Origin of the sequence: Microbacterium sp. PAMC21962 (assembly GCF_019443465.1) — a bacterium.
Classification (GTDB): domain Bacteria; phylum Actinomycetota; class Actinomycetes; order Actinomycetales; family Microbacteriaceae; genus Microbacterium; species Microbacterium hominis.
In genome coordinates this window covers 228,706-341,487 of the sequence record NZ_CP080381.1, presented here as the reverse complement: position 1 = coordinate 341,487, position 112,782 = coordinate 228,706, and the positions used below count along the sequence as shown (strand labels likewise).

Genomic DNA, 112,782 nt, shown 5'->3' with positions numbered 1-112,782 from the left:
CTGCCGTTCACCCGTCGGCACCTGAAGGTGCTCACCGGTTCCGGCCTCGGGTGGGCACTGGATGCGATGGATGTCGGCCTGGTCTCCTTCGTCTTGACGGCGCTCATCGCGCAATGGTCGCTGACGGGGGAGCAGGCGTCGTGGATCGCCTCGGCGGGCTTCGTCGGCATGGCGATCGGGGCGAGTCTCGGCGGCCTGCTCGCCGATCGGTTCGGCCGTCGGTCGGTGTTCGCGATCACACTGCTCGTCTACGGCGTCGCGACGGGCGCGAGCGCCCTCGCCGGCGGGCTGGCCGCCCTGATCGCCCTGCGGGTGCTGGTCGGGCTGGGACTCGGCGCGGAGCTCCCCGTGGCGAGCACCTACGTGAGCGAGATCGCCCCGGCGCGGATGCGCGGACGGCTCATCGTGATCCTCGAGGCGTTCTGGGCCGTCGGGTGGACGGCGGCGGCCCTCATCGGCTTCTTCGTGGTCCCGGCATCCGCCGACGGCTGGCGCTGGGCGTTCGCGCTGGGTGCGGTTCCGGCCGTGTACGCGCTCGTGGTGCGCTGGGGCCTGCCTGAGTCGCCGCGCTGGCTCGTGCGCCGCGGGCGCGTCGCGCAGGCGGAGGCGATCACGGCCGGCTTCGAGTCGTCGCCCGTGCTCGGCGGGGGACACCGCCGCCACGCCCCGGCGGGGTCGGCGGACGGCCCCGCACTCGCGACGGGAGGCGTCCGCGCGCTCTGGTCGAGCGAGTTCCGTGTGCGGACCGCGGCGCTGTGGACCGTCTGGTTCTGCGTCAACTTCGCCTACTACGGCGCTTTCATCTGGATGCCGACGATCCTCTTCGCGCAGGGCTATGGCCTCGTGAAGTCGTTCGGGTTCACGCTGATCATCACCCTCGCACAGCTGCCGGGCTACGCGGTGGCGGCCTGGTTGATCGAGGTCTGGGGTCGCCGCCTCACGCTCTCGGTGTTCCTCGCCGGATCCGCCGCGGCCGCCGTCGTCTTCGGAACCGCATCGACCGAGGGCATGATCATTGGGGCGGGGATGGCCCTGTCGTTCTTCAACCTGGGCGCGTGGGGGGCGCTGTACGCGGTCACGCCCGAGAACTATCCGACGTCGCTGCGCGCGACCGGGGCCGGATGGGCGGCCGGCGTCGGACGCATCGCGTCGATCGTCGCACCGCTGAGCGTGCCGCCGCTGCTCGCGGGCGGCGGAGCCCCGCTGCTGTTCGTGGTGTTCGCCGCGTTCTTCGTCCTCGCCGCCGCTGCGGCATGGGGGTCGGCCGACCACCGCGGCGCGGCCCTCGACGACCGCTGACGCCCCGGCATCCGCTTCATCCGTCCCCTGTGGTCGCTCTGCGCACAGGGATGCGACCACGGGGGACGGATGAAGGAGACGTGTCGGGTGACGCGCGGCGTAGGCTGAGCGGGTGACAGACGTGCGTTTCGTGGCGATCGGGGACTCGTTCACGGAGGGTGTCGGCGACGAGCTTCCCGACGGCCGGGTCCGCGGCTGGGCGGATCTCGCGGCGCAGGGGTGGGCCGACTCGCGTGGGGAACCCCTTCAGTACGCGAACCTCGCGATCCGCGGGAAGCTGATCTGGCCGATCGTGCGTCAGCAGCTGGAGGCGGCACTGGCGCTGAAGCCGACGCATCTGTCCTTCAACGGCGGCGGCAACGACATGCTGCGCCCGCGGACGTCCATCGCGCACATCGCCGACGCCTTCAGCCAGGTGCTGCGCCGCTGCGACGAGGAGGGCGTCACGCTCGTCCTCCTCTCGGGCGCGAACCCGTCGGCGCAACTGCCGATGGGACGCCTGATCCAGCGGCGGGGCGATCTGATGTCGGATGCCGTCATCGACCGTGTCGGCGACCGTGATGACGTCGTCCGCGCCCTCAACTGGCCCGACGCCGAACTGTCCGACCCGTCCTACTGGTCCGAGGATCGCCTCCACATGAACAGCCGCGGCCACCATCGGGTCGCCGCCCGCGTGCTCGACGCCCTGGGGGAGGCCGTGCCCGACGGATGGTGGAGCATGCCGGCCATCCCCGATGCCGTGCGGCTCGCTCAGCGCGACTACGTCCGCGAGCACCTGGGCCCCTGGGTGCGCCGGCGGCTGACCGGAACGTCGTCGGGGGATGGACGCGAGCCGAAGTTCGGCGGCGGATGGGTGGAGATCGCCCCGCGCTAGCGTCGCGCTCCCGTGACTGTCAAGGGCATGGGCACGCGATCACGGGTCGGCCACGATGGAGACGTCCCATCCCGCCACCCGGAACGCCACCCAAGGAGCACGCCATGAGCATCGGAGCCGGCATCGCGCTGTTCGTCATCGGAGCCATCCTGGTCTTCGCGGTGAACGTCGACGTCCCGTACGTGGACCTCGACATGATCGGCTACATCCTGATGGGCGCCGGTGTGCTCGTCTTCATCATCGGGCTCGTCCTCCTGCTTCGTCGTCGCTCGACGCAGCAGGTGACACGCACCGTCGAGCCCGGGGTGGGGGAGCGGATCACCCAGACCGAGTCGCGCACCTCCGGCGACGGCACCGTCTGAGCGCGCTCACCCTCGCCCCGTTCAGCCCTTCGCGCGCGGGCGGCGCGGCGGGTCCATGCCCAGAAGAACCCGGGTCTTGCGCCGTTCGACGACGATGAAGGTCCATCCGAGCGCCCACAGCGGCACCTGGGCCAGGAAGGCGATGCGGAACGCGTCCAGCCGGTAGGTGTCGGGGGTGCCCGCGCCCTGCAGGTCGAGGGCCAGACCGATCGCGAAGATCGCGATCAGCGCGGCGAGGAAGCCGCCGACGTTGGTGATACCCGTCGCCGTGCTCAACCGGTGCGCCGGGTTGTGCGTGCGCGCATGGTCGAAGGCGATCATCGAGGCGGGACCGCCCATGGCGAGAGCGACCGCCAGCGCGTACAGCAGCCAGAGCGGCGCAGGTCCGGGCCAGGCGACGACCACCATCCACACGCTGAACTGGGTCGCCACCGCCGGCAGCACCAGGGCGCGCGAGCGCAGATGCGGGATGCGGCGGGAGATGTCGCCCATGATCGGGCCGAGCGCCATGCCCACGACGACGTACGTGGACAGCACGCCCGCCGACTGGGCGGCGCTGAGCCCCTCGCCGGCCGTCAGGAAGGGCGTTCCCCACAGCAGCACGAACGCCGTGCCGGCGAAGGGGGCGGTGAAGTGCGACCAGAATGCGAGGCGGGTGCCGGGGTGCGCCCAGGCGGCGCGGATGCCGACGCCGGTGTCCATGGACGAGCGCACCACCCTGATCGCCCCGGTGCTGGTGTCGACCGAGACATCGGCGCGCAGCGCGGGCGGATGATTGCGGATGACGGCCCACACCAGGATGCCGAACAGCACGCACAGCCCGGCGATGCCGCCGAACACGATCTCCCAGCTCGTGGCGTGGAGCATCACGGCGAGCGGGGCGAGGGCCAGGAGCTGTCCCGCTTGTCCGACGAGTCCGGTGAGCTGACCCATCAGCGGACCGCGCTGCGCCGGGAACCACACGGCGACGAGGCGCAGCACCCCCGGGAAGATCGCCGCATCGCCGGCGCCGAGCAGCATCCGGGCGAAGATCGCGACGCCGACGCTGGGGGAGAAGGCGAGAGTCAGCTGTCCCGCCGCCATGAGCAGCATCCCCGCTGTCATGATCGGGCGGGCGCCGTAACGGTCGAGCAGGAGGCCGATCGGAATCTGCATGCCGCCGTAGACGGCGAGCTGGACGACGGCGAACATCGAGAGCGTCGCGGCATCCGCCCCGAATCGCTGTGCGGTGTCGACGCCCACCGCCGACAGCGAGGAGCGGTTGATCACGGCGAGCATGTAGGCCGCGACGCCCACGCCCCAGATGAGCCAGGCTCTGGCATCCGGCCCGACGGACGCGGGGGAGAGGCGGGGCGAGCTCACCCCTCAACGCTACTCGCGTGCGAGCGCGTATTCGGACCCGGACGGCGTGCGGACGAGGAGGCCGTGATCGACCAGGTGACGTCGGAGCACGGCGACATCGCCGCTCGGCGCGTACGGCTCGAGCCGCTCGTTGACGTCGCGCTCGCTCATGAGGACGCCGGGGGAGAAGGCGCGCTCCGTGACGAGACGGAGCAGCGCGACACGCTCACCCTGCTGCGAGGGATACCGATCGATGCGACCGTCGCGGTCGAGGAAGCGCTCGGGCCCGCGCGGGCGAGGCGGCGCCACCAGAAGAGCCCGCAGCGGGGCATCGTCGAAGCGGATGCCGTCGCCGCCGCGCACCACCAGGCCGAGAGCCGTGAGGCGGTCGAGGGCTCGCTCGCGCGCTCGTGGCGTTCGTGGCGGGGACGCCGTCTCCGCGAGGACCGCACGGACGTCGTCGTCGCGCAACGCCGCGATGATCGCGCGCCAGGTCTCGGGGGAGTCCGTCATCCGTTCAGGGTAGCGAGGCGGGGGTTTTACAGGGCTCCTCACACGGCTTCCTGCGGCGACCCCGTGAATCCACCGTCGACTGTCGTTCGCCACGTGACACGAAGGACGTCGATGACATCGTCGAGCTCGGCGCCGGCGGCGTCGGCTGCGGTCACCAGTTCGCGTATCCGCCGGGCGACCGAGAGAGGAAGGCGTGCGGCCGACTCGGCGACCCGCGTGCCGGCGGCGGTCCGGGTGACCACGAGTCCGTCCTGCTCGAGCATCTTGTACGCCTTCGCGGCGGTGCCGGCCGCAACGCCGAGGTCGCTGGCGGTCTGCCGCACGGTAGGCAGCCGCTCGTTGGCCCCCAGCTGGCCGGAGACGATGAGACCACGGAACTGCCGGTAGATGTCCATCGTGGGGCTGCCGTCGTCTGCCGGCGACAGCGCCCGGTGGGCGCTCACCGACCCGTCCCCGCCGCGTCGGCCAGCTCGTCGATGCGCGCATCGGGGGAGGAGGGGCGCTTCTTCCCCATCTTGGCGGCGACGACGAAGAGGAGGCCGAACGCGATGAGCTCGAGAATGGGAGCCGCCCAGCCGGCGACGGAAGCGAGTTCCGCGTACCGCCATGTCGCGTCGTACGGCTCGCCACCGTTCTGGCCGTCAATCCACAACTGCGCCGGTGAGCCCGCGCGGGCGATGAGCCGCCATGCCCCGCCCATCGCCAGCAGCATCCCGGCCGTCGACAGTGCGACGGCGCCGCTCGCGACATCCGCGCGAAGTCTGCGTTCCGCTGCGACCGTCTCCGGTCGGATGAAGGGCCGCGCGGCGTTGCGACGCAGTGCGATCACTGTCGTGACGAGCAGAGCCGCGACGGCGATCAGGACCGGCGCACCGAACGCCCATCCGTAGTACCCGAGCCGGATCGGATCGATCGCGGCTTCGTTCGGGATGGGAATCTCGAGCCAGATGTGCTGACCGCGGTCATCAGCAGACGACGTCAGCCCGGCGCCGATCGTCGTCGCGATGAGAAACACGGACACGACACCGCACAGGATGAGGCCCACGCGGGGACCGAAGGTCGTCCACGTCCGCCGCGCTCCTGTCATGACCGCAGCTTCGGCGGGCCCGGATCCTCGCCGCGTGATCACGGCAGCGAGAACACCGACGGCGAGAGCGCTGGATACGACGGGGGTGGCGAATCGCCACCATGACACCGCGCCGTCCGCATGGAGCGCAGAGCCGCGCACGATGTCCTCAGCCGCGAAAACAGCGACCACCGCGAGGGCAGAGATCGCCAGAGCGCGACGCTCACGTGCGTATCGCTTGTTCACCGACCGCTCGGCGGCCCCGTGCAACACCATCGGGGCGTGTCGGCCAGACCCCGCAAAAGCGACATACCCGCCGACGGCGATCATCGCCAGAACCAGAGACGTGAGGGGCGTCGAGAACGCCGCCGCCAACCAGTCGATCGGAGCGAAGCCCGCGATCCTCAATCCGTACATGATCTCTCCCGCCACTCTTGTGTCATAGTTCTATCACAAGTTGTACCACGGTTGAGATACAAGCAGGGTTGCGGCTCGGCTTCGAACTCGCGCGATCGCGACAACGGCGTCAAGAGCAGGCGACAGGCCTCGCGTCCGTTGTCCGCGACGTCATGACTAGACCGGGCTCATGTCCGCCACCGGCAGCACGGCGCCGACGACGCACGGCCGGAGGGGGGAGCGACCGCTGCGCGAGAGACGCGACGACACTCTCTTCGAGTTGACATAATGTGCATTATCGGCGTTACACGAGAAGGCCGAGTGGGAACGCGACGGGTGCCACCGAGCGCCCCGTGCGCGACCCCCCGGGCGCGTCAGTACGACGCGGCATCCCCGCCGACGGGTGCGGCGTCCGCAGCTGCGTCGGCGAGCAATGCGCGTGTCGACGAGACGCCGAGGCGGGAGGCTCCCGCGTTCACGAGCGCGATCGCCTGCGCCCGGGTGCGAATGCCGCCCGACGCCTTCACTCCGACGTGGGGCCCGACGATCCGTGCGATCAGGGCGACGTCGGATACCGAGGCCCCGCCGGCGGGATGATAGCCCGTCGACGTCTTGATGTAGTCGACACCCGCCTCGGCACCGATCTCGCTGCAGCGGATGATCTCGTCCTCCGAGAGCGCCGCGGACTCGATGATCACCTTCAGCGTCTTCTCGCTCGGCACGACCGCGCGGACGGCATCGATGTCACGACGAACGGCAGCCCAGTCGTGCGAAGCCACCGCGCCGAGGTCGACGACCATGTCGATGTCGTCCGCACCCCGCGCCAGCGCCAGCTCGGCCTCGAGCGCCTTCACCCTCGGATCGTGGGCACCCGACGGGAAACCGCACACCGTGACCACACGGAGCCCGTACGCATCGGCGGGAATCAGCGTCGGACTGATGCACACCGCACCGACACCCAGGTCGAGCGCCTCGCGGAGATGCGCGTCGACCTGGGCGGCGGTGGCCTCCGGCGTCAACAGCGTGTGGTCGATCATCCCCCGCAGATCGCAGTCTGCGGAGGGAGGGAGAGTCTGGTCGGTCATGCTCATCTCGGCTGGGGGTCGCCGGCGGGGTCGTGATGACACCCGCGCAGATCATTAGTTAGTACACTAATAGTACGCACACGAATCACCTGCGTGCGATCGCTTCCCTCCGAAGGAGACTCCCCCGTGTTCGTCCTCTACCTCGTCCTGTTCCTCGGCGGCATGTACCTCATGGGGTTCGCTTTCAACGTCACCGAGTACGAAGGGCTGGTCTTCATCGGAGGCCTCCTGCTGACCTCCCTCGCCGTCGGCCTTCCGTTCGCCCTCGGGGCGATCGAGCGCCGCGGCGAGCCAGAGAAGGATTCCGGCTCCGCGAGGCTCTGACCCCCTCTCCCCCATCGGCGAAACCGTCGCGTACTCCGCGCGTCACTTTCCGCACCGTCCGCGCAACAGCGCTACCCTGAGAACATCTCCGCTCACAGGAGATTTTCAGAAAGGGCTTCGCCATGACTGCTGAACCGTCCCTCGAGAAGACGGCAACGAACGGCATCCGGACCGCACTGGGTCTGGGTGGTGTGTTGTCGGTCATCCTCGGCATCGTCATCCTCGTCTGGCCCGGCAAGACCGCGATGGTCGTCACCGCGCTCATCGCGGTCTACGCGATCATCGCCGGTCTCGTCTACGCGGGCCTGGGCATCTTCGCCGCCGGCAAGGGCGGCTGGTCGCGGATCGGACACGTGCTGCTCGGTGTCCTGTTCGTCGTCGCCGGCATCGTCGCGTTCACCAACCTCGGTACGACCGCCGTCACCCTCGCCGCGTTCCTCGGCATCCTCGTCGGCATCATGTGGATCATCGAGGGCGTCGTCGCCTTGTCGACCCTCGACCTGGCCCCGTCGCGCGGCTGGACGATCTTCTACGCGATCATCTCGATCATCGCCGGCGTCACCCTGCTGTTCTCGCCGCTCTGGGGCGCCGTGGTGCTGTGGTGGCTGCTGGGCATCTCGGCCGTCGTGATGGGTGTCATCCAGATCGGACGTGCCTTCTCGTTCGGCAAGTGATCCGACGCAGAAGCGCCCCGCCGACCGAGAGGTCGCGGGGCGCTTCTGCGTCGCGGATGCCGTCGGTCAGCCGGCCGGCAGGTGGCGCGCCCACCAGTCGAGCACCGCGTCGAAGCGCTCGACGCGGTGTCGCGGTCGACCCGACCGGGTGAGCTCGTGGTTCTCGCCGGGGAAGATCAGCATCTCCGCCTCGGTGCCCTGCCGCTTCAGGGCGGTGTAGTAGCGCGTCGCCTGCTCCAGCGGGCACCGGAAGTCGAGCTCCGAGTGCATCACCAGCGTGGGCGTGCGCACCGCACCGACGACGGCCATCGGACTCTGCCGCGCCATGTCCTCCGGGTCGGTGCCGACGTACTCGTCGCCGAAGAACGAGCCGATGTCGCTCGTTCCCTGGAAGCTGACCGGATCGAGGAATCCGCGCTCGACGATCGCCGCCGCGAACCGATGATCGTGAGCGATCGTCCACGCGGTCAGATAGCCGCCGTACGAGCCGCCCTGGATACCGACACGGGCACCGTCCAGACGGTCGTCGCCGTCGACCACGCCGTCGAGGAAGTCGAGGACATCGGCCAGGTCGAGCGTGCCCATCGCGCCACGGATGCTTCGTCCGTGCGCGCGGCCGTAGCCCGCACTCCCCCGCGGATTGCAGTACACGACCGCGTAGCCGGCATCGACGAGCACCTGGGTCTCATCGAAGACGTGTATGCCGTAGGACGCATACGGTCCTCCGTGGATCTGCAGGATGACGGGGAAAGGCCCCTCACCCGCCGGGACGGCGACCCAGCCGTGCACGGGATAGCCGTCGCGACCGACGATCTCCCGCTCCTCCGGACGCACCACGATGGAGCGCTCCGTCGCGTCTCCGAACGCGGTGAGGGCACCCTCGCCGACCAGCGAGAGCTCGCCGAGGCTTCGTGGGGTCGCGTGGGCGTAGACGATCCGCTCCCCCGCCGCCGCGTGTCCACCGACCTCGACGTCGCCGTCGACGAGCACCGAGACGTCGCCGTCACGGGTGACACGAAGCAACTCGACACGGCCGCGCGTGCGGTTCTGCACGAGGAAATCGGCACCGATGGGCGTGATGTGCGAACCGACCTCGCCGAGGTCGGTCGCCTCGGGATCGGTGAGTCGACGCGGGACGACCGCCGACACCGGACCGTCGAGGACGTACAGCGCGACGTCGGGGGCGATGAAGTCGATGCCCGACGCACCCGGCCGCGAGGCCAGCATCGCGATCGTGCCGTCCGCCGCGACGGCGACCTCGTCGACGGAATAGCCGGCCTCGCGCGCGATCACCTCGACGCTGCCCGAGCCGTCGACGGCGACCGCGATGAGGGGGGTGCGCAGGTCGCGACGGTCGTGCTCGATCTCGTCGACCACCGTGAGCACGTGGGAACCGTCGGCGGTGAAGACGACGCCATGGTGCGATGCCGCCCCCGAGGTCAGGGCGACGGCATCCGCTGCGACCCGCTTCGCCTTGGCGCCCGCGTTCTCGCCGTCCGCGGTCGGCGCGGGCGTGTAGAACGGCTCCGCACCGGCATCCGGCGCATCGACGACGAAGACGTGCGACGGACGGTCGCCGATGTAGCCGAGACCGTTCGCGTGCCAGCGCACCCCGGTGATGCGCCGCGGCGACTCCGCGTCGGCGGAGCGGCCCTCGACGGTGCCGTAGCGGCCCTGCTCGGGTACGCGGGCGGTGAAGGCGATGCGCGTGCCGTCGGGAGACCAGGCGTACGAGCCGACGCCGCTGCGGGCGTCGGTCGCCTGCACCGGCTCGCCGCCCGTCGCGGGGAGGACGAACACCTGCGGGGTACCGTCGGCGTCGCCGCGGACGAAGGCGATGCGTCCGCCGTCCGGTGACACCTGCGGCTCGGCGTCGGCCGTGCCGCGCGTCAGTCGACGCGGCTCGCCGTCGGGCAGGTCGATCCGCCAGATCTGGCCGACGTTGCGGTCGGCGTCGAGGTCGGGGCGCGAGGTCGCGAAGACCGAGAACGCGCCGTCGGGGGCGATGCTCGGGCGACCGACCGTGGTCAGGGAGGTGATGTCGACGGCGCGCATGCTCACTCCCCGCCGAACGAGCTCACGTCTCCGACGAGCCTCGTGTTGTCGGCGGGAACGGGTTCGACGGCGGCCAGAGCGACCTCCGCGGCGAACTCCGACACGTTGTAGAGCTTGCCCGCCGACTCGCGACGGTCGGCGATGGCCCCCGGGTTGGCGCGCTCGAGCAGCGTCGCGGTGATCGTGCCCTCGATCATGTCGCCGGAGACGACCACGAAGTCGATGCCGCGCTCCGCGAGAGCCGGAATCCGCTCACGCAGCGCATCCTCGCCGGCGCGCTTGGACAGGGCGACCGGCTCGTACTCGGGCATGGTCGGCGTCGTGCGGATGAAGTGGGCCTGGTGGCTGGTCACGAAGACGACGCGGGAACCGTCGTGCAGCAGCGGCAGGGCCGCATCGAGCACGTTCAGCTGCGCATCGCGGTTGAGCACGAGCGCGTAGTCCTCGCCCATGCCGCTCTCCATCCCGCCGGAGGCGTTGAGGACGAGCAGATCGAGCTGCCCGAAGGTCTCCTGCACGGCGGTCATCATCGCCTCGACGGAACCCGGGTCGGTGAGGTCGGCCCCCACGACGAGCACCTCGACGCCCAGTTCGCGCAGCTGCGCGGCGAGCTTCTCCGCGCGCGGCGCCTTGTTGCGGAAGTTGATGACGACGTTCGCGCCGCCTTCGGCGAGGTAACGGACCGTGTCGGCGCCGATGCCGCGCGAGGACCCGGTGACGAGCGCCGTCCTTCCGGCGAGCGAACCGGCGGGAATGGGCTGGGACATGATTGCTCCTGCGAAATGACGGATGCCGGGCGGAGTTCGCCGTGGCCTTCTCGACACTATCAATCGGGGCCCCGCGCCGACCGGCGAGCGGCCACCGCAACGGAGAGACCGGGTGTTAGGGTTCGAACAAGAACTCGAAGGGAGCTCGCATGCTGCCCGATCTGACGCAGTATCTGTGGATCGCCTGGCTCGTGCTGGCCGTGATCTTCGTGATCATCGAGCTGCTGACCCTCGAGTTCACCTTCCTCATGCTGGCCGCGGGCTCGCTCATCGGCGGCCTCGGCGTGAACCTCCTCGGCGGCCCCTGGTGGCTGCAGGTGCTCATCGCCGCCGCCGTGTCGGCCCTGCTCCTGTTCACGATCCGCCCGCTCCTGCTGCGCGCACTGCACCGCTCCAGCCAGCCGCACCCGACGAACGTCGACGCGCTCTACGGGATGGGTGCGCGCGTCAGCGCCGCCTTCGTCGACGGGGGCGGATACGTCCGCCTCGACAACGGAGAGCAGTGGACCGCCGAGCTCGCGCCGTCCGCCGCGCCGCTCGGCCCGGGCGACCGTGCCGTGGTCACCGCCGTGCGCGGGGCGACCGTCGAAGTCGCGCCCGCCGCCCCGCTTCCCGCCCCGGGGTCCCCCGCGGCATCCGACTCCCCCGAAAGGAGCACCGACTGATGGTCGACGTCGGAGCATTCGTCGGACAGATCTTCGTGATCGTCCTCCTGGTCGTCGTCGCGATCTTCGTGATCGTGGTCCTCTTCCGGTCCATCCGCATCATCCCCCAGGCCTACTCCGGTGTCGTCGAGCGCCTCGGCCGCTACCAGCGCACCCTCTCCCCCGGCCTGAACCTGCTCGTCCCGTTCATCGACCGCCTGCGCCCGCTCGTGGACATGCGCGAGCAGGTCGTCTCGTTCCCGCCGCAGCCGGTCATCACCGAGGACAACCTCGTGGTCTCGATCGACACGGTCGTCTACTTCCAGGTCACCGACGCACGCGCGGCCACCTACGAGATCGCCAACTACCTGTCGGCGGTGGAGCAGCTCACCACGACGACACTGCGCAACGTCGTCGGCGGGCTGAACCTCGAGCAGGCCCTCACCAGCCGTGACAACATCAACGGCCAGCTGCGCGTCGTGCTCGACGAGGCGACCGGGAAGTGGGGTCTGCGGGTGTCGCGCGTCGAGCTCAAGGCCATCGACCCGCCCCACTCGATCCAGGACTCGATGGAGAAGCAGATGCGCGCCGAGCGGGAGCGCCGCGCGACGATCCTGACCGCCGAGGGCTCGAAGCAGTCTCAGATCCTCGAGGCGGAGGGACGCCGTCAGGCCGCCATCCTCGGGGCGGAGGGCGACAAGCAGGCGGCGATCCTGCGGGCCGAAGGTGAAGCGGCCGCCATCCAGAACGTCTTCTCCGCGATCCACGCCGGACGCCCCGACGACAAGCTGCTGGCGTACCAGTACCTCCAGACGCTGCCGAAGATCAGCAACAGCGCATCGAGCAAGCTCTGGATCATCCCGAGCGAGTTCACCGAAGCGATGAAGGGCCTGGGCGGCGCGTTCGCCGCACGCACCGACGCGGCCGCGGGTGCAGCCGGGCCGACCCCGCCGCCGAGCGCCGCGCCCGCACCGCACACGCCTCCCGTCGACCCGTCGTGACCCACCCCTGGTTCACGGGGACGTCGTCGCCGCGGGTGCTCGCCCACCGCGGGTTCGTTCCCCCGGATGCCGAGGGCATCGTGGAGAACAGCGTCGCCGCGTTCGCGGCGGCCCATGCCGCCGGAGCGGTCTACGTCGAGTCGGACTGCCACCTCACGGCCGACGGCGTCGTGGTCTTCTTCCACGACGACGACCTGCGACGCGTGACCGGCGACCCCCGCGCGATCGCGGCGGTGCACCACGCGGAGCTCGAACGCATCATGGCCGATCGGGGTGGGCTCGCCACCGCGGCGGACACCCTCTCGGCGTTCCCGACGCTGCGCTTCAACCTCGACGTGAAGGCGGCGGCGGCCGCGCGGCCCGTGGGACGCCTCGTCGTCCCCCACGCGGCTCGCGTGCTGCTGACGAGCTTCTCCGACGCGCGTCGCCGAGACGCGCTGGACGCGGCGCGCCACCTCGGCGGCGAGCCCGCCACATCCGCCGGCCGGGCCACCATCGCGCGTGTCCTGGCGGCGGTGTCCACCGGTTCGGCGGGCCTTGTCGCCCGCGCGCTGCGCGACGTCGACGCGCTCCAGGTTCCGGAGCGCCAGGGTGCGGTGCGCATCGTCACCCCGCGCCTGCTCCGCGCCGCGCACGCGGCGGGCGTCGAGGTCCACGTGTGGACGATCAACGACCGCGACGACATGGACAGGCTGCTCGATCTGGGGGTGGACGGCCTCGTCACCGACCGTGCGGACCTCGCACTGCAGGCGGTCGCCGCGCGGCACTGACCCGGGCTGAGCATCCCCTGTGAAAGGGGGTGGCCGGACGCCCGTTCGGATGATGCACACAGGTGCGCGCGTTATACCTGACACGACGAGAGGACCACACAATGGCAGATCGCAGCCTGCGCGGCATCCGACTCGGCGCCTCCAGCCTACAGAGCGAGGAAGGCGTCGTGTTCCATGAGCGCGCCAACCACACGTATGTCTGCACGCAGTGCGGACGCGAGACCGTGATGACCTTCGCGGCGGACGCCGAGCTTCCCGAGGCCTGGGAGTGCCGCACCTGCGGCGCCGAGGCCGTGCTCCGCGTCGGCGACTCGGTCGTCGAGATCGACCACTCCGGCGACAAGGCTCCCCGCACGCACTGGGACATGCTCCTGGAGCGTCGCACGGTGCCCGAGCTGGAGGAGCTGCTCGAGGAGCGCCTGGCTCTGCTGCGCGCCCGCCGCGGCGCCACGGGCGACGCTCGCCTCAGCGCCTGACGCTCACTCCCCCGTGATGACGCCGGCCCCTTCGGGGGTCGGCGTCTTCGGCGTGCGCGCGCGGCGCCGCGCGACGAGGCCGACCACCGCCAGAGCGAGGACGCTCCCCCACCCGAGCAGGGTCTGCAGAGCCTCGCCGAGCAGGATGCCGGGCGTCAGACCGGTGCGCAGCGGCACGTCGGTGACCATCGCCCCCGGCTCGTCGGCGGGCAGGGCGTCGATCGTGCGCCCGTCCGGACCGATGACCTGACTGGTTCCCACGGTGGAGAGGTTCACGACCGCCCGACCGGACTCCACGGCCCTGATCCGCGCGAACGCGAGCTGCTGCAGGTTCTCGTCGGTGCCCCGGAAGTCGGCGTTGTTTGTCTGGAACATGAAGACCTGAGCACCGGCCAGAGCGCCCTCGCGGATCACGTCGTCGTAGATGACGTCGAAGCAGATGGCGAGACCGACGCCCACACCGTCGACGTCGAACATCGGTGTCGACGTGCCCGGCGTGTACTCCCGCTGGATGAGCCCGATGAGATCCGGGGCCAGCATGTCGTAGAACCAGCGATCGGGCACGTACTCCCCGAAGGGCACGGGATGCCGTTTGTCGTACAGGGCGACGGGGTTGTCGGCCCCGTCCTTCCAGAGCATCGACGAGTTGAAGTACTGATCGCCCCGCTGGGTCACGCCGCTCACGAGCAGCGGCGCGCCGATGCGGCCCGCGAGCGCGTCGAGCGCGGCACGCACCGACGTGTTCGACAGGGCGTCGGCGTCGATGCCGCCCTCCGGCCACAGCAGCACGTCGATGTCCTCGTCCTCGATCGGCGCCGTCGCCGCCAGCTGAGCCCGCAGCACGTCGTAGGCCGCCCGCTGGTCGAAGTAGCCGGCGGGCCCGTTGCCCTGCACCGCGCCCACGCGGATGCTGCCGGCATCCGTCGTGGGGAAGGCCGGCAGCAGGAACATCACGAGCACCGTGAGCGCCGCCGGCAGCGCGGTGCGCAGATCGCGCAGGCGCCCCAGACGCACGGCCTCGACCGCGGCGGCGCAGGCGAAGACGATCAGGAAGGACAGCCCGCTCATCCCGGCCCACGACGTCACGTCGACCAGGGGAGAGTCGGCCTGGGTGACGGCGATCCGCGTCCAGGGGAACCCTCCGTAGGGGAATGTCCCCTGCAGCTCCTCCCGCGACACCCACAGTCCCGCGACGAGCGCCGGAAGCGCCACCAGACGACCCGCCGTTCCCGGCGCCCACCGCGGAAGCCAGCGGTAGGCCAGGGCGATCGGCACCGCCATCACGGCGGTGAGGACGGACTCGAGGCTCGCGAGCGCGATCCAGGGCACCGGACCGAGATAGCGCGCCGTGAAGGAGAAATTCACGAAGAACAGCCCGGCTCCGAACAGCAGCCCGACCAGGAGCGCACCGCGCACGCTGCGTCCGATGAGCCCGACCAGCGCAAGGGGCACGGCCACGAACACCACCGGCCACCACGAGAGGGCGGGGAAGGCGAGCGTCAGCAGCAGCCCCGCCGCGGCCGAGGTCACCGCCGCAGCCCACAGCGGCAGAAGCGGCCTCGGGGGCGGCGAGGACGGTCGCGGGCGTCGGGGCACGGAACGAGCCTAAGCGAGCGGGATCAGAACGAGCCGTAAGCGACGATGCCGCGACGAACGGCGTCGAGCGCCGAGCGCGCCGTGGTCGCGATCGGCGGGTCGGCGACCATCGACAGCTGATCGAGCAGATCGATGGTCTGCTTCGTCCAGCGCACGAAATCGCCCGCGGCGAGGTCGGCCTCCTGCAGCACCCGGTCGAGGCTCGCGCCGCGCGCCCACGCGTGCATCGCCGGGGCGAGGCCGGTGGCGACGGGCGCGGACCCGGGAAGGCGATGGTCCTGCTCGAGGTCGTCCAGTCGCGCCCAGAGCTCTTGGGTGGCCGCCAGCGCGTCGCGGAACGCGCCCCGCGGCAGCCCGCGCTCCCCCGGGCCGCTCTCGTCGCGGCGCGGCTCGTAGACGAGGCTGCAGGCCAGCGCGGCGAGCCCCGCGGCATCCAGATCTGCCCAGATGCCGGTGCGCAGCGACTCGGCCACGAGGAGATCGCGCTCGCCGTAGATGCGCTTCATCGTCGCGCCGGCCGCGGTGAGCGTGGTCACGCCGTCGGCGTCCACCGCGACGTAGTCGAGCGCCGCGAGCACGTCGACGACGCGATCGAAGATGCGCGCGACGGTGCCGGTGCGCGCATCGATCTGCTGGCGCACCTTGTCGGTGTGCCGCCGCAGCTTCCAGAACCGCTCCGCCCACCGGGCGTGCTTCTCGCGATCGGGACAGGTCTGGCACGGATGCCGCTTCAGACGCCGTCGCAACGACTCCAGCTGCTCCTGCCGCTGCTGGCGGAGCTTCGGTGAGCTGGACCGGTCGCCCTTGCGCTCCAGATCCGTGAGCTCACGCCGCATCCGCGCGAACTCGGCGAAATCGCCGCGATCGCACGTCATCGCCGCCGTGTACCCGGCGAGCGAGTCCTCGGCCTCCTTCACCTCGCGCGCCAGGCCGACGACCGCGCGGTCGGCCTGGAACTGGGCGAAGGAGGATTCGAGGATCTCCCGCGCGCGGGCGCGTCCGAACTGGTCGATGAGGTTCACGGCCATGTTGTAGGTCGGGCGGAAGCTGGAATTGAGCGGATAGGTGCGCCGCGAGGCGAGCGCGGCCACCGCCTGCGGATCGAGGCTCTCGGTCCACTGGATCACGGCGTGACCCTCGACGTCGATGCCACGGCGTCCCGCGCGTCCGGTGAGCTGGGTGTACTCCCCCGAGGTGATCGCGACCCGCGCCTCGCCGTTGAACTTCTCGAGCTTCTCGAGCACGACCGTGCGCGCGGGCATGTTGATGCCGAGGGCGAGGGTCTCGGTCGCGAAGACGACCTTGACGAGCTTGTGCTGGAAGAGCTCCTCGACGATCTCCTTGAAGGCGGGCAGCAGACCGGCGTGGTGGGCGGCGATGCCGCGCTCCAGGTTCTCGCGCCACTCCCAGAAGCCGAGCACGGCCAAGTCCTCGTCGGGAAGCGCGGCCGTGCGCTCGTCGACGATGCGCCGGATCTCGTCGCGTTCGTCGCGGTCGGTGAGCCGCACGCCGGCACGCCGGACCTGCTGCACGGCGCCTTCGCACCCCGCGCGGCTGAAGATGAAGAAGATCGCGGGCAGCAGGTTGGCGCGCGCGAGCAGCTCGACGACCTGCGGGCGATCGATGCGCTCGATGCGCTGGGCGTTCGCCGCGCGCATGGGGCGCCGCCCGCCGGAGGACGGTCGCTGTCCCGGCGCACGGTCGCCTGCGGACCGCTGACCGTGGGCGCGGTGTCCCTGCGAACGGTGCTCCTGCGAGCGGTGCTCCTGCGCGCGCCGGTTGCTCTCGAACGACGAGCCGCGCACGGACCTCAGGCGCATCAGCTCCTGGTTCACCTGCGCGGTCGCGATGCCGGCGCGGTCGTCGAACAGGGGCAGCAGGTCGCCGCGTACGAGAACGTGCTGTTCCAAGGGCACCGGTCGTGTCTCGGACACGATGACGGCGGTGTCCCCCCGCACGGTGTCGAGCCAGTCGCCGAACTCCTCGGCATTCGAGACGGTCGCCGACAGCGACACCAGCCGCACCCGCGCGGGCAGGTGGATGATGACCTCTTCCCACACGGCGCCGCGGAAGCGGTCGGCGAGGTAGTGGACCTCATCCATCACGACGTACCGCAAGCCGCGTAGCGCCGGCGAGTCGGCGTAGAGCATGTTGCGCAGCACCTCGGTGGTCATCACGACGACGCGCGCGTTCCCGTTGATGTTGGTGTCGCCGGTGAGAAGTCCGACCTCGTCCTCGCCGTAGACCTGCTGCAGCTCGCGGAACTTCTGGTTGGACAGCGCCTTCATCGGGGTCGTGTAGAAGGCCTTGTCGCCCGGCTCGCGCATGGCGAGGTGCACGGCGAACTCTCCGACGATCGTCTTTCCCGCCCCGGTGGGTGCGGCGACGAGCACGCTGCGCCCCTCTTCCAGAGCGTGGCATCCGGCGATCTGGAACGGGTCGAGCTCGAACCTCTGCTCGTCGGCGAAGGCGGCGGTGAGAGGGTGGGCCTGACGCGCCTGCGCCTGTGCGTAGCGGGTGGCGGGATCCGTCACAGCTCGAGACCGAGGGCCTTCTCGCGCTTGGCGCGTCGACGGTCGAACAGCACGGACAGACCGGCGGCCGCGAAGAAGAGGACGGTGAGGATGCCGGCCAGCATCAGCATGCTCACGATGTCGGCGGCCGGTGTCGCGAGCGCCGCGAAGACCGAGGCGACGAGGATGGCCACGCGCCAGCCCTTCAGGATCGCCATGCCGCTCATGACGCCCGCGAGGTTCAGCGCGACGAGGAACACCGGCAGGACGAACGAGACGCCGACGACGAGCAGGAGCTTGAAGACGAAGTCGTAGTAGTACTTCGAGTCATAGATGTTCGAGGCGCCTTCGGGCGTGAACGACGCCATCAGCTCGACGATGTGGGGCATGATCAGCCACCCGACGAACACTCCGGCGGCGAACAACGGGATCGCCGCGGAGACGAAGCCGATCGTGTAGCGGACCTCCTTGCGCGTGAGGCCGGGGACCAGGAAAGCCCACACCTGCCACAGCCACACGGGGGCCGAGATGATGACGCCGACGGCCAGCGAGATCCGCAGCCGCATGTCGAACGGGCCCGTGATGCTCTGGTACATGAGCGTGACGACGTCGGCGTCGCCGCGCTGCTCTGCGACGACGCGGATCGGCTCGGTCATCGCCCAGATGATCGCATCGGTGAAGATCCACGCGACGACCATCCCCACGACGAGCGCGATGATCCCGATGATGAACCGACGGCGCAGTTCCTTGAGGTGCTCGCCCAGCGACATCCGCCGGTCACGGCGCGGACCCTCTTCTTCGGCGATGCGCGCGGAGTCGACCGTGGCCACGAGTGTCAGGGCTTGGTGTCGGTACCGGGTTCCGCCGTCGGGGCGGGGCTGGTGCCGTTGGGTGCGGTCGGCGCGGCGGGCGCGTCCTCTTCCTTCATCGCCTTCATCTCGCCCTTGAAGACACGAGCGGACTGTCCGACGCTCTTGGCCAGAGCCGGGAGCTTCGCCGCCCCGAACAGGAGCAGGATGATGATGACGAGGGCCAGCAGGTGCCAGCCGGTCAAGCCTCCGAGCATGAGGGTCTCCTCGGGTGTGGGGTTGCTGGCCAGTCTACCTGCCGCCCCGACGGATGGGTTCAGCGGTACTGGGCGAGCCCCGCTTCGGCCCACGCGGCGGTCGCGCGGCGTGCGGCATCCGGGGAGACGACCTCGAGGTCGCCGCCGAGCCGCGTCGCGACCCGCTTGAGGCTCCGCGCGTCGCCCACCCGGACGCGGGCCGACCGGATCTCCGCGTCGATCGTGGCCGGGTCGTCCAGCACGACGTAGTCGGCCAGCAGCGGCGCCGCCGACGCGCGATAGCGGACCTCGACCTCGACGTCTCCCGCGGCGCCCTCGAACAGCGCGGGCACCGAGTCCTCGCCGTGGGTGCTCGCGATGTCGGTCAGACGCACGTCGGAGACGCGGTCGAGATGGAAGGTGCGCATCGCCTGGCGCAGATGGCACCATCCCTGCAGGTACCACTGGCCACCCGCGATGTGCACCTTGACCGGGTCGACCGTGCGGGTCGTGGGCGCGGCATCGGGAGCCTGGTAGGAGAAGGCCACGGCGACGTGCTCGCGGAGAGCCTGCGCGACGGTCAGGCGCACGTCGTCGACCGTGTCGGGGGCGACGATGACATCGGCCGGCACGCCCGACGCGCCCCGTGCGAGCTTGGCGAGCAGGCCCTGGACGACGCCGCTGTCGCCGACGCCGGGCAGGGTCGCCGCGACACGCAGCCCGGCCAGCAGCGCGGCCGCCTCCGGTGCGGTCAGCCGTGGGGTGCGCTCCAGACCCACCGTGTTCGTGATCACGATGAGGTCCTGTTCGTCCAGGAGGTCCCAGTCGATGTCGAACAGGTCGTTGGCCATCTGCCAGAAGCCGCCGTCGCCGGGCAGGCCGATCACGGTGAGCTTCTCGACCATCCCGCGCATCTGCTCGACGGTCACGTCGAATTCGTCGGCGGCCTCGGTGAGCGACACCTCGCCCTTCCCGATCAGGTAGGGCACGAGCTGCAGGATGAGCGCCGCCCGATCGGTCGCCAGCAGCGGCTTGCGACGACGGCTCATGATCCCGCCCCCTCGTCGGTCGCGGCGTCCGGGCCGGCGTGCAGCCGGAGCGTGCGCTCGAGTCGGGCGATGACCTGATCGCGCAGCGCGGCCGGCTCGACCACGCGCACCTCCGGGCCGTAGGAGGCGAGCTCGTCGGCGAGGATGTGGACGTCCACGTACGGCACCCGGATCCCCTGTTCGGCATCCGTCGCGCGGCGGGTCAGACGCAGGGCGGCCTCGGTGCCAGGCGCGATCTCGAGCAGCGCCTGCTGACGGGCCGCGAGGGCCTCGAGACCGGCCAGCGCGCGCTCACCGGCGCCCTCGCGCAGCGCGAGATCGAAGCCGGCGCGGGTGATCGCGACATCCGACACGATGCGCGACAGCAGGAAGGTGCGCACGTCGTCCTGCGCGAGGTCGAACCCGTACACGTGCCAGCGCGCCTCGTACTCGACGAGGGCGTACGGCTGCACGCGGCGCACCCGTGCAGTCTCGTCGCCGGCCTTGAGGTAGGCGAACTCGACGACGCGCCCCTGCTCGATCGCCCGCTGCAGCGGCCCGAACGAGGCCTCCCGCAGGTTGACGCGCGGCGAGTATCCGATGATCGGCGCGTCGACCTCGATGCCGAGCGCACGGATCTTGCGCAGACCGCTGCGCGCATCGGCCGACATGGAGCTCTCGCTCCACACGCCGCCGGCGAGGTTCAGGACGGCGAGCTCGGCGGGGGTGAACTCGATGTCGGCGGGCAGCTCGTACTCGGCCGTCGGGATGCGGTAGCGCGCCTCGCGGAGGTCGTCCGGGTCGGCGTAGTCGCCGATCGTCTCGACCGGGATGCCGAGCGAGCGCAGGTTCTCCTTGTCGCGCTCGAACATCTTCTCGAGCGCATCCTTGGACGCGCCGGCGCTGCTCTGCTCGCGGTAGCCCGCGACGGAGGCGAGGATGGTGTCTTTCGTGAGCCCCTGCTCGGTCGCCATGAGGGCGACGACGAGGTTGACCAGACGCTCCTCGGGCGCGCTGCGGACGGTCTCGGTGGGCACCCGACAATCTTAGGCGTCGCCTGTGCGCCGGCGGCGCTGCCGCGCGGTCGCGGTCGTCAGCTCGTCGCGGGCGTGTCGACGCCGAGGATGTCGATGACGAACACGAGCGTCGATCCTGCGGGGATCGAGCCGCTCGCCGTGTCGCCGTATCCGAGCGCCGGCGGGATCACGACGAGGATCTGCGACCCGACCGTCTGGCCGTCGAGCGCCTGAGCGAAGCCGGGCACCACCGCGTCGAGGGTGACGGCCGCCGAGGCGCCGTTCTCCCACGTCGAGTCGAAGACCTTGCGATCGGCCCACGTGACGCCGGTGTAGTTGATGCGGATGCTGTCGGTTCCGCCGACAGCCGGGCCGTCGCCCTTCTTCAGCACCTCGACCGCGAGATCGGTGGGCGGGGCCGTGTCGGGGATGATGACGCCGGGTGTGCCGTCGGGCGCGAGTACGACCGACGGCATGCCGCGGCGGTCGTTGTACTGCGGGACACCGTCGGCGGCGGCGAGGTACACCTTCTGGAGGTCGATCGCGACGACGATCGCATCGCTGCCGCTGAGGCCCCAGCCCTGAGCCGCGGCGTCGGAGAGGTCACTGGCCGGCACGGCCCCGACGATCCGCGAGCCCTCCGTCGCGCACATCATCATGTCCGCGAAGCCGGCGTACTGCTCGCGCCACTTCGACAGCGGGGTGACCTGCGTGCCGGAGGTCAGGATCTTCTGCCCGGTCGAGCCGCTCATGATCGTGATGGCGAACTGCACGTCCTGCATGTCGGAGGTCACGCGCTGGCCCGAACCCACGGTCTCGTCGACGGCGACGGTGTGATCGACGTAGACGGGAGCGCTCAGGGTCACCTCGGGGGTGCCTTCGGCGCCGGAGACGCTCACGGTGTCGAGCACGCCGGACGGGTCGGTCCCACGGTCGCACGCGGCGGCCGATGGGGATGCGGACGCGCACCCGACCAGGGTCAGGACGGAGAGGCCGACGACGGCGAGGGCAGCAGGGATCCGGCGCACCGGATCAGTCTACGTCGTCCGCGGCCCGCTCCCCCGCGCCGTCGGGGCCGGTGTCCGCGTCGGCGCCGGCGGTGGCCTGTCGCGCCCCGTCGGCGGCGCGCTGCGCCTCGCGCACCCGCTTGCGGAGGTTCTTGTCGGTGATCTCGCGGTCGCCGACCGCACCGGGGGTCCACGCCTCGACATCCGCGTCGGCATAGCTCGGCTTCTTGAGCGCACGCTTGCGCACGTCGGGCGGCATCGCTCCGGGAGCCAGACGGCGCGCCGTGATGAGGAAGCCGGTGTGCGCCACCATCCGATGGTCGGGGCGCACGGCGAGACCTTCCACGTGCCAGCCGCGCACCATCGTCTCGGTGGCCTCGGGGTCGGTGAACAGACCCGTGCCGCGGATGTACTCGGCGACGCGGCTGAGCTGGGTGGCGGTGGCCACGTAGCACAGCACGACACCGCCGGGCGTGAGGGCGTCGGCGACAGCGTCGATGCACTCCCAGGGCGCCAGCATGTCGAGGACGACACGGTCGACGGATGCCGCGTCCACCGCGCCGGGCAGTTCCGCGACGAGGTCGCCGACCACGACCTCCCAGGCCTCGGGCGCATGGCCGAAGAAGGTCTCGACGTTGGCGCGGGCCACCTCGGCGAACTCCTCGCGACGCTCGAAGGAGACCAGGCGGCCGGCCGATCCGATCGTGCGCAGGAGCCACATCGACAGCGCGCCCGAGCCGACGCCCGCCTCCACGACGGTGGCGCCCGGGAAGATGTCGGCGGAGGCGAGGATCTGCGCCGCATCCTTCGGATAGACGATCGCCGCGCCGCGCGGCATGGACATGACGAAGTCGCGCAGCAGCGGGCGCAGCGCCAGGTACTCGTGGCCGCCCGAGTTGGTCACGACCGATCCGTCGGGCTGGCCGATCAGCTGCGCGTGCTTGAGGACGCCGTGATGCGTGTGCAGCTCGCCGCCCTCGCGGAGCGTCACGGTGTGCAGACGCCCCTTCGGGCCGGTCAGCTGCACCCGGTCGCCCAGCCGGAACGGCCCGCTCGGTCGGAGGTCGACGAGGGGGGTGGGCGTTGTCATGTGCGATCTCCTGTGCGGTGTGCCGCGTACACGGCGGCGATGTCATCGGGCGTGCGCTCGGCGAGCGTCGACCAGAGGGTGTGGGCGCCGGCACCCACCAGCGAGACCATCAGCGGGACCCCGATGGTGGTGACCCCGGCGGCGACCGCGGCGCGCACCCCCGTCGGCGAGTCCTCGATCGCCACGACCTCCGACGGATCGACGCCGAGCGCCCGGCAGGCCTGCAGGTAGGCGTCGGGGTAGGGCTTGGGGCGGGTGACGTCGTCGCCGGCGACGATCAGCTCGAAGGTGTCGCCGAAGGGCGCCACCACCTGCTCCGCCATCGACCGCAGTGACATCGTCACGAGGGCGCACCGCACCCCGGCCGAACGCAGAGCGCTCAGCAGGTCGGCCGCGCCCGGCCGCAGGGGGTTGCCGCGCTCGGCCAGCATCCGGGTGACCTCGGCGGTGAGGTGGTCGACGATGTCGCGGACCGACATCCGCACGCCGGCCTCCTGCAGGATCGCTCCCGACGTCTCGAGGCCCTGCCCCACCAGCGTCAGCGCCTGCTCGTGGGTCCAGGTGCCGCCGAAGCTCTCGACGAGCGCGGTCTCCGCCTCCATCCAGTACGGCTCGGTGTCGACGAGGGTGCCGTCCATGTCCCACAGGACGGCGACGGGAAGGGCGGGGCTCACCGGACCATGCTACCGACGCGCCCCGCGGCGTCCCGCCGGCACCGCGCGTCGCGCGCGGGCGCCGCCCCGTCGCCGGTCGCGACGCGTATCGTTGAGGGATCGATTCACCGTGCGAGAGGGGCGGAGTGGACGAACTCGGAAACCGCGTACTGGTCGTGGCCTTCGACGGATGGAACGACGCGGGCGAGGCCGCTTCCGCCGCCGCGGCGCACATCCGCGAGTCGGGCGCCTACCGCGAGGTCTTCTCGGTCGACCCGGAGCTCTACTTCGACTACCAGTACACGCGACCGCAGCTCAAGGTGGAAGCCGACGGCTCGCGGACCCTCAGCTGGCCCGACGCGACCGTGTGGCGGCCACTGCATCCCGCCGAGGGCACACGGCTGTGGGTGCTCTCCGGCGTCGAGCCCGCCCGCGCCTGGCAGTCGTTCGCGGCCGAGCTGATCGACGCCGCCCTCAGCGAGGACATCACGGGCATCGTGGCGCTCGGCTCGATGATGTCGGATGTGCCCCACACCCGCCCGATCTCGGTGTTCGCGGGAAGCGACAACGAGAAGCTGCGCGCCGCGCTGGGACTGGAGAAGCCGACGTACGAGGGGCCGGCCGGCATCCTCACCGTGCTCTCCGCGGCTGCCGAGGCGGCCGGCATCCCGACCGCGGCCCTGTGGGCGAGCGTCCCGCACTACGTCGCCGGCCACACGCCGTCACCGAAGGCCACGCTCGCGCTGCTCGATCGCGTCATGGCGCTGACCGGAGCGGTGGTCGCCCGCGGCGAGCTGCCCGCCGAGGCCCTCGCCTGGGAGGCGTCGATCGATGCCGCGGCGGCGGACGACGAGGAGATGACCGAGTACATCCACCAGCTGGAGCAGACCCGCGACACGTGGGACTCCCCCGAAGCGTCCGGAGACGCCATCGCGCAGGAGTTCGAGCGCTATCTGCGCCGCGGCGGAAGCGGCGAGGGCCCCGGCAAACCCGGTCGCGACGACCCCCGCCGCTCCTGATCAGTACGCCTGCAGCACGCCGAAGCTCAGCAGCACGATGAGCACGAGTCCGAGCGCCAGGCGGTAGAGCACGAACGGCAGGAAGCTGCCGCGCTTGAGGTAGCGCATCAGGAACGCGATCACCGCGAGGCCCACGCCGAACGCGACGACCGTGGCGACGCCCGTCTCGAACATGTTGTACACCTGGTCGCCCGGGTCTTTGATGGCCTGCACCAGCTCGTAGAGGCCGCTGCCGAACACGGCCGGCACCGCGAGCAGGAACGCGACCTCCGCCGCGGCCGGACGGGTGTAGCCCAGGGCCAGGCCCATCGTCGTCGTCGCACCGGAGCGCGAGACACCCGGGACGAGGGCGAGCATCTGCGCCAGGCCCAGAGCGAGGCCGTGCCCGTAGGTCAGGTCCTTCTCGGTGCGGGTGCGGCGCCCCAACGCGTCGGCGGCGCCGAGCAGGAGACCGAAGACGATCAGCACGATCGCGACCAGCCAGAGGTTGCGGAACGTGTTGCGGATGGACTCCTGGAACAGGTATCCGGCGATGCCGATCGGGATCGTGCCGATGATGACGATCCACCCCATGCGGGCGTCGGGGTCGTCGCGCGGCACGCGGCCGGTCAGCGACTTCGCCCACTGGGAGATGATCCGCACGATCTTGCCCCAGAAGTAGACGAGCACCGCGAGCTCGGTGCCGATCTGGGTGATGGCGGTGAAGGTCGCGCCGGGGTCTTCGGCGGACGGGAGGAACTCGCCCATGATGCGCAGGTGGGCACTGGAGGAGACGGGGAGGAACTCGGTGAGTCCCTGGACCAGGCCCAGGATGATCGCCTCGAACAGGTGCATGGGGGCCCTTTCAGTACGTGCGGATCAGATCGGTGAGCACGCGCTGCCCGAAGACCAACGCGTCGATGGGGACGCGTTCGTCCACACCGTGGAACATACCGGTGAAATCGAGATCCGTGGGAAGCCGCAGCGGCGCAAACCCGTATCCGGCGATGCCGAGCTCGGCGAGGGCCTTGTTGTCGGTGCCGCCGCCCATCAGGTAGGGCAGCACCGGAACCCCCGGATCGTGCCGCTCGAGCGCCCCGACCATCGCCTCCACGAGCTCTCCGCGGAAGGGCACCTCGAGCCCGATGTCGCGATGCGAGATCTCGACCTCGATGTCGTCGCCCACGATGCGCTGGATCTCCGCGAGCACCCGCTCCTCCTGGCCCGGGAGCGTGCGCACGTCGATCGTGGCGACCGCGGCATCCGGGATGACGTTGTGCTTGTATCCCGCGACGAGACCCGTGGGGTTCGTCGTCGTGCGGAAGGTGGAACGCAGGAAACCGGATGCCGCGCCGGTCGCGTCCGCCACGGCATCCGGATCGGCGGGGTCGACGCCGCACAGGGCCGCGAGACCGTCGACGGTCTGGCGCGTGGTGGCGGTGAGCTCGAGCGGCCAGACCGACCGGCCGAGGGCGGCGACGGCCTCGGACAGCCTCGTCACGGCGTTGTCCGGGTGGAAGCGGCTGCCGTGGCCGGCGGTGCCGCGAGCGCGCAGCCGGAGCCACACGAGGGCCTTCTCCCCCACCTGCAGCAGATAGGCGCGCTGCTCGCCCACCGGGATCGAGTAGCCGCCGACCTCGCTGATGGCCTCCGTGGCGCCGTCGAACCAGTGCGGCCGATCCCGCACGACCAGCTGCGAGCCCTCCACCCCGCCGTTCTCCTCGTCGGCGAAGAACGTGAGGATCAGGTCGCGCTCCGGCTGCTCCCCCGCTCTCAGGAGCTCGGCGACAGAGGTGAGGATCATCGCGTCCATGTCCTTCATGTCGACGGCACCGCGCCCCCACAGCATCCCGTCCCTGATCACGCCGCCGAACGGGTCGACGCTCCAGTCGTCGGCGACGGCGGGGACCACGTCGAGGTGGCCGTGCAGGACGAGGGCGGGCTTGTCGCGATTGCGTCCCGGCACCCGCACGCTGAGGTTGGTGCGGCGCGGGATGGGCTCGTAGTACTCCGGGCGGAGTCCGAGACCTTCGAGGTAGGCCCCGACGTACTCCGCGGCCTCGCGTTCGCCGTGCGAGCGCCCCTCGCCGAAGTTGGTGGTGTCGAAGCGGATCAGATCGCGCGCGACGGCGACGACCTCGGGCAGCTCGGTCTCAGGCAGCTCGGATGCGGACATGCTCACCACGGTACTGCGATCGGGAGGGGGCCTCCGCGCGGTGACACACGAGGACACGGGACCTCGCCCCGGCATCCATCGGTGCAAAAGAAAAAGGCCCCTGACGGGACCTTCTTCTCTCTGTGCGCGAGGGGGGACTTGAACCCCCACGCCCTATACGGGCACTAGCACCTCAAGCTAGCGCGTCTACCTATTCCGCCACCCGCGCAGGTGGTTTTCGGTTTCGCAACCGAAGATCGACAGTACCAGATCCGACGCCAGACGTGGAATCGAGGTCGCGCTCAGCCCGCCGACACGCCGAACAGCAGACCGAGCAGGTAGGTCACGGCGGCCGCTCCGAACCCGATCGCGAGCTGGCGGAGCCCGCGACGCAGCGGCGGCGCGCCCGACAGCAGCCCGACCATCGCGCCCGTCGCGGTGAGCGCCGTGCCGACCAGCAGCAGCGCGACGGCGACCGCGGGCAGGCCGCTCAACCCGAAGATCCACGGCAGCACGGGGATGATCGCACCGGACGCGAAGAAGAGGAAGCTCGACCCGGCCGCGCCGAGCGCACTGCCCACGACCTCGTGGTCGGCACCGGCGGCCCGCGGCAGACGGTAGGGCTCGCCGCGGTCCGCGGCGTGCGCCGTCTCGACGACGCGGCGTGCGAGATCGTGCGCCTCCTGCTCGTCCATGCCGCGGGTGCGGTAGACGAGAGCGAGCTCGTTGGCGTCGAGGTCCAGATCGGGGAGCACGTGATCGGCGTATCCGCTGGGCTCGGTCGCGTCGAGCAGCTCGCGTTGCGAGCGCACCGAGACGTACTCGCCGGCGCCCATCGACAGCGCGCCCGCGAGAAGTCCCGCGATCCCGCTGAACAGCACGAACTGCGCGCCGACGCCGGTCGCCCCGATGCCCATCACGAGGGCGAGGTTCGAGACGAGTCCGTCGTTGGCGCCGAAGACGGCGGCGCGGAAGGTGCCGGACAGCCGGCGTCGCCCGCGAGCCGCGAGCCCACGGACCACCTCGCGGTGGATCTTCTCGTCGGCGACCATCCGCGCGGTCGCGAACGGCTCGCTGTCGTAGGGCGATCGTCCCTCCGCGTTCTGGGCGAGGGCGAGCACGAAGATCGACCCGAATCGGCGGGCCATCCACCCGAGCACGCGCGAGCCGAACCCGGGTGCGGGAAGGCGGACGGGCTCCCCGCCGAGCAGTTCGAGCCAGTGCGCCTCGTGTCGTCCTTCCGCCTCGGCGAGCGCGAGCAGGATCTCACGCTCCTCCCCCTCGCGCCGTGCGGCCAAGGCGCGATAGACCTGCGCCTCGGCACGCTCGTCGGCGAGATAGCGCGCCCAGCGGCGCCGGTCTCTCTGCGTGGGTTTCGGGGTCGGGCTCACGGGGCTTCACGGTACCGTCGACGGCGGCGGCGCCGACCGCTCACGCCGGTATTGTCAGGATTTCGGATCTCCGAAGCACCGGCGAGCGCAGCCCTCAGCCCCCGCTCACCGCGGCGCATGACCAGACGGTGCGCGGCGACGAACGCGGGGCGCAGCACGGGAGCGGCGAGGCGCATCCATCGCCGCGTGAGCTCGACCCGCCAGATCCAGGTGAGCGCGGCGCCGTCTGCGGGCGATCCCGGCCGCGCCGCGATGGCGAGCCGCCCGATGCCGACCAGATCGCCCGTGCTGGTCGCGGCGAGCAGGTGCGGGGGTCGCACCTCCGTGACCGTCAGGGCGACCCGCAGACGGTAGCCCCAGGGACTGCGCACCTCCAGATGCCGCACGTCTCCGACGGCGGGAGCGCGCGCCCCGGGCACGATCCGCACGGAAGGCCACCACGGCACCTCGCCCGAGACGAGACTCTGCTCGCACAGCGCCCAGCACCGCTCGACGGATGCCGGGACCACCCATCGCGAGGTGAAGTCGTAGCCGCGGCGCATGGGCGCGAGTGTACGCGCGCCGGTGTCGGCGTGGTGCGATGTCAGGACCGGACGCGGGCGCGGAGGACCTCGATGCGGGCCTGCAGCTGCGCGACGGTGGCGCGGGCCACCTCCGGTCCCCCGCACACCCGTCGCAGCTCGGCGTGCACGGCGCCGTGCGGCTCGCCGCTCTGGCGGGCGTAGAGGCCGACGAGACTGTTCAGCAGCTGGCGCTGTTCGCGCAGCGTGCGGTGGAGGGCGGGCGGAAGGGACGCCTCGCCCGCATCCGTGCTGTCGGTGGCGACCGCGCCCTCCTTCGCCTCACGGGCGCGACGGTGACGACTCTGGCGGGACTGCCGCTGCATCAGCAGCTCGTGGACGTGCTCGGGTTCGAGCAGGCCCGGAAGGCCCAGGAACTCCTCCTCCTCGAGGGTGCCCGGTACCGCGAGCTGCCCGAACTCCTTGCCGTCGTAGAGCACCCGGTCGAAGTGCGCCACCGAGCCGAGGGCCTGATAGCTGCCCTCCTCGATCAGCGCGTCCGAGGCCTTGTCCTCTCGTTCGGCCTCCTCGAGCAGGGTGTCCTCGAGACCGTCGTCGTCCGATTCCTCGCGGTCGAGGGCGTGGTCGCGCTCACGCTCCATCTCGTTCGCCAGGGCGAGCAGCGGCGGCACGTTCGGCAAGAACACGGATGCCGCTTCACCCCGCCGGCGGGCGCGGACGAAACGACCGATCGCCTGGGCGAAGAAGAGCGGTGTCGAGGCGCTCGTCGCATAGACGCCGACGGCGAGCCGCGGAACGTCGACGCCTTCCGACACCATGCGGACGGCCACCATCCACCGCGACGTCGAGGTCGCGAAGGTCTCGATCCGGCCCGACGCCGCCTTGTCGTCGGACAGCACGACGGTCGTCGGCTCTCCCGTGATGTCGCGGAGGATCGCCGCATAGGCGCGCGCCGCCGTCTGGTCGGTCGCGATGACCAGACCTCCGGCATCCGGCACGTCCTGTCGCACCTCGGTGAGTCGCCGGTCGGCGGAGCGCAGGACGGCGGAGATCCACTCGCCCTCGGGGTTGAGCGCCGTCCGCCAGGCCTGCGCGTTGATGTCCTTCGTGTTGTCCTGACCGAGGTGGGCCTCGTACTCGTCGCCCGCCTTCGTCCGCCACTTCATCTGCCCCGCGTAGACGTGGAAGAGCACCGGACGCACCACGCCGTCGGCGAGCGCCCGCCCGTAGCCGTAGTTGTAGTCCGTGCGGGAGAGGCGGATGCCCTTCTCGTTCGGGTGATACTCCACGAACGGGATGGGAGCCGTGTCGCTGCGGAACGGGGTGCCCGACAGCAGGAGCCGGCGCGTGGCGCGCCCGTACGCCTCGCGAAGCGCGTCGCCCCAGCTCAGCGCGTCGCCGCCGTGGTGCACCTCGTCGAGGATCACGAGGGTGCGGGCATCCATCGTCAGCCGCTGGTGCACCGACGCCTTGACGGCGACCTGCGCGTAGGTCACCGCCACGCCGTGGTAGTGGCGCGCCGGGGCGCTCTGGCGGTTGGTGAAGCGGGGATCGAGACGGATGCCGACGCGGGCCGCAGCATCCGCCCACTGCGTCTTCAAGTGCTCGGTGGGCGCCACGACGACCAGGCGGTTCACGATCCCGCGGCGCAGCAGCTCGCTCGCCAGGCGCAGGGCGAAGGTCGTCTTTCCGGCGCCGGGCGTCGCGGCGGCGAGGAAGTCGCGCGGGCCGCCGCCCACACCGTCGGGGCCGTCCTGGGCGAAATAGGCCTCGAGGGCCTCGGCCTGCCAGGCGCGCAGGTTCTGGGCCGTCCCCCACGGGGCACGCTGGGGGAAGGCGGGCGAGAGGTGCTCTGCGGCAAAGCTGCCGAAGTGCTCCTGTCCTCGCTCGTCCGTCCCGTCCACGACTGACCACCCTAAACGACGCCTCCCCCACGCCCGCCCTCGGCAGTGACCTCCGACCCCGGTAGCCTCGGAGAAGACCACGAGTCAGGAGAGTCATGCGCAGGAACGAGCCCACCCCCGACGACCACCGCTCACCGTACGTCCCCAACGAGAGCGCGCACCCGTGGCGCCGGATGGTGTCGATCGGCGACTCGTTCACCGAGGGCATCGGCGACCCCATCCCGGGCACGGTCGACGGCCACCGCGGCTGGGCGGACCGGGTCGCGGAGGTCCTCGCCGCGCAGGTCGACGATTTCGCGTACGCGAACCTCGCGGTGCGGGGAAAGCTGATCGCCCAGATCATCGCCGACCAGGTCGAGCCGGCGCTCGCCCTCAGCCCCGACCTGATCACGTTCTCCGCGGGCGGCAACGACGTGATCCGCCCGGGCGGCGATCCGGATGCCGTGGCGCAGCAGTTCGAGGACGCCGTGGCGCGCCTGAGCTCGCAGGGCGCGACGCTCGTCGTCTTCACGGGGGTCGACACGGAGTTCACACCGGTGTTCCGCGGCATCCGCGGACGAGTGGCGATCTACAACGAGAACATCCGCGCGATCGCCGACCGCTACGACTGCATCGTCGCCGACCAGTGGGCGCTCAAAGAGGTGCAGGACATGCGCTTCTTCGACGACGACCGCCTGCACTACAACGCGCTCGGCCACCACGAGATCGCCCGGATGGTGCTGCGCGCCCTCAACGTGCCCAACGACCTGCAGCCCATGCAGCCCGACCCGCTGCCGCGTCTGACCTGGCGCGCCGCCCGGACGAACGACCTCGTCTGGGCGCGCACGCACTTCGTGCCGTGGGTGCTGCGGCGCCTGCGCCACCAGTCGTCGGGCGACAACATCACCGCCAAGCGCCCCGAGCCCCTGCCGGTGACCGTCGAAGCCCCCGGGCGCGACCGCACCGCGGCACCGGGCGAGCAGGTCTGATCCGAGCGGCTGCTCGCCGCCGCTCTACCGCAGCGCCCACAGGGCGACGGCGGCGGCAGATGCGACATTGAGCGAGTCGACGCCGCCGGCCATCGGGATCGTGACGACGGTGTCGGCCGCGGCGAGCGCACGCCGCGACAGGCCGTCTCCTTCGGCGCCCATGAGCAGCGCGACCTGCGGCGGGCGGGCGGCGACGAACGCGTCGAGCCCGACCGCGTCGTCGGCGAGCGCGAGAGCTGCGAGGTGCAGTCCGGCGTCGTGCAGGAGGGCGCGCCCGGCGGTCCACCCGCCGTCCGCCTCGTCCGGAAGCCGCGTCCACGGCACCTGGAACACCGTGCCCATGCTCACCCGCACACTGCGCCGATAGAGCGGATCCGCGCAGCGCGGCGTCACCAGCACGGCATCCGCGCCGAGCCCGGCCGCCGCGCGGAACGCGGCGCCGACGTTGGTGTGATCGACGATGTCCTCCAGCACCAGCACGAGGCGCGCGCCGGCGACCACCTCGGCCACGCTCGGCAGCGCGGGCCGGTGCATCGCCGCGAGCGCACCGCGGTGCACCGTGTACCCGGTCAGTCGCTCCGCCACGTCGTCGTCGACCAGGTACACGGGGGCGTCGCCGGCGAGCGGCAGCGCGTCATCGAGCCACTTCTGCTGCACGAGGACGGACCGCGGACGATGTCCCGCGGCGACGGCGCGCGCGATCACCTTCGCCGACTCGGCGATGTAGAGCCCTCCGGCCGGCTCCAGCACACGACGCAGCGCGACGTCCGTGAGATCGCGGTAGTCGGCGAGACGGTCATCGGCGGGGTCGTCGATACGAACGACAGGCATCCGCCCATGCTGTCACGCCCGACCGCGCCCGCGCGCACTCCCCCACCCCGCTGTAACCTCCGCGAAAAGCGGGGCGCGTAGGCTCGGGGTAGGTCTGAGGGAGGGAGGACGCCATGTCGACGGTTCTCGATCGCACGTCCGGGGCTGCTCCCGAGCTCGACCCCGAGACCACCGCGGCGGTCCGCCGCGCCGTGGACGCGCTGGCCGGCCGTCGCATCGCCGTGCTCACCGGCGCCGGGGTCTCCACCGATTCGGGCATCCCCGACTACCGCGGCAAGGGGGCTCCCACGCGCACCCCCATGACCGCTCAGCAGTTCCTCTCGAGCGACGCGTCGCGACGCCGGTACTGGGTGGGCAGTCACCTCGGGTGGCGCGCATTCGCCGCCGCACAGCCCAATGCCGGCCACCGCGCCCTCGCCGATTTGGAGGAGCGGGGCGTCGCGAACGGCGTCATCACGCAGAACGTCGACGGCCTGCACGTGCGCGCCGGCAGCCGCCGGGTCGTCGAGTTGCACGGGACGATGCGACGCGTGCTGTGCACCCACTGCGGTCAGGTGTTCGACCGCCGCGACCTCGCGGCGCGGGTCGAGGCGGACAACCCATGGATCACGGTTCCCGACGCGGTCGAGCTGGGGCCCGACGGCGACGTGCTGCCGTCCACGAGCGATGGCTTCGTCGTCCCCGACTGCAGCGTCTGCGGAGGCATGCTCAAGCCCGACGTCGTCTTCTTCGGCGAGTACATCCCGCTCGTGAAGTTCTCGGAGGCCGAGCAGCTGGTCCAGACCAGCGAGGCACTCGTCGTCGCCGGGTCGTCACTCGTCGTCAACTCCGGCATCCGCCTGCTGGAGCGCGCCCGGCGCCGGCGGCTCCCCGTCGTGATCGTCAATCGCGGACAGACGCGCGGCGACGTGCACGCGAGCGTCAAGATCGACGCCGGCACCTCCGAGGTGCTCCGGGCGCTCGCGCACGCCCTGCCCGACGTGCGCTGAGGCTTCCCCGCTCGCATAGGCTCGATGGGTGACGACTCTCATCCTCGTGCGCCACGGCGAGACCGACTGGAACGCGGCGCGCCGCATCCAGGGATCGACCGACATCCCGCTCAACGACACGGGACGCGCCCAGGCGCGCGAGGTCGCCGAGCGGCTCCGAGAGGAGCTCGAGGGCGTCGGACCCGTCGTGGTCGCATCCAGCGATCTGTCCCGCGCGGCCGAGACCGCGCAGATCATCGCCTCGACGCTCGGCGTCGCCGCACCGCGCGCCTACCGGCAGCTCCGCGAGCGCTCGTACGGCGTCGCCGAGGGTGCGGGCGTCGACGAGTTCCGTGAGCGTTGGGGCGAGTGGGCACAGGCGGAGGTTCCCGACGCCGAAAGTTGGGCCCAGGTGCGCCAGCGCGCGCTCGCCGGTCTGCAGCGGGCCGTCCGCGACGCCCGCCGGGCGACCGCGCCGCTCGGACCGACGCTCGTCATGGTCTCGCACGGCGCCCTCATCCGCGAGGTGATCCGTCACGCGTCGGCGGGCGCCTTCCCGCACGAGGGCGAGCGTCTGGCCAACGCCTCGACGCACACGTTCCTGCTCGAGCGCGACCGCCTCAGCGTCCGCTCCTACGCGGCCGTCCCGGTCGGCTGAGCGGATGCCGCGGGCTCAGGCGCCGCGGGCGACGACCGTGCGCGCATGGCGGAGCACGGGCTCATCGATCATGCGTCCGCGGTAGCGGAACACCCCGCCTTCGCCCTCGGCGGCCGCCAGCACGCCGCGCGCCCAGGCGAGCGCGTCGTCGTCGGGCCGGTAGGCCGCCCGGATCGTCTCGACCTGCGCGGGATGGATGCACGCCGTCGCGGCGAACCCGCTGGCCGCGGCATCCCTCGCCTCGCGTGACAGCCCCTTCTCGTCGGCGATGTCGAGATGCACCGCGTCGATCGCGGCGATGCCGGCCGCGCCGGCGGCGAGCAGCACCCGTGCCCGAGCGACGCGGGCGACGTCGCGGTACTTGCCCTTCGGGGTGCGACTGGACGTGCCGCCGAGTGACGCGACGAGATCCTCCGCGCCCCACATCACCGCGACGACCCGGTCCTGCGCCGCGATCTGCTCGACGGCGGCGACACCACGGGCCGTCTCGCACAGGGCGATGACCTCGAACCGCGGATCCAGACGTGCGATCGCGGGGGCGGACTCCGCCTTTGCGACCATCACGCGCCGGTAGTCGGTCTGCGACAGCGTCGCGAGGTCGGAGGCGATCTCGCGCGAGTCCAGCGGGTTGACGCGGACGATGACGCGGTCGGGGTCGAGATGCGAGTCGATGAGCGCCACCCGCGCGGCGACCTTGTCCGCCGGAGCCACGGCGTCCTCGAGGTCGAGGATCACCGCGTCGGCGCGCTCGAGGGCCTTCGCGTGGCGCTCCGGGCGGTCGGCCGGGCAGAACAGCAGCGCAGGTCCGAGGTCGAAAGCGGCGGTCATGCGTTCACGCTACCGGGCCGGCCGCGACCGGCGGCAGCGCGGTCAGTCCCAGCGCGCGGGCGATCACGAGCAGCTGCACCTCCGTCGTCCCCTCCCCGATCTCGAGGATCTTCGCGTCGCGGTAGTGACGCGCCACCGGGTACTCGTTCATGAACCCGTTGCCGCCGAAGATCTGCGTCGCGTCGCGCGCATTGTCCATCGCCGCGTCGCCGGCGGTCAGCTTCGCGAGCGCCGCCGCCGACGCGAACGGGCGCCCCGCGTCGCGCAGCCGTGCGGCGTGCAGCCAGGCCAGCCGCGACAGGTGCACGCGCTGCTGCATCCTCGCCAGCGTGAACTGGATCGACTGGCGCGTCCCCAGCCGTTCGCCGAACACGATGCGACTGCCGGCGTAGTCGAGGGCCGCCTCCAGGCATCCTTCCGCGGCTCCGGTGGCGAGAGCGGCGATCGCGATCCGGCCCTCGTCGAGGATGCTGAGGAAGTTCGCGAACCCGCGTCCCCGCTCGCCGAGGAGGTTCTCGGCGGGCACCCGCGCGCCGTCGAAGCTGAGCGGGTGGGTGTCGGAGGCATGCCACCCGACCTTGTCGTAGGCGGGACCCACGGTGAAGCCGGGCGTGCCGGAGGGGACGATGATCGTCGAGATCTCCTTGCGCCCGTCCTCGACGCCTGTGACGGCGGTGACCGTGACGAAGCGGGTGATCGCGGTGCCCGAGTTCGTGATGAACTGCTTCGCCCCGTCGATGACCCATTCGTCACCGTCGCGCCGCGCGGTCGTACGGGTGGCCCCGGCATCCGATCCCGCCTCGGGCTCGGTCAGGCCGAACCCCGCCAGCGCGCGACCGGCGAGCAGGTCGGGAAGCAGTTCGGCGCGCTGGGCGTCGGTGCCGAAGCGGTGGATCGGCATCGCCCCGAGGCTCACGCCGGCCTCGAGCGTGATGGCGATCGACTGGTCAACCCGCCCCAGCGCCTCGATCGCGAGCCCCAGCGCGAGGTAGGTGCCGCCCTGACCGCCGACCTCTTCCGGAAATGGCAGACCGAACAGTCCCATCTCCCCCATCTCGGCGACGATCCCGAGGGGGAGGGTCTTGGTGCGGTCGGCCTCGTAGGCCTGCGGGGCGACCCGTTCATCCGCGAAGGCGCGCGCCATCCGCGCGAGCTCGCGCTCCTCGTCGGTCAGTCCGTGGTCGTACGGATCCAGAATCGCCATGGCATCCCCTTCGATGTCGCGGTCGCATAACGCCTCCCGCAATCTCGTGGCGCGCGGGCGAGCGGGTGGGTTAGTGTGCACTAACCCACAGGTCCAGGTTAGCGAGGATTAACTGGAATGACAACGCGTTCTGCGGCATCGCGCACCTCGCGCGAGCGAGCCAAGGCCCAGCGCGCCGACTCCCTGCTGCAGGCCGCCGCCCGCCTGTTCGCCGAGCACGGTTTCGACGGTGTGAGCCTGGAAGACCTCGGCACCGCCGTCGGCATCACCGGGCCCGCCGTCTACCGCCACTTCGACAGCAAGCGCGCCCTGCTCGGCGCCATCCTCCTGCGCGCCAGCGACGATCTGCTCACGGGCGGGCGCCGCGTCATCGACGCCGGACACGGACCCGACCGGTCGCTGCGCGACCTCGTCGACTTCCATGTCCAGTTCGCCGTCCGCGGCGCCGACGTCATCCGCGTGCACGACCGCGATCTCGCCCGCCTGAGCGAGGAGGACCGCCACGAGGTGCGCCGGCTCCAGCGAGAGTACGTCGAGCTGTGGGTCGGCGTACTGCACGCCGTCCACCCCGACCTCACCGAGCCGGAGCTCCGCGTCCGCGCGCACGCGGGGTTCGGTCTCATCAACTCGACGCCCTACGCCGTGCGCACCCGGCGCGACGCGGCGGTGGATGCCGGCGACGACGGGATGCTGCGCGACGTGCTGGCCGACATGGCCTACGCCGCACTCGCCGCCCGGTGACCTCTCCCCCGCGTCAGCCCAGCAGCATGGCGCGGGCGGGCTCGCGGAGGACGTCGCCGACGATCGTCAGGAACCGCGACGCCTGCTCGCCGTCGACCAACCGGTGATCGAACGACAGGCTCAGGGTCATGAGGTCGCGCAGCACGATCGCCCCCTCGTGCTCCCACGGTCGCCGCCGCACCGAACCGAGCCCCAGGATGCCCGCCTCACCGGGATTGAGGATCGGTGTGCCCGCATCGATGCCGAAGACGCCGAAGTTCGTGATCGAGAACGTCCCGCCGCTCAGCGCGGCCGGTGTCGTCCGGCCGGCGCGCGCGGTCTCGGCGAGGCGGCCGATCTCGTCCGCGAGGTCGACGAGCGAGAGCCGGTCCGCGTCGGGCACGTGCGGCACGACGAGGCCGCGCTCGGTCGCCGCGGCGATCCCCAGGTGGACGTAGCCGTACTGGACGATCTCCCCGGCGGCCTCGTCCCACGACGAGTTGAGCGTCGGCTCGGCGCGCAGCGCGAGGCACACGGCCTTCGCCGCCACCGCCATGATCCCGATGCGGTGACCCTCCAGACGACGATCGGACCGGAGGCTCTGCACGAACCGGGTGGTCTCCGTGACGTCGACCTCCAGGAAGGTCGTCACGTGCGGAGCGGTGAAGGCGCTGCGCACCATCGCGGCCGCCGTGTGCTTACGCACCCCGCGGATGGGGATCCGCGTCTCCCGCGGGGCGTCGCCGCTCGCCGCGGCGGTGTCGGCCGGAGCCTCGTGCGCACCGGGCGCGCGATCGTCCAGCGTTGCGGCGAATCTGTCGACGTCCTCGCGGCGGATGATGTCGGTGACGCCGGAGGCCTCGACGAGGGCGAGGTCGATGCCGAGCTCTCGCGCATACGCGCGCACCGGGGGCGTCGAGCGCGGTCGTTCCGGCCGCAGCTCCTGCGCCGCGGGGGCGACGACATCGTGCGGGGCATCCGTGAGGACGCGCTCGGCCGCCGTCGCGGCGGTCGAGCGGGCGCTCGAGGGCGCACCGCCGCCGATGCGCCGGCGGCGTTGCGGGCGCGCGGTACCCCGGGGCGCTGCGCCGTAGCCCACGAGGTTCGGCACGGCGGCCTCGGCCGGCGCCTCGGACGGGTCCTGCGCGCCGGCGGCCGCGGACGTCCCGCCGGGTGCGGCGGGTGCGGCGGGTGCGGCGCTGGCGGCAGCATCCTCCGAGGATTCCGCCCCCGCCACCTGGAAGGCGATCAGCGGCGCTCCGACCTCGACGACGTCTCCCGCTTCGGCATGGAGGGTGCTGACCGTGCCCGCGAACGGCGACGGCAGCTCGACGATGGCCTTCGCGGTCTCGACCTCGGCGATCGGCTGGTTGAGCGCCACCTCGTCGCCCTGAGCGACGAGCCACTGCACGATCTCCGCCTCGGGAAGCCCTTCCCCGAGGTCGGGCAGCCGGAACTCCGCGATCACAGCTCCACCCCCGTCAGGCTGTGGGGGCGGTCGAGGACGCGGTCGACGGCATCGAGGATGCGGTCGAGGTCGGGGATGTGATGCTTCTCCAGCTTCGCGGGCGGATACGGGATGTCGTGACCCGTCACCCGCTGCGGCGGAGCCTCCAGGTAGTGGAAGCACTGCTCCGTGACGCTCGCCACGATCTCGGCGCCCACCCCGGCCTCCCCGCCGGCCTCGTGGGTCACGACGAGCCGTCCCGTCTTGCGCACCGACGCTCCCACCGTGCGGTAGTCGACCGGCGACAGCGACCGCAGATCGATCACCTCGATCGAGATGCCCTCGTCCTCGGCCGCGACGGCGGCATCCATCGCCGTGGCGACCTGCGCCCCGTAGGTCACGATCGTGACGTCGGTGCCGTCGCGGACGACGCGGGCCAGCCCCATCGGCGCCGCGTCGGCGACGTCGGCGTCCAGGTCGACCTCGCCCTTGGAGTGGTAGAGGCGCTTGGGCTCGAAGAAGACGACCGGATCGTCGCACGCGATGGCCTGCTGCAGGACGGTGTACGCGTCCTGCGGATTCGAGACGGCCACGACGCGGAGGCCCGCCGTGTGGACGAAGTACGCCTCGGGCGACTCGGAGTGGTGCTCCGCCGCACCGACACCGCCCGCCCAGGGGATGCGGATCGTCAGGGGCATCTTCACGCGGCCGCGCGTGCGATAGTGCAGCTTCGCGACCTGGCACACGATCTGGTCGAACGCGGGGTAGACGAAGCCGTCGAATTGGATCTCCACGACCGGGCGGAAACCGCGCATGGCCAGGCCGACGGCGGTGCCGACGATCCCGGACTCGGCGAGCGGGGTGTCGATCACGCGCTTCGGCCCGAACTCGCCGAGGAGGCCGTCGGTGATGCGGAACACGCCGCCGAGGCGACCGATGTCCTCCCCCATCACGATCAGACGGTCATCGTCCGTCATGGCGCGGTGCAGCCCCGCGGTCAGCGCCTTGCCCATCGTCAGCTGCGTCATCGGGACACCTCCGCATCGCCGTCGGCGAACGAGTCGAGGTAGGCCGCGAAGCGCTGGCGCTGACGTGACAGCCCGCTGTGCGGTTCCGCGTAGACGTCGTCGAGGACGGCCAGCGGCGGGCGGGTGACCGCCGTCAGCACGGCCTCCCGCATGGCTCCCGTCAGCGCGTCCGCCTCCTGCGAGATCGCGGCGAGCGCCGCGTCGTCGAGGTCGCCGGTGCTGCGCAGCAGCGCTTCCAACCGGGTCAGCGGGTCACGGGCGCGCCACCGCTCCACCTCGTCGCGTTCGCGATAGCGGGTCGGGTCGTCCGAGGTCGTGTGGGGGCCCATCCGGTAGGTCACGGCCTCCAGGAACACCGGGCCCTCCCCCCGGCGGGCGTGGTCGAGGGCCCACCGCATGGCGGCCGTGCACGCGATCACGTCGTTGCCGTCGACCCGCATGCTCGGGATGCCGAAGCCGGGTGCGCGACCGGCGATCGGGAACCGCGACTGCACCGTCACCGGCTCGGAGATCGCCCACTGGTTGTTCGAGCAGACGAAGACGACCGGCGCGCCGAAGGACGATGCGAAGACCATCGCCTCGTTCACGTCGCCCTGGCTGGTCGCACCGTCGCCGAAATAGGCCACGGCGACCTGGTCGCCGCCGTCGCGCTGCACGCCCATGGCGTACCCGACGGCGTGCAGGGTCTGCGCGCCGATGATGATCTGCGGCGTCGCGAGGTTCAGCTCGAAGGGGTCGTAGGTCGAATGCACCTCACCGCGCCACGCGAGCACGAGATCGGCCGGAGGGCCGCCGCGCACGATCGTCACGCCCACCTCGCGGTAGCTCGGGAACAGGAAGTCGTCCTCCCGGCAGGCGCGTGCCGTGCCGACCTGGATCGCCTCCTGGCCCTGGGCCGGAGCCCAGAGTCCCAGATGACCCTGGCGCTGGAGGGCGACGCCTTCGGCATCCATCCGACGGACGATCGCCATGTCGCGGTACAGGGCGCGCAGCGCGGCGGCGTCCAGATCTTGCACCCACGGGTCGAGGCGGGGGTCGGCGACGCGTCGCCCCTCGGGGGTGAGAAGTCGCGCCGTGTCGTCCAGCGCCGTCATCGCTTCGTCTGTGGTCAGGGTGTACATCGTCGTCATCCCTCTCTGGCCGTGCCGCTCTCTCGTGGAGAGCGACCGCCGCCCGGGCCGGCCTCGTCGCCGGTTGCCTGGAAGGCTACGTCCGTCTGGCACCTAGCTCAAGCATTCACCCGTGGCCTGAGCATGTTGCGCAGACCGACCCGAAGGCCCCTGGTAGAGTTGGGCACTATGGGACCTCTGGACCGCGTCGACCTCGACCTCCTGAATGCGCTCGCCGATGACCATCGCGCCACCGTGGTGGCCCTCGCCGAACGCCTGGGTCTGTCCCGCAACACCGTCCAGGCGCGCTTGGCCCGCCTGGAGCGCGGCGGCGTCTTCCAGTCCTTCGAACGCGCGATCCCCCCGGTCGCCCTGGGCCTGCCCATCGAGGCCATGGTGAGCGTCACCGTGCGGCAGGCGGAACTGCCGCGGATCACCCATGCGATCGCGAGCATCCCGGAGGTCGTGCAGGCCTACGGCATGAGCGGTCAGGTCGATCTGCTCGTGCGGGTCGCGGCGCGCGACACCCAGCACCTGTTCGACGTCGACGCGCGCATCCTCGAGATCGACGGGGTGGAGCGCACCGAGACCTCCCTCGTCATGGGCGAGGTCATCGGCTATCGGATCCGGCCGCTCCTGGAATCGGCTCGCGACGACGCGACGCGCTGAGCGCGCTCGCGTCCACCGGCGACGCGTCCACCGGCACGACGTCGGGACGGAGGGCGTCCGCCGGCAGCGGCACCACGGGCACGGGCAGCACGGCGTCGGCGGCGACGCCGACGGCATCGGCCTCGCGCGCATCCATCCGCACCAGGACGACTCCCGCCAGCAGCAGCGCACCGCCGAAGATCTGCACCGCGGAGGGAGCCTCCCCGAGCAGGAGCCAGGCGAAGCCGAGCGCGAAGAGCACTTCGCTGAGACCGATGAACGAGGCCAGCCGCGAGCCCACACGCGGCACCGCCATGACGCCCAGCGCGTAGCCGAGCGTCGTCCCCACCGCCCCGACCCACAGCAGGGCCAGGATGCCGGGCACCTCGACGCCGCGGAAGGTCACCGACACCGGCGGCGCGGCGAACGGCATGGCCCCCGTGGCGCCCAGCAGCGCCATCACCACGGCGCCGACGAGCAGCCCTCCGGCGGCGAGGGCCAGCGGCGGCAGGCCGTCGCCGGTGCGCTCGCTCATGACGAAGTACACGCACACGCACACCGCCGCTCCGAGCGCGAGGAGCGTGCCGAGCAGGTCGAAACGCGCGCCGGCGATGTCGACCACGAGCACGAGACCGACGATCGCGACGACCGAACCGATCATGACGAGCCGCGAGGGGGCCCGGCGCGTGCGCAGCCACACGAAGCCGACGAGCAGAACGGGTGCGAGGTATTGGATCAGCAGCGCGACGGCCACCGGCATCCGCTGCATCGCCGAGAAGAACAGCAGCTGGCAGCCCAGCACCGGGATCAGGCCGAACGCCAGGAGGGAGAGCCCGTGGCGGCGGACGAAGCCGCGCTCGCGGCGCATCGCGCGCACGAGCGCGGGCGACAGGATGAGGCCGGCGAGCCCCATGCGCACGACGAGCGCCGCCGACAGCGACCAGCCCGCCTCGAGGAGCGGCTTGACCAGAGGGCCGCTCGACGAGAACGCCAGCGCGGAGAAGACGGCCATGACGATGCCTGCGGTGCGGGCGGGTGGAGCGGTGCGTGACACCGGCGTTCCTTCGGATCGAGCAGGAGGACTGTCAGGACTCAACAGCAATTACACTGGTGACACTAGCGCCCACCGAGGTCAGGAGTCAACGTGGTTTTCATCCATGACACCGAGATGTCGCTGCGCGCCGCGGCGGCCCTCGTCAACACCCTCCCCGAAACCGACGGTGCAGGCCTCGACCGCCTGCGGACGCAGGAGGATCTCGACGCCTACCTGTCGGAGTTCTCCTACACGGGCAGCTTCCGACGCGACGACGCCGAGCTCGACGCCGTGCGCGCGAACCGGCGGCGTCTGCGTGAGCTCTGGGCCACCGACCGCGACGGCGCGGTGCCCCTCGTCAACGCGATGCTCCGCGACGGGCGGGCGCTTCCGCAGCTCGTGATCCACGACGAATTCGACTGGCACATCCACGCCACCGAGCCCGACGCCCCCCTGGCGATGCGCATGCTGGTCGAGTCGGCGATGGCGTTCGTCGACGTCATCCGCTCGGACGAGTGGAAGCGGGTGCGGGTGTGCGCGGCGGACGACTGCGACTCGGTCTACGTCGACTTCTCGAAGAACGGCTCCAAGCTCTACTGCGACACCGGCAACTGCGGGAACCGCATGAACGTCAACGCGTACCGTCGCCGGAAGGCCCGAGAAAGCGCATGATCGCCGCCGCCGCCTCGCGCGGCGTCTCGTAGTGGATGAGGTGGCCGACGGCGGGGATCTCCACGAGCCGGGCGTCCGGGAAGAGCGTCTGCAGGTGGCGTTCCGCCTCGATGGGCGTGATGTCGTCCTTCTCCGCCGCGATCAGGAGCGTGGGTTGCGCGATGGCAGGTGCGAAACGACGCACGTCGTTGGACACCGACGCGACGAAGCCGTCGTGCAGCACGTCGCGGTCGTGGAAGAGCGAGAAGTACGTGTCGTGCTGGTCGTGGATGAAGCGGCGCAGCGCGGGCTCACGCGTCTTCGCCATCGACACGCTCATGACCCGCACGATGACGCGGTTGCGCAGCAGTGCGTCGCCGAGACGCTTCGGCAGGCGGGCCCCGGCCCAGTAGTAGAACACCGCCAGGCGGGTGAGGATGCCGCGGGGGCCCTCCAGCGCGGGCGCGCCGATCGGGTTGACCAGGATCACGCGCGGCGTCGGGAGCCCTGCCGCCACGGCGGCGGCAACGACGATGGAACCGAACGAGTGCCCGAGGATCACGGCCCCGGGCGCCACCGCGGCGACGAACGCGCGCAGCCATCGGGCATACGTGTCGAGGGTGTGCACCGCACCGGGGACCGGCACGCTCTCCCCGAACCCCGGAAGGTCGGGAGAGATCACCCGGACGCTCGGAAGGAAGGCGACGACGGGCTCCAGGCCGTGGTGGTCGCCGCGATAGCCGTGGACGGCCACCATCGTGACCGGGGCGTCGGCGGGCCCGTACTCCCAGTACGCGGTCACGGCGCCGTCGATCTCGATCTCGCGCCGCGACACGGGCACGGCGGCGAGGGCCTCGGCGTAGGGAGAGTCGACGGTCACCCTTGAAGTCTAGGAGGGGCGCCCCGCGACCGACGCCGCGACCGTCCTCCTCCGCGTGCCTGCACGCCGGTGTCGGAACCGGCGCATACCGTCGGAGGCATGGAACAGTGGCAGGCCGTCCCGCTCTGGGAGGACGACGTCTCCACCGTCGAGACCACCCCCGTGCGACCGCCGAGATGGGTGGATGCCCTCGGCGTGTTCGATCTGGAGACGACCGGCATCGACGTCACGACCGACCGCATCGTCACGGCCCACGTCGGCCTGCTCGACGCCGACGGCGCGGCGGTCCGGGCGCAGTCGTGGCTGGCCGATCCGGGAGTGCCGATCCCCGACGGGGCGACGGCGGTGCACGGCATCACGACCGCGCACGCCCGGGAGCACGGTGCTCCGGCGGCGCAGGTCGTCGCCGCGGTCGTCGCCGCGCTGCGGGAACTGCTGGACGCGGGCATCCCGGTCGTGGCCTACAACGCGCCGTTCGACTTCTCGCTGCTGAAGTACGAGGCGCTGCGCCACGGCATCCCGCCCATCCTCGACCCCTCGGCCGTGATCGATCCGCTCGTGCTCGACAAAGCGCACGATCGCTTCCGCAAGGGCAAGCGCACGCTCGAGGCCGTCGCGGCGCACTACGCGGTTCCCCTGGTCGGCGCCCACGACGCGTCCGCAGACGCGATCGCCGCCGGGCGGGTCGCTCAGGCGCTCGCGCGGCGCTATGCGATCGACGCCGCGCTCGACGAGCTTCACACCCGACAGATCGGGTGGGCACGCGCTCAGGCCGACAGCCTCACGGAGTACTTCATCCGCATCGGACGGCTCGACCCCGAGGACCGCGTCGACGGCAGCTGGCCGATCCGCTGACGGCGGAGGCGAGGTCGCCCCGAAACGACGACAGCCCCGCCGAAGCGGGGCTGTCTCGCGGGACCGGGCTTACTTGCTCGAGCCGCCGAAGTTCTTGAAGCGCTGGTTGAACTTCTCGACGCGACCGGCCGAGTCCATGATGCGCTGCTTGCCCGTGTAGAACGGGTGCGAGGCGGAGGAGATCTCGACGTCGATGACGGGATAGGTCTCGCCGTCGAGCTCGATCGTCTTGTCGCTCGACACCGTCGAACGGGTGAGGAAGGTCTCGCCGGAGCCGAGGTCGCGGAAAACGACCGCCTTGTACTCGGGGTGGATGTCAGTCTTCATGGGTTTCCTTACGTGGTGCCCTGGATTTTGCCAGGGCGAGGGAAGTCTGCGGTGCGAATGCACCAAGGATCGATCATACCAGCAGCCCGCACCCGGCGGGAACGGGGATGTTTCAGGCGCCGCCGGTGGCCCGCGCGGCGAAGCGTCCGGCCTCCGACGTGAGGGCGATCGGCATGCCGAAGGTCGCCGACAGGTTCTCCTCGGTGAGCGTCTCCGCCAGCGGGCCGGCGGCGACCGCGGTCCCCTCGCGCAGCAGCAGCACGTGCGTGAACCCGACAGGGATCTCCTCGACGTGGTGGGTGACCATGACCATCGCGGGCGTCGTGGGCGCCAGGGCGTAGCCGCTGAGCAGCCCGAGCAGCTCCTCCCGGGCCCCGAGATCGAGGCTCGCCGTCGGCTCGTCGAGCAGCAGCAGCTCCGGATCGGTCATGACCGCGCGGGCGATCTGCACGCGCTTCTGCTCTCCGTCGGAGAGCGTGCCGAACGTGCGCTCGGCGAGATGCTCGAGCTTCCACTCCGCCAGCACGCGACGCGCGCGGCGCTCGTCGATGGTCTCGTAGGTCTCGTTCCAGCGGCCCAGCACCGAGAACGCCGCGGTCAGCACGACATCCAGCACGGTCTCCTCGGGCGGCACGCGACGCGCCATCGCCGACGAGGCGAAGCCGATGCGCGGGCGCAGGTCGAACACATCGGTGCGGCCCAGGCGCTCGTCGAGGATGGTCACCTCGCCCGAGGTGGGGTGGATCAGCGTCGCCGCGAGCTGCAGGATGGTCGTCTTGCCGGCTCCGTTGGGCCCGAGCACCACCCAGCGCTGGTCGTCCGAGACCGCCCAGTCGATGTGATCGATGATGTTGCGGGCGTTGCGGCGGACGACGACATCGAGGAACTCGAGCACCTGGGGCATGCTCCCAGCCTATCGGGAGTGCCCTCGCGCGCCGGGCGGCACGCGCCGGGTCTTCGCCTCAGCCGACGCGCCCCGACACCTCCCGATACAGGGCCTCGGTCGCCTCGGCGATCGCCTGCCAGCTGAAGGCGCTCGCGGCACGCTCGCGCCCGGCCGCCCCGTACGCGCGGGCACGCTCGGGGTCCGAGACGACCTCGGTGAGCACGTCCGCGAGGTCGGCCACGAAGCGCTCGGGATCCACCGGTGTGCCCGTCCCGTCCTGCACCTGCTCGATCGGCACGAGACGGCCCGTGACACCGTCCACCACGACCTCCGGGATGCCGCCGGTCGCGGTGCCGACCACGGCGGCTCCGCACGCCATCGCCTCCAGATTGACGATGCCCAGCGGCTCGTACACGCTCGGGCAGACGAAGGTCGTGGCCGACGTGAGGATCGCGCAGAGCTGATCGCGCTGCAGGAACTCGTCGATCCACACGACGCCGTCGCGCTGGGCCTGCAGCTCGCGGACGAGGCCCTCGACCTCGGCCATGATCTGGGGGGTGTCGGGCGCTCCCGCGCAGAGGACGATCTGCACGTCGGCGGGCAGGCGCGTGGCGGCGCGCAGGAAGTACGGCAGGCCCTTCTGGCGCGTGATGCGACCGACGAAGACGACCGAAGGCCGGTTCGGGTCGATGCCGTAGCGCTCGAGGAGGGCGTCGTCCTGCTGCGGATGCCAGGCCTCCACGTCGATGCCGTTGTAGATGACGCGCACCTTGGCGGGGTCCAGCGCCGGGTAGCTGCGCAGGATGTCGCGACGCATGCCGTCGCTGACGGCGACCACGGCGGCGGCGTTCTCGTAGGCGGTCTTCTCGACGTAGCTCGACACCGCGTAGCCCCCGCCCAGCTGCTCCGCCTTCCAGGGACGCAGCGGCTCGAGGGAGTGCGCCGTGATGACGTGCGGGATGCCGTGCAGCAGCGAGGCGATGTGTCCCGCGAAGTTGGCGTACCAGGTGTGGGAGTGGACGACGTCCGCCCCGGCGACGTCGCCGACGATCTCCAGGTCGGTTCCGAGCGTCTGCACCGCGGGGTTGGCCGCGGCCAGCTCGGCGGGCACGCCGTAGGCCGTCGTGTCCGCTTCGTCGCGGTCGGCGCCGAACGCCCGCACCTGCACCTCGACCCCTACGCGCAGGGCCTTGACCAGCTCGGTGACGTGGACCCCGGCTCCCCCGTAGATCTCCGGCGGGTACTCCTTGGTGACGATGTCGACGCGCATGTCACGAACGCTAGTACAAGGGCGAACGGGGGCCTAGTGTGGTGGCATGCCTGCAGCGCCGAAGGTCTTCGGAATCATCCTCGCCGGGGGCGAGGGAAAGCGCCTCATGCCTCTCACGGAGGACAGAGCCAAACCCGCGGTGCCCTTCGGCGGCCAGTACCGCCTGATCGACTTCGCCATCTCGAATCTCATCAACTCGGGTCTGCGCCAGATCGTCGTGCTCACGCAGTACAAGTCGCACAGCCTCGACCGCCACGTCTCCCAGACCTGGCGCATGTCGGCGCTGCTCAACTCGTACGTGGCTTCGGTGCCGGCCCAGCAGCGCCTCGGCAAACGCTGGTTCTCCGGCTCGGCCGACGCCATCCTGCAGTCGCTGAACCTCATCCACGACGAGAAGCCCGACATCGTCGTGGTCATCGGCGCCGACCACGTGTACCGGATGGATTTCGAGCAGATGCTCGCGGCCCACATCGAGTCCGGCGCCAAGGCGACGGTCGCCGGCATCCGTCAGCCGATCGGGCTCGCCAACCAGTTCGGCGTCATCGACCTCGACCCGACGGACAACATCACGATCCGTGACTTCCTGGAGAAGCCCCAGAACCCCACGGGGCTCTCCGACGCCCCCCACGAGGTGCTCGCGTCGATGGGCAACTACATCTTCGACGCCGACGCGCTCATCGCGGCCGTCGAGGCGGACGGCGAGCTGCCCGGGTCGAACCACGACATGGGCGGCGACATCATCCCCTACTTCGTGGGGCGCGGTGAGGCCGCCGTGTACGACTTCAAGCGCAACGACGTCCCCGGCTCGACCGATCGCGATCGCGACTACTGGCGCGACGTGGGCACGATCGACTCGTTCTTCGACGCCCACATGGATCTCATCTCGACGCTGCCGATCTTCAACCTCTACAACGTCGACTGGCCGATCCACTCGCAGTCCGTGAACTCCCCGCCCGCCAAGTTCGTCCGCGACGGCGTCGGCCGCATGGGCAATGCGATCGACTCGATCGTCTCGCTCGGCTCCGTGCTCTCGGGGACGCACCTGGAACGCTCCGTCGTGGGTCCGTGGACGCTGTCGGGAGGGGGATCGACCATCACCGACTCGGTGCTGTTCGATCACGTCCAGGTCGGCGCCGGGGCGCGCGTGCATCGCGCGATCCTCGACAAGAACGTCGTGCTCGAGCCGGGCGCGACGGTCGGTGTCGACCGTGCGTTCGACCTCTCGCGCGGCTTCACGGTGACCGACAGCGGCATCACGGTGGTGGGCAAGAACGCGTACGTCGCCCGCTGACGGACCGCTAGGTTGGACGGGTGCCTGACGCCCGTTTCCTCGTCGTGTTCGACGCCGATTCCACCCTGCTGCGCAACGAGGTCATCGAGCTCATCGCCGACGAGGCGGGCCGCGGCGCCGAGGTGGCTGCCGCGACCGAGGCGGCGATGCGCGGCGAGGTCGACTTCGCGACGAGCCTGCGCTCGCGTGTGCAGGCGTTGCGCGGCGTGCCGCTGAGCGCCTTCGATCGGGTGCGGGCCCGGGTCGAGCCGACGGCGGGGGCCGCCGAGCTGGTCACGGCGATCCACCGGCGCGGCGGGCGGGCCGCGGTCGTGTCCGGCGGATTCCACGAGATCCTCGACACCGTCGCCCCGGCGTTGGGGATCGACGTCTGGCGCGCCAATCGCCTCGCGGTCGACGGCGGGGCCCTTTCCGGGCTGGTCGACGGCGAGATCGTGGATGCCGCCGGCAAGGCGTCCGCGCTGCGCGAGTGGGCCGCGGCATCCGGTGTCGCCCTCCACCGCACGATCGCCGTCGGCGACGGCGCGAACGACCTGCAGATGATGGCGGCGGCCGGGCTCGGCGTCGCGTTCAACGCGAAGCCCGCCGTGCGGCGCCAGGCCGACCTCGTCGTCGGGCCCGTCGATCTGCGCGAGCTCATCCCCCTGCTGCCTTGACGCACCGCGGCGTCGGCCACGCCCGCTCGGATGTCGGGGACCGGGCGTAGCGTGACCGCATGGACGTCATCATGATTCCCGGTCTCTGGCTCGACGCGTCGTCGTGGGACGACGTGCTGCCGCCGCTGCGCGCCGCGGGGCTGACCCCACGACCTCTGACCATGCCGGGACTCGGAGCCCCCGCCGCCGAGAGCGCCGACATCGGCATCGCCGACTGGGTGGCCGCGACCGTCGAGGCGATCGACGCGGCCGAGGGGCCCGTCGTCGTGGTCGGCCACAGCGGCGGCGGCAACGTCGCGTGGGGCGCGGCCGACGCACGTCCCGACCGGGTGGCGCGCGTCGTGCTGGTCGACACCGCGGTGCCCTACGACGGGGGCATGATCTCCGAGTTCGACCTCGTCGACGGCGTCGTGCCGTTCCCCGGCTGGGACTTCTTCGACGCCGACGACGTCGCCGATCTCGATGAGCAGACGCGGGCGCGGACCGCTCCCCTCACCCACGACGTGCCGGCGCGGGTTCCCACCGACGCCATCGCGCTGCACGACGAGCGTCGCTACCGCGTTCCCGTCACCGTGCTGTCCGGTTCACTCGGCGACGAGGAGTTCCGCGGTTTCCTGGCGCAGTGGGGCCGGTACGCCGACGAGTTCTCGGCCATCGACGACACCGAGATCGTGCGCCTGGGCAGTGGTCACTGGCCCCAGTTCTCCCAGCCGCAGCACCTCGGCGAGGCGATCGTCGCCGCCATCTCGCGCTGAGGCTCCACCGACCCTCGAGCGGACGGCGCCCCCGCGAGTCGAAACGCGCTCCCGGTCAGTGGCCCATGCCCAGGCCGCCGTCGACGGGGATCACCGCACCGGAGATGTAGCCGGCATCCTCCGAGGCGAGCCACGTCACCACACCGGCGACCTCCTCCGGCGTCGCGAACCGGCCCGCGGGGATGTTCCGCTTGTATTCGGCCTGCGTGTCCTCGGGCAGTTCGGCGGTCATGTCGGTCTCGATGAAGCCCGGGGCGACCACGTTGGCCGTGATGCCGCGGCCGCCGAGCTCGCGCGTCAGCGAGCGCGCGAAGCCGACCAGCGCCGCCTTCGACGACGAGTAGTTGATCTGTCCGGGCGAGCCGTAGAGCCCCACGACGCTGGAGATGAGGATGACGCGTCCCCACTTGGCCCGCAGCATCCCCTTGGAGGCGCGCTTGACGACGCGGAAGGTGCCGCCCAGGTTGGTCGCGACGACCGAGTCGAAGTCGTCCTCGGTCATGCGCAGCAGGAGGGTGTCCTTGGTGATGCCCGCGTTCGCGACGACGATCTCCACCGGGCCCAGCTCCCGCTCGACCTCCGCGAAGGCGGCGTCGAGGGAGGCGGCGTCGGTGACGTCGGCGCGCACCGTCAGCGTGCCCTCGGGGCCTTCCCCGGAGCGCGCCGTGACCGCCGTGCGGTAGCCCTCGGCGACGAAGCGGGCGGCGATCGCGCGGCCGATGCCGCGGTTTCCACCGGTGACGAGGACGACGCGGTCGTGCGACATGGGGGCTCCGTTCGCTGGGGATGTGACCGCCTCAGCCTAGTCGGCGCACGCCCGCTCCTCCCCCGCGGCGACGGCTCCCGATAGGCTGACATCGCGAGACAGGAGAGATCATGACCGATGCGACGAACCCTCAGTCCCCGGATGCCGCGGCCACCCCGCCGGTGACGCCGCCCACGCCCGCTCCCGCCTCCGCGCAGCCGGCGGCCCCGTACACGCCTCCGCCCGCGGCGGCTCCGGCGCCGAGCTATCAGCCGCCCGCCTACCAGCCCCCGACCTACCCGGCCGCACCGCCCGCCTACGGCGCGACCACCGGCGCTCCGATGCAACCGGCTCCCGGCGCCCCGCCCGTCTACGGCGCCGCCGCGCCCTACTACGGCGCCCCCGCACCGAAGACCAACGTGCTCGCGATCATCTCGATGATCGCCGCGATCCTCGGCTTCGTCTGGATCCTGCCCTTCATCGGCTCCCTCGGCGGCGCCATCATGGGGCACATCTCCCTCAACCAGATCAAGAAGACGGGCGAGGGCGGTCGCGGCATGGCCCTGGCCGGCGTGATCGTGGGGTGGATCGGGGTGGCGATCGCCGTCATCGGCATCGCCTTCTTCCTCTTCTTCGTGATCCTCGGGGCGACCGCGGGCACGCGCTACAGCTCGTACTGACGAGGGCCGCGCGCCGCCGATCGGCGTAGGCTGAGGGGACCGTGAAAAGCTCTCGTCCCCAGTCCGCCACCTCGTTGCCGCGCGCTCCGCGCGACGACGCGAGCGCGCGGATGACGAAGTACTTCACGATGATGGTGATCCGTGTCGCGTGCTTCGTGCTGATGGTCGCCGTCACCCCCTACGGGTGGTACACCTGGCTCTTCGGCGCGGGCGCGATGTTCCTGCCCTACTTCGCCGTCGTGATCGCGAACGTGGCCGCCGGTCCCGCCGAGCGGGCGATCCCGCCCGAGCGCGCGATCGAGTCGCCTGCCCCGCCGCCCGCCTCGGCGCAGCCGACATCTCCGGCCGCGCCGACCGTCATCCGCATCACCGAGTCGCCCGCACCTCCGACGACATCGACGGATCCGACGTGAGCGCCGCGATCTGCTCGCGCGCGGGCTGCCGCTCCGACGCCCGCTGGCAGGTGGTGTGGCGCAATCCCCGCATCCACACCGCCGACCGGCGCAAGACGTGGGCCGCGTGCGACGAGCACGTCACCTACCTGCGCGACTACCTCGCCGCCCGCGACTTCCCCGTTGACGTGATCGCCTGGGAGACGGAGACCACCGCATGAGCCCGCGCACCGCCCGACAGTCCACCGCGCTGCGCTGGGCAGGCTACGTCGCGATCGCGATGGTGTTCGCGATCGTGTGCGCCTTCCTGTCGAACTGGCAGTTCACGCGCAACGCCGACCGCGGCCGCCAGCTCGCGCTCGTCGCCGCGAACTACGACGCCGCCCCGGTGCCGTTGCGCGAACTCATCGGCCCCGACGGCGCGTTCGATCCGGACGACCAGTGGCATCCGGTGTCGCTCACCGGCGAATACCTCACCGACCAGACGCTGCTGGCCCGCAACCGGGCGCACGGCGGTACGAGCGCGTTCGAGGTGCTCGTACCCTTCCGCACCGTCGACGGCGACGTCTTCCTCGTCGATCGCGGCTGGCTGGCCCCGGGATCCGCGCAGCCGGAGCCCGACGCCATCCCCGCACCGCCGTCCGGTCAGGTGGAGGTGGTCGTGCGCCTCAAGCCGGGCGAAGCGCTGCCGAACTCGGGACGGTCGGCCCCGGACGGCCAGGTGCCGACGATCAACCTGCCGCTGGTGGCCGAGACGACGGGGCAGGCGGGACTGATCACGAGCGCGTACGGCCTCCTCGTGTCCGAAGAGCCGTCCGTCGCCGACGTGCCCAACGCGCTCGAATCGCCCTCCGACGATCCCGGACCCTACCTGTCGTACGCGATCCAGTGGATCCTCTTCGCCGTGATGGGCTTCGTGTTCATCTGGTACATGATCCGCACCGAGATCCGCCACCGTCGTGAGGACGCCGAGGATGCCGCGGCCGACGAGGCGAACGGCGCCGGTGGGAGCGGTGCGGCCGGTGGGAGCGGTGGCCCCGACGGGCCGGACGCGCCTCGCGCCCCCGCGCCCGCGGATTCCGCTGCGGCACGCCGTCGGCGGCGCCGGGAGCAGCGTCCGCGCGACCGCGACATGCAGGAAGAGGACGCCCTCCTCGACGAGCTCACCTCCCGCTGACGCGTCCCGCGCGCGGCGGGAGTCAGGCGAGGGTGATCAGGTCGACGTAGTCGCGGCCCCAGATGTCTTCGACACCGTCGGGGAGGATGAGGACGCGCTCGGGGTTGAGCGCCTGCACCGCACCCTCGTCGTGCGAGACCAGCACCACGGCGCCCTCGTAATGCGCCAGCGCACCGAGGATCTCCTCGCGTGAGGCAGGATCGAGGTTGTTCGTCGGCTCGTCGAGCAGCAGCATGTTCGCGGAGGAGACCACGAGCGTCGCCAGCGACAGCCGCGTCTTCTCTCCACCGGACAGGACTCCGGCGGGCTTGAGCACGTCGTCTCCCGTGAACAGGAACGATCCCAGCACCTTGCGGGCCTCGGTCGCGTTGATGTCGGGCGCGGCGGACATCATGTTGTCCAGCACGGAGCGGTCGACGTCGAGGTTCTCGTGCTCCTGCGCGTAGTACCCGATCTTCAAGCCGTGGCCCGGTTCGATGACACCCGTGTCCGCCTTGTCCACGCCGGCGAGGATGCGCAGCAGGGTGGTCTTGCCGGCACCGTTCAGCCCCAGCACCACCACCTTGGATCCGCGGTCGATCGCGAGGTCGACATCGGTGAAGATCTCCAGCGAGCCGTACGACTTCGACAGGTTCTTCGCCATGAGCGGCGTCTTGCCGCAGGGCGCCGGCTTCGGGAAGCGCAGCTTCGCGACGCGGTCCTCCTGGCGGGCCTCCTCGAGGCCGGACAGCATCTTCTCCGCACGGGCGACCATCTGGTGCGCCGCGGCGGCCTTCGACGCCTTCGCACCGAAGCGCGCGGCCTGCAGCTGCAGCGCCGTGGCCTTCTTCTCGATGTTGGCGCGCTCCTTCTTGCGGCGCTCCTCGTCGGCCACCCGCTGGCGCAGGTAGTTCTTCCAGTTCATGTTGTAGACGTCGATGACCTGGCGCATGGCGTCGAGGTAGAAGACGCGGTTGACCGTCTCCCCCACGAGCTCGACGTCGTGGCTGATGACGATCAGGCCGCCCTTGTAGTTCTTGAGGAACTCGCGCAGCCATACGACACTGTCGGCGTCGAGGTGGTTGGTGGGCTCGTCGAGGATCATCGTCTGCGCGTCGGAGAACAGGATGCGGGCGAGCTCGATGCGGCGGCGCTGACCGCCGGACAGCGTCTTGAGCGGCTGGTCGAGGATGCGGTCGGGAAGCGACAGGTTGTGGGCGATGGATGCCGCCTCGGACTCGGCCGCGTAGCCGCCCAGAGCCTCGAAGCGCTCCATGAGGTTGCCGTAGCGACGCATCGCCTTGGCGGCTACCTTCTCATCGGCATCCCCCATCTGCAGGGACGACTCCTGCATCTGCAGGGCGAGCGTCCCGAGACCGCGGGCGTCCAGGATGCGGGTTCGCGCGAGCATCTCGGGGTCGCCGGAGCGCGGGTCCTGAGGCAGATAGCCGAGCTCGCCGGAGCGTTCGACGCTGCCGTCGGCCGGGAGGAGGTCGCCCGCGAGCACCTTCGTCAGCGTCGTCTTGCCGGCGCCGTTGCGACCGACCAGACCGATCTTGTCGCCGTCCGACACGCGGAACGACACCTCCGACATGAGCGTTCGAGCGCCCACGCGGATCTCGAGATCGTGCACGGCCAGCACAGCAGACGTCCATTCTTCAGTGAGGGAGAGCGACCCGGAGGCGGGCCAGCCTCCCAGTCTACCGTCGCGACGGGTACGGTCCGCCCGGCGGTGTCTCCATCCCGTCTCCGACGAGCCGGTACGGTGCCAGACTCGATCGCATGCGTGTGCGCCCGTTCGCCGATGACGACCTGTCGCTGCCCTTCCTCGGCATGATCCCTTTCCGCGCCGATCGCTGGCGCGACGCACACACGCGCTCGGCAGTGCTGGAGATCGACGGACGGCCCGTAGGCGCCGGCATCATGTGGACGTCGCGCGTGCACGGCGACCGGTATTGGGTGACGATCGTCGTCGATCCGGCGTCGAGACGCCGCGGCTACGGAACGGCGACCTACGCGTGGACCCACGCCGAGTGGTCACCGGTCGCGTCGACGGCGACATCGTCGCCCTCTCGCTCGTGTATCGCGACTCCACTCCCCCGATCCTCACCGCGGAGACGACGTCCCGGGCCGCGTCGGACGGCGAGAGGCTGGTCGAAGCGAGCGTCCGACGCTCGCTGGACGTCCTCGCGGGTCGCGGCATCGATCTCGTCACGTTCGACGGACACGTCACCGACCCGCACTTCCTCCCCGTGTGGGCCCGGCTCGCTCCGGCCGGACGATGGTTCCGGTTGGTGGAGATTCCTCCCGCCGGCGGTGGTGGCTGACTCGGCTCGCCTGCTGTTGTCCCTCAGCGACAACGAAACCGCGCCTCTTCCATCGATGTCGGCCAGGTGCCGGTGATGGTGACGCCCTAGGCTGAGCCGTGACCCGTCCGCCTCTCGAAGGAGACCGCATGTCCCTCGCCGCCGCCGGCCGCCGCCCCGTCCTCGCCGACCTCATCGCACGCCCGACCGATCGCGCGCGCGCCGTCGCCCTCGACGCCGCCCTCGTGCTCGCCGGCGCGGCCTTCGTCGCGATCCTGGCGCAGGTCGAGGTTCCGCTCTGGCCCGTGCCGATCACCGGTCAGACCCTCGCCGTGGTCGTCGTCGGCGCCGCACTGGGCGCACGCCGCGGCGCCGCCGCCCTCGCGACCTACCTGGTGGCGGGACTGGCCGGCCTCCCCGTCTTCGCCGGCTTCACGGGGACGATCGCCGCCGTCGCCAAGCCGAGCTTCGGCTTCATCATCGGCTTCGTGTTCGCCGCCTACGTCGCGGGCTGGTTCGCCGAGCGCGCGTGGGACCGCAAGCCCGTGCTCGCTTTCGTCGGCTTCGTCGCCGCCAGCATCGTCCCCTTCCTGTTCGGCGTGCCGTACATGGCGTTCATCCTGAACACGGTGCTCGGGATGGACCTCGGCGTGCAGGAGATCCTTGCGGCCGGCGTCACGCCGTTCATCGTCGGCGGCATCGTCAAAGCCGCGCTCGCGGCCCTGCTGATCCCCGCCGCCTGGGCCGGCGTGCGAGCGATCGAGCGCAACGCGCGACGCTGACACCCGCGCGAACGAGGAAGGCCCCGACCATGCCGGTCGGGGCCTTCCTCTCTTTCCGGCGACGAGCTCAGCCCTTGGCCGCGGCGACGGCCGCGGCGAGCTTCTCGGTCAGCGTCGGCAGCGCCCAGGGCAGGGTCAGCGCGGTCGGCGACACGGCCGCCACGTTCTCCGCGCCCACCATCGCCGCGACGGCGCCCTTCTGCACCGCCGGAATGAGCGACGCCCGCGACGAGCCGAGGAACTCGTCGAGAGTGGCCTGGTCCTCGGCCTGGGTGAACAGCACCTGGGAGTCGATCTTGTCGAGGTTCTCCTGGCTCACGGTCGTGTAGAACGTGCCCTTGCCCGTGTCGAGAGCCGACACGCTGGGCGGCGAGACGAAGCCGAGGTCCTCGAGGATCTCCACCCGCGGATCGGAGGGCAGATAGAGGTAGAACGTGTCGACGTCGTCGTCCACGTAGGCGATGGTCGTGCCCGCGAACTCGGGGTGGGCCGCCGCGGCATCCGCGACCTGGGCATCGAGGCTCGCCAGCAGCGCGCTCGCCTCGGTGCTCATCCCGAGGGCCTTGCCCGTGATCGTGACGACATCGCGCCACGGGGTGGTCCACGGCGCGTCCGGATAGGCGACGACGGGGATGCCGGCGGCCGTCACGGCGTCGTACTCCTTCTGCGTGAGCCCGGAGTACGGGGCGAGCAGGACGTCGGGGTTCGTCTTCAGGAGCGCCTCGACCGGGATCTCGTTCGCGCTCGCGTCGAGGATCTCGGGCTTGGTGCCGCCGAGCTTGTCGACGGCCTCGGCGATCCACGGCGGCATCTTGTCGTCGCCGCCGGAGTAGGTGTCCGCCGGGATCGCGACCGGCTGGATGCCGAGGGCGAGCACCGCGTCGGTGGCACCCCATCCCCACGTCGCGATGCGTTCCGGCTTCTTCTCGATCGTCGTGGATCCCAGCGCGGAGTCGATGGTGACGGGGAATCCGTCGCTCGCGGCGGCGGAGTCTGTCGGAGCGCTCGCCGTTCCGGCGGCGCAGCCCGACAGCAGGAGCGCTGTCGCGGTGACGATCGTGGCAAGGCCGAGGGCCGTGCGGAGTCTTCTCATGGGGGTTCCTCTCTCAGGGACGTTCTGACGGTGCGGCATCCGCGGCGACGGGTGCGCCGGAGGCCGCGGGGACGGGGATGATGAGCGGGGTGGCGGTGAGCGGGTCGGGCATCACGAGCGCGCGCAGGCCGAACGCGGTCTGCACGACCTCCGCGGTCAGCACGTCCGCGGGGGTGCCGTGCGCGACCACCGCGCCGTCGTGCATCACGACGAGCTCGTCGGCGTAGCGTGCGGCGAGGTTGAGATCGTGCAGGACGGCCACGACGGTCGTGCCGCGGCTGCGGTTGAGCTCCCGGAGCAGGTCGAGCACGTCGAGCTGGTGGCTGAGGTCGAGGAACGTGGTCGGCTCGTCCAGGAGGAGGATGCGGGGGTCCTGCGCGAGCGCCATCGCGATCCACACACGCTGGCGCTGACCGCCGGAGAGGTCTCCGACGGGTCGCGCCGCGAGGTCGGTCACCCCCGTCCACGCCATCGCCTCGTCGACGCGGGCGGAGTCCTCGGCGCTCCACCGCGCGAGCAGTCCGCGATGCGGGTGGCGTCCGCGACCGACGAGCTCCGACACCGTCACACCGTCCGGAGCGGTCGGATGCTGCGGAAGGAGTCCGACCGTCTGCGCGAACCGGCGACGAGGCACGGAGCGCACGTCGACGTCGTCCACCTCGACCCGACCGGCGAGCGGCGTGTGGAGACGGGCCAGGGTTCCGAGGAGGGTCGACTTGCCCGACGCGTTCGCCCCGATGATCATCGTGATCCGACCGGGAGCGATCTCGAGGTCGAGGCCGTCGATCACGCGCCGACCGGGGTATCCGGCGGCGAGGCCGCGAGCGGCGAGGCGGGGAGAGGCGGATGCCGGGATCACAGCTGCCGTCCTTTCGAGGTGGCGAGGAGCCAGAGGAGGAAGAGGGCGCCGACCGCACCGGTCACGATGCCGACGGGGAGCGACATGCCGGGGATCGCGAACTGCGCGACGAGGTCGGCCGCCAGCAGCAGCACGGCGCCGACCACACCGCTGGTGACCACGCCGACCGCGCCCTGACGCAACAGGGCGCGCGCGATCGCCGGGGCGCACAGCGCGATGAAGGAGATCGGGCCGACGAAGGCGGAGGTCGCGGCCGTCAGCAGCACCGCTGCAGCCACCACGACGATGCGGACGGCCCCGCTGGCGACGCCGAGGCCGTTCGCGGTCTCGTGTCCGAGCTGCGTGATCGGAAGCCACCGGCCCGCGACCACGAGCGCGGGGACGAGCAGGATCAGGATCCCGCCCACCGTCGCCACCTGCCACCAGGGTGTGGAGGCCAGGCTGCCGGTCAGCCACAGCAGGGCGAGCCGCGCTTCCTCGACCTTCGCGCGCACCATCATCAGGTTGATGAGGGCGGCCGAGAGGAACGAGATGCCGATACCGGCCAGGATCAGGCGGAATCCTCCGTCGCGCAGGGTGCGTCCCGCGACGAGGAGGAGCGCGGCGACCGCGATCCCGCCCGCGAACGCGAACGCGACCAGCACGGGACCGGTGGTGCCGAAGACGAGGATCGCGGTGACCGCGGCCACGCCGCTGCCGCCGGAGATGCCGAGCAGGTCAGGGCTGGCGAGCGGATTGCCGAGGTAGGTCTGCAGGAGGGCCCCCGCGACCCCGAGCGCCGCGCCGGCGACGACCGCCATGGCGGCGCGCGGCGCGCGCACCTGGAACACGACGTACTGCTCGATGCGCGTTCCGGAGCCGGTCAGCGTCTGCCACAGCCGGTCGGGGGCCAGCGGGTAGTCGCCCACCGACAGGGCGACGGCGATGACGACGACCGCGACGAGCGCGAGGACACCGACGACCCGCATCCGCCGTCGGGCGACGGTGCGGCGCACGGCGAGCGACGCGCTCACAGGGCGCTCCGGCGGGGCTGGAGGACGAGTGCGATGAGCAGCGGAGCGCCGATGACGGCCACCACGATGCCGGCTTGCACCTCGCCCGGCAGCGCGACGACGCGTCCGACGATGTCGGCCAGGAGCAGGATGGCCGCGCCGTACGGGATCGCGAGGGCGAGCAGGCGGCCGTAGCTGCCGCCGACGAGCGGGCGCAGCGCATGCGGGACGAGCAGCCCGAGGAACACGATCGGACCGGCGATGGCGGTCGCTCCCCCGCACAGCAGCACGGTCGCCAGGATGCCGAGGGCACGGCTGCGGGTGACGTCGTGTCCGAGGCCCGCCGCCGCTTCCGGGCCGAGAGCGATGAGGTCGAGGCCGCGCGCCGCAGCGAGGGCGAGGACGGCCCCGACCAGGATCGCCGGGAGGACCAGGAGCACGGCGTCGAGCCCGCGGGCGGTCAGACCACCCACCGACCAGTAGCGGTAGACGTCGAGCGCGTAGACGTTCGTGTTGAGGATGAGGAAGGTCACGGCGGTGAGTCCGGCCGTGACGGCGGCGCCGGTCAGCGCGAGCCTCGCCGGGCTCGACGCATCCGGCCCGCGGCCGCCGATCGCGGTGACCACCAGGGCGGCCAGAGCGGCCCCGACGAACGCGAACCAGACGAACCCGTCCGGACGCGACAGCCCGAACAGCGTGATCGCACCGAGGACCGCGACCGAGGCCCCGGCGTTGATGCCGAGCAGACCGGGGTCGGCGAAGGGGTTGCGGGTGAGCCCCTGCATCACGGTGCCCGCGAGCGCCAGCGCGGCGCCGGCGCAGACGCCGATGATCGTGCGCGGGATCCGCTGCGTGAGGACCACGACCTGATCGGCGTCGGCGGTGCCTCCCCCGACGAGGGCCTGCCACACCGCGGCAGGCGCGATCGGACGGGCGCCCACCGTCAACGAGAGGATCACGAGCACGGCCAGCAGGGCGGCGCCGATCACCGCGACGACGAGGGTGCGTCGCGGTCGTCGCGGCGCGGTCATTCGACGCGCTCGGCCTGGCCGAGGCGCCAGTAGCCCATGAAGGCGACCCGCTTGCGGTCGACACCGCAGCCGGAGACGAGCAGCCGGCGCAGCGTCTTGACCGTGCCCGCCTCGCCCGCGATCCAGGAGTAGAACTCGCCGTCGCCGTCTTCCGGGCTGTCCCACAGCAGATCGCGATCCACATCGATGTCGTCGAGCACCTGCGGCCGCGGCGAGGCGGCGCGCGCCAGCACGTCGCCGTGCGCGGCGGTCCAGGTCGTGATCGCATCGATGAGCGCGAGACCGTGGGCGCGGTCGCCGCGGGCGATCCAGCTCAGCCGCGTCGCGGAGGTCGCCGGCAGCGCGGGGCGCAGGGCGTCCTCCGCCGTGGGCACCTCGATGAACGCGTCGACCTCGCAGCGCGGGTCGAGCGACTCCAGGATGCCGCAGATGGCCGGCGCCGCGGTCTCGTCGCCGGCGAGAAGGAGACGGCGCGCCGATCCGGGGTGCCAGTCGATGCCGACCCGTGACTGGGGACTGCGCTCGTCCGGACCGACGATGATCAGCTCGTCGCCGATGCGAGCACCGTCCGCCCAGGCCCCGGCCGGGCCGGCATCGTGGTGGATGACGAAGTCGACGTCCAGCTCGCGCGCCGCGGCATCCACCCGGCGCACGGTGTAGGTACGGAACGGATTGCGCTGATCGGCGGGCAGCGCGCGCCACCGGTCGTACCAGTCCCCCGCCTCCTCGTCCTGGCCCAGGTCGGCGAAACCACCCGGGATGCCGGGGAGCGGCAGCACGATCTTGATGCGCTGGTCGAGTCCGGCGGTGCCGAACCATTCGAGCTGCGGACTCGTGAACGTCACGCGCACGTAGTGCGGGGCGAGTCTGCGGACGGCCTGCACGCGGACGGAATACGGGCGGTACGCAGGGCGGACGGCGGTCGGGGCGGCAGACACCCTCTAAGGGTAGCCTTACCTTCCGGCGTTGTCACACCGGCCCGGGTCAGCGCGTCGTCAGGGCACCGATCCGCTCGACGGCGGCGGTGAGCACCTCGGGCGCGCAGCCGAAGTTGATGCGCACCCACCCGTCCCCCTGGCGCCCGAACTGCGGGCCGTGATGGAGCGCGACTCGCGCCTCCGCCAAGATGCGCGCCGCGGGATCCTCGCCCCACCCGTAGGCGCCGAGATCGACCCACGCGAGGTATCCCGCCTCCGGCACCCGGTAGCGCGCGGCCGGCAGCTGCTGGGCCAGCAGGTCGGCGAGAAGGCGGCGGTTGAGGTCCAGCCGCGTGCGCAGGCCGTCCAGCCAGCCGTCGGATGCCGCGTCGAACGCGGCGATGCTCGCGATCGCGCCGAACAGGCCCGTGCGCCACTCGACCTCGGCGGGCAGGCCGGCGACCACGGCCGCGGTCCGCGCGTCCGCCGTGATCATCAGCGCGCACTTGAGGCCCGCGAGGTTGAACGCCTTGGACGAGCTCGTGACCGTGTAGCCGACCGCCGCCGCCGTCTCCGACGCGGCGAGGAACGGCGTGTAGGGCACCTCGTCGTAGGTCAGCGGCGCGTGGATCTCGTCGCTGATCACCACGGCATCGTGACGGGCGACGACCTCCGCGAGCGCTGCGAGGTCGGCGGCGCGGTGAACGGTCCCCGTCGGATTGTGCGGGTTGCACAGCAGCACGGCGCGGGCACCGGCGGCGAGGGCCGCCTCGATCCCGTCGAGGTTGAGCTCCCACCCGGCCCCCGTGTCGGTCAGCGGCACCGCCTCGACGCGGCATCCCGCCTCTTCGACGCACATCGCGAACGGCGGGTAGACCGGCGGCGTGATCACCACCGCATCGCCCGGAGACGTGACGGCGCGGATGATCTCGACCACGCCCATCATGACGTCGCCGGTGGAGCGCACGCGGGCGGGGTCCACGTCCCAGCCGAACCGCCGCCGCGCGAACGCCGCGAACGCATCCCGCAGACCGAGGTCGGGCGGCGTGTACCCGGTGTCGCCGAGTTCCACGGCCGTCGCTAGGGCCCGCGTGATCGGGGCGGCGAGCGGGAAGTCCGTCTCCGCGACGAAGAGCGGCAGCACATCGGCGCCGAAGGTGCGCCATTTCGTGCTGGACCGGCGTCGCAACGTCTCCAACGGCAGGGCCTCGAGGGGAAGGGTGCTCACCCGTCGAGCCTATCGAGGCGCGGCGCCGCGGCCGGTGCCCGACGTCACGACATGACGCTCAGATCGCGAAGCCGAGGGCCCGCATCATGTCGCGGCCGTCGTCCGTGATCCGCTCGGGGCCCCACGGCGGCATCCACACCCAGTTGATGCGGAACCGTTCGACGACCTCGTCCAGGGCCTGCGCGGTCTGCTCCTCGAGCACGTCGGTGAGCGGACAGCCGGCCGAGGTCAGCGTCATGTGGATGACGAGCGCGTCGTTCTCCTCGTCCCAGCTGAGGTCGTAGATGAGTCCGAGGTCGACGACGTTGATCCCGAGCTCGGGATCCATCACGTCCTTGAGGGCCTCGGTGACCTCGTCGTACTTCTCGGGGTTGAGCGTCGCGGTCATGCCTTCGATCCTAGGCCTCGACGACGTCGGAGGGCTCGAGGTAGCGGTCGTAGCCCTCGTCCTCGAGACGCTCGGCGAGCTCGGGGCCGCCCTCCTCCGCGACGCGGCCCTTGACGAGCACGTGCACGTAGTCCGGCGTGATGTAGCGGAGGATGCGGGTGTAGTGCGTGATCAGCAGAACGCCCAGGTCGGTCGCCTCCTTGGCGCGGTTCACGCCCTCCGAGACGATCTTGAGCGCGTCGACGTCGAGGCCCGAGTCGGTCTCGTCGAGCACCGCGATGGCGGGCTTGAGCAGCTCGAGCTGGAGGATCTCGTGACGCTTCTTCTCGCCGCCCGAGAAGCCCTCGTTGACGTTGCGCGCCGCGAACTTCGGGTCCATGCGGAGGTTCTTCATGGCCGCCTTGACGTCCTTGGTCCACGTGCGGATCGCCGGGGCCTCGCCGTCGATCGCGGTCTTGGCGGTGCGCAGGAAGTTCGTGACGGTGACGCCCGGGATCTCGACCGGGTACTGCATCGCCAGGAAGAGGCCGGCACGCGCGCGCTCGTCGACCGACATCGCGAGGACGTCTTCGCCGTCGAGGGTGATCGTGCCCTGCGTGACGGTGTACTTCGGGTGCCCGGCGATCGTGTACGCCAGCGTCGACTTGCCCGAGCCGTTGGGGCCCATGATCGCGTGGGTCTCGCCGGTGCGGACGGTGAGGTCGACGCCGTTGAGGATCGGGGTCTGGCCCGCGTCGGTCTCGACCGTCACGTGGAGGTCGCGGATCTCGAGAACAGCCATGTCAATTACCTTCTTCAGTTCACTTCTTTGAGGACGGTGGGATCGATGAGGACGTCGTCCCCGTCGATCGTGACCGCATAGACGGGCACCGGCTCGTAGGCCGGGAGGTTCAGGGGCCGGCCGGTGCGCAGGGAAAACGCCGAGCCGTGGGCCCAGCACTCGAGCGTGTCGCCCTCGACGAAGCCGTCCGACAGCGAGATGTCGCCGTGCGTGCAGGTGTCGCCGATGGCGTGCACCTCGCCGTTGGAGTCGAGGACGACCGCCATCGGCACACCGTCGATCTCGACGCGCACGGCCGTGTCCTGCTCGAGGTCGCTCAGGTTCAGCACTTTCTGCGCGGTCACTCGGCCGCTCCCTCGGCGTCCGACGCGAGGGCGAGCTCGTCCTCGATGGCGGCGATCAGCTCGTCCTGCAGGTCGGCGACGTCGATCTTCTGGACGATCTCGGCGAGGAAGCCGAGCACGACCAGACGCCGCGCCTCCTCCTCGGCGATGCCGCGGGCCTGCAGGTAGAACAGCTGCTCGTCGTCGAACCGCCCGGTGGCGCTCGCGTGACCGGCGCCGCGGATGTCGCCCGTCTCGATCTCGAGGTTCGGGATCGAGTCGGCGCGCGCCCCGTCGGTGAGCACGAGGTTGCGGTTCGCCTCGTAGGAGTCGGTGCCCACGGCATCCGGCCCGATGAGCACGTCGCCGATCCAGACGCTGCGCGCGGACTCGCCCTGCAGCGCACCCTTGTACAGCACGTCGCCGACGGTCTGCGCGCCCTTGTGGTGCAGGTAGACCTGGCTCTCGAGGTGCTGGCCCGCGTCGGAGAACGCGAGGCCGTACAGCTTGCCCTCGGCGCCCGTACCCGCGAGCTCGACCGAGGGGTTCACGCGGACCACGCGTCCGCCGAGGCTCACCACGACGTGCGTGAGCGTGGCGTCGCGGTCGACGCGCGCCTGGTGCGACGCGAGATGGATCGCATCGTCGTCCCAGCGCTGCACGGACACGACGGTCAGCGCGGCGCCGTCGCGGACGATGATCTCGACGTTCTGGGCCTGCTGGGCGCTGCCCTCGTGACGCAGCACGACGGTGGCGCGCGACTGGGCCTGCGCTTCGATGACGACGTGCGCGTGGGCGACGCCGCCGCGGCCGGTGAGTCGCACGAGCACCGGCTCGTCGAGCTCGACGCCCGCGGGGATGCGGATGAGGGGCGCGTCGGCCTCCTGCGTCCAGGCGATCGCGCTCACGCGATCCTCGGGACGGAACACCTCGCCGCGCGGAGCCTCACCGATCGCGAGACGCGACTGGTGGACGGCGTCGGGCGCGCTCACCTCGACGCCGATGACGTCGTGCGGGGCGGGCTCGTCGCGCAGCAGGTCGCCCAGGAGGGCCACCGGCGTGTGCTTCCAGTTCACCTCGCGTCCCGTCGGCATGCCGAAGTCGGCGGGGTCGAACGAGGTCGGTCGCTCCGACCGGGTCTGCACCGGCACCACCTTGGAGACCAGCGAGGCCGCAGGGTCGATGTGACCCTCCGCCCGGGTGCTCGCATCGGCGGGGGTCTGCGTCACTGTCGTCATCAGCCGACGGATCCTTCCATGCCCATCTCGATGAGCTTGTTCAGCTCGAGGGCGTACTCCATGGGCAGCTCACGCGCGATCGGCTCGATGAACCCGCGCACGATCATCGCCATCGCCTCGTCCTCGGGCATGCCGCGGCTCATCAGGTAGAACAGCTGCTCCTCGCTCACCTTCGACACGGTCGCCTCGTGACCGAGCTGGACGTCGTCCACGCGGATGTCGATGGCGGGGTACGTGTCGGAGCGGGAGATCGTGTCGACCAGGAGCGCGTCGCAGCGCACGGTGTTGGCGGAGTGGTGCGCCTCCGGCGACACCCGCACCTCGCCGCGGTAGCCGGCGCGGCCGCCGCCGCGCGCGATCGACTTCGAGACGATCGAGGACTGCGTGTACGGCGCCATGTGGATCATCTTGGCGCCGGCGTCCTGGTGCTGACCGGGGCCCGCGAAGGCGACCGACAGGGTCTCGCCCTTGGCGTGCTCGCCCATGAGGTAGATCGACGGATACTTCATCGTCACCTTGGAGCCGATGTTGCCGTCGATCCACTCCATCGTCGCGCCCTCGTGGGCGATGGCCCGCTTGGTGACGAGGTTGTAGACGTTGTTCGACCAGTTCTGGATCGTGGTGTAGCGCACCCGCGCGTTCTTCTTCACGATGATCTCGACGACCGCCGAGTGCAGCGAGTCGCTCTTGTAGATCGGCGCGGTGCAGCCTTCGATGTAGTGGACGTAGCTGTCCTCGTCGGCGATGATGAGCGTCCGCTCGAACTGGCCCATGTTCTCGGTGTTGATGCGGAAGTACGCCTGCAGCGGGATCTCCACGTGCACGCCCTTCGGCACGTACACGAACGATCCCCCCGACCACACGGCCGTGTTGAGGGCGGCGAACTTGTTGTCGCCGGCGGGGATCACGGTGCCGAAGTACTCCTGGAAGAACTCCGGGTGCTCGCGCAGGGCCGTGTCGGTGTCCATGAAGATGACGCCCTGGGCCTCGAGGTCCTCACGGATCTGGTGGTACACGACCTCGGACTCGTACTGCGCGGCGACGCCGGCGACCAGTCGCTGGCGCTCCGCCTCGGGGATGCCGAGCTTCTCGTACGTCTCACGGATCTCCGCGGGGAGGTCTTCCCAGGACTGCGCCTGCTTCTCGGTGGAGCGCACGAAGTACTTGATGTTGTCGAAGTCGATGTCCGACAGGTCGGCACCCCAGGTGGGCATCGGTTTGCGGCCGAAGAGCTGATACCCCTTCAGACGGGTCTTCAGCATCCACTCCGGCTCGTCCTTGAGGGCCGAGATCCCCCGGACCACGTCCTCGTTGATGCCGCGCTGCGCGACGGCGCCCGCGGCGTCGGTGTCGTGCCAGCCGAACTCGTAGACGCCGAGCCCCTCGAGTTCGGGGCGGTCGATGAGCACATCCGACATGGGTTTGCCTCCTTCGTGCCCGGCGGTGTCATCCGCTCCGGCATTCCTGCGCCTGCGCCTGTCTCACGATCGGAGTGTCGTGGGCGAAGGTCGGATGCCGCTTTCAGGGCCGTTTTCGTGTCGTTTTCTCCGACGTGGTCTGCGTCGGGGCCCGCACCTCGCGCGCCTAGACTGTAGGGGGCGTGACGCGCTTCGCGCGCCGCTGTTCCCACCCCTTCAGTCTACAGGCAACACCCCGACACGGGCGTGGCCGGCGCCCGTTCGGGCACGCATCCGGGAGGCGACCCCACCATGTCCGCACCGCAGACCTCCGCTCCTGACGCCCCGACGACCGCGAGCGGTTCGGGCTCCGGCCGCTCGCTGGCCTCGCGCCTTCCCGCGCGTGTCGGACGCAGCACCCGTGTCCTGGCCTGGCTCGTCCTCGTCAGCAACGTCGTCATCGTCGGCACCGGTGGCCTCGTGCGGCTCACCGGCTCGGGGATGGGATGCGAGACGTGGCCGTACTGCACCCCCGAGTCGCTGGTGCCGACCCAGGAGCTCGGCATCCACGGCCTCATCGAGTTCGGCAACCGCACCCTCACCGGCGTGCTGGTGATCGTGGCCCTCCTCGCCTTCCTCTCCGTCGTGCGCCTGTGGCGCACCCGTCCCGAGCTGCCACGTCTCACGCTCGCCATCGGCATCGGCATCATCCTGCAGGCCGTCATCGGCGGCATCACCGTGTGGCTGCACCTGCACCCGAGCATCGTGGGCCTGCACTACCTGCTGTCGGCGGCCCTGGTGGCGATCGCGGCCGCGTACGTGGTCCGCGTGTACGCGACACCCGGGCCGCGGGAGCGCGCAGTCGCCCGGGGCTACGCGATCCTCACCCACGTCACCAGCGCGGTCGTGCTGATCACGGTCGTGATCGGCATCCTCTTGACCGGCTCGGGACCGCACGCGGGCGACGACGCGGCCGCCCGCAACGGTCTGGACCCGATCTTCTGGCAGCACGTGCACAGCTGGCCCGCCTACACCCTGTTCGCCCTGACGATCGTGCTCTTCGCCTGGTCCTTCCGGATGCCGGGCGCCCTGCGCCTGCCGCTGTGGACGGGGCTGCTGCTGGGCGTGGAGCTCGTGCAGATCGCGATCGGGCTCTGGCAGGCCCGCACGGGTCTGCCGATCGTGCTGGTCAACATCCACATGGTGCTCGCCGTCTGCCTCGTGGCGGCGATGACGGCCGTGGTGCTGCACCTGAAGGCTCCCCGTGCCATGCTGGCTGACGGCGTGCGGTCCACAGCGACCTCATAGCCCGCGCATCACTCCTCCCCTGGTGGTTCGCAGATAGTCGATCTGTCGCCGCGCGTGCGGTGACGTGACAGAAGGAGCTTTCCCATGCCCAACACCGCCCGTGTGAACCGCAGCATCCCGTTCTGGGTGCTCGTGGGCGGTTCGGTCGTCGCCATCGGCGGCGGCGTGTACCTGCTCGTCGACAAGCTCACGATCATGGCGAACACCCTCACCGACGGCACCGCCACCGGCGTCGAGGTCTACGCCGGTCAGATCTGGGCCGTGCTCGGCGCGATCCTCATCGGCGCCGGACTCATCGGACTCGCGCTGGCCCTCACGCTCGGCACGCTGGGCGCTCTCGTGCGTCGCACCGAGATCGAGCCCGTCGTCGCCGCCGAGGAGATCGAGGTCGTCGAGGTCGTCGAGTCCGTCCCCGCGACGGAGACGGTCGCCTCCGCGCCCGTCGAGACCGTCGACGCCGGTACCGACCGCCCCGCGGTCTGATCCGCCCGCACCGCGTCATCGAGAAGGCGCCGGTACCCCACGGGGGCCGGCGCCTTCTCGCGTGTGCACGCACACGTGCCGGCGCCGCCCGCGCCGTCGGGGATCAGAACGGCAGCAGCGGATCGATCGCGATCGCGACGAACAGCAGCGTGAGGTACGTGATCGACGCGTGGAAGACGCGCATCGGACGGATCTGCTCGCCCCGGACGGCGCGGTTGTACAGCACGTGGGACTCGACGATGAACCAGCCGCCGAACACGAGCGCGGACGCCGTGTAGACGAGTCCCATCCCCGCGACGGGGATGAGCAGCAGCGAGGAGGCCACCGTCGCCCAGGCATAGAGGATGACCTGCAGGCCCACCTGGAGGCCGTCGCGGGTCGCGCCCAGCATCGGCACGTCCGCCTCCTGGTAGTCGCCCTTGTACTTCATCGAGAGCGGCCAGTAGTGCGGAGGCGTCCACAGGAACACCAGCAGGAAGAGGATGAAGGGCGTCCAGGTCAGCGAGCCCGTGACGGCCGACCATCCGATGAGCACCGGGAAGCAGCCCGCGATCCCGCCCCAGACGATGTTCTGCTCGGTGCGCCGCTTGAGCAGGATCGTGTAGATCACCACGTAGAAGAAGATGGCGACGGCGCTGAGCGCGGCCGCGAGCGCGTTCGTCGTGACCAGCAGCCACACCGTGGAGGCGACGGCCAGCGTCCAGGCGAAGATCAGCGCTCCGCGCGGAGACACCTCACCGGTGACGAGCGGCCGGTTCTCGGTGCGTCGCATGTGGGCGTCGATGTCGCGATCCAGGTACATGTTGAAGGTCGCCGCCGACCCCGCGCTCATCGCGCCGCCGACGACGGTGGCGAGGACGAGCCAGAGGTCCGGCATCCCGCCCTGGGCGAGGATCATGACCGGCACGGTCGTCACGAGCAGCAGCTCGAGCACGCGAGGCTTCGTGAGCGTGACGTAGGCGCGGATCTTCCGACCGACGGCCTGCCGCGCGATGGGGTCGCTCACGGCGGACACGCTCGACTGCACCATGCCCCGGATCCCCTTTCTCGGTAGAACCCAGTCTAGGTCACGCTCTCCCCGCCCTTGCATCCACTCCACTGGACATGATTCACTATGTTGAACAATGAGGTCAGGTCGGGATTGTCACGGATGACATACGGGGCTTCGGGCCCATGCCTCTTCGCTAAGCTGAAATCACAGGCGTCGCCGAGCGCCGGCAGGGTGCGACCGACGTCGCCGAGGCCGGTTCGAGTGTCGGACGCACTCCCCCTCTTTTCGAAAGGGCACCACGTGTCGGAACTGGCTTGGGATGAGATCGATCGGCGCGCGGTGGACACCGCTCGCGTGCTGGCCGCGGATGCGGTCGAGAAGGTGGGCAACGGCCACCCCGGCACGGCGATGAGCCTTGCGCCGGCCGCGTACCTGCTCTATCAGCGCGTCCTGCGCCACGATCCCTCCGACACCCACTGGCTGGGCAGGGACCGCTTCATCCTCTCCGCCGGTCACTCCTCGCTCACGCAGTACGTGCAGCTCTACCTCGGCGGCTTCGGCCTCGAGCTCTCCGACCTCGAGGCGCTGCGCACGTGGGGATCGCTGACCCCGGGCCACCCCGAGTACGGACACACGAAGGGCGTGGAGATCACGACCGGCCCGCTCGGCCAGGGCCTGTCCTCCGCCGTCGGCTTCGCCTACGCGGCCCGCTACGAGCGCGGCCTGTTCGACCCCGAGGCCGCAGCGGGCACGAGCCCCTTCGACCACTTCGTGTACGTGATCGCCGGCGACGGCGACCTGCAGGAGGGCGTGACCAGCGAGGCCTCGAGCCTCGCCGGCCACCAGAACCTCGGCAACCTGATCGCGATCTACGACTCCAACCAGATCTCGATCGAGGACGACACCAACGTCGCCTTCACCGAGGACGTCGCGGCGCGCTACGAGGCCTACGGCTGGCACGTGCAGACCGTCGACTGGAAGAAGACCGGTGAGTACGTCGAGGACGTCGCCGAGCTGTACGCCGCCATCGAGGCGGCCAAGGGCGAGACCGACAAGCCGTCGCTCGTCATCCTGAAGACCATCATCGGCTGGCCGTCGCCCGGCAAGCAGAACACGGGCAAGATCCACGGCTCCGCCCTCGGCGCCGACGAGCTCGCCGCGACGAAGAAGGTGCTGGGCTTCGACCCCGAGAAGTCCTTCGTCGTCGCCGACGACGTCATCGCGCACACCCGCGCCCTGCGCGACCGCGCCGCCGAGGCGCGCGCCGCCTGGCAGGCCGACTTCGACGCCTGGGCCGCCGCCAACCCCGAGCGCAAGGCGCTGCTGGACCGCCTCGAGGCGGGCGAGCTGCCCGCCGACCTCTCGGTGCCGAGCTTCGAGTCGGGCAAGGAGGTGTCCACCCGCGCGGCGTCGGGTCAGGTCATCAACGCCCTCGCGGCGCAGCTGCCCGAGCTGTGGGGCGGTTCCGCCGACCTCGCGGAGTCGAACCTCACGACCATCAAGGACGCGAAGTCGTTCATCCCCGCCGAGTGGTCCACGCACGAGTGGTCGGGTGACCCCTACGGCCGCGTGCTGCACTTCGGCATCCGCGAGCACGCGATGGGCGCGATCGTCAACGGCATCAAGCTGCACGGACCCACGCGTCCCTTCGGCGGCACGTTCCTGATCTTCAGCGACTACATGCGCCCCCCGGTGCGCCTGGCCGCGCTGATGGACATCCCGTCGATCTTCGTCTGGACCCACGACTCCGTCGCCCTCGGCGAGGACGGCCCGACGCACCAGCCGATCGAGCAGCTGTCGACGCTGCGCCTCATCCCGAACTTCACGGTGGTGCGCCCCGCCGACGCCAATGAGACGTCCGCGGCCTGGCACGAGATCCTGCGCCGCACCAGCGGCGGTCCGGTGGGCATCGCCCTGACGCGACAGAACATCCCGGTGTTCCCGCGCGGCGAGGCGGGCTTCGCCACGACCGACGGCGTCGCCAAGGGCGCCTACGTGCTGATCGACGCCGAGGGCGGCGAGCCCGACGTGATCCTCATCGCGACCGGTTCCGAGGTGCAGCTGGCCGTCGCGGCGCGCGAGACGCTCGCCGCCGACGGCATCCGCGCCCGCGTCGTCTCGGCTCCGTCGCTGGAGTGGTTCGCCGAGCAGGATGCCGCCTACCGCGAGTCCGTGCTGCCGAGCGCCGTGAAGGCGCGCGTCTCCGTCGAGGCCGGTTCCACGCCGCTGTGGCGCAGCATCGTCGGCGACACCGGCCGCACGGTCGGCATCGACCACTTCGGCGCCTCCGCCGACTACAAGACCCTGTTCGAGAAGTTCGGCATCACCGCCGACGCGGTCGTGGAAGCGGCCCGCGCAACCGTCAAGGAGAACGCATGAGCACCCCGACCCCGACCCAGCAGCTCGTCGACGCCGGCGTCAGCATCTGGCTCGACGACCTCTCCCGCGCGCGCATCGACTCGGGCAACCTCGCCCAGCTGATCGACACGCGCAACGTCTCCGGCGTGACGACGAACCCCTCGATCTTCCAGGCGGCCATCGGCAACCAGGACGACGACTCGTACGACGCCCCGCTGGCCGCGCTCGCCTCCTCGGGCGCCGACGTGGACACCGCGATCTTCGAGCTGACCACGACCGACGTCCGCGACGCGGCCGACATCTTCCGCGGTGTCTACGACGCCACGGGCGGCGTCGACGGGCGCGTGTCGATCGAGGTCTCCCCCGATCTCGCGCACGACACCGACGGCACGATCGCCGAGGCCAAGAAGCTCTGGGCCAAGGTCGATCGGCCCAACGCGCTCATCAAGATCCCCGCGACGAAGGCGGGCCTGCCCGCCATCACCGCGGTGATCGCCGAGGGCATCTCCGTCAACGTGACGCTGATCTTCTCGCTCGAACGGTACGAAGAGGTCATCGACGCCTACCTGGCCGGCCTGGAGCAGGCCGCGGCGAACGGTCACGACCTGTCCGGCATCCACTCGGTCGCCTCCTTCTTCGTGTCCCGCGTGGATACCGAGGTCGACAAGCGTCTGTCGGCGTTCGAGAGCGAAGACGCCGAGGCGCTCAAGAGCCGCGCCGGCCTGGCCAACGCCCGCCTCGCCTACGAGCTGTTCGAGAAGAAGTTCTCGGCTTCGCGAGCGCAGGAGCTGGTCTCCGCCGGCGCCACCGTCCAGCGCCCGCTGTGGGCCTCGACGGGCGTCAAGGACCCGGCGCTGCCCGACACGCTCTACGTCACGGAGCTCGTGGCCCCGGGCACCGTCAACACGATGCCGGAGAAGACCCTCGAGGCGACCTTCGACCACGGCGTCGTCACGGGCGACACCGTCACGGGCGCCTACGAGGACGCGCATCTCGTCTTCGCGCAGCTGGCCGACCTCGGCGTCGACATCACCGATGTCACCCAGACGCTCGAGGACGAGGGCGTCGCGAAGTTCATCGCCTCGTGGCAGGACCTGAAGAAGACGGTCGCCGAGGCGCTGGCCGAGGCCCCGGAGACCAGCCGGTGAGTTTCGAGATCCACGTCTCGGGACACGTCAAGGACGTCGTCGCGCAGACGCTGCCGGGTCTGGTCGACAGCCTGGTCGCGAGCGGGATCACCGCGGGGGACCCCGATCTCTGGGGTCCGGATGCCGCAGCCGAAGCCGCCGTGCGTCTCGGCTGGGTCGAGGCCGTGAGCGTCTCGCGACCGCTGCTGCCCGAGATCGCCGCCCTGCGGGAGGACTTCGTCGCCCGCGGGCTCACGCGCATCGTCCTCGCCGGGATGGGCGGATCCTCGCTGGCCCCCGAGGTCATCACGCGGACGGCCGGTGTGCCCCTCGTGATCCTCGATTCGACCGATCCCGCCCAGGTGCTCGCCGCGATCGACGGCGATGCCGAGAGCGGCGGCCTGGAGCGGACCGTGCTGGTCGTGGCCTCCAAGTCGGGTTCCACGATCGAGACGGACTCGGCGCGACGCGCGTTCGAGGCCGCCTGGTCCGATCTCGGGATCGACCCCGCCGAGCGGATCGTCGTCGTCACGGACCCGGGTTCCCCGCTCGAGCAGTCCGCGCGCACATCGGGCTACCGCGTGTTCACGGCCGACCCGAACGTGGGCGGGCGGTACTCCGCCCTCACCGCGTTCGGCCTCGTACCGTCGGCACTGGCCGGCGCCGACATCGCCGAACTGCTCGACGAGGCCGAGGCCACCCTGCTCGAGGTCGCCATCGACGACCCGCGCAACCCGGCGCTCACCCTCGCCGCGGCGATCGCCGGCGGCGATCCGCGCCGCGACAAGATGGGGCTCGTCAGCGACGGCACGCACATCGTGGGTCTGCCCGACTGGATCGAGCAGCTCGTCGCCGAGTCCACCGGCAAGAACGGAACCGGCATCCTGCCGGTCGTCCTGCTGCCGGTGTCGCCCGAGGTCGACCGCACGCCCGCCGATCTGCAGATCGTGCGCCTCGTCGACGACGCGGTGCACTTCCGCCTCATCGAGCAGCACCCCGACGAGGTGCTCGTCAGCGGTTCGCTCGGCGCGCAGTTCGTCGTCTGGGAGTACGCGACCGCGATCGCGGGCCGCATGCTGGGCATCGATCCGTTCGATCAGCCCGATGTCGAGTCGGCGAAGGCGGCCGCGCGCGGTCTGCTCGAGACGCGGCCCGAGATCGGCGCACCCGCGTTCACCGTCGACGGCGTCGAGGTGCGCGTGTCCGACCCCGCCCTCGCCGCCTCCGGCACGCTCGCCGGCGTCCTCGACGCGCTGTGGGCGCGGCTCGGCGCCGACGGCTATGTCGCGATCCAGGCGTACGCGGACCGCACCGCGGTTCCGCAGCTCGCCGGAATCCGCGAGCTCATCGCCGCCGACAGCGGGCGTCCGACGACCTTCGGCTGGGGTCCCCGGTTCCTGCACTCCACGGGTCAGTATCACAAGGGCGGGCCGGCGAACGGCGTGTTCCTGCAGATCATCGGCGCCGGAGAGGTGGATCTGGAAATACCGGGCCGCCCCTTCACGTTCGGTCAGTTGATCGCCGCTCAGGCGGCCGGCGACGCCGACGTGCTCGTCGCGCACGGACGACCGGTGGTCACCCTCACCCTGACCGACCCGCAGGTCGAGGTGCTTTCGCTGTTCGAGGCCGCGCAGTAGCCGCGGCCCAGGAGGAGTCTTTTCCCGATGACTGCCGAGATCTCGCGCGAGCACAACCCGCTCCGCGACCCCGATGACCGACGCCTCAATCGCATCGCCGGACCGAGCGCGCTCGTGATCTTCGGCGTGACGGGCGACTTGTCGCGCAAGAAGCTCATGCCCGCCGTCTACGACCTCGCCAATCGCGGGCTCCTGCCGCCGGGGTTCGCCCTCGTCGGCTTCGCGCGCCGCGACTGGGAGGACCAGGACTTCGCGAACGTCGTCCACGACGCCGTCCGCCAGCACGCGCGCACGCCGTTCCGTGAGGAGACGTGGAAGCAGCTGCTGCAGGGCATCCGCTTCGTCTCCGGCGAGTTCGGCGACGACGACGCGTTCCGCCGGCTGCGCGAGACGGTCGAGAAGCTCGACGTCGAACGCGGCACCATGGGCAACCACGCGTTCTACCTCTCGATCCCGCCGCGCGACTTCCCCATCGTCGCGAAGCAACTGAAGGACTCCGGACTGGTCGACGACCGGTCCAACAACCCCGACGCGTGGCGTCGCGTCGTCATCGAGAAGCCGTTCGGCAGCGACCTGCAGACGGCGCGTGAGCTGAACGCCGCACTCGAGGTCGCCTTCCCGGCCGACTCGATCTTCCGCATCGACCACTACCTCGGCAAGGAGACGGTGCAGAACATCCTCGCGCTGCGCTTCGCCAACGAGCTGTACGAGCCGATCTGGAACGCCAACTACGTCGACCACGTGCAGATCACGATGGCCGAGGACATCGGCGTCGGCGGCCGCGCGGGCTACTACGACGGCATCGGCGCGGCACGCGACGTCATCCAGAACCACCTCCTGCAGCTGCTGGCGCTGACCGCCATGGAGGAGCCGATCTCCATGGACGCGAAGGACCTGCGCGCCGAGAAGGAGAAGGTGCTGGCCGCCGTCCGGCTGCCGGAGGACCTGTCGACCGCCACCGCCCGCGGGCAGTACGGCGGCGGCTGGCAGGGCGGCGAGAAGGTCACCGCCTTCCTCGAGGAGGACGGCATGAACCCCGCCTCGACCACCGAGACGTACGCCGCCATCAAGCTCGAGATCGGCACGCGGCGCTGGGCGGGAGTGCCGTTCTACCTGCGCACGGGCAAGCGCCTCGGGCGCCGCGTCACGGAGATCGCCGTCGTCTTCAAGCGCGCTCCGCAGCTGCTCTTCCAGCGCAACCAGACGCTCGAGCTCGGCCAGAACGCGCTCGTCATCCGGGTGCAGCCCGACGAGGGCGTGACGATCCGGTTCGGATCGAAGGTGCCGGGCGCGGGCAACGAGGTACGCGACGTCACGATGGACTTCGGCTACGGCCACGCGTTCACCGAGTCGAGCCCGGAGGCGTACGAGCGCCTCATCCTCGACGTCCTGCTCGGCGACCCGCCGCTGTTCCCGCGCCACGAGGAGGTCGAGCTCTCCTGGAAGATCCTCGACCCGGTCGAGGAGTACTGGACCCAGCAGGGCGGACCTCTCGAGCAGTACTCCCCCGGTTCGTGGGGCCCCCCGTCCGCCGATGAACTCCTGGCCCGTGATGGCCGCGTCTGGAGGCGCCCGTGATCGTCGACCTGCCCGACACCACCGTGTCGAAGATCGCCCGCTCGCTCGTGAGCGTGCGGGAGGAGGGTGGCGCGGTCGCGCTCGGCCGCGTGCTGACGCTCGTGATCGTGACGACCCACGGCCTGCACGAGGAGGCCATCGAGGCCGCGAACGACGCCTCCCGTGAGCACCCGATGCGCGTCATCGTGCTCATCGCCGACCCCGAGGGCGACGCCAAGCTCGACGCGCAGATCCGCGTCGGCGGGGATGCCGGGGCCAGCGAGGTGGTCGTGCTGCGCGCCCGCGGCGACGTCGCGACCAACCAGGAGGGACTCGTCACGGGTCTGCTACTGCCCGACGCCCCGGTCGTCGCCTGGTGGCCCGACTTCCCGCCCGCCGAGCCTGCGGCGTCCGACATCGGCCGGATGGCGCAGCGGCGCATCACGGATGCGTCGACCAAGCCCTACGCGAAGGATCGTCTCTCGCGTCTCGGGCCCTCGTACGCACCCGGAGACACGGACCTCGCCTGGACCCGGCTCACGCACTGGCGCGAGCAGCTCGCCGCCGTGCTCGACCAGCCGCCCTACGAGCCGGTGACGGCCGTGGAGGTCGTCGGCGCCGGCAGCTCGCCGTCGACGGGGCTGCTCGCCGCGTGGCTGCGGCTGAAGCTCGACGTCCCCGTGCAGTGGCGCTATTCGGCCCCCGAGGAGTGGGAGCACGGCATCCAGAAGGTGCGTCTCGTGCGCGCGACGGGAGACATCGTCCTCGAGCGGACGAACGACATCGACGCGACGCTGACGCAACCCGGACAGCCCTCGCACGACATCGTCCTGCCGCGCCGCACGCTCCGCGAATGCCTCGCCGAGGAGCTGCGTCGGCTCGATCCCGACCTCCTGTATGGTCGAGTGATCACGGAGGGCTGGGAGCTGCTGGGGCCCCCGACCACGACCGAGTCCTAGGAGTTCCGATGGCGCAGATGTGGACCGAGAAACGGGTCGTGATCAGTCCGGACGCTCCGACGCTCGCCGCCGCCGTCGCCGACCGCCTGCTGGCGCGCCTGGCGCGCCGCTCGGCGGCCGGCAAGACCACCCACATCGCCCTCGCCGGCGGTCAGATCGGCACCGCTGTGCTGCGCGCGGCCGGCGCGAGCCCCCGACGGGCGGACGTGGACTGGTCGCACGTGCACGTCTGGTGGGGCGATGAGGTCTTCGCGGCGGCCGACGATCCCGAGCGCCACGAGCGCGCGGCGCGCGAGGCGCTCCTCGCGCGCATCGACGTCCCCGCGGCGAACGTCCACGCGATCGCGGCGAGCGGCGACGCTCCCGACGCGGATGCCGCGGCATCCGCGTACGCCGACGAGCTCGCGCGCTTCGGCACCGACGAGCACGCGTGGCCAGAGTTCTATGTGTGCTTCCTCGGGGTCGGCTCCGACGGTCACATCGCCTCGCTGTTCCCCGACCGCGGCGAGATCCAGGTGACCGACCGCACCGCGGTGGCCGTACGCGACGCGCCGAAGCCGCCGGCGGTGCGTGTGACGATGACGCGACCGGTGATCAACTCGGCACGCTGCGTGTGGCTGGTCGTCTCGGGCACCGACAAGGCGGCGGCCCTGGGCCTCGCCCTCGCCGGCGCCAGCTACGAGACGGTGCCCGCCGCCGGGGCGAAGGGGCGCAAGAAGACGGTGTTCTTCGTCGACGACGCCGCCGCCGCGAACGTGCCCGCCGAACTGATCGACCAGGACTTCTGAGCGGACGCCGTCCTCGCGGACACGTCGGCGGAGGCGGCCGCCGCGATCAGGCCTGGCCGCGGCGCTCGCGCAGCTGCTGGAGGGCGTCGTCGAGGAGGGCGTCGGCCTCTTCCTCGGTGCGCCGCTCCTTCACGTACGCGAGATGCGTCTTGTAGGGCTCGGTCTTCGCGAGCGCCGGAGGGTTCTCCTTGTCGCGCCCCGCGGGAAGCCCGGAGTGCGGGGAGTCGATGACCTCGGGGATCTCCTCCTCGGCGATGCCCGCGGCGAAGTAGCGCACGGTCTCGTTGCCGAGCGCGTCCCAATACGACACGGCGATACGGTCGGCGTGGTGACCGTGGTCCTGCTCACCCATCGGACCGGCACCCACACGAGTGCCGCGAATAGCGTTTCCGCCCGTTGCCATCAGAGCCCCTGGAACTTGGTGATGAGTCCGAGCGCGACGATCGCGACGAACCAGACGAGTGCGAGCACGACCGTGAAGCGGTTCAGGTTGCGCTCAGCGAGACCGGACGACCCGAGAGCAGAGCTCATGCCGCCGCCGAACATGTCCGACAGACCGCCGCCGCGTCCCTTGTGCAGCAGGATCAGGAGGGTCAGCAGGAGGCTGGTGATGCCCAGCAGCACCTGCAGCACGAACTCGAGGATGTCCACAGTCGATGAAGCCTTTCGCGGCGCCCGCGTCGTCGGGCGCACAAGGGTCGAGTATACCTGCGTTTCGGCTCGCACCCCGCGGTGCCCGCCCAACGACCGGGGGGTCGCCCCCACCGGTCGTTGAGCGAGCGAAGCGAGTCGAAACGCAGAGCGAAGCGCGTCGAAACGCAGAGCGAAGCGCGTCGGACGGCGTCAGACGCCGACGTGCTTCTGGTAGCGGATGATGGCCGCGAACTCGTCCGCGACGAGGCTCGCACCACCCACCAGCGCGCCGTCGACGTCGGGCTCGCGCATGAAGCTGGCGATGTTGCCCGACTTCACCGACCCGCCGTACAGCACGCGCGTGCGAGCGGCGGCATCCGCGCCGAGCACCTCGGCGAGCACGCCGCGCAGCGCGACGCACACCTCCTGAGCCTGCTCGGGAGACGCCACCTGTCCGGTGCCGATGGCCCACACGGGCTCGTACGCCACGACGATGTCGGCATCGGCCGGCACGCCCTCCAGCGCGGCCCGCAGCTGAGCGACGGACACGGCCGTCGGCCCCGACTCCTCGCGCTGCTCGAGCGTCTCGCCCACGCAGATCACGGGGACCAGACCGTGCTTGAGCGCAGCCTGCACCTTGGCGGCGACGATGGCGTCGCTCTCGTGGTGGTACTCGCGACGCTCGGAGTGCCCGATGATGACGTAGCGGCAGGCCAGCTTGCTCAGGAACGCGCCGGACACCTCTCCGGTGTAGGCGCCGGAGTCGTGCGTCGACAGGTCCTGCGCGCCGAGCGCGAACGGGATCTTGTCGGCGTCCAGCAGCGTCTGCACGGTGCGGATGTCGGTGAAGGGCGGGAAGACCGCGACCTCCACCGAGCCGTCCTCGTGTCCGGCGTCCTTCAACGTCCAGTGCAGCTTCTGCACGAACGCGACCGCCTGCAGGTGGTCGAGGTTCATCTTCCAGTTGCCGGCGATGAGCGGTGTGCGCGCCATCAGCTCTCCCATCCGAGGATCTCCAGCCCGGGGAGCTTCTTGCCCTCCAGGAACTCCAGGCTCGCGCCGCCGCCGGTCGAGATGTGACCGAACTGGTCGTCCGCGAAACCGAGCTGACGCACGGCCGCGGCCGAGTCGCCACCGCCGACGACGGACAGGCCGTCGACCTCGGTGAGCGCCTGGGCGACCGTCTTGGTACCGGCAGCGAACGCCGGCATCTCGAACACGCCCATCGGGCCGTTCCAGAACACGGTCTTCGCGCTGCGGATCGCGTCGGCGAAGATCTCCGCCGTGCGCGGACCGATGTCCAGGCCCATGCCGTCGGCGCCGAAGGGGGTGTCCTCCAGCGCGTCGGCGGCAGCGACCACGTGGTCGGCGTCGGCCGCGAAGCCCGACGCCATGACCGCGTCGACCGGGAGGATCAGCTCGACGCCGCGCGCGGCGGCATCCGCGATGTAGCCCTTCACGGTCTCGATCTGGTCGGTCTCGAGCAGGCTCTTGCCGACCTTGTGCCCCTGGGCCGCGAGGAAGGTGAAGAGCATGCCGCCGCCGACGAGGATCTTGTCCGCGCGCGGGAGGAGGTGCGCGATGACACCCAGCTTGTCGCTCACCTTGGAGCCGCCGAGCACGACGGCGTAGGGACGCTCGGGGTTCTCGGTCAGGCGGTCGAGGACGTCGACCTCCTTCTCGATGAGGTACCCGGCCGCGGAGGGCAGCAGCTCGGCGAGGTCGTAGACCGACGCCTGCTTGCGGTGGACGACTCCGAAGCCGTCGGAGACGAGGGCGTCGCCCAGAGCGGCGAGCTCCTCCGCGAACGCACGACGCTCGGCGTCGTCCTTCGCCGTCTCCCCCGGGTTGAACCGCAGGTTCTCGATGACGGTGACATCGCCGTCCTCGAGGGCCGCGACGGCCTCCTGTGCGGAGGTGCCCACCGTGTCGCGCGCGAACACGACCGGCTTTCCGAGCAGCTCCGACAGGCGCTGGGCGACCGGCTCGAGGCTGTACTTGGCGTCGGGCGCGCCGTCGGGGCGTCCGAGGTGGGAGCACGCGATGACCCGCGCCCCCTGGTTGATGAGCTCGTTGAGGGTCGGAAGAGCCGCCCGGATACGGCCATCGTCCGTGATGACGCCGTCCTTCAGAGGGACGTTGAAGTCAACACGGACGATGACGCGCTTACCGGCCAGCGACCCGAGGGATGCAAGGGTGCGCAAAGCCATGGCGAAGCCTCAGAGCTTGTCGGCGACGAGCTCGGTGAGGTCGACGAGGCGGTTCGAGTAGCCCCACTCGTTGTCGTACCACGACGAGACCTTGACGAGGTTGCCCGAGACGTTCGTCTGGCCCGCGTCGAACACCGACGAGTGCGGGTCGAGCTGGATGTCGCTGGAGACGATGGCGTCCTCGTTGTACTTGAGGTAGCCGACGAGCTCGCCCTCCGCGGCAGCCTTCTTGTAGGCCGCGTTGATGACCTCGGCGGTCAGGCCCTCGGTGGGCGTGATGATCGTGAGGTCGACGATCGAGCCGGTGGGAACCGGCACGCGGTACGACGAGCCGCTCAGCTTGCCGTTGAGCTCGGGCAGCACGAGGCCGATGGCCTTGGCGGCACCCGTCGAGGCCGGGACGATGTTGATCGCGGCGGCGCGCGCACGGTGCAGGTCGCTGTGCGGGCCGTCCTGCAGGTTCTGGTCGGCCGTGTAGGCGTGCGCGGTCATCATGAAGCCGCGCTCGATGCCGAAGTTGTCGTTGAAGACCTTGGCCAGCGGCGCGAGGCAGTTCGTGGTGCACGACGCGTTGGAGATGATGTTCATCGTCGCCGAGTCGTACTCGCCGTCGTTGACGCCCATGACGAAGGTGCCGTCGACATCCGTGCCGGGGGCCGAGATGATGACCTTCTTGGCGCCGCCGTCGAGGTGCTTCTTGGCATCGGCGGCCTTGGTGAAGCGGCCGGTCGACTCGATGACGATGTCGACACCGAGCTCGCCCCAGGGGAGGTTCGCCGGGTCACGCTCTTCGAAGACCTTGATGGCCTTGCCGTTGACGGTGATGGAGTCGGCGTCGTACGAGACCTCCGCGTCGAGGCGGCCGCCGACGGAGTCGTACTTCAGCAGGTGGGCGAGGGTCTTGTTGTCGGTGAGGTCGTTCACCGCCACGATGTCGAGGTCAGCCCCCTGCTCGAGCGCGGCACGGAGGAAGTTGCGGCCGATACGGCCGAAGCCGTTGATTCCGATCTTGACAGACACGTTGTCTCCCGGTTCATGTCGCGACGGCGACGGCGTTTCGACGCGCCAGTCGCGAACTTGGTGTGTGAAGGAAAAAGGATGCCGGGTCACCTGCCCGTCGCCGGGAGGGACCCGGCATCCTCACCTGGTCATGAGACTACTACTTGAGCAGTCCGGCCGTCTTCTCGCGCGCCGTCGAAAAGCGCTCTGCGACGTTGCCCCAGTTCGCGATGTTCCACACGGCCTTGACGTAGTCCGCCTTGACGTTGAGGTAGTCGAGGTAGAAGGCGTGCTCCCACATGTCGAGCTGGAAGATCGGGACGGTGCCCTGCGCCGTGTTGGACTGCTGGTCGAAGAGCTGCTGGATGATCAGCTGCTCGCCGATCGGGTCCCAGCTCAGCACCGCCCAGCCGGAGCCCTGGATGCCGGTCGCGGCGGCCGTGAAGTGCGCCTGGAACTTCTCGAAGCCGCCGAAGAACTCCTCGATCGCGGCCTTCAGCTCGCCCTCCGGCTGTCCGCCGCCGCCGTCGTTCGCGGGCGCCAGGTTGGTCCAGAAGATCGAGTGGTTGACGTGGCCTCCGAGGTTGAACGCGAGGTCCTTCTCGAGCTTGTTCACGTTGGCCAGGTTGCCGCTCTCGCGGGCCTCCGCCAGCTGCTCGAGCGCCGTGTTGGCTCCCGTGACGTACGCCTGGTGGTGCTTGTCGTGGTGGAGCTGCATGATCTTGCCGCTGATGTGCGGTTCGAGGGCTGCGAAGTCGTAGGGGAGGTCGGGCAGCGTGTAGATCGCCATGTTCTCTTCTTCCTGTCGTCGGCGCCGCAACTGCGCTGCGGCGATGGGACATTGCCATCCTATTGAGGTGCAACACTGCCGGCAGGGGGTTGTTCCCACCGCGACCGACGTGTACCGCCGCGCACGCGCCCCGTGACGCGGGGGTCAGTCCTCGAGGCCCTCGGGCACGGCGGAGTCCGTACCGGGGATGCCGGTGCTCACGGCCTTCTTGTCGGCCATCGCGAGCAGACGCCGGATCCGGCCGGCGACGGCATCCTTCGTCAGCGGGGGGTCGGCGTGGTGGCCGAGCTCGTCGAGGCTCGCGTCGCGGTGGGACAGCCGCAGCTCCCCCGCCTCGCGCAGATGCTCGGGGACGTCGTCTCCCAGGATCTCCAGTGCGCGCTCGACGCGGGCGCAGGCCGCGACGGCCGCCTGCGCGGAACGACGCAGGTTGGCATCGTCGAAGTTGACCAGACGGTTGACGCCGGCGCGCACCTCGCGGCGCTGACGCATCTCCTCCCAGGCCTGGGCGGTGCGCACGGCACCCATCTCGGCCAGGGCGATACGGATCGCCTCGCCGTCGCGGACGACGACCCGGGGAACGCCGCGGACCTCGCGGGCCTTCGCCGCGATGCCGATGCGATGGCCGGCGCCGACGAGCGCCATGGCCGCCTCGCCGGAGGGGCAGGCGATCTCGAGCGCCGCCGAGCGTCCGGGGTCGGAGAGGGTGCCGCTGGCCAGGAACGCGCCGCGCCAGACCGCCGCGAGGTCGTGGCGCGCCCCCGTGGTGAGCTTGTTGGGCAGGCCGCGCACCGGGCGACGGCGCGCGTCGAGCAGTCCCGTCTGTCGGGCGAGGGTCTCGCCGCCCTCGATGACGCGCACGGCGAAGTGCCCGCCGGCGCGGCCGCCCGAGGCCTGCACGCGGTGCAGCTCGGGGCGCACGCCGTACAGCTCCATGATGTCGCGAGCGACGCGACGGGCGAGCGGATCCGTCTCGAGCTCGGCCTCCACGGCCACGCGTCCCGCGATCGAGTGCAGGCCGCCGGAGAAGCGCAGGATCGCGGTGAGTTCGGCCACCCGCGCCGTGGGACGAGGGTCGCGGACCGCGGCCAGCTCGGACTTCACGTCAACGGTCGGCGACACGGCGATCCTTCGTTCGGGGGGCGGGGACAAACATCCAGCCTACTCGCGACCGAGGTCGCGATGCTTCACCCGTACGGCCACACCCGGCACCTGCGACAGGCGGTCGGCCAGCTCGATCGCCGTCACGACCGAGCGGTGCTTGCCGCCCGTGCACCCGACGGCGATAACGGAGTGGCGCTTGTTCTCGCGCTGGTAGCCCGCGAGGACGGGGCGCAGGGCCGTCGCGTACGCGTCGATGAACTCGCGCGCGCCCTCCTGCGCGAGCACGTAGTCGCGCACGGGCTCCTCCTCGCCGGTGTGCCCCTTCAGCTCCGGGATCCAGAACGGGTTCGGCAGAAAACGCATGTCGGCGACGAGGTCGACGTCGGTGGGGAGGCCGTACTTGAAACCGAAGCTCATGACGGTGATCGTGTGCCGCGCCGCGCCCTCCTCGCTGAAGAGGTCGACGACGCGGTTCGCCAGCTGGTGGATGTTCATCGCGCTCGTGTCGATGATGACGTCGGCGCTCTCGCGGATGACCGCCAGCCGCTCGCGCTCGCGCTGGATGCCGTCGAGGATCGTGCCGTCGCCCTGCAGCGGATGCGGGCGCCGGACCGACTCGAATCGGCGCACGAGCACGTCGTCGCCCGCGTCGAGGAACAGCACGCGCAGCTGACGACCCGCGCGCAGGGCGCTGGTGACCGCCGGCAACGCCTGGAAGAGGTCGCGGCCGCGCACATCGACGACCGCCGCGAGCTTCGGCAGCGCCCCGCCGGCCATCTCGGTGAGTTCGAGCAGCGGCCCCAGCATCTGGGGCGGGAGGTTGTCGACGACGTACCAGTCGAGGTCTTCGAGGGCGTTGGCCGCGGTCGTGCGACCGGCACCGGACATGCCCGTGACGATCAGCACCTCGCCGGCGGGCTGGTCATCTGCCACGTGCACTCCCCAGGACTGATCGCATGCCGATCCGGATACGAACAGCCTATCGATTCGCGAGGCGCTGCTCGATCGCCGCCGCGAGCTTCGGCCCGATGCCGGGTAGGGCGGTCATCTCGTCGGCCGTCGCGGCGCTCAGCGCGGTGACGGAGCCGAAGTGACGCAGCAGGGCCTTGATGCGCGCGTCACCGAGTCCCGGCACCTCACCGAGCACGGTCGAGATGTCGCGCTTGCGACGCTTGCGCTGGTGCGTGATCGCGAAGCGATGGGCCTCGTCTCGCAGGCGCTGCAGGAGGTAGAGCGCCTCGGAGGTGCGCGGCAGGATCACGGGGTAGTCCTCCCCCGGCAGCCAGATCTCCTCGAGCCGCTTCGCGATGCCGCACAGGGCGATCTCGGTGTGCCCGGCATCCTCGAGCGCCCGCGCCGCCGCCGCGACCTGCGGCGCGCCGCCGTCGACCACGAGTAGCTGCGGGCGGTAGGCGAAGCGCGGACGCTTGCGCTCCGTGACGACGGGGGCGTCCGGATCGGCATCCGGGTCGCCCTCCACGGCGACCGTGGCGGCATCCGGCAGCGCCTCGTCGCGGTCGATGTGGGCGAGCCGACGAGTCAGCACCTGGTAGAGCGAGTCGGTGTCGTCCGTGGTCTCGGGAACGCCGAACGATCGGTACTGGTCCTTCCTCGGCAGACCATCCTCGAAGACGACCATGGAGGCGACCACGTTCGTGCCGGACAGGTGCGACACGTCGTAGCACTCGATGCGCAGCGGCGCCTCGTCCATCCCGAGCGCGATCTGCAGATCGGTGAGGGCCTTCGTGCGCGCCGTGTAGTCGGACGTGCGGCGGGTCTTGTGCAGCAGGAGCGCCTGCTGCGCGTTGAGCGTCGCCGTCCGCATGAGATCGGCCTTGCGACCGCGCTGCGCGACCTGGAGGGTGACCCGCTTGCCCCGACGCTCCTGCAGCCACTGCTCGAGGTCGGCGGCGTCGTCGGGCAGCGTCGGCACCAGCACCTGCCGCGGGATGTCCGCCGCCGTCGCGGAGCCGTAGGTGCGCTGCACCACCTGGTCGACGAGGTCGGCGCCCGAGATGTCGAGCTCCTTGTCGATCGTCGTGGCGCGCACACCCCGCACCCGGCCGCCGCGCACGACGAAGTGCTGCACGGCGGCCGACAACTCGTCTTCGGCGATGCCGAACAGGTCGGCGTCCGTGTCCTCCGCGAGCACGAGCGAGCTGCGGCTGAGGACGGCGTCGATCGCCTGGAGACGATCGCGGTAGAGCGCCGCGGACTCGTAGTCCATCTCCGCCGAGGCCTCGCGCATGCGGGCGGTCAGCTCGCGCGCGAACCGCTGGTCTCCGCCGGACAGGAACGCGACGAAGTCGTCGACGATCGCCCGGTGCTCCTCGATCGTCACCTTCATCGAGCAGGGGCCCCCGCACCGACCGATCTGCCCGGGGAAGCACGGCCGCCCGGTGGCCATCGCCTTCTTGTACGAGGCGTCGGAGCAGGTGCGGATCGGGAACACCTTGATCATCAGATCGATGGTGTCGTGCACCGCCCACACCTTCGGATAGGGCCCGAAGTAGCGCGCTCCGGGGATGCGCCGATTGCGGGTCACGATGACGCGGGGCGCCTCGTCGGCCAGCGTGATCGCCATGTACGGGTAGGACTTGTCGTCCTTGTAGCGCACGTTGAACGGAGGCGAGAACTCCTGGATCCACATGTACTCGAGCTGCAACGACTCGACGTCGCTGGCGACGACGGTCCACTCCACGGATGCCGCGGTCAGCACCATCCGGCGCGTGCGCTCGTGGAGGGTGTGCAGCGGGGCGAAGTAGTTCGACAGCCGCGCCCGGAGGTTCTTCGCCTTGCCGACGTACAGCACGCGGCCGTCGGCGTCGCGGAACCGGTACACGCCGGGCTGGGTCGGGATCTCTCCCGGCCGCGGCTTGTACGGCAGGTCGGACGCCACCTCAGCCCGCCTTCCGCACCGGCCCCCGAGCCTTCGCCGCGGCGCCGGCCCGCTCGCGCTCGGATGCCAGGATCTCCGCGAGGAAGGCGCCGGTGTGGCTCTCCTCGACGCCGGCAACCTGCTCGGGCGTGCCCGTGGCGACGATGCGACCGCCGCCCGATCCGCCCTCGGGCCCCAGGTCGATGATCCAGTCCGCCGACTTGATCACGTCGAGGTTGTGCTCGATGACGACGACCGTGTTGCCCTTGTCGACGAGCCCGCCGAGCACCTGCAGCAGGCGCGACACGTCCTCGAAGTGCAGTCCGGTCGTGGGCTCGTCGAGCACGTAGATGCTGCGGCCGTTCGAGCGCCGCTGGAGCTCGGTGGCGAGCTTGACCCGCTGCGCCTCACCGCCGGAGAGGGTGGTGGCCGACTGCCCCAGCCGTACGTATCCGAGGCCGACGTCGACGAGGGTCTTCAGGAAGCGGTGGATGGCCTGGATGGGTTCGAAGAACTCCGCGGCCTCGGAGATGGGCATCTCCAGCACCTCGGCGATGTTCTTGCCCTTGTAGTGCACCGCGAGCGTGTCGCGGTTGTACCGCTTGCCGTGGCAGACCTCGCAGTCGACGTAGACGTCGGGCAGGAAGTTCATCTCGATCTTGATCGTGCCGTCGCCGGAGCACGCCTCGCAGCGTCCGCCCTTGACGTTGAAGCTGAACCGGCCCGGCTGGTAGCCCCGGGCCTTCGCCTCGGGGGTCTCGCTGAACAGCGTCCGGATGCGGTCGAAGACGCCCGTGTAGGTCGCCGGGTTCGAGCGCGGGGTGCGGCCGATCGGCGCCTGGTCGACGTGCACGACCTTGTCGAGGTTGTCGAGCCCGGTCACGCGGGTGTGCTTGCCCGCCACGCGACGCGCGCCGTTGAGCTTGGTGGCGAGCACCTCGTAGAGGATGCCGTTGACCAGCGTCGACTTGCCGGAGCCGCTGACGCCGGTGACCGCCGTGAGGACGCCGAGCGGGAACTCCGCGGTCACGTTCTGGAGGTTGTTCTCGCGCGCGCCGACGACGGTCAGCATCCGCTTCTTGTCGATCTTGCGGCGCTTCTTGGGGGTCGCGATCGCCCGACGGCCGCTCAGGTAGGCGCCGGTGAGGGATCGTTCCTCCTCGAGCAGGGAGGCCAGGGGGCCGGAGTGCACGACCTCGCCGCCGTCCACACCGGCGCGCGGTCCGATGTCGACGACCCAGTCCGAGGCGTGGACCGTCTCCTCGTCGTGCTCGACGACGATCAGCGTGTTGCCCAGGTCTTTCAGGCGGACCAGGGTCTCGATCAGGCGCCGGTTGTCGCGCTGGTGCAGACCGATCGACGGCTCGTCGAGGACGTACAGGACGCCGGTCAGCCCCGACCCGATCTGGGTGGCGAGACGGATGCGCTGCGCCTCGCCGCCCGACAGCGACCCGGCCGATCGGCCCAGGCTCAGGTAGTTCAGTCCGACCTGGACCAGGAAGTCCAACCGGGCGCGGATCTCCCGCAGCACGGCCGCGGCGATCTTGGACTCACGATCGGTCAGCTCGAGCTGCGCGAAGTAGTCCTGCGCCTCCGCGAGGCTCATCCGCGAGGCGTCGGCGATCGAGCGGTCGTGCACGAGCACGGCGAGCACCTCGGGCTTGAGCCGGTCGCCGTGGCAGACGGGGCAGGGCACCTCGCGCAGGTACTCCGCCCATCGCTGACGCTGCGTGTCGGTCTCGGCCTGGGTGTACTGCCGCTCGATGTACGGCACCACGCCCTCGAAGCCCGAGGAATACCGCATCTCGCGGCCGTAGCGGTTGCGCCACTTCACGGTGACCTTGTAGTTCTCGCCGCGCAGGATCGCGTCCTGCACGTCGGTGGAGAGGTCGCGCCAGGGGGTGTCGAGGGAGAAGTCGAGGTCGTCGGCGAGACCCACGAGCAGTCGCTCGTAGTACTGGTAGAGGCCCTTGCCCTGCGTGGTCCACGGGATGATGACGCCCTCGTTGATCGAGAGGTCCTCGTCACCGAGCATGAGCTCGACGTCGACCGACATCCGGGTGCCGAGCCCGGAGCACGCCGGGCAGGCGCCGAAGGGCGCGTTGAAGGAGAACGTGCGCGGTTCGATCTCCGTGAGCTGCAGGGGGTGGCCGTTCGGACAGGCGAGCTTCTCGCTGAAGCTCACCCAGGCGTCATCGCCCTCCTCGTCGACGAAGTTGACCTGGACGATGCCGCCGGCCAGCCCGAGGGCCGTCTCGACCGAGTCGGTGATGCGGCCCAGGATGTCGGGGCTCGCGACGAGGCGGTCGACGACGACCGCGATGTCGTGCTTGTAGCTCTTCTTGAGGGTGGGCGGCTCGGCGAGCTGGATGAGGTCGCCGTCGACGACGGCGCGCGCGTAGCCCTTGGCCGACAACTCCTTGAAGAGGTCGACGAACTCGCCCTTCTTCTGCGAGACGACGGGCGCCACGATCTGGTAGCGCGTGCGCTCCGGCAGCTCCATCAGCTGATCGGCGATCTGCTGCACCGTCTGCCGCTGGATCTGCGCGCCGCACTCGGGACAGTGCGGGATGCCGATGCGCGCCCAGAGCAGGCGCATGTAGTCGTGGATCTCCGTGATCGTGCCCACGGTCGAGCGGGGGTTGCGGTTGGTCGACTTCTGGTCGATGGAGACGGCGGGGCTCAAGCCCTCGATGAAGTCGACGTCGGGACGGTCGACCTGGCCGAGGAACTGACGCGCGTACGCGCTGAGCGACTCGACGTAGCGGCGCTGACCCTCCGCGAAGATCGTGTCGAACGCGAGGCTCGATTTGCCCGAACCGGACAGCCCGGTGAAGACGACGAGGGCGTCCCGAGGGATGTCCAGATCGACGTTCTTGAGGTTGTGGACGCGGGCTCCGCGGACGCTGAGTTTCGACGAGGCGACAGGGACGATGGGCACCGCACAAGTCTAGGTGGGGCCTCCGACACCGGATCCGACGTGCGCTGTCGGCGTAGCCGGTTCAGTCGATCCGACGCCCCGCGAACGGCGCGAGACCGTCGCGGAGCGCCGCGAGCTCGGTGGCGTCGACCCCCACCCGTGCCATGATCTGCCCGGGAACGTCGAGGGCCTCGGTGCGCAGGGCACGCCCCTCGGCCGTGAGCGCGATCTCGAGGACGCGCTCGTCATCCGCCCGGCGCGTGCGCGAGACCCTGCCCTGCGCCTCCAGACGCTTGACGAGCGGCGAGAGCGTCGCGGGCTCCATCGCGAGCTCGTCGGCCAGCGCGCTCAGCGAGCGCGGTGAGCTCTCCCACAGCGCGAGCATCACGAGGTACTGGGGATGCGTCAGGCCGAGGGGCTCGAGCACGGGCCGATAGATCGAGACGACGTTGCGGGCCGCCGTCACGAGCGCGAAGCAGAGCTGGTTCTCCAGCTTCAGGAGGTCGTCGCGAGAATCCACGCCGCCAGTCTAGTCGAATCGTTAGTACACTAATCTTCATGACACGAAACGATCCGGATCGCCCTCCGCTGCGCGAGCGGGTCCGCGAGGCCGGCGGCTGGTACACGTACCTCAACACGCGCCTGATCCGTTTCGCGGGACCGGCCTCGGTGGGCCCCTACGACGTCGAGCCGGAGCCCCCCCGCGCCGAGCGCGCGTGCCCGCTATGCGGAGCGCCGATGTCGCAGCACACGTTCGACCGCAGCGGCCCGAAGCCCCTCATGCACTGCCCCTGACGCACTGCCCCTGAGGCACTCCCCCGACGCCGGACGACCGCCGGACGGTCAGCCCTCGGATGCCGCGGCCGCCGCGGCGGCACGCCGCCGCTGCAGGGCCCACTCGACCTCGTCGGGGTCGCTGTGCGGGACGATCACGCCGTCGCGCATGATCTGGTGACGCTCGTCGCCCTTGCCGACGATCGCGATCAGGTCCCCCTCCTCCGCCAGCTCGACCGCCTTGTGGATCGCCTCGGCGCGTCCCGCGACGTCGAAGACCTGTGCGCGCGAGCCCCGGGTGCCCGCGACCACCGCGCGGCGGATCGTCGCGGGATCCTCGTCGGCCGGGTTGTCGTCGGTGACGATCACGATGTCCGAGGCCATCGCCGCGAACCGGCCCATGAGAGGCCGCTTGTGCATGTCGCGGTTGCCGTTGGAGCCGATCACCGTGATGATCCGCGCCGGAGTGAGCGGGCGCATGGCGCGCAGGAGGGCGTTGATCGCCTCGGGCTTGTGACCGGCGTCGATGACGACCTGGAAGGGCGCGTCGACCGGCACGAACTGCACGCGGCCCTCGACGCCGGTGAACGTCGCGATGCCCGCGACCGACGCCGACAGCGGATGCCCGACGATGTCGAGCGCCGCTACGGCGGCGACGATGTTGCTGACGCTGAACTCGCCGACCATCGGCGTCGTGAAGCGGGCCGACTGCCCCTCGGGCCCCACGACCGTGAAGGAGGATCCGTGCAGGCCGAGCTCGACGTCGACCGCCCGCCAGTCCGCCTCTCGGCCGGTGACCGAATACGACTGCGTGTGCAGCTCGGGGTCGGCGTGCAGGCGACGGCCGGCGCGGTCGTCGACGTTCACCAGGCCGACACCCGACATCGCGCTCGTCAGCAGCTCGCGCTTGGCCAGGAGGTAGGCCTCCTGCGTGCCGTGGAAGTCGCGGTGGTCGTGACCGAGGTTGAGGAACACGCCGACGTCGAAGTGGAGCCCGGCGACCCGATTCATCGTGATCGCGTGGCTGGACACCTCCGACGACACCACCTCGACCCCGCGCTCGCGCATGAGAGCCAAGAGGGCCTGCATCTGCGGAGCTTCCGGGGTCGTCAGCGTGGACGGCACCGCGACGCCGTCGATGCGGGTCCCCATCGAACCGATCACGCCGCTGCGGACCGAGCCGCGCGCGGCGTCCACGAGATAGGTCGTCGAGGTCTTCCCCTGCGTGCCGGTGATGCCGATGGTCTTCAGCGCCTGCGCGGGGTACCCGTAGAACCAGGCGGCGAGCCCACCGAGGAACCGGCGCGGGTGCTCGTCGACGACGATGCGGGCGAGCTGGTCCAGGCCGGGTGTCTCCGCGATGATCGCGGCTCCCTCGGCATCCGTGAGCACCGCGGCGGCGCCGGCGGCGACCGCGTCCGCCACGAAGCGTGCGCCGTGGGTGCGCGCTCCCGGCTGGGCGAGGAAGAGGTCGCCCTCGCGGGTCGACGCGGTCGTCAGCGAGATCCCCGTCACGGTCGCCGACTCCGTCACACGTGCGCTCGGAAGCCGGGCCGCAACCTCATCCAGGGTGCGCGGCCTCACGTGGTCGGGTCGGTTGACGACGGCCGCGACGGCCCCCGCCGTACTGCTCGTTCCCGCGTCCGAGGGTTCCGGCGCGCAGGACTGCTCGATACTCACTCGGTGACGATAGCAAACCGATAGCCACCTCCCATGAACGCGCGCCGTGCGTTCCTGGGCGTGCCGCTCAGGCGTGTCCGGCGCGCTCCATCGCGCGCAGCTCCTTCTTGAGGTCCTGCACCTCGTCGCGCAACCGGGCGGCGAGCTCGAACTTCAGCTCGCCCGCGGCCGCCAGCATCTGGTTGGACAGATCCTCGATGGTGGCCTCCAACTGCATCGCGCCCTCCGCCGCGATGCCCTCGCGCCGCAGACGCGGCGTCGGAGAGCCGGCGCGACCGCCACCGCCCTTGCGAGCGAGCATCTCCCTCGTGTCGGAGGCCTCGCGGGCCAGCACATCGGTGATGTCGGCGATCTTCTTGCGCAACGGCTGCGGGTCGATGCCGTGCGCCGTGTTGTAGGCGATCTGCTTCTCTCGCCGACGCTCGGTCTCGTCGATCGCCAACCGCATCGAGTCGGTCATGTTGTCCGCGTACATGTGCACCTCGCCCGACACGTTGCGGGCCGCACGTCCGATCGTCTGGATGAGCGACGTTCCGCTGCGAAGGAAGCCCTCCTTGTCGGCGTCGAGGATCGCGACGAGCGAGACCTCGGGCAGATCCAGGCCCTCGCGCAGCAGGTTGATGCCGACCAGCACGTCGTACACGCCCTGCCGCAGCTCCGTGAGCAGCTCGACGCGTCGCAACGTGTCGACGTCGGAGTGTAGATACCGCACGCGGACCCCGTGCTCACCCAGGAAGTCGGTCAGCTCCTCCGCCATCTTCTTGGTCAACGTCGTGACCAGGACGCGCTCGTCGCGTTCGACGCGCCGGCGGATCTCCTCCAGGAGGTCGTCGATCTGTCCCTTGGAGGGCTTCACGATGATCTGCGGATCGACCAGACCGGTGGGGCGGATGATCTGCTCGACCACGCCGTCCGCGATGCCCATCTCGTACCGCCCGGGAGTCGCCGAGAGGTAGACCGTCTGTCCGACACGGTTCTTGAACTCGTCGAAGCGCAACGGCCGGTTGTCCAGGGCGCTCGGCAGACGGAAGCCGTGATCGACGAGCGTGCGCTTGCGCGAGGCATCCCCCTCGTACATCGCACCGATCTGCGGCACCGTCACGTGCGACTCGTCGATGACGAGCAGGAAGTCGTCGGGGAAGAAGTCGAGGAGGGTGTGGGGCGGCTCGCCCGGCTCGCGACCGTCCATGTGGCGCGAGTAGTTCTCGATGCCCGAGCAGAAGCCGAGCTGCTGCAGCATCTCGAGGTCGAAGGTCGTCCGCATCCGCAGCCGCTGCGCCTCCAGCAGCTTCCCCTGCCCCTCCAGCTCGGCCAGTCGCTCGGCCAGCTCCGATTCGATGGTGCCGATCGCCCGGTGGACGGTCTCGGTGCCGGCGACGTAGTGCGACGCGGGGAAGATCGGCACGCTGTCGAGCTTCTGCACGACGTCACCCGTCAGCGGGTGCAGCATGTACAGCGCCTCGATCTCGTCCCCGAAGAGCTCGATGCGGACGGCGTACTCCTCGTACACGGGGATGATCTCGATCGTGTCGCCGCGCACGCGGAAGTTGCCGCGGGAGAAGTCGACGTCGTTGCGGTTGTACTGCATCGCGATGAACTTGCGGATGAGGGCGTCGCGGTCGTACCGCTCCCCCACCTGCAGGGCCACCATGGCGCGCAGATACTCCTCGGGCGCCCCGAGGCCGTAGATGCACGAGACCGTGCTGACGACGATGACGTCGCGTCGGCTCAGCAGGGCGTTCGTCGTCGAGTGGCGCAGCCGCTCCACCTCGGCGTTGACCGACGAGTCCTTCTCGATGAACGTGTCCGTCTGCGGGACGTAGGCCTCGGGCTGGTAGTAGTCGTAGTAGCTGACGAAATACTCCACCGCGTTGTGCGGCATGAGCTCACGGAACTCGTTGGCCAGCTGCGCGGCGAGCGTCTTGTTGTGGGCGAGCACGAGCGTCGGCCGCTGCACCTGTTCGACGAGCCAGGCGGTCGTCGCCGACTTGCCGGTTCCCGTCGCGCCGAGCAGCACGACGTCGGTCTCTCCCGCGTTGATGCGCGCGGCCAGGTCGGCGATGGCCTGAGGCTGATCGCCGCTGGGCGCGTACTCGCTGACGACCTCGAACGGCCGGACGGATCGCGTGGTCTGCATTCCTCCAGCGTACGGTCGGCCTCCGACATCGGGCCCGCCGTTCGCCGTCGGCGTCGGCATCGGTGCCGCCGCGTACCCTGGATCCATGCTGGAGTTCCTCGTCGGATCGGGCCTCGCCGCGGCGGCGGGCCTGAACGCGTGGATGCCGCTGTTCGCCCTGGGCCTGATCGACCGGTTCCTCCCGTCGATCCTCCAGCTGCCGCCCGCGTGGGCGTGGCTGTCGAGCGATGTCGCGCTCTGGATCACCGGCATCCTGCTGGTCGTCGAGATCGTCGCCGACAAGGTGCCGGCGGTCGACTCCGTCAACGACGTGCTGCAGACCGTCGTGCGCCCGGCATCCGGCGGGATCGTCTTCGGAGCCGGCGCGAGCGCCGAGACCGTCCGCGTGGACGACCCCGCACTGTTCGCCGGAACGGCCTGGGTGCCCGTCGTGGTGGGTGTCGTGATCGCCCTCGCGATCCACGCGCTCAAAGCCTCGATACGGCCGATCGCGAACGCCGCGACCTTCGGCCTCGCCGCGCCGGCGCTCTCGGCCGGAGAGGACGTGTCCGCGGTGGGGCTCATCCTCGCGGCGATCTTCGCGCCGCTGCTCGCCGGGGCGCTGATCGTGGGCATCGTCGCGACCGCGATCGTCGTGCTCCGCCGGCGACGACGCCGCCACACTCCGCACGCCGCCGCGGCGCCCGCGTCATCCGGGTGAGGCCGCGGGGTCAGCGCTCCGCGCGGACCCCGTCGGTCAGCCGATCCCACAGCGCGTCGGTCTGCGCGTGCGTCTGTTCGAGTGTCCCCGACGTGTCGATGACGACGTCCGCGACCGCGAGACGTGTCTCGTCGTCGACCTGCGCCGCGATGCGCGCCCGCGCCTCGTCGGGACGGAGCTCGCGCAGGGTCACCAGGCGCTCCGCCCGCAGGGATGCCGGGGCGTGCGCCACCACGACGAGGTCCCAGGGATCGTCCGCGCGGGCCTCGACGAGAAGCGGCACGTCGTACACGACCACGGCGGCCGGGTCGGCGGCGAGGGCCGCGGCGAAGCGACGGCCGGACTCGGCCTTGACGGCCGGGTGGACGATCGCGTTCAGCCGCTCGCGCGCCGCGGGGTCGGAGAACACGATCGCGCCGAGCGCGGGCCGATCCAGCGTGCCGTCACCCGCGATCACGCCCGCACCGAACGCCTCCGCGATGTCGGCGAGGACCGCCGATCCGGGCTGCTGCACCTCGCGCACGATGGCGTCGGCGTCCACGACGACGGCGCCGCGGCCGGCGAGCCGACGGGCGATCGTCGATTTGCCCGACGCGATGCCGCCGGTGAGCGCGATGAGAGGCATGACTACGAGGATGCCATGCCGGCCGACGGGGACGGCGATGCGGCGCCCGCGACGATCACCGACGCCTCGGCGATCTGCGCCGCGCGCCGGGCGGCCTCACGCGCGGCGGTCATGAGCACCTCGGGATCGTGCCCCAGCACCTGGGTCAGCGCGACCCCGACGCCGACCGACGCGAGGCGCCCGTGGTCGAGCGCGGTGAGCTCGTCGATCAGCCCGCGGAAGAGCGCGCCGCCGATGCGGCGCGCGTCGGCGGTCGACTCGGCCAGTGCGCAGATGACGAGCTGCCCGTCGCCGTCCTCGCCGACCAGGGCCGCGGCCGGCGCGTAGGAGCGCGCCGCGTGGCGGCAGGCGGCGGAGATCGTGTCGACGACGTCGCCGCCGAACGCGTCGCCGATCTCGTCGACCCCGTCGGCGCGCATCACGATCACCGCGATGCCCTCGCGGCGCCACGACGCCCGCTCGACGATGTCGGCGAGAGCCCCCGCGAAGGTGCGTGGCAGCATCACGCCGTCGGCGGCGACACCGTTCGACGTCAGCCACTCGTAGCGCTGCAGCGTGGTGCGATGCGACCGCAGCACCGACGTCACGATCGCCGCCACCATCGTGAGGATGACCGTCACGATGTTCGCGCTGATGGAGCCGAGCCAGCGCGAGAAGATCTCGCTGTACGGCCCCGCCGCGAGGAAGACCACCAGCCGCACGGCGTAGAACACGCCCGCGAGGCCCAGGACGACCGAGAGGGCCCACGCGCTGCGCAGACCCCGCATGGGCGTTCGCAGGGACTCCGCCGCACCGCATCCGAACAGCACGACGAGCGCGGCGGCCATCGCCCACCAGCCGCCCCAGCTGCCACGGCTGGGGTACTCGATCAGCACGGCGACGAACGTCACCGCCGCCAGCACCCCGACCGCCACCGACACCGCGGTCAGCGGACGGTCGTTGAACCGCCGGCTGCCGAGCAGCATGAACCCCGGGACGCAGACGAACAGCGTGTTGCCGACGGCGACCGACACCGCGGCGCCCACCCCCGCCGACCACGCCATGTAGGCGACCGTCGTCGCGAGCCCGCAGAAGAAGGCGACCGCCCACAGGCGCCCGGGACCCGTGTCACGGCGCAGGAGGGTGTCGAGGATGAAGGTCAGGCCCGCGACCGACGCGACGATCGCGGTCATCACGGTCACGCTGAACAGGTCGAGGCTCATCGCGGCTCCCCCACGGCGGAATCGTCCTGACCGGCCAGTCCGAGAGCCGCGACCTCGCGCTCGTAGACGTCCCGGGTGGCCGGCAGCACCACGGTGAACACGGTGCCCTCGCCGGCCGTCGACTCGACCGTGATGGTGCCGCCGTGGGCCGTGACGAGATTGCGCGTGATCGACAGGCCGAGGCCGTTGCCCGGCACGCTCGGGGTCGCGCGGAAGAACCGCTCGAAGACGCGGGAGGTCGCCTCGGGAGTCATGCCGATGCCGGTGTCGGCGACACGGATCACGGTGTGCACGCCGTCGGTGGACGTCGACGCGGTCACCGTGCCGCCGTCGCGATTGAACTTGATCGCGTTGGCGAGGAGGTTGTCGACCACCTGGCGGATGCGGGCCGCATCCGCGTAGGCCTCCGCCCAGCCGGCCTGATCGACGCGGATCGTGACGAACCGGTCGGCCGCGACGGGCTCCAGCCCGGCCGCCGCCGCGCGGACGACGTCCGCCATGTCGAGGGCGCGCGGACGCAGCCGCGTGTCGATCGACGAGCCCGAGCGCGACGAGGCCGAGAGGATGTCGGTGACGATGCCGAGCAGGCGCTCGCTGTTGCGGTACGCGGTCTCCACCTGCCGCCGCGCCTCCTCCGACAGCCCCCCGCCGTCGAGCGCGAGCTCCAGATAGCCGAGGATCGAGGTCAGCGGAGTGCGCAGCTCGTGCGAGATCGACGCCACGAGATCGTCGCGCACCCGCTGGGCGTCGCGCTCGGCGGTGACGTCGCGAGCGATCAGCACGGCCCCCGCCGACGCACCGTTGTGGTCGGTCAGATGGCGTCCGGAGAACGCGATCGCGCGGCGGCTGCCGTCGGCGAGGGCGAACCAGAGCACGACGTCGTCGAACGACTCCCGGCGCTGCAGTCGCACCAGCGGATGCTGCTCCGCCACGAGCGGCGCGAGCTTCTCGTCGAGGACCTCGGCGTCGTCGGCGCCGGCGGGCAGGAAGCCGGGGATGTGACCGAAGCGGATGAGCGCATCGTTCTCCAGCACCACCTCCCCGCTCTCTGCGAGGCGGATCACACCGAAGTCGACGGTGTCGAGCACTTCGCTGACGAGCTGCTCCTGGCGAAGCGCCTCCCGGTGGGCCGCGGACACGCGGACGGCCTGGCGGTCGAGCAGGCTCCGCTGCGCGCTGTATCGGCGCGCAGACGCGTAGCTGGCCGCGCTGACGGCGATGACGACGATCGGCAGGAGCACGACCGCGTACGTGCCGCTGGACGAGGAGCCGGTCGCGAGCACCACCCAGTACACGGCGGGGATGCCGAGGGCCGCGACCGCGAAGCCGAGCCTGCCGAGGGTCGACAGCCACATCGCCGGGAAGACCCAGAGCAGCCCGAACGCCGCCGCGGGGTCGGAGATGCGCAGCAGCGTGATCGCGACGATGTCGACGACGGGGATGACGGCGACCGCGGCGGGCGGGAGGCGGGACCAGGGCACCGCGAGCGCGGCGACGCCTCCGAGCACCACGAGCAGCACGGCGACGCCGAACAGACCGCCGTCGGCCAGGGATCCGGTCGCGATGCCGACGACGAACAGCACGCCGACGACGGCGCAGAGCACCAGCTGGTTGTTCGCTGCGACGCGGTCGCGCAGTTCGCCGCCGATACGGCCGTCGGCGGAGCGAGGGGGGTTCGCCATGGGACGACGTTACCGCCGAGCGAGGCGGTCAGGTGGGAGGGGACGGCGCAGGGCCGCCGCCCGGACGATTCCGGTGCGACGGCCCTGTGCGGATGCGGTGCGGTTCAGCGACCCGACAGCTTCTCGCGGAGAGCCGCGAGAGCCTCGTCGTCGGCGAGCGTGCCGCCGCCGTTCGAGGAGTCGGACGAGAACGACGACGAGCCGGACTCGATGGGAGCGGCGGCCTCGGCCTCGAGCGTCTTGGCGACGGCGAGCTTGTGCGCCTCCCAGCGAGCCTGGGCAGCGGCGTACTCCTGCTCCCACTTCTCGCGCTGGGCGTCGAAGCCCTCGAGCCAGGCACCCGACTCGGGGTCGAAGCCCTCGGGGTACTTGTACTCGCCGTTCTCGTCGTACTCGGTGGCCATGCCGTACAGCGCCGGGTCGAACTCGGTGCCGTTGGGGTCGACCGACTCGTTGGCCTGCTTGAGCGACAGCGAGATGCGGCGACGCTCCAGGTCGATGTCGATGATCTTGACGAAGACCTCTTCACCGACGGAGACGACCTGCTCGGCGAGCTCGACGTGCTTGCCCGACAGCTCGGAGATGTGCACGAGGCCCTCGATGCCGTCGGCGACGCGGACGAACGCACCGAACGGGACCAGCTTGGTGACCTTGCCCGGAGCGACCTGACCGATCGCGTGGGTACGGGCGAAGACCTGCCACGGGTCCTCCTGCGTCGCCTTCAGCGACAGCGAGACGCGCTCGCGGTCGAGGTCGACCTCGAGGATCTCGACGGTGACCTCCTGGCCCACCTCGACGACCTCGGAGGCGTGCTCGATGTGCTTCCAGGACAGCTCGGAGACGTGGACGAGACCGTCGACGCCGCCGAGGTCGACGAACGCACCGAAGTTGACGATCGACGAGACGACACCCTTGCGGACCTGACCCTTGTGCAGGTTGTTGAGGAACGTGGTGCGCGACTCGGACTGCGTCTGCTCGAGCAGGGCACGGCGCGAGAGCACGACGTTGTTGCGGTTCTTGTCGAGCTCGAGGATCTTGGCCTCGATCTCCTGGCCGAGGTACGGCGTGAGGTCGCGGACGCGGCGCAGCTCGATGAGCGACGCGGGCAGGAAGCCGCGCAGGCCGATGTCGACGATCAGACCACCCTTGACGACCTCGATCACGGAGCCGGTGACGACACCGTCGTTCTCCTTGATCTTCTCGACGTCGCCCCACGCACGCTCGTACTGCGCGCGCTTCTTGGACAGGATGAGGCGGCCTTCCTTGTCCTCCTTCTGGAGAACGAGGGCTTCGACCTCGTCGCCGACCTTGACGACCTCGTTGGGGTCGACGTCGTGCTTGATCGACAGCTCGCGCGAGGGGATGACGCCCTCGGTCTTGTACCCGACGTCGAGGAGGACCTCGTCGCGGTCGATCTTCACCACGGTGCCTTCGATGAGGTCGCCGTCGTTGAAGAACTTCAGGGTCTTCTCGACCGCGGCCAGGAAGTCCTCAGCAGATCCGATGTCGTTGATGGCGACCTGCTTGGTGGCCGGGGCGGTCGTTGCGGTAGTCATGTAGTGGGTTGTCCTTGTTGGGTTGGATGTCGGGCTCCGACGCGGAAGATCGCATCGCGGCATCCGTACGAAGACGAACGGATGCCGCCGCCGGAGCGGTCGGTCAGGGATTGCGTGTCAGGAACATGCGGCAGGGCCACACGAATGACACTCCAGGGTATCAGAGTCACCGGGTTCCCGCCGGGTCGCGGGCCTCAGCCGCGCAGCGGGTCAGCGGGGTGGTCGGGATCGAGGGCGGGCGCCCCGGGACGCGACAGTGTCAGCACGGCCCACGCGACGCGCGGGCTGGCGGCGAGCCGGTCTTCGATGGCGTTGAGCTGCTCCGCCACGACGTGCTCGGGGATGTCGCCGACCAGATCGACCGCGGCGACGACGAAGACGCGCCCGGGGCCGACGTACTCGATGTGGAGGTAGGTGATCTGAGCGATCTCCGGCTGGGCGAGCAGGCGCTGGAGAGCGGCCGCCCGCACCCGTGGATCGACCGCGACACCGACCAGGAACCGACGGTTCTGGCGGATCAGCACGACCGCGACGACCGCCAGCAGGACGCCGACGAGGATCGAGCCGATCGCGTCGGGGACCGCCGACCCCGTGAGCTGATGCAGCAGGATGCCGCCGAAGGCGATCACCAGACCGATCAGCGCCGCGGCATCCTCGAAGAACACCGCCCGCAGCGTGGGATCGGACGTTCCCATCACGTAGTCGAGGACGTCCTGCGAGCTCTCCTTCGCATGCCGCCGCGACTGACGCAGCGCCTGCAGGAACGAGATCCCCTCGAGGACGAAGGCGACGGCCAGCACGGCGTACGACACACCGAACAGACCGGCCGGCTCCGGGGAGAACAGCTCCTGCACGCCGTGCATGATCGACACGCCCGCACCGACCGCGAACAGTCCGAACGCGGCGAACAGCGACCAGACGTACGCCTCGCGTCCGTAACCCGTGGGATGCCGCGCGTCGCGCGGGCGCACCGACCGCCGCGCCGCGACGTACAGGAAGATCTCGTTGCCGGTGTCGGCCCACGAGTGCGCCGCCTCCGCGAGCATGCTCGCCGCGCCGGTCAGCATCGCCGCGATGGTCTTGGCGATCGCGATGACGAGGTTGGCGCCGAGGGCGATCAGCACCGTGAGCAGCGACGCGCTCTGTCCCTCCGGCGCGCCGGCATCCGTCGATGCGGGACGGGCGCCGGGCGGACGGGCGGGGGTCATGCTCACACGCTACGCCGGTCGACCACCCCGTCGAGGTACGTCCAGCGTCCGTCGACGAGGCGGAACCGGCTCGTCTCGGCGAGGACGCCGCGATCCCCGCTGCTCCGATCGGCCCACCGGGCGCGGAACGAGACGACACCCCGGGTGTCGCCCGCACGCCCCTGCTCCGTGGAGAGGATCTCCAGCCCGCGCCAGTCGGTCTGCGCGTCGAGCTCGAGCCGATCGGGCCTCGTCGCCGGATGCCAGGAGGCCAGCAGGTGCGCGCCGTCGCCGAGCGCGAACGCGCTGTAGCGCGAACGCATCAGCGCCTCGGCGGTCGGCGCCGCCTCGCCATCGAGAACGGGCCCGCAGCACGCGGCGAAGGCGTCGCCGCTGCCGCACACGCACCGCGATCCCGGCGCCGGGCGGCGCCCGTGCGACGGAGAGACGGCGCCGAACGACATGCCTCGACTCTACGGCGCGGCTGTGGATAACCGGGATGGGCAGCCGGTGCCGTGACTAGCGTGGTGGCATGGTGACGCGGCGACAGGCGGGGGCGGCGATCGCCCTCGCCGTCGTCTGGGGCCTGACGATGAGCGGCTGCACGCCTCAGCCCGAGCCCGCGCCGAGCGCCTCCGCGACGGGCTTCGCGTCGGACGAGGAGGCCTTCGCCGCCGCCGAGGCGACCTATCGCGCCTACGTCGATGCGACCAACGCGAGAAGGCTCGACCCGGACTCGCGACCCGACCCGACGGACTTCCTCACCGGCCAGGCGCTCACCTCCAGCATCAACGCTCAGCGCCGATTTGAGGAGGAAGGCATCCGGCTAGTCGGCATAACCGCAGTTGAATCAGTGAGCCGGGTCAGTCGAACAGCAACCGCGACGACGATTCAGGTGTGCCTTAACAACTCTGGGACCAAGGTGCTCGACACCGGAGGGACTGACGTCACGCCGCCAGACAGACCGACGTCGGGCGGGCTTGAGGTCGTCATAGTCAACGCCAACCAACAGGTCTCCCTAAGCAGCACGAACGATTCAGGATGTTGATAGCGCTTCTGCTCGCCCTCTCCTCCGCATCCTGGAGTGCAGCTGATTGCTCCTTGGATGAGAAAGCTGCGGGCTTGTGCTCGATCTCGAACACGGGGTCTTCCGTCGAGGTCGGCGCAACTCGTCCGGGCGGGTCGGAGGGCTCTCACGGCTCGCCCAACGGTTCGCGCGACGGCGGGAACTCCGGCGGCACGGCCTCTCCCCCGCCGGCGTGCACCGACAACCTGTGCCGCGGCAACTATTCCGTCGCGGTACTGCGGCCCACTCTCGCCGACGTGGCGTCGTTCGCCCCGGCATCCACGCCCCTCGTCGACGAGCCCGACGGCGTCGGGATCGTCGGCATGCCCGTCAACTTCGTGGTCTCCGCCGGCGCCCACGAACAGACCGGGGTGCTGTTCGACCTGCCCGTCACCGTGCGTTTCACACCGACCTCGTATGTCTTCGTCTACGGCGACGGCACCGTGCGCGAGACCGTCACGGGCGGCCGCACGTGGGCGCAGCTGGGCCGCGCGCAGTTCAGCGCCACCGACACGAGCCACGCCTACTCGACCCGCGGCACCTATACGGCCACCGCGACCGTGCGGTACGCGGCCCAGGTGGACTTCGGCGGGGGCTGGACGGATGTCCCGGGCCTTCTCGAGATCCCGGCCGGCGCCACGACACTGCAGATCGTGGAGGTGCGGACCGCCCTGGTCGAGCGGACCTGCGGAGAGAACCCCACCGGCCCGGGATGCTGACCGCGACGCCGACGCGACCGCGTGACAGGATGAGCGCGTGGCCGATCGCCTGATGCTCCTCGACACCGCGTCCCTCTACTTCCGTGCGTTCTACGGCGTGCCCGACACGGTGAAGGCGCCGGACGGCCGCCCCGTCAACGCCGCGCGCGGGCTCCTCGACATGATCGCGAAGCTCGTGACGACCTACGAGCCCACGCATCTCATCGCCTGCTGGGACGACGACTGGCGCCCCCAGTGGCGAGTCGACCTCATCCCGACCTACAAGACGCACCGCGTCGCCGAGGTCGTCGAGAGCGGCACGGACGTCGAGGAGGTGCCCGACCCCCTCACGATCCAGCTCCCCGCGATCCGCGACGAGCTCGACGCTCTGGGCATCCCGATCGTCGGTCACGCCCATCACGAAGCGGACGACGTCATCGCGAGCTACGCGACCCAGTCGACGAGGCCCGTCGACGTCGTGACCGGAGACCGCGACCTCTTCCAGCTCGTCGACGACGACGAGGACGTCCGGGTCATCTACACCGGACGCGGCATGAGCAAGCTCGAAGTGCTCGACGGCGCCGCCGTGGCAGCGAAGTACGGGGTGCTCGCCGAGCAGTACGCCGACTTCGCGGTGCTGCGCGGCGACGCCTCGGACGGGTTGCCCGGGGTCGCCGGCATCGGGGAGAAGACCGCCGCCACCCTCCTCGCCACCCACGGCGACCTTGCCGGCATCCTGGCGGCGGCCGCATCCGGCGAGGGCGTCACCGCCGGCATCCGCGCCAAGCTGCTCGCCGCGGCCGACTACGTCGCCGTCGCCCCGCGCGTCGTGGAGGTGGTCCGCACGCTCGACCTGCCCGACGTCGACGCGCGGCTCCGCACCCCCGATGCGGCGGAGGCGGCGCGTGTGGATGCCGCGTGGAACCTGGGCACGCCCCTCGCGCGCGCGGTGAGCGCGGTCGCCGCGCGCGCCTGACGTCGGCCGGGCGTGGCAGCCGCCGCCACCACACGACGACCCGACCGCACCACCGCACGACCCCTTGCCGCACGACCGTACGCCGGTGACGTTCGTCGGACTTTCCGCGACGGTCCCACCCCTGGGCACCCACAGCCCGCGGTGACGACCGGGAAATCCGACGGTCGTCACGGACGCCTCCGCAGGGCATGGCAGCCGCCGCCACCACACGACGACGCGACCGCACCCCCGCACGTCGGTGACGTTCGTCGGACTTTCTGCGAAGGTCCGACCCCTGGGCACTGACAGCCCGCGACGACAATCGGCGAATCCGACGGTCGTCACGGACGCCGCGGGCACGGTAGCCCCCGGCGGGCACGGCAGCCGCTGGCGGGCACCGCCGGCGGCGCCGCCCTCAGCGGTCGAGCCAGTCGCGCAGGCGCGGGAGGGGCCAGGTCGTGACGATCCGCTCGGGCGGCACGCCGGCACGCTCGGCGCGCGCCGCGCCCTCGTCCAACAGTCCGAGCTGGCCGGGAGCGTGCGCGTCGGAGTCGATGGAGAACAGGCACCCCTCGCTCAGCGCGAGCGCGATGAGGCCGTCCGGCGGATCCTCGCGCTCGGGCCGGGAGTTGATCTCCACCGCCACGTCGTGCGCGGCGCACGCGGCGAACACCGCGCGCGCGTCGAACGCCGACGGCGGACGGGTGCCGCGGTCACCGCGCACCAGACGCCCGGTGACGTGACCGAGCACGTGGACGTCACCGCTGGAGACGGCGTTCACCATCCGTCGGGTCATCGCCGGAGCCTCCATCCGCAGGGCGGAGTGCACCGATGCGACGACGACGTCGAGCCTGCGCAACAGGATGCGCTCCTGGTCGAGCCGCCCGTCGTCGAGGATGTCGACCTCGATGCCGCTGAGCAGCGTGAAGTCGTCGTCGCTGTACGCCGGCAGCTGCGCCAGCTGCGCACGAAGGCGCTCGGCGGTCAGTCCGTTCGCGACCCGCAGCCGTGGCGAGTGGTCGGTCAGCGCGAGGTATTCGTGACCGAGGGCCCGCGCCGCGTCGACCATGTCGCCGATCGGCGTCGTGCCGTCCGACCAGTCAGAGTGGCAGTGCAGGTCGCCGCGGAGCGTCGCGCGCAGCGCTGACCGCGCCGGGGCGAATCGTTCCCGCAGTTCGGCGAGATAGTCGGGCACCTGCCCGGCCAGCGCCTGCTGGATGACGCGGAACGACGAGTCGCCGATCCCCTTCCGGCGGCGCAGGGCGGCGGTGTCGGCCAGCTCCTCCGCGCGGAGATCGGAGATCGCCGCCGCCGCCGCACGGAAGGCAGCGGAGCGGTAGCGCGAGGCCCGCTCGCGCTCGAGCAGGCTCGCGATCTCCCTCAGGGCATCGATGGGCTCCATGTGCAAGACATCATGACAGCGGAACGGGCCCGCGCGCTGCGCGGGCCCGTTCCGAGGGAGACATCGATCGATCAGGCTCTCGTGACCGCCGAGCGGCGGACGACGACGGGCACGGAGGCCAGCCTCGTGAGCGCGGCGCCGAAGAGGATCGACAGGATGCCGACTCCCATCGCGAACGCGGCGACGCCGAAGGACACGACGGACGTGAACAGCGACGCCCGCAGGAACGACGCGTTCATCATCGTGGCGCGCACCGGGTCGTCCTTGTCGAGCTCGGCGTAGGTCTTGCCGCCGGAGGCCGTCAGCGCGTGGTGCTGGATGATGTCGGCCTGCACGTACGCGGTGAACGGGCCCTGGACGGTCTGGCCCTGGAAGGCGATCGCGTCATCGGGGACGGTGATGTTCTCGGCGCGCAGCTGGCTCGAGACCGTGACCCACACGACGAGACCGACGACGATCAGCGCGATTCCGCCGAGGATGCCGAGGATTCCGGCGATCTTGACGAATCCGACCTTCTTCTGCGGAGGTTCGAGGGTGTCGGCGGTGGCGGTGTTCTCTGACATGGTTGGGGGTCCTCTCTTTGGTGCCGGGCCGTTGCCTCACGGTATCGCTCACATCGGCGCGGCAACCAGAGGACGAGCCAGAGAAAACCCTGTGGTCAGTCCACAGTGCGCGTGGTCGCCTCGACCCACCGTGCCAGGACCCCGGCCGCGGCACCCTCGTCGATCGCGGCGGCGGCCCGCGCGCACGCCGCAGCGAGGCGCTCGACGATCGGGTACTGCACCTGCGTGGCGTCGCGGAACAGCTCGTACGAGACGATGCCCGCGGCCGCGTTCAGCAGGACGATGTCGCGCACGGGACCCTTCTGCCCGTCGAGCACACGGCGGACGACCTCGGCGTTGTGGTGCGCGTCGCCGCCCAGGAGGTCGGAGATGTCGGCGAGCGGGATGCCGAGGTCGCGCGGGTCGAGGTCGTGCTCGTGGATGTCGCCGCGGCTGATCTCCCACACCCGGCTGTGCCCGGTCGTCGTCAGCTCGTCCAGCCCGTCGTCGCCACGGAAGACGAGAGCCGTCGCGCCGCGCGTCTGGAACACGCCGGTGATGAGCGGCACGCGGTCCAGCGCCGCCACGCCGACGGCGTTCGCCTCGGCGCGGGCGGGGTTGCAGAGGGGCCCGAGGAAGTTGAACACCGTGGGGACGCCGAGCTCGGCGCGCGTCGGGCCCGCGTGGCGGAACCCCGGGTGGAAGGCCGACGCGAACGCGAACGTGATGCCGGCCTCGGCCAGCACGTCCGCCACCCGCTCCGGCGGCAGCGTCAGGTCGATCCCGAGCGCGGCCAGCACATCGGAGGATCCGGATGCCGAGCTGGCGGCGCGATTGCCGTGCTTGACGACGGGGATGCCGGTGGCTGCGGCGACGATGGCCGACATCGTCGACACGTTCACCGTGCCGAATCGGTCGCCGCCCGTTCCCACGATGTCGAGGACGTCCGCCGGCACCGGAAGCGGCAGTGCCGCCTCGAGGATGGCGTCGCGGAACCCGACGATCTCGTCGACCGTCTCGCCCTTCGCCCGCAGAGCAAGGAGGAATCCGCCCAGCTGGGAGGGGGTCGCGGAGCCCTGCATCACCTGTCGCATGGCCCACGTCGATTCCGACACACTGAGGTCGCGCCGGTCGAGAACGGCCGTGAGGATCTCGGGCCAGGAATAGAGCTCCACCATGAGCCCCGATCCTATCGGCACTCTGTCAGGGAACTCCCGGCGCGCGCGAAGCGCCCTCCGATCCCTCCGAAAGTCGAACGCACCTTCAGTGATGCGAAAACCCGGCCCGGAATCAGCCATAATGGGGAGCGTGACGACCACTCCAGCGACCTATTCCCAAGCCTTGCGTTCCGTCAAGCGGCCGGATCCGGTCGCCGTCGGCACCATCGTGTGGCTCGGCAGCGAGGTCATGTTCTTCGCGGGTCTGTTCGCGATCTACTTCACGCTGCGCAACGCCTCCCCCGACCTGTGGGCCGAGAGCACCGGAGACCTCAACGTGCCGTTCGCGGCCGTGAACACGGGGATCCTGGTGCTGTCGTCGTTCACCGCCCAGGCCGGCGTGTTCGCCGCCGAGCGCTTCCAGCCCTACCGCCGAGGCTCGTTCTGGCAGTTCCGTCAGTGGGGCATGGTCGAGTGGTTCTTCCTCACCTTCCTCATGGGAGCCGTGTTCGTCTCCGGCCAGGTCTGGGAGTACGCGACGCTCGTCGCCGAGGGTCTGCCGATCAGCGCGAACTCGTACGCGTCGGCCTTCTACATCACCACCGGTTTCCACGCGCTGCACGTGACGGGCGGTCTGCTGGCCTTCCTCCTCGTCATCGGGCGCGCCTACGCCGTCAAGAACTTCGGACGCAAGGAGATGACGTCCGCGATCGTCGTCTCCTACTACTGGCACTTCGTCGACGTGGTGTGGATCGTCCTGTTCTTCGTCATCTACGTCGTCAAGTGAGAGCGGAGCTGAGTTCCTCCATGGCATCCAAGACCACCCGCCCGAAGACCGGTCGTCGCAGCAAGTGGGCTGCCGCCGCGCTCATCGGCATCGGCCTGCTCGTCACCGGCGGCGTCTATGCCGGCGCCTCCGCGGCGATGGCCTCGACCGAGCCGGCGTCGGCATCCACGACGCTGACGGTCGACGACGGCAAGAAGCTGTTCCAGGCCAACTGCGCCACGTGCCACGGCCTGAACATGGAGGGGACGGCCGACGGCCCGTCGCTCTACGGCGTCGGTGAGCTCGCCGTCGAGTTCCAGATGTCGACCGGTCGCATGCCCCTGCAGATGCAGGGCCCCCAGGCGCCGCAGAAGCCGGCCCAGTTCACCGAGGACCAGATCCGCGCGATCGCCGCGTGGGTCCAGTCGGTCGCTCCCGGCCCGACCTATCCCGACGAGCGGATCCTCGACGGTCAGGGCGACGTCGCCAACGGCGCCGAGCTGTTCCGCATCAACTGCGCGATGTGCCACAACGTCGCCGCGGCCGGCGGTGCGCTCACCGAGGGCAAGTACGCCCCGGCCCTCACCAAGACCAGCCCGCTGCACATCTACGCCGCGATGGTCACCGGCCCGCAGAACATGCCGGTCTTCAACAACATGACCATCACCGACGACGAGAAGCGCGACATCATCTCCTCGCTGATGTACCTGCAGGAGAACGAGTCGGCCGGTGGCTTCAACCTCGGCTCGCTCGGCCCGGTCTCGGAGGGTCTGTTCATCTGGATCTTCGGCATCGGCGCCCTCATCGGCATCACCGTGTGGATCACGGCGAAGTCGAACTGATCGGGCATACGTGGACAACGGCACTGACGTAGGGAACGGACGAGACATGGCACACGAGGAAGACGCACTCGAGCACGAGAGGGCTTCATGGAAGCCCTCCCCCGGGCTCGCCGTCGCCGTCCCCGACCCCGTGCAGAACCCGGGCCTCCCGCCTCACCGGGAGCGCATCACCGACAAGGATCCGGCCGCGATGCAGCGCGCCGTCCGCACGGTCTACACCCTGTTCTACCTCTCGCTCGCGGGGAGCATCTGGGCGGTCGCCGCCTACATGCTGTTCCCGATCGAGAGCGGCCGGATCATCGACATCCGCCACAACAACCTCTTCATCGGCCTGGGCATCGCGCTCGCGCTGCTGGCCATCGGCATCGGCGCGATCCACTGGTCCAAGGCCGTGATGAGCGACAAGGAGTACATCGAGCCTCGCCACGCGACGCGCGGCCGCGACGTCACCCGCGAAGGCGCCGTCCAGGCGTTCCGCGAGGCGAACGAGGAGTCGGGCTTCGGGCGTCGCACCGCCATCCGCGGTTCGCTGATCGCCGCCCTCGTGGCCTCCGTGCTCCCCGGCATCACGCTCTTCCGCGGCCTCGCTCCCGAGTCCAGCACGGCGCACCCGGATGCCGGTGACCCGGTGGCCCTGCTGAGCCACACCATGTGGAAGAAGGGCGAGCGCCTCGCCCACGACCCGACGGGCGAGCCGATCCGCGCCGCCGACCTGACGCTGGGATCCGCCGTGCACGTGATCCCGCAGTCGCTCGCAGACCTGAGCCACCACGACGGCTACCTCGAGCAGAAGGCCAAGGCGATCGTCCTGCTCATGCGTCTGCTGCCCGAGCAGCTCGTCGAGGCCGAGGACCGCAAGGACTGGTCGTACAACGGCATCGTCGCGTACTCCAAGGTCTGCACGCACGTCGGCTGCCCCGTGGCCCTCTACGAGCAGCAGACCCACCACCTCCTCTGCCCGTGCCACCAGTCGCAGTTCGATGTGACGCACGGTGCCGCGGTCATCTTCGGCCCGGCGGCCCGCCCGCTGCCGCAGCTGCCCATCGCCGTGGATGCGGAGGGCTACCTCGTCGCGCAGAGCGACTTCACCGAACCCGTCGGCCCGAGCTTCTGGGAGCGCCATTGAGCACCGCGACTGTCACCGAGACAGGCCCTGACACCAGCCAGCCCCAGGCGACCCGCGACGAGAAGCCGCTGGGCGGCCGTTTCGTGGCCGGCGCGGCGAACTACATCGACGAGCGCACGAGCATCTCGGGTCTCGTCAAGGAGCTCGGCCGCAAGATCTTCCCCGACCACTGGTCGTTCATGCTCGGCGAGATCGCGCTGTGGAGCTTCGTCGTCGTGCTGCTGTCCGGCACGTTCCTGACGTTCTTCTTCCAGGCCTCGATGGTCGAGACCCACTACAACGGCGCCTTCCTGCCGCTGCGCGGCGTCGAGATGTCGGCGGCGCTGGATTCGACGCTGCGCCTGTCGTTCGACATCCGCGGTGGCCTGCTGGTGCGCCAGATCCACCACTGGGCGGCCCTGGTGTTCGTGGCGGGCATCGGCGTGCACATGCTGCGCGTGTTCTTCACCGGCGCCTTCCGCAAGCCGCGCGAGCTGAACTGGCTCATCGGTTTCGTCCTCTTCATCCTCGCGATGGCCGAGGGCTTCACCGGGTACTCGCTGCCGGACGACCTGCTCTCGGGCAACGGCCTGCGCATCATCGACGGCATGGTCAAGGGCATCCCCGTCATCGGCACATGGACCTCGTTCCTGCTCTTCGGCGGCGAGTTCCCCGGCACGCAGATCGTCGGCCGCCTGTACACGCTGCACATCCTGCTCCTGCCGGCCATCCTGGTCGCCCTGCTGGCGGTGCACCTCATGCTCATGATCGTGAACAAGCACACCCAGTTCGCCGGCCCCGGCCGCACGAACAGCAACGTCGTCGGCTACCCGATGATGCCGGTGTACATGTCCAAGATGGGCGGCTTCTTCTTCATCACGTTCGGTGTGATCGTCCTGATCGCGTCGCTGTTCACGATCAACCCGATCTGGAACTACGGCCCGTACGACCCGTCACCGGTCTCCGCCGGCACCCAGCCCGACTGGTACATCGGCTTCGCCGACGGCGCGCTGCGTCTGGTGCCCCCGCACCTCGAGGCCGTGTTCTGGGACCGCACCTGGTCGTTCAACATCCTGATCCCGCTGGTCACCCTCGGCCTGTTCATCGTGCTCGTCGCGATCTACCCCTTCATCGAGGCGTGGATCACGGGCGACAAGCGCGAGCACCACATCGCACAGCGTCCGCGCAACGCGGCCACCCGCACGGCGATCGGCGCCGCCGGCGTGACCTTCTACGCGGTGCTGTGGGCCGCGGCATCCTCGGACATCATCGCGACCCACTTCTGGCTCACGATGGAGGGCGTCATCCACACCCTCCAGGCGCTGCTGTTCGTCGGGCCCGTCCTCGCATACTTCATCACCAAGCGCATCTGCATCGCGCTGCAGAAGAAGGACCGCGAGATCGCGCTCCACGGGTACGAGTCCGGACGCATCGTGCGCCTTCCGGGCGGCGAGTACATCGAGGTGCACCAGCCCGTCGACCAGTACGAGGTCGTCAAGCTCGTCGACTTCGAGACGAACGAGCCGCTCGTCGTGCGTCCCAACGACCAGGGACGCATCCCGTGGCACGAGAACTTCCGCGCCTCGCTGTCGCGGTGGTTCTTCGAGGACCGCCTCTCCCCCGTCACCCAGAGTGAGCTCGAGGCGGCGCGCGCGCACCAGCACCACACGCTGGACCACATCGCCACCGAAGAGGACGCGGAGATCCAGGGCATGCACGAGCGTGCCGGAGTGCCCGACGCGCCGCACCACCCGATCGACGACGGCCACAACAGCGAGACGGCCGTGCGCCCCTCGAACGTGATCGTCCCCGATGACGAGGCGAAGGACGCGAAGGACTGACGTCCGCCGCACGCTGGCAGTCAAGCGGCGAGGAGTGACCGTTCCGGTCCTCCTCGCCGCTTCGTCGTTGCCGTAGCGTCGACGCCATGACCGATGACACCCTCGCCTACTTCTCGGCGAAGCTCGCCCACGAGACCGACCCCTCCGACGTCTACGCCGCGCAGAAGGCCGGCGAGCAGTTCGTGCTCGTCGACGTGCGCGGAGCAGAAGCCTGGGAGCAGGGTCACGCGGTCGGCGCGCTGCACATGCCCTACCGCGACATCGAGGCGCGTGCACCCCGCGAGATCCCGCTCGACACCCCCGTCGTGGTCTACTGCTGGAGCCCGGGGTGCAACGCCGGCGCCAAAGGCGCGGTCGCGTTCGCGCGCCTCGGATACCAGGTGCGCGAGATGATCGGCGGCTACGAGTACTGGGTGCGCGAAGGACTGCCCGCGCAGGGCGCTCAGGGCCCGCTCCCCCGCGTGTTCGACGCCCAGGTCATGGTGGTGCGTCCCGCCTCCGACTGACCCGGGACGACGGCGCTCACCCGGCGAGGGTGTCGATGCCCTCCGCGAACCGATCGGCGGCGGCGCCCGCGAAGCTCGGACGGTCGCCGCGGGGTGCGCCGTTCGCGACGTCGGCGACGACGGCCGTGACGTTGTCGCGGGCGCCGGCCTGAAGGGATGCCGCGACCACCGTCTCGGCGGCCGTCTGAGGACGCGTCACGGTGCGGAGGATGTCGGCGATCGCATCGTCCGGGAGATAGTCGCTGACGCCGTCACTGCACAGCAGCCAGCGATCTCCTCGCACGGCGATGCGCTCACTGACGCGGACGAGATCGGAGGGCTCACCGCGCAGGGATGCCGTGATGATGTTGCGGCGCGGGTGCGTCATCGCATCCTCTTCGCGCACGATCCCCTGGTCCACCAGCACCTGGACGAAGGAGTCGTCGCGTGTCTGACGGATGAGGTGCCCCTCGCGGAGCAGGTAGCCGCGGGAGTCGCCCGTGTGCGCGAGCAGCAGCGCCCCGCCGCGGCCGAACCACAGACCCGTGAAGGTGGTCGCCATCCCGGCCAGCGAGGGATCGCGCCGCACGTGCGCGCCGAGGTCCCAGTTCGCGATCCGCACGCGAGCCGTGAGCTCGTCGGCATCCTCGAGGATCGCCCCGCCCGCCACGAGCCGGTGCAGGAACGCGGCGGAGGCGAGATCGCCCGCCGGGCCCCCGCCCACGCCGTCCGCGACGCCCACGCCCCAGGAGGCGACGAAGGCGGCGTCCTGATTGGCGTCGCGGTATCCGCCGACGTCGCTGGAGACGCCGGCCCGCAGGGAGAGAGCCGTCACGGCCGAGGTGGCGTCGCCGCTCAGCGCGCGAAGTACCCGCGGTAGTACTCGAACACCCAGCCCACGATCGCGATGACGAAGACGCCGAGACCGATGGGAAGGAGGAACGTGCCGACCGCGAGGCCGAGGATGCCGAGGGCCGCCGAGAAGGCGAGCACGAGCGGCCACCACGACCACGGGCTGAACTCACCCATCTCGGGGTCGCCGTCGTCGATGTCGGCCGTCAGCGAGTCCTCGGGGAGCTCGCCGCCCTGGGCGCGGTGCACCCGGTCGACGTAGAAGCCGATCATGGCCGCCATGAAGACCGTGAACAGCAGCGCGACGCTGCCGACCCACTCGATCGCGTGGAACCACGGACGATCGGAGTGCTCGATGATGTTCCACCCCGTGTAGAGGGCGAAGCAGAGCAGGAAGAACCCGGAGAGGATCCACCAGAGGTTGACGTTGGTCTTCACTTACTTGACCTTCCCCTCGGCCACGTCGACGACGGGCGCATCGGGTGCGTCCTTCGCCGGTCCCACGCCCACGGGCAACGCGGCCTCGGGGTGGTTGAGGTCGAACGCGGGACGCTCGCTGCGGATCCGCGGGATCGACGTGAAGTTGTGACGCGGCGGCGGGCAGCTGGTGGCCCACTCGAGCGAGCCGCCGTAGCCCCACGGGTCGTTCACGGTCACGCGCGGCGCCTTGCGCGAGGTCAGCCACACGTTGAGGAAGAACGGGATCATCGACGCACCGAGGATCATGGCGCCGATGGTGGACACCTGGTTCTGCCACGTCCAGCCGTCGGCGGCCGAGTAGTCGGCGTAGCGGCGGACCATGCCGTCGACGCCCAGCCAGTGCTGGATGAGGAAGGTCATGTGGAAGCCGATGAACAGCATCCAGAAGTGCACCATGCCGAGCCGCTCATTGAGCATGCGA

Annotated in this window: 115 protein-coding genes, 1 tRNA gene and 1 pseudogene (2 of these 117 cut by a window edge); 45 read left to right on the top strand and 72 right to left on the bottom strand. The window is 70.7% G+C overall.

Annotation, left to right across the window (positions count from 1 at the left end; genetic code table 11):
* The 3 genes from KY498_RS01635 to KY498_RS01625 form a co-directional block, all read left to right on the top strand.
* Positions 1-1,299, top strand: partial view of an MFS transporter gene (locus KY498_RS01635; RefSeq protein ID WP_191008641.1) — the 3' portion only. It extends 66 nt beyond the left edge of the window; the window shows 1,299 of its 1,365 coding nt (coding positions 67-1,365); its start codon lies beyond the left edge, outside the window; its stop codon occupies positions 1,297-1,299.
* A 112-nt stretch (positions 1,300-1,411) separates the two neighbouring features.
* A complete protein-coding gene (locus tag KY498_RS01630) occupies positions 1,412-2,173 on the top strand; it encodes an SGNH/GDSL hydrolase family protein (RefSeq protein ID WP_174524648.1) in 762 nt (253 codons plus the stop codon).
* Positions 2,174-2,277: 104 nt separating this feature from the next.
* Entirely contained in the window at positions 2,278-2,535 is a 258-nt protein-coding gene (locus tag KY498_RS01625) for a DUF6458 family protein (protein WP_060958637.1), read from the top strand.
* 21 nt (positions 2,536-2,556) lie between these two features.
* Here KY498_RS01625 and KY498_RS01620 read toward each other — a convergent pair whose 3' ends face one another.
* The 5 genes from KY498_RS01620 to deoC all read right to left on the bottom strand — a co-directional run bounded on the left by KY498_RS01620 (position 2,557) and on the right by deoC (position 6,936).
* Positions 2,557-3,897: a nitrate/nitrite transporter gene (locus KY498_RS01620; protein WP_191008642.1), complete on the bottom strand. Its 1,341-nt coding sequence runs from the start codon at positions 3,895-3,897 to the stop codon at positions 2,557-2,559.
* Between the two features lie 9 nt (positions 3,898-3,906).
* A complete protein-coding gene (locus tag KY498_RS01615) occupies positions 3,907-4,389 on the bottom strand; it encodes a DUF2087 domain-containing protein (RefSeq protein WP_191008643.1) in 483 nt (160 codons plus the stop codon).
* Between the two features lie 38 nt (positions 4,390-4,427).
* Entirely contained in the window at positions 4,428-4,832 is a 405-nt protein-coding gene (locus KY498_RS01610) for a GntR family transcriptional regulator (RefSeq protein WP_308813213.1), read from the bottom strand.
* Entirely contained in the window at positions 4,829-5,476 is a 648-nt protein-coding gene (locus tag KY498_RS01605) for a hypothetical protein (RefSeq protein ID WP_191008644.1), read from the bottom strand. Before KY498_RS01605 ends, KY498_RS01610 begins: the two co-directional genes overlap by 4 nt.
* Before the next feature lie 749 nt (positions 5,477-6,225).
* Positions 6,226-6,936: a deoxyribose-phosphate aldolase gene (gene deoC / locus KY498_RS01600; RefSeq protein WP_191008645.1), complete on the bottom strand. Its 711-nt coding sequence runs from the start codon at positions 6,934-6,936 to the stop codon at positions 6,226-6,228.
* Positions 6,937-7,062: 126 nt separating this feature from the next.
* Between deoC and KY498_RS01595 the strand changes: the two genes are divergently transcribed.
* Together KY498_RS01595 and KY498_RS01590 are read left to right on the top strand one after the other, a co-directional pair.
* Positions 7,063-7,260 (top strand): hypothetical protein, encoded by a 198-nt coding sequence (locus KY498_RS01595; RefSeq protein WP_191009709.1) that lies wholly within the window; start codon positions 7,063-7,065, stop codon positions 7,258-7,260.
* A 122-nt stretch (positions 7,261-7,382) separates the two neighbouring features.
* A complete protein-coding gene (locus KY498_RS01590) occupies positions 7,383-7,934 on the top strand; it encodes an HdeD family acid-resistance protein (protein ID WP_191008646.1) in 552 nt (183 codons plus the stop codon).
* A 66-nt stretch (positions 7,935-8,000) separates the two neighbouring features.
* On the opposite strand, the gene KY498_RS01585 is transcribed toward KY498_RS01590, so the two are convergent.
* Entirely contained in the window at positions 8,001-9,989 is a 1,989-nt protein-coding gene (locus KY498_RS01585; protein ID WP_191008647.1) for a S9 family peptidase, read from the bottom strand.
* A 2-nt stretch (positions 9,990-9,991) separates the two neighbouring features.
* Positions 9,992-10,756, bottom strand: a complete 765-nt coding sequence (locus KY498_RS01580) for an SDR family oxidoreductase (RefSeq protein WP_060958643.1) — start codon at positions 10,754-10,756, stop codon at positions 9,992-9,994.
* Positions 10,757-10,905: 149 nt separating this feature from the next.
* Between KY498_RS01580 and KY498_RS01575 the strand changes: the two genes are divergently transcribed.
* The 4 genes from KY498_RS01575 to KY498_RS01560 all read left to right on the top strand — a co-directional run bounded on the left by KY498_RS01575 (position 10,906) and on the right by KY498_RS01560 (position 13,647).
* Positions 10,906-11,421 (top strand): NfeD family protein, encoded by a 516-nt coding sequence (locus KY498_RS01575; RefSeq protein WP_219879430.1) that lies wholly within the window; start codon positions 10,906-10,908, stop codon positions 11,419-11,421.
* Positions 11,421-12,401, top strand: coding sequence for an SPFH domain-containing protein (locus tag KY498_RS01570; RefSeq protein ID WP_223848937.1), 981 nt, complete (start codon positions 11,421-11,423; stop codon positions 12,399-12,401). The genes KY498_RS01575 and KY498_RS01570 overlap by 1 nt, the downstream gene beginning before the upstream one ends.
* Positions 12,398-13,171: a glycerophosphodiester phosphodiesterase family protein gene (locus KY498_RS01565; protein WP_191008648.1), complete on the top strand. Its 774-nt coding sequence runs from the start codon at positions 12,398-12,400 to the stop codon at positions 13,169-13,171. The genes KY498_RS01570 and KY498_RS01565 overlap by 4 nt, the downstream gene beginning before the upstream one ends.
* Positions 13,172-13,272: 101 nt before the next feature.
* Entirely contained in the window at positions 13,273-13,647 is a 375-nt protein-coding gene (locus KY498_RS01560; protein WP_060958647.1) for an RNA polymerase-binding protein RbpA, read from the top strand.
* A 3-nt stretch (positions 13,648-13,650) separates the two neighbouring features.
* On the opposite strand, the gene lnt is transcribed toward KY498_RS01560, so the two are convergent.
* The 9 genes from lnt to KY498_RS01515 form a co-directional block, all read right to left on the bottom strand.
* A complete protein-coding gene (gene lnt / locus KY498_RS01555; protein WP_191008649.1) occupies positions 13,651-15,243 on the bottom strand; it encodes an apolipoprotein N-acyltransferase in 1,593 nt (530 codons plus the stop codon).
* A gap of 23 nt (positions 15,244-15,266) precedes the next feature.
* Positions 15,267-17,777 (bottom strand): RNA helicase, encoded by a 2,511-nt coding sequence (locus KY498_RS01550; protein ID WP_191008650.1) that lies wholly within the window; start codon positions 17,775-17,777, stop codon positions 15,267-15,269.
* Positions 17,774-18,526, bottom strand: a complete 753-nt coding sequence (tatC, locus tag KY498_RS01545) for a twin-arginine translocase subunit TatC (protein ID WP_060958853.1) — start codon at positions 18,524-18,526, stop codon at positions 17,774-17,776. The genes KY498_RS01550 and tatC overlap by 4 nt, the downstream gene beginning before the upstream one ends.
* Positions 18,527-18,591: 65 nt before the next feature.
* On the bottom strand, positions 18,592-18,822 hold the full coding sequence (locus KY498_RS01540) for a twin-arginine translocase TatA/TatE family subunit (RefSeq protein WP_060958650.1): 231 nt from the start codon (positions 18,820-18,822) through the stop codon (positions 18,592-18,594).
* 59 nt (positions 18,823-18,881) lie between these two features.
* Positions 18,882-19,850, bottom strand: coding sequence for a YafY family protein (locus tag KY498_RS01535; protein WP_061781735.1), 969 nt, complete (start codon positions 19,848-19,850; stop codon positions 18,882-18,884).
* Positions 19,847-20,866: a YafY family protein gene (locus tag KY498_RS01530; RefSeq protein ID WP_101306425.1), complete on the bottom strand. Its 1,020-nt coding sequence runs from the start codon at positions 20,864-20,866 to the stop codon at positions 19,847-19,849. Before KY498_RS01530 ends, KY498_RS01535 begins: the two co-directional genes overlap by 4 nt.
* Before the next feature lie 56 nt (positions 20,867-20,922).
* Positions 20,923-21,873 (bottom strand): FKBP-type peptidyl-prolyl cis-trans isomerase, encoded by a 951-nt coding sequence (locus tag KY498_RS01525; protein WP_191008651.1) that lies wholly within the window; start codon positions 21,871-21,873, stop codon positions 20,923-20,925.
* Between the two features lie 4 nt (positions 21,874-21,877).
* Entirely contained in the window at positions 21,878-22,942 is a 1,065-nt protein-coding gene (locus KY498_RS01520) for a tRNA (adenine-N1)-methyltransferase (protein ID WP_060958654.1), read from the bottom strand.
* Positions 22,939-23,616, bottom strand: coding sequence for an HAD family phosphatase (locus KY498_RS01515; protein WP_082734064.1), 678 nt, complete (start codon positions 23,614-23,616; stop codon positions 22,939-22,941). The genes KY498_RS01520 and KY498_RS01515 overlap by 4 nt, the downstream gene beginning before the upstream one ends.
* A gap of 125 nt (positions 23,617-23,741) precedes the next feature.
* On the opposite strand from KY498_RS01515, the gene KY498_RS01510 reads away from it, so the two are divergent.
* On the top strand, positions 23,742-24,614 hold the full coding sequence (locus tag KY498_RS01510; RefSeq protein ID WP_101306428.1) for a PAC2 family protein: 873 nt from the start codon (positions 23,742-23,744) through the stop codon (positions 24,612-24,614).
* Here the strand turns inward: KY498_RS01510 and KY498_RS01505 are convergent, their stop codons facing one another.
* The 6 genes from KY498_RS01505 to KY498_RS01480 all read right to left on the bottom strand — a co-directional run bounded on the left by KY498_RS01505 (position 24,615) and on the right by KY498_RS01480 (position 30,564).
* Positions 24,615-25,448, bottom strand: a complete 834-nt coding sequence (locus KY498_RS01505; protein ID WP_191008652.1) for an undecaprenyl-diphosphate phosphatase — start codon at positions 25,446-25,448, stop codon at positions 24,615-24,617.
* A 10-nt stretch (positions 25,449-25,458) separates the two neighbouring features.
* Complete coding sequence (locus tag KY498_RS01500; protein ID WP_174524647.1) at positions 25,459-26,769, bottom strand: M20/M25/M40 family metallo-hydrolase; 1,311 nt, start codon at positions 26,767-26,769, stop codon at positions 25,459-25,461.
* A 123-nt stretch (positions 26,770-26,892) separates the two neighbouring features.
* Positions 26,893-26,977: transfer RNA gene (locus KY498_RS01495), tRNA-Leu, on the bottom strand.
* Positions 26,978-27,050: 73 nt separating this feature from the next.
* On the bottom strand, positions 27,051-28,139 hold the full coding sequence (locus KY498_RS01490) for a VIT1/CCC1 transporter family protein (RefSeq protein ID WP_060958657.1): 1,089 nt from the start codon (positions 28,137-28,139) through the stop codon (positions 27,051-27,053).
* Positions 28,136-28,681, bottom strand: a complete 546-nt coding sequence (locus KY498_RS01485) for a hypothetical protein (RefSeq protein ID WP_191008653.1) — start codon at positions 28,679-28,681, stop codon at positions 28,136-28,138. Before KY498_RS01485 ends, KY498_RS01490 begins: the two co-directional genes overlap by 4 nt.
* Positions 28,682-28,722: 41 nt before the next feature.
* Positions 28,723-30,564 carry a DEAD/DEAH box helicase gene (locus tag KY498_RS01480; RefSeq protein WP_060958659.1) on the bottom strand — a complete coding sequence of 614 codons (1,842 nt, stop codon included), beginning with the start codon at positions 30,562-30,564 and terminating at the stop codon, positions 28,723-28,725.
* Between the two features lie 95 nt (positions 30,565-30,659).
* Here KY498_RS01480 and KY498_RS01475 point away from each other — a divergent pair, with 95 nt between their 5' ends.
* On the top strand, positions 30,660-31,532 hold the full coding sequence (locus KY498_RS01475) for an SGNH/GDSL hydrolase family protein (RefSeq protein WP_061781732.1): 873 nt from the start codon (positions 30,660-30,662) through the stop codon (positions 31,530-31,532).
* Positions 31,533-31,556: 24 nt separating this feature from the next.
* On the opposite strand, the gene KY498_RS01470 is transcribed toward KY498_RS01475, so the two are convergent.
* Positions 31,557-32,363, bottom strand: a complete 807-nt coding sequence (locus KY498_RS01470; protein ID WP_191008654.1) for an RNA methyltransferase — start codon at positions 32,361-32,363, stop codon at positions 31,557-31,559.
* 113 nt (positions 32,364-32,476) lie between these two features.
* On the opposite strand from KY498_RS01470, the gene KY498_RS01465 reads away from it, so the two are divergent.
* Together KY498_RS01465 and KY498_RS01460 are read left to right on the top strand one after the other, a co-directional pair.
* Positions 32,477-33,352 (top strand): Sir2 family NAD-dependent protein deacetylase, encoded by an 876-nt coding sequence (locus KY498_RS01465; protein WP_191008655.1) that lies wholly within the window; start codon positions 32,477-32,479, stop codon positions 33,350-33,352.
* Between the two features lie 28 nt (positions 33,353-33,380).
* The gene (locus KY498_RS01460; protein WP_061781730.1) at positions 33,381-33,989 is read left to right on the top strand and encodes a histidine phosphatase family protein; all 609 of its coding nucleotides are present in this window, start codon (positions 33,381-33,383) and stop codon (positions 33,987-33,989) included.
* Between the two features lie 15 nt (positions 33,990-34,004).
* On the opposite strand, the gene KY498_RS01455 is transcribed toward KY498_RS01460, so the two are convergent.
* The gene (locus tag KY498_RS01455) at positions 34,005-34,817 is read right to left on the bottom strand and encodes a CoA ester lyase (protein ID WP_061781729.1); all 813 of its coding nucleotides are present in this window, start codon (positions 34,815-34,817) and stop codon (positions 34,005-34,007) included.
* A gap of 4 nt (positions 34,818-34,821) precedes the next feature.
* Positions 34,822-36,021: an acyl-CoA dehydrogenase family protein gene (locus tag KY498_RS01450; RefSeq protein ID WP_191008656.1), complete on the bottom strand. Its 1,200-nt coding sequence runs from the start codon at positions 36,019-36,021 to the stop codon at positions 34,822-34,824.
* Positions 36,022-36,138: 117 nt separating this feature from the next.
* On the opposite strand from KY498_RS01450, the gene KY498_RS01445 reads away from it, so the two are divergent.
* On the top strand, positions 36,139-36,762 hold the full coding sequence (locus KY498_RS01445) for a TetR/AcrR family transcriptional regulator (protein WP_101306433.1): 624 nt from the start codon (positions 36,139-36,141) through the stop codon (positions 36,760-36,762).
* 13 nt (positions 36,763-36,775) lie between these two features.
* Here the strand turns inward: KY498_RS01445 and KY498_RS01440 are convergent, their stop codons facing one another.
* Genes KY498_RS01440 through pdhA form a run of 3 tightly spaced genes read right to left on the bottom strand, consistent with a single transcriptional unit; the run spans position 36,776 to position 40,337 of the window.
* Positions 36,776-38,209: a dihydrolipoamide acetyltransferase family protein gene (locus KY498_RS01440; RefSeq protein WP_191008657.1), complete on the bottom strand. Its 1,434-nt coding sequence runs from the start codon at positions 38,207-38,209 to the stop codon at positions 36,776-36,778.
* Positions 38,206-39,216 (bottom strand): alpha-ketoacid dehydrogenase subunit beta, encoded by a 1,011-nt coding sequence (locus KY498_RS01435; RefSeq protein ID WP_191008658.1) that lies wholly within the window; start codon positions 39,214-39,216, stop codon positions 38,206-38,208. The genes KY498_RS01440 and KY498_RS01435 overlap by 4 nt, the downstream gene beginning before the upstream one ends.
* The gene (pdhA, locus tag KY498_RS01430; protein ID WP_375140946.1) at positions 39,213-40,337 is read right to left on the bottom strand and encodes a pyruvate dehydrogenase (acetyl-transferring) E1 component subunit alpha; all 1,125 of its coding nucleotides are present in this window, start codon (positions 40,335-40,337) and stop codon (positions 39,213-39,215) included. Before pdhA ends, KY498_RS01435 begins: the two co-directional genes overlap by 4 nt.
* Before the next feature lie 177 nt (positions 40,338-40,514).
* On the opposite strand from pdhA, the gene KY498_RS01425 reads away from it, so the two are divergent.
* Entirely contained in the window at positions 40,515-40,994 is a 480-nt protein-coding gene (locus KY498_RS01425) for an Lrp/AsnC family transcriptional regulator (RefSeq protein ID WP_060958667.1), read from the top strand.
* Here the strand turns inward: KY498_RS01425 and KY498_RS01420 are convergent.
* Positions 40,936-42,027, bottom strand: coding sequence for a DMT family transporter (locus KY498_RS01420; protein WP_223848939.1), 1,092 nt, complete (start codon positions 42,025-42,027; stop codon positions 40,936-40,938). The two genes, KY498_RS01425 and KY498_RS01420, sit on opposite strands and share 59 nt — an antisense overlap.
* Positions 42,028-42,117: 90 nt before the next feature.
* Here KY498_RS01420 and KY498_RS01415 point away from each other — a divergent pair, with 90 nt between their 5' ends.
* Positions 42,118-42,678 (top strand): CGNR zinc finger domain-containing protein, encoded by a 561-nt coding sequence (locus tag KY498_RS01415; RefSeq protein WP_191008660.1) that lies wholly within the window; start codon positions 42,118-42,120, stop codon positions 42,676-42,678.
* Here the strand turns inward: KY498_RS01415 and KY498_RS01410 are convergent.
* The gene (locus tag KY498_RS01410; protein WP_191008661.1) at positions 42,638-43,537 is read right to left on the bottom strand and encodes an alpha/beta fold hydrolase; all 900 of its coding nucleotides are present in this window, start codon (positions 43,535-43,537) and stop codon (positions 42,638-42,640) included. The two genes, KY498_RS01415 and KY498_RS01410, sit on opposite strands and share 41 nt — an antisense overlap.
* A 99-nt stretch (positions 43,538-43,636) precedes the next feature.
* Here KY498_RS01410 and KY498_RS01405 point away from each other — a divergent pair, with 99 nt between their 5' ends.
* On the top strand, positions 43,637-44,392 hold the full coding sequence (locus KY498_RS01405; protein ID WP_219879429.1) for an exonuclease domain-containing protein: 756 nt from the start codon (positions 43,637-43,639) through the stop codon (positions 44,390-44,392).
* Between the two features lie 69 nt (positions 44,393-44,461).
* On the opposite strand, the gene KY498_RS01400 is transcribed toward KY498_RS01405, so the two are convergent.
* From KY498_RS01400 to glgA, 3 genes are all read right to left on the bottom strand, one after another.
* Entirely contained in the window at positions 44,462-44,719 is a 258-nt protein-coding gene (locus tag KY498_RS01400; protein WP_060958672.1) for a type B 50S ribosomal protein L31, read from the bottom strand.
* 112 nt (positions 44,720-44,831) lie between these two features.
* Positions 44,832-45,623 carry an ABC transporter ATP-binding protein gene (locus KY498_RS01395; protein ID WP_060958673.1) on the bottom strand — a complete coding sequence of 264 codons (792 nt, stop codon included), beginning with the start codon at positions 45,621-45,623 and terminating at the stop codon, positions 44,832-44,834.
* A gap of 58 nt (positions 45,624-45,681) precedes the next feature.
* Positions 45,682-46,875, bottom strand: a complete 1,194-nt coding sequence (gene glgA / locus KY498_RS01390) for a glycogen synthase (protein WP_060958674.1) — start codon at positions 46,873-46,875, stop codon at positions 45,682-45,684.
* Between the two features lie 46 nt (positions 46,876-46,921).
* Here glgA and glgC point away from each other — a divergent pair, with 46 nt between their 5' ends.
* Genes glgC through KY498_RS01375 form a run of 3 tightly spaced genes read left to right on the top strand, consistent with a single transcriptional unit; the run spans position 46,922 to position 49,577 of the window.
* The gene (gene glgC / locus KY498_RS01385; protein WP_060958675.1) at positions 46,922-48,166 is read left to right on the top strand and encodes a glucose-1-phosphate adenylyltransferase; all 1,245 of its coding nucleotides are present in this window, start codon (positions 46,922-46,924) and stop codon (positions 48,164-48,166) included.
* 20 nt (positions 48,167-48,186) lie between these two features.
* A complete protein-coding gene (serB, locus tag KY498_RS01380; protein ID WP_191008663.1) occupies positions 48,187-48,822 on the top strand; it encodes a phosphoserine phosphatase SerB in 636 nt (211 codons plus the stop codon).
* A gap of 59 nt (positions 48,823-48,881) precedes the next feature.
* Positions 48,882-49,577, top strand: coding sequence for an alpha/beta fold hydrolase (locus tag KY498_RS01375; protein ID WP_061781725.1), 696 nt, complete (start codon positions 48,882-48,884; stop codon positions 49,575-49,577).
* 55 nt (positions 49,578-49,632) lie between these two features.
* Here the strand turns inward: KY498_RS01375 and KY498_RS01370 are convergent, their stop codons facing one another.
* A complete protein-coding gene (locus KY498_RS01370; RefSeq protein WP_191008664.1) occupies positions 49,633-50,343 on the bottom strand; it encodes a beta-ketoacyl-ACP reductase in 711 nt (236 codons plus the stop codon).
* 110 nt (positions 50,344-50,453) lie between these two features.
* On the opposite strand from KY498_RS01370, the gene KY498_RS01365 reads away from it, so the two are divergent.
* Genes KY498_RS01365 through KY498_RS01350 form a run of 4 tightly spaced genes read left to right on the top strand, consistent with a single transcriptional unit; the run spans position 50,454 to position 52,571 of the window.
* Positions 50,454-51,002, top strand: a complete 549-nt coding sequence (locus tag KY498_RS01365) for a DUF4190 domain-containing protein (protein WP_061781724.1) — start codon at positions 50,454-50,456, stop codon at positions 51,000-51,002.
* 41 nt (positions 51,003-51,043) lie between these two features.
* A complete protein-coding gene (locus KY498_RS01360; protein WP_101306441.1) occupies positions 51,044-51,415 on the top strand; it encodes a DUF3099 domain-containing protein in 372 nt (123 codons plus the stop codon).
* The gene (locus KY498_RS01355; protein ID WP_060958680.1) at positions 51,412-51,615 is read left to right on the top strand and encodes a hypothetical protein; all 204 of its coding nucleotides are present in this window, start codon (positions 51,412-51,414) and stop codon (positions 51,613-51,615) included. The genes KY498_RS01360 and KY498_RS01355 overlap by 4 nt, the downstream gene beginning before the upstream one ends.
* Positions 51,612-52,571 carry an SURF1 family protein gene (locus KY498_RS01350; RefSeq protein WP_191008665.1) on the top strand — a complete coding sequence of 320 codons (960 nt, stop codon included), beginning with the start codon at positions 51,612-51,614 and terminating at the stop codon, positions 52,569-52,571. The genes KY498_RS01355 and KY498_RS01350 overlap by 4 nt, the downstream gene beginning before the upstream one ends.
* 22 nt (positions 52,572-52,593) lie before the next feature.
* Here KY498_RS01350 and KY498_RS01345 read toward each other — a convergent pair whose 3' ends face one another.
* Complete coding sequence (locus KY498_RS01345; RefSeq protein ID WP_060958682.1) at positions 52,594-54,192, bottom strand: ABC-F family ATP-binding cassette domain-containing protein; 1,599 nt, start codon at positions 54,190-54,192, stop codon at positions 52,594-52,596.
* A gap of 140 nt (positions 54,193-54,332) precedes the next feature.
* On the opposite strand from KY498_RS01345, the pseudogene KY498_RS16455 reads away from it, so the two are divergent.
* From KY498_RS16455 to KY498_RS01335, 3 genes and pseudogenes are all read left to right on the top strand, one after another.
* A pseudogene (locus KY498_RS16455) lies at positions 54,333-54,500 on the top strand (GNAT family N-acetyltransferase); the annotation flags it as partial.
* 83 nt (positions 54,501-54,583) lie between these two features.
* On the top strand, positions 54,584-54,877 hold the full coding sequence (locus KY498_RS16450; protein ID WP_223849037.1) for a hypothetical protein: 294 nt from the start codon (positions 54,584-54,586) through the stop codon (positions 54,875-54,877).
* A 128-nt stretch (positions 54,878-55,005) separates the two neighbouring features.
* The gene (locus KY498_RS01335) at positions 55,006-55,638 is read left to right on the top strand and encodes a biotin transporter BioY (RefSeq protein WP_191009702.1); all 633 of its coding nucleotides are present in this window, start codon (positions 55,006-55,008) and stop codon (positions 55,636-55,638) included.
* 67 nt (positions 55,639-55,705) lie between these two features.
* Here the strand turns inward: KY498_RS01335 and KY498_RS01330 are convergent, their stop codons facing one another.
* The 11 genes from KY498_RS01330 to sufB are packed head-to-tail and all read right to left on the bottom strand — an operon-like array spanning position 55,706 to position 65,906.
* On the bottom strand, positions 55,706-56,731 hold the full coding sequence (locus KY498_RS01330; protein WP_191008666.1) for an ABC transporter substrate-binding protein: 1,026 nt from the start codon (positions 56,729-56,731) through the stop codon (positions 55,706-55,708).
* A 13-nt stretch (positions 56,732-56,744) separates the two neighbouring features.
* Positions 56,745-57,590 carry an ABC transporter ATP-binding protein gene (locus KY498_RS01325; RefSeq protein WP_101306446.1) on the bottom strand — a complete coding sequence of 282 codons (846 nt, stop codon included), beginning with the start codon at positions 57,588-57,590 and terminating at the stop codon, positions 56,745-56,747.
* Positions 57,587-58,603 carry an iron chelate uptake ABC transporter family permease subunit gene (locus KY498_RS01320; protein ID WP_191008667.1) on the bottom strand — a complete coding sequence of 339 codons (1,017 nt, stop codon included), beginning with the start codon at positions 58,601-58,603 and terminating at the stop codon, positions 57,587-57,589. The genes KY498_RS01325 and KY498_RS01320 overlap by 4 nt, the downstream gene beginning before the upstream one ends.
* Complete coding sequence (locus KY498_RS01315) at positions 58,600-59,613, bottom strand: iron ABC transporter permease (protein ID WP_191008668.1); 1,014 nt, start codon at positions 59,611-59,613, stop codon at positions 58,600-58,602. Before KY498_RS01315 ends, KY498_RS01320 begins: the two co-directional genes overlap by 4 nt.
* Positions 59,610-60,551, bottom strand: coding sequence for a siderophore-interacting protein (locus KY498_RS01310; RefSeq protein WP_101306448.1), 942 nt, complete (start codon positions 60,549-60,551; stop codon positions 59,610-59,612). The genes KY498_RS01315 and KY498_RS01310 overlap by 4 nt, the downstream gene beginning before the upstream one ends.
* A 46-nt stretch (positions 60,552-60,597) precedes the next feature.
* A complete protein-coding gene (locus KY498_RS01305; RefSeq protein WP_191008669.1) occupies positions 60,598-61,758 on the bottom strand; it encodes a MalY/PatB family protein in 1,161 nt (386 codons plus the stop codon).
* Between the two features lie 58 nt (positions 61,759-61,816).
* Entirely contained in the window at positions 61,817-62,146 is a 330-nt protein-coding gene (locus KY498_RS01300) for a metal-sulfur cluster assembly factor (RefSeq protein WP_060958690.1), read from the bottom strand.
* Positions 62,147-62,156: 10 nt separating this feature from the next.
* Positions 62,157-62,927, bottom strand: a complete 771-nt coding sequence (gene sufC / locus KY498_RS01295) for a Fe-S cluster assembly ATPase SufC (protein ID WP_101306450.1) — start codon at positions 62,925-62,927, stop codon at positions 62,157-62,159.
* Positions 62,928-62,941: 14 nt separating this feature from the next.
* Complete coding sequence (locus KY498_RS01290; RefSeq protein WP_060958692.1) at positions 62,942-63,271, bottom strand: non-heme iron oxygenase ferredoxin subunit; 330 nt, start codon at positions 63,269-63,271, stop codon at positions 62,942-62,944.
* Complete coding sequence (gene sufD / locus KY498_RS01285; protein ID WP_191008670.1) at positions 63,268-64,488, bottom strand: Fe-S cluster assembly protein SufD; 1,221 nt, start codon at positions 64,486-64,488, stop codon at positions 63,268-63,270. Before sufD ends, KY498_RS01290 begins: the two co-directional genes overlap by 4 nt.
* Complete coding sequence (gene sufB / locus KY498_RS01280) at positions 64,488-65,906, bottom strand: Fe-S cluster assembly protein SufB (protein ID WP_060958694.1); 1,419 nt, start codon at positions 65,904-65,906, stop codon at positions 64,488-64,490. Before sufB ends, sufD begins: the two co-directional genes overlap by 1 nt.
* 291 nt (positions 65,907-66,197) lie before the next feature.
* Between sufB and KY498_RS01275 the strand changes: the two genes are divergently transcribed.
* Positions 66,198-67,193, top strand: a complete 996-nt coding sequence (locus KY498_RS01275; protein ID WP_060958857.1) for a heme A synthase — start codon at positions 66,198-66,200, stop codon at positions 67,191-67,193.
* An 84-nt stretch (positions 67,194-67,277) separates the two neighbouring features.
* Positions 67,278-67,676: a hypothetical protein gene (locus KY498_RS01270; RefSeq protein WP_060958695.1), complete on the top strand. Its 399-nt coding sequence runs from the start codon at positions 67,278-67,280 to the stop codon at positions 67,674-67,676.
* Between the two features lie 103 nt (positions 67,677-67,779).
* On the opposite strand, the gene KY498_RS01265 is transcribed toward KY498_RS01270, so the two are convergent.
* On the bottom strand, positions 67,780-68,706 hold the full coding sequence (locus KY498_RS01265) for a heme o synthase (protein ID WP_060958696.1): 927 nt from the start codon (positions 68,704-68,706) through the stop codon (positions 67,780-67,782).
* A gap of 261 nt (positions 68,707-68,967) precedes the next feature.
* Between KY498_RS01265 and tkt the strand changes: the two genes are divergently transcribed.
* The 6 genes from tkt to pgl are packed head-to-tail and all read left to right on the top strand — an operon-like array spanning position 68,968 to position 77,093.
* Positions 68,968-71,046 (top strand): transketolase, encoded by a 2,079-nt coding sequence (gene tkt / locus KY498_RS01260; protein WP_191008671.1) that lies wholly within the window; start codon positions 68,968-68,970, stop codon positions 71,044-71,046.
* The gene (gene tal, locus KY498_RS01255) at positions 71,043-72,173 is read left to right on the top strand and encodes a transaldolase (protein ID WP_101306454.1); all 1,131 of its coding nucleotides are present in this window, start codon (positions 71,043-71,045) and stop codon (positions 72,171-72,173) included. The genes tkt and tal overlap by 4 nt, the downstream gene beginning before the upstream one ends.
* A complete protein-coding gene (locus KY498_RS01250; RefSeq protein ID WP_191008672.1) occupies positions 72,170-73,789 on the top strand; it encodes a glucose-6-phosphate isomerase in 1,620 nt (539 codons plus the stop codon). The genes tal and KY498_RS01250 overlap by 4 nt, the downstream gene beginning before the upstream one ends.
* A 27-nt stretch (positions 73,790-73,816) precedes the next feature.
* Positions 73,817-75,367, top strand: a complete 1,551-nt coding sequence (gene zwf, locus KY498_RS01245) for a glucose-6-phosphate dehydrogenase (protein ID WP_060958700.1) — start codon at positions 73,817-73,819, stop codon at positions 75,365-75,367.
* Positions 75,364-76,305, top strand: a complete 942-nt coding sequence (locus KY498_RS01240) for a glucose-6-phosphate dehydrogenase assembly protein OpcA (protein WP_060958701.1) — start codon at positions 75,364-75,366, stop codon at positions 76,303-76,305. Before zwf ends, KY498_RS01240 begins: the two co-directional genes overlap by 4 nt.
* 8 nt (positions 76,306-76,313) lie before the next feature.
* Complete coding sequence (gene pgl, locus KY498_RS01235; RefSeq protein ID WP_060958702.1) at positions 76,314-77,093, top strand: 6-phosphogluconolactonase; 780 nt, start codon at positions 76,314-76,316, stop codon at positions 77,091-77,093.
* A gap of 46 nt (positions 77,094-77,139) precedes the next feature.
* On the opposite strand, the gene KY498_RS01230 is transcribed toward pgl, so the two are convergent.
* The 11 genes from KY498_RS01230 to KY498_RS01180 form a co-directional block, all read right to left on the bottom strand.
* Entirely contained in the window at positions 77,140-77,496 is a 357-nt protein-coding gene (locus tag KY498_RS01230) for an RNA polymerase-binding protein RbpA (RefSeq protein WP_060958703.1), read from the bottom strand.
* Positions 77,496-77,744 (bottom strand): preprotein translocase subunit SecG, encoded by a 249-nt coding sequence (secG, locus tag KY498_RS01225; RefSeq protein ID WP_060958704.1) that lies wholly within the window; start codon positions 77,742-77,744, stop codon positions 77,496-77,498. Before secG ends, KY498_RS01230 begins: the two co-directional genes overlap by 1 nt.
* Positions 77,745-77,936: 192 nt before the next feature.
* On the bottom strand, positions 77,937-78,719 hold the full coding sequence (tpiA, locus tag KY498_RS01220) for a triose-phosphate isomerase (protein WP_223848940.1): 783 nt from the start codon (positions 78,717-78,719) through the stop codon (positions 77,937-77,939).
* On the bottom strand, positions 78,719-79,936 hold the full coding sequence (locus KY498_RS01215) for a phosphoglycerate kinase (protein ID WP_060958706.1): 1,218 nt from the start codon (positions 79,934-79,936) through the stop codon (positions 78,719-78,721). Before KY498_RS01215 ends, tpiA begins: the two co-directional genes overlap by 1 nt.
* A gap of 9 nt (positions 79,937-79,945) precedes the next feature.
* Positions 79,946-80,956: a type I glyceraldehyde-3-phosphate dehydrogenase gene (gap, locus tag KY498_RS01210; protein ID WP_060958707.1), complete on the bottom strand. Its 1,011-nt coding sequence runs from the start codon at positions 80,954-80,956 to the stop codon at positions 79,946-79,948.
* Between the two features lie 139 nt (positions 80,957-81,095).
* The gene (locus tag KY498_RS01205; protein ID WP_060958708.1) at positions 81,096-81,725 is read right to left on the bottom strand and encodes a superoxide dismutase; all 630 of its coding nucleotides are present in this window, start codon (positions 81,723-81,725) and stop codon (positions 81,096-81,098) included.
* 144 nt (positions 81,726-81,869) lie between these two features.
* Positions 81,870-82,847 (bottom strand): DNA-binding protein WhiA, encoded by a 978-nt coding sequence (gene whiA / locus KY498_RS01200; RefSeq protein ID WP_060958709.1) that lies wholly within the window; start codon positions 82,845-82,847, stop codon positions 81,870-81,872.
* Between the two features lie 39 nt (positions 82,848-82,886).
* The gene (gene rapZ, locus KY498_RS01195; RefSeq protein WP_375140954.1) at positions 82,887-83,717 is read right to left on the bottom strand and encodes an RNase adapter RapZ; all 831 of its coding nucleotides are present in this window, start codon (positions 83,715-83,717) and stop codon (positions 82,887-82,889) included.
* Between the two features lie 91 nt (positions 83,718-83,808).
* The gene (gene uvrC / locus KY498_RS01190) at positions 83,809-85,728 is read right to left on the bottom strand and encodes an excinuclease ABC subunit UvrC (RefSeq protein ID WP_191008675.1); all 1,920 of its coding nucleotides are present in this window, start codon (positions 85,726-85,728) and stop codon (positions 83,809-83,811) included.
* A 1-nt stretch (position 85,729) separates the two neighbouring features.
* On the bottom strand, positions 85,730-88,648 hold the full coding sequence (uvrA, locus tag KY498_RS01185; RefSeq protein WP_191008676.1) for an excinuclease ABC subunit UvrA: 2,919 nt from the start codon (positions 88,646-88,648) through the stop codon (positions 85,730-85,732).
* Between the two features lie 61 nt (positions 88,649-88,709).
* On the bottom strand, positions 88,710-89,147 hold the full coding sequence (locus KY498_RS01180) for a MarR family winged helix-turn-helix transcriptional regulator (RefSeq protein WP_101306459.1): 438 nt from the start codon (positions 89,145-89,147) through the stop codon (positions 88,710-88,712).
* 38 nt (positions 89,148-89,185) lie between these two features.
* On the opposite strand from KY498_RS01180, the gene KY498_RS01175 reads away from it, so the two are divergent.
* Positions 89,186-89,422, top strand: a complete 237-nt coding sequence (locus KY498_RS01175; protein ID WP_191008677.1) for a hypothetical protein — start codon at positions 89,186-89,188, stop codon at positions 89,420-89,422.
* A gap of 48 nt (positions 89,423-89,470) precedes the next feature.
* Here KY498_RS01175 and KY498_RS01170 read toward each other — a convergent pair whose 3' ends face one another.
* Positions 89,471-91,081, bottom strand: a complete 1,611-nt coding sequence (locus KY498_RS01170; protein ID WP_191008678.1) for a UDP-N-acetylmuramoyl-L-alanyl-D-glutamate--2,6-diaminopimelate ligase — start codon at positions 91,079-91,081, stop codon at positions 89,471-89,473.
* A 67-nt stretch (positions 91,082-91,148) separates the two neighbouring features.
* Positions 91,149-93,218: an excinuclease ABC subunit UvrB gene (gene uvrB / locus KY498_RS01165; protein WP_060958714.1), complete on the bottom strand. Its 2,070-nt coding sequence runs from the start codon at positions 93,216-93,218 to the stop codon at positions 91,149-91,151.
* Between the two features lie 85 nt (positions 93,219-93,303).
* Between uvrB and KY498_RS01160 the strand changes: the two genes are divergently transcribed.
* Entirely contained in the window at positions 93,304-93,918 is a 615-nt protein-coding gene (locus KY498_RS01160; protein WP_191008679.1) for a DUF4126 domain-containing protein, read from the top strand.
* 10 nt (positions 93,919-93,928) lie between these two features.
* Here KY498_RS01160 and coaE read toward each other — a convergent pair whose 3' ends face one another.
* The 6 genes from coaE to KY498_RS01130 form a co-directional block, all read right to left on the bottom strand.
* Positions 93,929-94,543, bottom strand: a complete 615-nt coding sequence (gene coaE / locus KY498_RS01155) for a dephospho-CoA kinase (RefSeq protein ID WP_191008680.1) — start codon at positions 94,541-94,543, stop codon at positions 93,929-93,931.
* Positions 94,544-94,545: 2 nt separating this feature from the next.
* Positions 94,546-95,745 (bottom strand): diguanylate cyclase, encoded by a 1,200-nt coding sequence (locus tag KY498_RS01150; RefSeq protein ID WP_191008681.1) that lies wholly within the window; start codon positions 95,743-95,745, stop codon positions 94,546-94,548.
* Positions 95,742-97,427, bottom strand: coding sequence for a cell wall metabolism sensor histidine kinase WalK (locus KY498_RS01145; RefSeq protein WP_191008682.1), 1,686 nt, complete (start codon positions 97,425-97,427; stop codon positions 95,742-95,744). Before KY498_RS01145 ends, KY498_RS01150 begins: the two co-directional genes overlap by 4 nt.
* A 104-nt stretch (positions 97,428-97,531) precedes the next feature.
* Positions 97,532-98,983 carry a 30S ribosomal protein S1 gene (gene rpsA, locus KY498_RS01140; RefSeq protein WP_060958718.1) on the bottom strand — a complete coding sequence of 484 codons (1,452 nt, stop codon included), beginning with the start codon at positions 98,981-98,983 and terminating at the stop codon, positions 97,532-97,534.
* Between the two features lie 194 nt (positions 98,984-99,177).
* Positions 99,178-100,191 carry a cation diffusion facilitator family transporter gene (locus tag KY498_RS01135; RefSeq protein ID WP_223848941.1) on the bottom strand — a complete coding sequence of 338 codons (1,014 nt, stop codon included), beginning with the start codon at positions 100,189-100,191 and terminating at the stop codon, positions 99,178-99,180.
* Positions 100,192-100,193: 2 nt separating this feature from the next.
* A complete protein-coding gene (locus tag KY498_RS01130) occupies positions 100,194-100,634 on the bottom strand; it encodes a YchJ family protein (RefSeq protein ID WP_191008683.1) in 441 nt (146 codons plus the stop codon).
* Positions 100,635-100,702: 68 nt separating this feature from the next.
* Here KY498_RS01130 and KY498_RS01125 point away from each other — a divergent pair, with 68 nt between their 5' ends.
* The 3 genes from KY498_RS01125 (at position 100,703) to KY498_RS01115 (ending at position 102,910) form a co-directional block, all read left to right on the top strand.
* Positions 100,703-101,218 carry a hypothetical protein gene (locus KY498_RS01125; protein WP_191008684.1) on the top strand — a complete coding sequence of 172 codons (516 nt, stop codon included), beginning with the start codon at positions 100,703-100,705 and terminating at the stop codon, positions 101,216-101,218.
* Positions 101,219-101,493: 275 nt separating this feature from the next.
* Complete coding sequence (locus tag KY498_RS16445) at positions 101,494-101,955, top strand: hypothetical protein (protein ID WP_223848942.1); 462 nt, start codon at positions 101,494-101,496, stop codon at positions 101,953-101,955.
* A 37-nt stretch (positions 101,956-101,992) separates the two neighbouring features.
* Positions 101,993-102,910, top strand: a complete 918-nt coding sequence (locus tag KY498_RS01115) for a 5'-3' exonuclease (RefSeq protein WP_191008686.1) — start codon at positions 101,993-101,995, stop codon at positions 102,908-102,910.
* Between the two features lie 394 nt (positions 102,911-103,304).
* On the opposite strand, the gene KY498_RS01110 is transcribed toward KY498_RS01115, so the two are convergent.
* From KY498_RS01110 to trpD, 3 genes are all read right to left on the bottom strand, one after another.
* The gene (locus tag KY498_RS01110) at positions 103,305-104,291 is read right to left on the bottom strand and encodes a PHP domain-containing protein (RefSeq protein WP_191008687.1); all 987 of its coding nucleotides are present in this window, start codon (positions 104,289-104,291) and stop codon (positions 103,305-103,307) included.
* A 71-nt stretch (positions 104,292-104,362) separates the two neighbouring features.
* Positions 104,363-104,854 carry a hypothetical protein gene (locus tag KY498_RS01105; protein ID WP_060958722.1) on the bottom strand — a complete coding sequence of 164 codons (492 nt, stop codon included), beginning with the start codon at positions 104,852-104,854 and terminating at the stop codon, positions 104,363-104,365.
* Positions 104,855-104,949: 95 nt separating this feature from the next.
* The gene (trpD, locus tag KY498_RS01100) at positions 104,950-106,011 is read right to left on the bottom strand and encodes an anthranilate phosphoribosyltransferase (RefSeq protein ID WP_060958723.1); all 1,062 of its coding nucleotides are present in this window, start codon (positions 106,009-106,011) and stop codon (positions 104,950-104,952) included.
* Between the two features lie 121 nt (positions 106,012-106,132).
* Between trpD and KY498_RS01095 the strand changes: the two genes are divergently transcribed.
* From KY498_RS01095 to KY498_RS01075, 5 genes are all read left to right on the top strand, one after another.
* Positions 106,133-106,777, top strand: coding sequence for a heme-copper oxidase subunit III (locus KY498_RS01095; RefSeq protein WP_060958724.1), 645 nt, complete (start codon positions 106,133-106,135; stop codon positions 106,775-106,777).
* 20 nt (positions 106,778-106,797) lie between these two features.
* Positions 106,798-107,598, top strand: coding sequence for a cytochrome c (locus KY498_RS01090; protein WP_060958725.1), 801 nt, complete (start codon positions 106,798-106,800; stop codon positions 107,596-107,598).
* Between the two features lie 46 nt (positions 107,599-107,644).
* Complete coding sequence (locus KY498_RS01085) at positions 107,645-108,724, top strand: ubiquinol-cytochrome c reductase iron-sulfur subunit (RefSeq protein ID WP_060958726.1); 1,080 nt, start codon at positions 107,645-107,647, stop codon at positions 108,722-108,724.
* Positions 108,721-110,544, top strand: a complete 1,824-nt coding sequence (locus KY498_RS01080; RefSeq protein ID WP_101306471.1) for a ubiquinol-cytochrome c reductase cytochrome b subunit — start codon at positions 108,721-108,723, stop codon at positions 110,542-110,544. Before KY498_RS01085 ends, KY498_RS01080 begins: the two co-directional genes overlap by 4 nt.
* An 86-nt stretch (positions 110,545-110,630) precedes the next feature.
* Positions 110,631-111,050 carry a rhodanese-like domain-containing protein gene (locus KY498_RS01075; protein ID WP_191008688.1) on the top strand — a complete coding sequence of 140 codons (420 nt, stop codon included), beginning with the start codon at positions 110,631-110,633 and terminating at the stop codon, positions 111,048-111,050.
* A gap of 16 nt (positions 111,051-111,066) precedes the next feature.
* Here KY498_RS01075 and KY498_RS01070 read toward each other — a convergent pair whose 3' ends face one another.
* The 3 genes in view from KY498_RS01070 to ctaD are tightly spaced (at most 20 nt apart) and all read right to left on the bottom strand, a layout consistent with a single transcriptional unit that may run on beyond the window.
* Positions 111,067-111,864, bottom strand: coding sequence for a PP2C family serine/threonine-protein phosphatase (locus tag KY498_RS01070; protein WP_191008689.1), 798 nt, complete (start codon positions 111,862-111,864; stop codon positions 111,067-111,069).
* Positions 111,865-111,884: 20 nt separating this feature from the next.
* Complete coding sequence (locus KY498_RS01065) at positions 111,885-112,319, bottom strand: cytochrome c oxidase subunit 4 (protein WP_060958730.1); 435 nt, start codon at positions 112,317-112,319, stop codon at positions 111,885-111,887.
* A protein-coding gene (ctaD, locus tag KY498_RS01060) for a cytochrome c oxidase subunit I (RefSeq protein ID WP_060958731.1) crosses the window boundary here: on the bottom strand, positions 112,320-112,782 show its end. Its footprint extends 1,301 nt past the window's final position; 463 of the gene's 1,764 nt are visible here — the last part of the coding sequence; the start codon falls outside the window, past its right edge; it ends in the stop codon at positions 112,320-112,322. It lies immediately after the preceding gene.

Coding starts and splice junctions, on each gene's coding strand:
- KY498_RS01625 (WP_060958637.1), top strand. CDS start 2,278: ATGAGCATCGGAGCCGGCATCGCGCTGTTCGTCATCGGAGCCATCCTG.
- KY498_RS01615 (WP_191008643.1), bottom strand. CDS start 4,389: ATGACGGACTCCCCCGAGACCTGGCGCGCGATCATCGCGGCGTTGCGC.
- KY498_RS01605 (WP_191008644.1), bottom strand. CDS start 5,476: ATGACAGGAGCGCGGCGGACGTGGACGACCTTCGGTCCCCGCGTGGGC.
- deoC (WP_191008645.1), bottom strand. CDS start 6,936: ATGACCGACCAGACTCTCCCTCCCTCCGCAGACTGCGATCTGCGGGGG.
- KY498_RS01590 (WP_191008646.1), top strand. CDS start 7,383: ATGACTGCTGAACCGTCCCTCGAGAAGACGGCAACGAACGGCATCCGG.
- KY498_RS01585 (WP_191008647.1), bottom strand. CDS start 9,989: ATGCGCGCCGTCGACATCACCTCCCTGACCACGGTCGGTCGCCCGAGC.
- KY498_RS01580 (WP_060958643.1), bottom strand. CDS start 10,756: ATGTCCCAGCCCATTCCCGCCGGTTCGCTCGCCGGAAGGACGGCGCTC.
- KY498_RS01575 (WP_219879430.1), top strand. CDS start 10,906: ATGCTGCCCGATCTGACGCAGTATCTGTGGATCGCCTGGCTCGTGCTG.
- KY498_RS01570 (WP_223848937.1), top strand. CDS start 11,421: ATGGTCGACGTCGGAGCATTCGTCGGACAGATCTTCGTGATCGTCCTC.
- KY498_RS01560 (WP_060958647.1), top strand. CDS start 13,273: ATGGCAGATCGCAGCCTGCGCGGCATCCGACTCGGCGCCTCCAGCCTA.
- tatC (WP_060958853.1), bottom strand. CDS start 18,526: ATGTCGCTGGGCGAGCACCTCAAGGAACTGCGCCGTCGGTTCATCATC.
- KY498_RS01540 (WP_060958650.1), bottom strand. CDS start 18,822: ATGCTCGGAGGCTTGACCGGCTGGCACCTGCTGGCCCTCGTCATCATC.
- KY498_RS01535 (WP_061781735.1), bottom strand. CDS start 19,850: ATGAGCCGTCGTCGCAAGCCGCTGCTGGCGACCGATCGGGCGGCGCTC.
- KY498_RS01520 (WP_060958654.1), bottom strand. CDS start 22,942: ATGACAACGCCCACCCCCCTCGTCGACCTCCGACCGAGCGGGCCGTTC.
- KY498_RS01505 (WP_191008652.1), bottom strand. CDS start 25,448: ATGCACCTGTTCGAGGCGATCATCCTGGGCCTGGTCCAGGGACTCACC.
- KY498_RS01500 (WP_174524647.1), bottom strand. CDS start 26,769: ATGTCCGCATCCGAGCTGCCTGAGACCGAGCTGCCCGAGGTCGTCGCC.
- KY498_RS01485 (WP_191008653.1), bottom strand. CDS start 28,681: ATGCGCCGCGGCTACGACTTCACCTCGCGATGGGTGGTCCCGGCATCC.
- KY498_RS01475 (WP_061781732.1), top strand. CDS start 30,660: ATGCGCAGGAACGAGCCCACCCCCGACGACCACCGCTCACCGTACGTC.
- KY498_RS01470 (WP_191008654.1), bottom strand. CDS start 32,363: ATGCCTGTCGTTCGTATCGACGACCCCGCCGATGACCGTCTCGCCGAC.
- KY498_RS01465 (WP_191008655.1), top strand. CDS start 32,477: ATGTCGACGGTTCTCGATCGCACGTCCGGGGCTGCTCCCGAGCTCGAC.
- KY498_RS01455 (WP_061781729.1), bottom strand. CDS start 34,817: ATGACCGCCGCTTTCGACCTCGGACCTGCGCTGCTGTTCTGCCCGGCC.
- KY498_RS01450 (WP_191008656.1), bottom strand. CDS start 36,021: ATGGCGATTCTGGATCCGTACGACCACGGACTGACCGACGAGGAGCGC.
- KY498_RS01445 (WP_101306433.1), top strand. CDS start 36,139: ATGACAACGCGTTCTGCGGCATCGCGCACCTCGCGCGAGCGAGCCAAG.
- KY498_RS01435 (WP_191008658.1), bottom strand. CDS start 39,216: ATGACGCAGCTGACGATGGGCAAGGCGCTGACCGCGGGGCTGCACCGC.
- pdhA (WP_375140946.1), bottom strand. CDS start 40,337: ATGTACACCCTGACCACAGACGAAGCGATGACGGCGCTGGACGACACG.
- KY498_RS01425 (WP_060958667.1), top strand. CDS start 40,515: ATGGGACCTCTGGACCGCGTCGACCTCGACCTCCTGAATGCGCTCGCC.
- KY498_RS01405 (WP_219879429.1), top strand. CDS start 43,637: ATGGAACAGTGGCAGGCCGTCCCGCTCTGGGAGGACGACGTCTCCACC.
- KY498_RS01400 (WP_060958672.1), bottom strand. CDS start 44,719: ATGAAGACTGACATCCACCCCGAGTACAAGGCGGTCGTTTTCCGCGAC.
- KY498_RS01395 (WP_060958673.1), bottom strand. CDS start 45,623: ATGCCCCAGGTGCTCGAGTTCCTCGATGTCGTCGTCCGCCGCAACGCC.
- glgA (WP_060958674.1), bottom strand. CDS start 46,875: ATGCGCGTCGACATCGTCACCAAGGAGTACCCGCCGGAGATCTACGGG.
- glgC (WP_060958675.1), top strand. CDS start 46,922: ATGCCTGCAGCGCCGAAGGTCTTCGGAATCATCCTCGCCGGGGGCGAG.
- KY498_RS01375 (WP_061781725.1), top strand. CDS start 48,882: ATGGACGTCATCATGATTCCCGGTCTCTGGCTCGACGCGTCGTCGTGG.
- KY498_RS01370 (WP_191008664.1), bottom strand. CDS start 50,343: ATGTCGCACGACCGCGTCGTCCTCGTCACCGGTGGAAACCGCGGCATC.
- KY498_RS01365 (WP_061781724.1), top strand. CDS start 50,454: ATGACCGATGCGACGAACCCTCAGTCCCCGGATGCCGCGGCCACCCCG.
- KY498_RS01350 (WP_191008665.1), top strand. CDS start 51,612: ATGAGCCCGCGCACCGCCCGACAGTCCACCGCGCTGCGCTGGGCAGGC.
- KY498_RS01335 (WP_191009702.1), top strand. CDS start 55,006: ATGTCCCTCGCCGCCGCCGGCCGCCGCCCCGTCCTCGCCGACCTCATC.
- KY498_RS01330 (WP_191008666.1), bottom strand. CDS start 56,731: ATGAGAAGACTCCGCACGGCCCTCGGCCTTGCCACGATCGTCACCGCG.
- KY498_RS01315 (WP_191008668.1), bottom strand. CDS start 59,613: ATGACCGCGCCGCGACGACCGCGACGCACCCTCGTCGTCGCGGTGATC.
- KY498_RS01300 (WP_060958690.1), bottom strand. CDS start 62,146: ATGACCGCGACGCTCAACCCCGAGAAGTACGACGAGGTCACCGAGGCC.
- sufC (WP_101306450.1), bottom strand. CDS start 62,927: ATGGCTGTTCTCGAGATCCGCGACCTCCACGTGACGGTCGAGACCGAC.
- sufD (WP_191008670.1), bottom strand. CDS start 64,488: ATGACGACAGTGACGCAGACCCCCGCCGATGCGAGCACCCGGGCGGAG.
- sufB (WP_060958694.1), bottom strand. CDS start 65,906: ATGTCGGATGTGCTCATCGACCGCCCCGAACTCGAGGGGCTCGGCGTC.
- KY498_RS01275 (WP_060958857.1), top strand. CDS start 66,198: ATGTCCGCACCGCAGACCTCCGCTCCTGACGCCCCGACGACCGCGAGC.
- KY498_RS01270 (WP_060958695.1), top strand. CDS start 67,278: ATGCCCAACACCGCCCGTGTGAACCGCAGCATCCCGTTCTGGGTGCTC.
- KY498_RS01265 (WP_060958696.1), bottom strand. CDS start 68,706: ATGGTGCAGTCGAGCGTGTCCGCCGTGAGCGACCCCATCGCGCGGCAG.
- tal (WP_101306454.1), top strand. CDS start 71,043: ATGAGCACCCCGACCCCGACCCAGCAGCTCGTCGACGCCGGCGTCAGC.
- zwf (WP_060958700.1), top strand. CDS start 73,817: ATGACTGCCGAGATCTCGCGCGAGCACAACCCGCTCCGCGACCCCGAT.
- pgl (WP_060958702.1), top strand. CDS start 76,314: ATGGCGCAGATGTGGACCGAGAAACGGGTCGTGATCAGTCCGGACGCT.
- KY498_RS01230 (WP_060958703.1), bottom strand. CDS start 77,496: ATGGCAACGGGCGGAAACGCTATTCGCGGCACTCGTGTGGGTGCCGGT.
- tpiA (WP_223848940.1), bottom strand. CDS start 78,719: ATGGCGCGCACACCGCTCATCGCCGGCAACTGGAAGATGAACCTCGAC.
- KY498_RS01215 (WP_060958706.1), bottom strand. CDS start 79,936: ATGGCTTTGCGCACCCTTGCATCCCTCGGGTCGCTGGCCGGTAAGCGC.
- KY498_RS01205 (WP_060958708.1), bottom strand. CDS start 81,725: ATGGCGATCTACACGCTGCCCGACCTCCCCTACGACTTCGCAGCCCTC.
- rapZ (WP_375140954.1), bottom strand. CDS start 83,717: ATGTCCGGTGCCGGTCGCACGACCGCGGCCAACGCCCTCGAAGACCTC.
- KY498_RS01175 (WP_191008677.1), top strand. CDS start 89,186: ATGACACGAAACGATCCGGATCGCCCTCCGCTGCGCGAGCGGGTCCGC.
- uvrB (WP_060958714.1), bottom strand. CDS start 93,218: ATGCAGACCACGCGATCCGTCCGGCCGTTCGAGGTCGTCAGCGAGTAC.
- KY498_RS01160 (WP_191008679.1), top strand. CDS start 93,304: ATGCTGGAGTTCCTCGTCGGATCGGGCCTCGCCGCGGCGGCGGGCCTG.
- coaE (WP_191008680.1), bottom strand. CDS start 94,543: ATGCCTCTCATCGCGCTCACCGGCGGCATCGCGTCGGGCAAATCGACG.
- KY498_RS01150 (WP_191008681.1), bottom strand. CDS start 95,745: ATGAGCCTCGACCTGTTCAGCGTGACCGTGATGACCGCGATCGTCGCG.
- KY498_RS01145 (WP_191008682.1), bottom strand. CDS start 97,427: ATGGCGAACCCCCCTCGCTCCGCCGACGGCCGTATCGGCGGCGAACTG.
- rpsA (WP_060958718.1), bottom strand. CDS start 98,983: ATGACTACCGCAACGACCGCCCCGGCCACCAAGCAGGTCGCCATCAAC.
- KY498_RS01135 (WP_223848941.1), bottom strand. CDS start 100,191: ATGACCCCCGCCCGTCCGCCCGGCGCCCGTCCCGCATCGACGGATGCC.
- KY498_RS01130 (WP_191008683.1), bottom strand. CDS start 100,634: ATGTCGTTCGGCGCCGTCTCTCCGTCGCACGGGCGCCGCCCGGCGCCG.
- KY498_RS01125 (WP_191008684.1), top strand. CDS start 100,703: ATGGTGACGCGGCGACAGGCGGGGGCGGCGATCGCCCTCGCCGTCGTC.
- KY498_RS01110 (WP_191008687.1), bottom strand. CDS start 104,291: ATGGAGCCCATCGATGCCCTGAGGGAGATCGCGAGCCTGCTCGAGCGC.
- KY498_RS01105 (WP_060958722.1), bottom strand. CDS start 104,854: ATGTCAGAGAACACCGCCACCGCCGACACCCTCGAACCTCCGCAGAAG.
- trpD (WP_060958723.1), bottom strand. CDS start 106,011: ATGGTGGAGCTCTATTCCTGGCCCGAGATCCTCACGGCCGTTCTCGAC.
- KY498_RS01095 (WP_060958724.1), top strand. CDS start 106,133: ATGGGGAGCGTGACGACCACTCCAGCGACCTATTCCCAAGCCTTGCGT.
- KY498_RS01090 (WP_060958725.1), top strand. CDS start 106,798: ATGGCATCCAAGACCACCCGCCCGAAGACCGGTCGTCGCAGCAAGTGG.
- KY498_RS01085 (WP_060958726.1), top strand. CDS start 107,645: ATGGCACACGAGGAAGACGCACTCGAGCACGAGAGGGCTTCATGGAAG.
- KY498_RS01075 (WP_191008688.1), top strand. CDS start 110,631: ATGACCGATGACACCCTCGCCTACTTCTCGGCGAAGCTCGCCCACGAG.